We start from the raw sequence: 115343 nt of genomic DNA on the forward strand, positions 1-115343 counted from the left end.
AAACGATCGACCATCCGAATCATCCCTCTTCATTCCTTACGCACGGAATCACCAACCCGGTTCCGTGCAAAGGCCTCCTTGCGGGAGAAGGAAGAAGCGCCACCCTCCGCCTTGCCAAACTCCGCTCCGCTGCTATTCTTGCTGCTAAAATAATTTCACGCACAGGCAAACTTGTTTCTCGAACCGCAAGGCTGAAATGAGCCAGTCGCCCTACCCCGCCGTGACAGCCGGACCGCCCAGGCCAAGCCTCATCCTGAGGCCGGGCCAGATCGCGCTGCCGGCCGGCATGGAGCGCTATACCGTACAGGGCAATGGCGCGGTGCTGATCGAGGTCGAGGCCGGCGATACGATCACGGTACGCAATGTCGAGGGCGGCCAGGCCTGCGAGTTGCTGGCCTGGGACAAGTCGGGCGTCACCGACTCCGGCATTCTCGGTGACAAATCCAATAGTAGTGCCGCCGGCATCAAGGCACTGCTCACCGAAGACGACGACAGTCTTTCGGCTGTGCGCCGCGGCCTCGAACGCCGCCAGGTTCAGCTCGACAAGGCCAAGGCTGTGCGCGTATTTGGCGGCACCACTCCGGCCGGTGCCGAGCAGGCATTCGCGATAGCGCGCGATGGTGCGATGCTGATTGCCGCGCCCGGCGGGCCGATGCTGGTCGACGGCCATGACACGGCGACGCCGCTCAGCGTCATCGTGCGGCGCAACACAATCCGCCTGAAAACAGAATCCCGGCTTGCCGATCCACTGGCCGATCCGGTGCTCGATCTGCGCGTCCATTCGGCGACGGCGGAGTCCTATTTCGTCAAGGCGGGCGACTATCTGCAGATCATCGATGTCGACGGGCGCCAGTGCACCGACTTCCAGTGTTTTTCGGCGCGCAAGCTGGACAAGGGGCTCGACCATCCGCTCGACGTCACGACGACGCGCACGCTGATGGGCGCGAGCTATCCGATGCCCGGCCTGCATTCGAAATACTACGACCAGGACATGGAGCCGCTGGTCGAGGTGGTGCAGGACACGTGCGGCCGGCACGACGCCTTCGCACTCGCCTGTGCGGCGAAGTATTACGACGACATCGGCTATCCCGGCCACACCAACTGCTCGGAGAATTTCAACCGCGCGCTCACCGGCAAGGGCGTCAATCCCCGCGCCGGCTGGATGGCGATCAACTTTTTCTTCAACACGGCGATCGACGCTCATGGCGTCATGGTGTCGGACGAGCCATGGTCGCGAGCCGGCGACTATGTTCTGCTCAGGGCGCTCACCGACATCGTCTGCGTCTCCTCCGCATGTCCTGACGACACGACGCCGGCCAATGGCTGGGACCTGACTGACATCCATGTGCGGACCTATTCCGGCCAGCATAGATTCTCGCGAGCGATCGCCAGACGCATGACGCCCGATTCGGAACCCAAAATGACCCGCGAGACAGCTTTTCATTCGAGCTTTGCCAAACACACGCGCGACTTCGTCGAGTACAGGGGCTATTGGCTGGCCAACTCGTTCGCCAAAGAAGGGCCTATCGCCGAATACTGGGCCTGCCGGCAGGATGCGGTGATCATGGACCTGTCGCCGCTTCGCAAATTCGAGGTCACCGGTCCGGATGCCGAAGCGCTGCTGCAATACACGCTGACGCGTGACGTCAAGAAGCTCGGCGTCGGCCAAGTCGTCTACTCCGCCATGTGCTACGAGCATGGCGGCATGATCGACGACGGCACGCTGCTCAGGCTCGGCAAGGACAATTTCCGCTGGATCGGCGGCGACGATCTCTCCGGCGAATGGCTGCGCGAGACGGCAACAAAGCTCGGCCTCAACGTGTTGGTGCGCTCGTCCACCGACCAGATGCACAACATCGCCGTACAAGGGCCAAAGAGCCGCGACATCCTGAAACAGGTGATCTGGACCTCCCCGCTGCAGCCCTCGATCGAGGAACTCGAATGGTTCCGCTTCGCGGTCGCCAGGATCGGCGGCGGCAATGGCATTCCCATCGTCGTCTCGCGCACCGGCTATACCGGCGAACTCGGGTACGAGATCTGGTGCCATCCGCGCGACGCCGAAAAGGTGTTCGACGCCATCTGGGAAGCCGGCCAGCCGCATGGGCTGAAGCCGATGGGACTACAGGCGCTCGACATGGTGCGCATCGAGGCCGGGCTCATCTTCGCCGGTTACGAGTTTTCCGACCAGACCGATCCGTTCGAGGCGGGCATCGGCTTTACCGTGCCGCTGAAGACCAAGACCGACGATTTCATCGGCCGCGAGGCGCTGATCCGGCGCAAGGACCATCCTCAGACGAAGCTGGTCGGCCTCGACATAGACAGCAATGTCGCCGTCGGCCATGGCGACTGCGTCCATATCGGCCGCGCCCAGATCGGCGTCGTCACGTCGGGCATGCGCTCGCCGGTGCTGAACAAAAACATCGCGCTGGCGCGGCTCGACGTCACCCACGCGGCAATCGGCACGGAGGTCGAGATCGGCAAGCTCGATGGTCATGCCAAGCGGCTGCCGGCCCGGGTCGTCGCCTTTGCCCACTACGATCCGCAAAAGACCAAACCACGTTCCTGACGACTGCCCTTTTTGGGCTCTCAAAGCGCTCGCCGGCCACCCCACCGGACGCTTTTCATCCGCGCGCGCAAGCGTGATGTGCATGGTTTCACAAATCGCTTGACGTGAAAGCGCGCCGGATCAATCTTCACTCTTAAGAAAAAAATACGACTGAGTGGAAACACTGCGGCCGGAACGATCATTTGCCGGGGAGTAAGCTTCGCGTAGCCGAGGCATCGCTGGCGGGGAACATCGAAAAAGGGGAACTCATCGACATGAGCACGATAAGTACGGTCCTGGACCAGCCTGCCGAAAGCAAGCTGCTCAGGCATATCGACTGGCGCGGCGCCTTCTGGGTGGCGAGCGGCGTTCCGGCGCTGGTGCTGTTCTCGATTGGCGGCATTGCCGGCACGACAGGAAAGCTGGCTTTCCTGATCTGGACGGTGTCCATGATCATGGGCTTCCTGCAGTCCTTCACCTATGCCGAGATCGCCGGCCTGTTCCCGAACAAATCCGGCGGCGCCTCGATCTATGGCGCCACCGCCTGGCTGCGCTATTCCAAGTTCATCGCGCCGCTGTCGGTGTGGTGCAACTGGTTCGCCTGGTCGCCGGTGCTGTCGCTCGGCTGCTCGATCGCCGCCGCCTATATCCTCAACGCGCTGGCGCCGGTGCCGCTGTTCACCGAAACTTCGCCCGATGTCGTCGCCTACATCGCCGCGCATACCGGAACGGTTCCCGCCGACGCCATCACCGCGGTGACGGCCGCCGCGACACCAGCGATCCGTAACTGGACGCTGTGGAGCCATACGCTCGGACCGGTCTCGTTCACGCTCAACGCCACCTTCTTCATTGGCGCGGTGCTGATGCTGATCATCTTCTCGATCCAGCATCGCGGCATCCTGGGCACCGCCAGCGTGCAGAAATATATCGGCCTGCTGGTCATCATCCCGATGCTGATCGTCGGCGTGGTGCCGATCTTCACCGGCCAGATCGACTGGTCGAACTTTTCGCCGCTGGTGCCGCTGGCCGCCGCCTACGCACCCGAACCCGGCTCTTGGAACATCGCCGGCTGGACATTGGCGCTCGGCGGCATGTTCATCGCCGCGTGGTCGACCTATGGCTTCGAAACGGCCGTCTGCTACACGTCGGAGTTCAAGAACCCCGGCACTGATACGTTCAAGGCCATCTTCTATTCCGGCCTGCTCTGCATGCTTTTGTTCATCCTGGTGCCCTTCACTTTTCAGGGGGTGCTGGGCCTGAACGGCATGCTGGCAACGCCGATCGTCGACGGCTCCGGCGTGGCGGATGCACTCGCCGGCATGGTCGGCGGCGGCAAGATCATTCACAGCCTTCTGGTGATGCTGATGATCCTGGCGCTGGTGCTGTGCATCATGACGGCGATGGCCGGCTCCTCGCGCACGCTCTACCAAGGCTCGGTCGACGGCTGGCTACCGCGTTATCTCAGCCACGTCAACGAGCACGGTGCGCCGACGCGGGCCATGTGGACCGACCTCTGCTTCAACCTGATCGTGCTGGCTATCGCCTCGGCCGACGCGACGAGCTTCTTCTTCATCCTCGCCGTGTCGAACTGCGGCTACATCATCTTCAACTTCCTCAACCTCAATGCCGGCTGGATCCACCGCATCGACAACGGCCATATCGCACGGCCATGGAAAGCGCCTAGCTGGCTGTTGGGGATTGGGGCGATCTTCGCCTATGTCAACGCCATCTTCATGGGCGCAGGCGCCAAGGTTTGGAACCCGATGGCTCTGTGGGCTGGCTTGATCACCGCCGCGCTGATCATCCCGGTGTTCTGCTTCCGCCACTACATCCAGGACAAGGGCAAATTCCCCGACCACATGCTGGCCGATCTCGGCATGAGCTCGGCCGATCTAAAGGTCAGGAAGGCGGGCATGCTGCCCTATCTGACGCTGGTCGCCGGCGTGGCGGTCATGCTCATCGCCAATTGGGTATTCGTCATCTGATGGTCTGACCGCCAAACGGCCCAAGCCACTGTTGCATTAAGGGAAAACCGGCCAGTCGCAAATCGACCGGCCGGTTTTTCTTATTCGGCCGCCAACGCCAGTTGCGGCCGTTCGACGCCTTCGATCTCTGCTGGCGCCTGCTCGTCGGTCCTGGCTTTCTTGGGCTCCCGTCCAAAGAAGAGCGCATACCCCGCCGGCAGCACCAGGATGGTCAGCACAGTGGCGACGAGAATGCCGCCCATCATGGCGTAGGCGAGCGGGCCCCAGAACACGCCGCGCGAGATCGGAATCAGTGCCAGCACAGCCGTCATCGCCGTCAGCACAATCGGCCTGAAGCGGCGCACCGCCGAGCCGATGATCGCTTCGGAACGGTCCATGCCCCTGGCGATGTCCTGGTCGATCTGGTCGACCAGGATGATCGAGTTGCGCATGATAATCCCGAGCAGCGCGATGACGCCGAGGATGGCGACGAAGCCGAACGGCGCACCGCTGATCAGCAGGGCGGCGGCAGCACCGATGATACCGAGCGGGCCGGTCGCCAGCACCAGCATCGCCTTGCCGAAGTTCTGCAGTTGGATCATCAGGAGCACGACGATGACTGCCAGCATGATCGGCGCCTTGGCGGCGATGGAAGCCTGGCTTTCGGCCGAATCCTCGGCCCCGCCCTGGATCTCGATCTTGTAGCCGGGCGCCAGGCCGTCGCGCAGGCCCTGCATGTCTTTGTACATCTTGGTGACGACGTCGTTGGACTGCACGCCGTCGGGCAGTGTGGCGCGCACGCTGATCGTCGGCAGGCGGTCGCGGCGCCACTCTATGCCTTGCTCCAGCACAGGCACCACCTTGGCGACCTGCGACAGCGGCACGAAGCCGCCGAAATCGGTCGGGATATAGACCGAGTCGACCGAGGACAGCAGGCTGCGGCTTGCATCCGGCTCGCGGGCGACGATGGATACCGTCTCCTCGCCGTCGCGGAAATCGTCGAGCGGCGCGCCGGACATCGCGGCCTGCAGCATTTGGCGGATGCGCTGCGAGGTGACGCCGAGCGCACGGGCGCGATCCTGGTCGATGACCAGTTTCATCGCCGGAACGGGCTCCAGCCAGTCGTCATGGACGGCGCCGAGCAGCGGATCCTGCCGGAACTTCGCCTTCACCTGGTCGGCGATGCGGCGCACCTCCTGGCGGTCCGGACCCATGACACGCATTTGCACCGGCCAGCCGGTTGGCGGTCCGAGGAACAGGCGGTCGACCTTGGCACGAATCGATGGGAAATCCTGCGCCAGAACCGTGCGCAGCTTGACGATCAGCCGCTCGCGCGCCGGCTCGTCATTGGCCATGACAAGCAACTGGGCGAAGTTCGGGTTGCGCAGTTGCTGGTCGAGCGGCAGGAAGAAGCGCGGGGCGCCCTCGCCGATGTAGGTGGCGATGAAACGCTTGTCCTTGTCGTCCATCATCTTGGCTTCCAGGGCCTTGGCCTGCGTCTCGACCTCCTTGATGCTGGTGCCTTCCGGCAGCCAGAGATCGACCAGGATTTCCGGCCGCGACGATTGCGGGAAGAAATTCTGCGGGATGAACTGGAACGCCCAAAGGCTGGTGCCGAAAGTCACCAGCGTCATCACCAGGACGATGATGCGATGGCGCACGGCCCAACCGACCGTGGCACGCAGCCGACGATAGAAGCTCGTGTCGAAGGCGTCGTGATGGCTGCCGGCATGCTTGCGCTGCTTGAGGATCATATAGCCGAGCCACGGCGTGAAATAGACCGCCACGAACCACGACACGATCAGCGCGATGCCGACGACATAGAACAGGGTGCGCACATATTCGCCAGCCGTCGAAGCGGCAAAGCCGACAGGGATGAAGCCGGCGGTGGTGATCAGCGTGCCGGTCAGCATCGGGAAGGCGGTCGAGGAATAGGCGAAGCTCGCCGCCTCGATCTTGACCAGCCCCTCCTCGAGCTTGCGCTCCATCATCTCGACGACGATCATGGCGTCGTCGACGAGCAGGCCGAGCGCGATGATCAGCGCGCCCAGCGAAATGCGCTGGAGGTCGATGCCGATCTCGTACATGATGGCGAAGGTGGCGGCGAGCACCAGCGGTATGGCGATGGCGATCACCAGGCCCGAGCGCCAGCCGATCGACAGGAACGAGACGACGAGCACGATCAGCAGCGCTTCGCCGAGCGCATGCATGAATTCGGCTACCGCGTCCGTGACGACGCCCGGCTGGTCGGAAATCTGGTCGACCGAAACGCCATAGGGCAGCGCTTCCTCGAAGTGCTTGTAGGTCGCCTCGACATCCTTGCCGACGTCGGTGACTTTAAAACCCTTGGCCATGACGACGCCAAGCTGCACGCTGTCGTGACCATTGAAGCGGTATTTGCGCTGGAAGGGGTCTTCCAGCCCCGAAGTGACGGTGGCGATGTCGCCAAGCCGGGTGACCTGGCCGCCGGCACGCAGGCGCAGTTCACGGATGTCGGCGGCCTTGGCGACATCGCCTTCGACCGAAATGCGCACCGAATTGACGCCGGTGTCGACGGAACCAGCAGGGTCGACATTGTTCTGGCCCTTGATCGCGTTCTGCACGTCGGTCAGCGTCAGGCCGCGTTCGGCCAGCGCCTTGGACGAGACATCGATGTAGAGCTTTTCCGGCTGGTCGCCGATGATGACCGCCTTTTCGACGCCAGGCGTCGTCAACAGCATATCACGCGCCTGGATGGCGAACTTCTTCAGCTCGGGATAGGAGAAGCCGTCGCCGCTGATCGAATGCAGCGTGATGAAGGTGTCACCGAATTCGTCGTTGAAATAGGGGCCGAGCAGACCCTGCGGCAGGTCGCCCGATATGTCGCCGACCTTCTTGCGCACCTGATAGAAAGCATCGGTCACTTCGGCGGCGTTGGCGTCACCCTTGATCTGGACGGTGATGATGGCGCTGCCGGCGCGGGTGAAGGAACGCACGAAGTCGAGATGCGGCGTCTCCTGCAGCTTGCGCTCGATCTTGTTGACGACCTGGTCTTCCATCTCCTGGATCGAGGAGCCCGGCCAAATCGCCTGCACGACCATGACGCGGAAGGTGAAGTCGGGATCTTCCTTCTGGCCCATGCGCATCAGGCCGAGCGCGCCGGCGATGATGATCAGCCCGAACAGGAAGCGCGCGATCGAAGGATGGCCGATTGCCCAACGAGAGAGATTGAAGGGCCGCTTTTCTTCAGTGGAGGTCGTCATCGGTGGTGGTCCACTTTGCTTGGTTGCCGGCGCCCTGGTGCTTCGAGGAAGGTGCTACGAAGAAGCGCGGCGCGCGAAACGAAATCATCTGCGTTCGATACTAGTTTCCGGGCGGCGTCGCTCTTCGAGCGGAGAGACACTCATCGCGGTGGGACGCGAGGGTCGATGCGGGGGTACATCGGCCTTGACGTCTCGACCTTTCGGGCACGCCGCCCGGAAACCTGCGGCCGCGGGAACGCGCGGCCGACCTGTCTGTCGTCAGCGCAGCTGGCTGGCGTCCCCGCCCTCGGCCGAGGCGGACTGCTGTGTGATGCCGCCGGCGAGTTTCACCTTCAGGTCCTCGGTCATGAACTGCGTACCGGCGGCGACCACGATATCGCCCGGTTTCAATCCCTCCGCGACACGCACGCCATCGGCGGCGAACTTGGCGACCTTGACCGGACGGGCATGAACCGTGTCGGCGCCACGATCGACCGTCCAGACGATCGATTGGCTGTCTTTCTCGGCGAGCGCGCTCAGCGGGATGGACACGAGCTGCTTTTCATTAGCCGCCGACGCCTCGATATTGGCGGTCATGCCGAGCAGCACGCGCGGGTCGTTGGGCAGGCTGACGCGGACGGCAAAGGTGCGCGACTGCGGATCGGCGCTGCCGGCGACCTCGCGAACCTTGCCGTCAAGCGCCAGAGCGGCATCGGACCAGAAGCCCGCCTTGACGTCCTTGCCCGGCTTGAACTGCGCGATCTCCATTTCCGGAACCGCGATCAGCACTTCCTTTTCGCCATCGACCGCGACGGTGACCACCGGCGTGCCCGACCCGACCACCTGGCCGACATCGGCGTTGACCGCCGTGACGATGCCGTCCCTGTCGGCCTTGAGGTCGGTATAGCCGACCTGGTTCCTGGCCTGGGCAAGCGTCGAACGGGCAGAGTCGCGCGTGGCGACGGCCTGGTCATAGGTCAGCGTTGCCTGTTCGAGCTGCGATTTCGGCGCGAAGTTCTTGGCGAAAAGCCGCTCGGCGCGCTTGCGGGCGAGTTCGACGGTCTCGACCTGCCGTTCGGAGGCATCCAGCGCGGCCTGCGCGCTCTTGACCGACAGGTCATAGTCGGAGGGATCGATGCGGGCCAGCACATCGCCAGGCGCCACGCGCTGGCCGATGTCGACGAGACGCTCGGTGATCTTGCCGTTGACCCGGAAACCCAGTGTGCTCTCGGTGCGGGCCCGCACCGATCCGGAATAGGATAGCGTGCGGGTGTCATGGGCCTGGGCGATCTCGACGACCTTGACCGGGCGAATGATGTCCTTCACCTCGGCTTTTTCCTGCGAGCAGCCGGCGAGCCCAAGCGATGCGACGACGATCAGGCCGGCAGCTGGCAGCTTGCGAAGGATGGAACTGGGCAAAAACATCTTGATACTCCCGACTGGAGACGGACTGTCGACACCGGCACCGGCTGGCGGCGGCTATTTCAAGGCTCTGATTGCGTAATCGATGAGTTCGTCGGGCATCGCCCGATTGGTCTTGGCGAGGCACTGCGCCACCATCTGCGGATGGCACAGGATGACGGTGGCGGCACCGAAACAGCGCGACGCGGTCACCGGGTCCTGTTTCCTGAACTCGCCGGCCTCGATGCCCTCGCGGATCACCTCGGCGAAAAGATCGTGGATGCTGTCGACATGCTTGTCGATGACGCCCCAGTCGCGCTCGAGGGCGACGATGACCATCTCGTGGACCTTCTGGTCGTCGAGCATGACCTCCATCGTCATCTTGTACTGCGCATGCACGTAACGCCGCAGCCGCTCCTCGGCGCTGGCCGGCAGGTGCATGATCTCGTAGGCCATCTTGTAGCTGGCGCCGAGCATCCGGCCACAGACGGCCTGGTGGATTTCGACTTTGGAGGCAAAGAAACGGTAGATGTTGGCTGGCGACATGCCGAGCTCGCGGGCAATGTCGGCGACATTGGTCTTGCCGTAGCCATAGTGGCGGAACAGGCGCTCGGCGCAATCGAGAATGCGCGTCACATTTTCCTGTCGGGCGACGTCGGCGACGATGTTGGCGGCTTCGGACATAGCTCTCTGTCAAATAACGAGTGACGAATTTCGATTTTCATCACTCGTAAATCGAAAAGAGCGCTGTGTCAACGCGGATTCGATGTACGCGTACGATTGGTGACAGATGGTGACATCCCATAGACGTCACAAGGCGCCCTCAGGATGCGGGCCCCTGAAAATAATTCTCTCGAAAGGCCGCCGGAGGGCTTCAGGCGACCTTGGCCATTTCCCGCAGCCGGAATTTCTGGATCTTGCCGGTCGAGGTCTTCGGTATCTCGGCGAAGATCACCGCTTTCGGCACTTTGAAGCGGGCAAGCAGCGTCCGGCAGTGCTCGATGATCTCTGCCTCGCTCGCCACCTTGCCCGGTTTCAGCTCGACATAGGCGACAGGCACCTCGCCCCATTTGTCGTCATGGCGCGCCACGACGCCGCAGGAGGCGACGGCGGGATGCTTGTAGAGCGCGTCCTCGACCTCGATCGAGGAAATGTTCTCGCCACCGGAGATGATGATGTCCTTGGAGCGGTCCTTGAGCTGGATATAGCCGTCGGGGTGCATGACGCCGAGATCACCGGAGTGGAACCAGCCGCCGGCGAAAGCCTCGTCGGTCGCCTTGCGGTTCTTCAGATAGCCCTTCATGACGATGTTGCCCCGGAACATGACCTCGCCGATGGTCTCGCCGTCGGCGGGCGTCTCGGCCATGGTCTCTGGGTCCATCACCGTCAGGCCTTCGAGCGCGGCGTAGCGCACGCCCTGCCGTGCCTTCTTGCCCGCCCTCGCCCCTTTGTCGAGCGCGTCCCAGCCATTATGCCATTCGTTGACGACAGCCGGACCATACGTTTCGGTCAATCCGTAGAGATGGGTGACGGCAAAGCCGGCATCGGCCATCCCCGACAGCACGGCTTCGGGCGGCGGCGCGGCAGCCGTGTTGAAGGTGACGGTCTGCGCAAATGCGCGCTTGTCCTCCTCCCTGGCATTGATCAGCACCGACATGACGACCGGCGCCCCGCACAGATGCGTGACGCCGTGGTCGGCGATGGCGTCATAGATCGGCTTCGGCCGCACCCAGCGCAGGCAGACATGCGTGCCGGCCTGGACCGCGAGCGTCCAGGGAAAACACCAGCCATTGCAATGGAACATCGGCAGCGTCCAGAGATAGACCGCGTGCTTGGCCATGCCGGCATGGATGGTGTTGGTGTAGGCCATCAGCGCGGCACCACGGTGATGGTAGACGACGCCCTTGGGATTGCCTGTCGTGCCCGACGTGTAGTTGAGCGAGATCGCGTCCCATTCGTCGTCCGGCATCGACCAGGCGAACTCCTCGTCGCCATTGGCGACAAAGGCCTCGTAGTCCACCGTGCCGACCCGCTCGCCTTTCGGATAGGGCGCGTCAGCGGCGTAATCGGGATCGTCGTAGTCGATGACCAGCGGCTTGACCTTGGCCAGATCGAGCGCCTCTCGCACGACTCCGGAGAACTCGCGATCGACGATCAGCACCTTGGTCTCGGCATGATCGAGCTGGAAGGCGATGACCGCGGCGTCGAGGCGCGTATTGAGCGAGTGCAGCACCGCTTTGGTCATCGGCACGCCGAAATGCGCCTCCAGCATCGGCGGCGTGTTCGACAGCATGACCGTCACCGTATCGCCCTTGCCGATGCCGTGCTTGTGCAGCGCCGAAGCGAGCTTCAGCGAGCGGCGCCAGAAATCACGATAGCTGATGCGCTGGCCGCCATGGATGATGGCGATGTGGTCGGGATAAGTCTTTGCAGCGCGCTCCAGATAGGTGAGCGGCGTCAGCGGCTGGTGGTTGGCGGCGTTCCTGTCGAGATCCTGTTCGTAGGGACTGGCCATCCCGTTCTCCCCAAAGTCTTTTCGAGCTTTCTAACCTTAGGCTCGTCGTCACGCTATCCCCCAGAAGGGCTGAGAATGCTATACTGCGCCGACTTGCTGGAACGGTGATCTCGATTGCGCCGCGCGGGCAGAAGATCCCTCCCTGGTCATCCAAATTTGACTTTTGTCGAGAGCCGTGACTAATGTCAGGCAAGGAGGCGGCATGGCGATCCGACCGGCAGAACAGCTCATCCACAAGGCGGCCTGGCTTTACTATGCCCATGGGCTTCGCCAAGACGAAGTGGCCAATCAGCTCAACATTTCGCGCGCTTCCGTCGCCATGTATCTGCGCAAGGCGCGCGAGACAGGCATCGTCAACATCTCGACCTCGACGCAGCTCTTCACCGACGACATCATGGCGCGCAGGCTGGAAGATGCCCTGAAGCTCGACGCCGTCTGGATCGCGCCGGAAAACGCCTACCTCGCCGATCCCTCGACCGATATCGCGGTGCTGGCGGCAAGCGTCTTCCTGGAACTCGTCAGGAAGGGCGACCGCATCGGCGTCGCCTGGGGCCGCACCGTCTACACCATCGCCGACATCATGTCCTATGCCGACCTGCAGGACGTCACCGTGGTGCAGCTCTGTGGCAATCTCGGCGCGCCCTATTCCTACCGGCCCGACCAGTGCACCATGGAAATCGCGCGGCGGCTCAATGCCAAGGGCCTCAACTTCTACGCGCCCCTGGTGCTGTCGACCGAGGAACTGGCGCAAGGCCTGCGCGCCGAGCCCGTGATCCGCGACCAGCTCGCCGGGATCAGCGACTGCGATCTTGCGCTCTACTCCATCGGCGCGGTCGATGCCGACAGCCACCTGGTGAAGTGCGGTGCGCTGACGGCAGCCGAGATGGCGGCACTGCGCAAGGAAGGTGCCGCCGGTGTCATTGCCGGGCAGATCATCGATGCCGGTGGCGAGTTGCTCGACTGCAGCTACAACCGGCGGGTCATCTCGGCGGGGCTTGCTTCACTGCGCACCATCGCCAGGCGGCTGATGGTGGTGCAGGAAGACAGCAAGTTCGAACCGCTGCTCGCGGCGATTGCCGGCGGCCTCTGCACGCATCTGGTGGTCGGCGCGCGTATGGCGCAACGGCTGCTCGATCATGCCGGAACGTCAGCAGAAAAGGCATCCTGAAAACCAACCCTTTGCCGACGCATTTGTCATCAAGGCGTCGCGGCATTCCTGTTTCACCATCAAAAACAGCAACTGGACGAAGCGAACATGAAGAACCTGTGGAACGACGACACGGCTGAAAAACTCGTTGCCGACTATGCGAAGAAGGACGTCGGCCACGACCTTGCCTTGCGTGTCTACACGACGCGGCTTCTGGGCGGCGTGCCACAGCTGGTCCTGCATGGCGGCGGCAACACCTCCTGCAAGATCAAGGCGACCGACCTCGTCGGCGACGAGTGGGACGTGCTGTGCGTCAAAGGCAGCGGCTGGGACATGGCCGTCATCGAGCCGCAGGGCCTGCCCGCCGTCAAGATGGGCGCCCTGCTCAAGGCGCGCAAGCTGGACAGGCTTTCCGACGAGGACATGGTCGCCCTGCAGCGGGCAAACCTGATCGACCCCGCCTCGCCCAACCCATCGGTCGAGACCCTGCTGCATGCCTTCCTGCCGCACAAATTCGTCGACCACACCCATTCGACCGCCATCCTGGCTATTGTCGATCAGGAAGACAGCAAACCGCTGGTGGCAAAGGTGTTCGGAGCAAAGATGGGCTACGTGCCCTACATCATGCCAGGCTTCGACCTCGCCAAGGCGGCGGCCGACGTCTTCGACGCCGATCCTACGGTAGAAGGCCTGATCCTCGACAAGCACGGCATCTTCACTTTCGGCGACGACGCCAGGCAGGCCTATGACCGGATGATCCATTATGTGAACGTCGCCGAGGACTATGTGGCCAAGCACGCCAAGCCGCAGCCGGCCAAGTCGGCATTGCCGGCCAGGCTCGCGTCACCGGCAGTGGTCGCGCCCATGCTGCGCGGCGCTGTCGCGGCGCCACGCGGCGAGGGCCGCTTCGACCGCATGATCAGCGATTTCCGTACATCGGACGCGATCGTCGATTTCATCAATTCGGCAGAGATCGCCGACTATGCACAACGTGGCGTGTCGACGCCGGATCTGTCGATCCGCATCAAGACCGGACCGATGGCGGTGCCGGCGCCCGACGCCGACAAGGTCGGTGACTACAAGGCGGTGATCAAGAGCCATGTCGATGCCTTCGCCAAGGATTATCGTGCCTATTTCGAGACCAATGACGCGCTCGACGACGTCAAGCGCACCATGCTCGATCCCATGCCGCGGCTGACGCTGGTGCCGGGGCTCGGCATGTTCGGTCATGGCCGCACATTGAAGGACGCCAGGATCGCATCGGACGTCGGCGAGATGTGGATCGAGGCAGTGCGCGGCGCCGAGGCGGTCGGGCGTTTCCACCCATTGTCCAAGGCCGAGCTGTTCCCGCTCGAATACTGGTCGCTGGAACAGGCCAAGCTTGCCTCCAACAAGCCGAAGCCACTGACCGGACAGGTGGTGCTGATCACCGGTGGCGCCGGTGCGATTGGTGCGGCGACCGCAAAACTTTTCGCCGACAATGGCGCTCATGCCGTCGTCGTCGATCTCGACGCTGAAAAGGCCGCTGATGCCGCCAGGAAAGCCGGCAACAATTCGATCGGCGTTGGCGCCGACATCACCGACCCGGACCAGATGCGCGCCGCATTCGACAAGGCGATCGCCGTGTTCGGCGGCGTCGACATATTGGTATCCAACGCGGGCGCCGCATGGGAGGGCCGCATCGGCGAGCTTGACGATGCGCTGCTGCGCAAGAGCTTCGAGCTCAATTTCTTCGCCCACCAGTCGGCGGCGCAGAACGCCGTGCGCATCATGCTCGAACAGGGCACCGGCGGCGCTCTCTTGTTCAACACCTCCAAGCAGGCGGTCAACCCCGGCCCGAAGTTCGGCGCCTATGGCGTGCCGAAAGCGGCGACGCTGTTCCTGTCCAGGCAATACGCGCTCGACTACGGCGCCCATGGCATCCGTTCGAATGCCGTCAACGCCGACCGCATCCGCTCGGGTCTTTTGACGGACGCGATGATCGCCAGCCGCTCGGGCGCGCGCGGCGTGTCGGAGAAGGACTACATGTCCGGCAATCTGCTCGGCCAGGAAGTGACGGCGCAGGATGTGGCGCAGGCCTTCCTGCATCACGCCCTGGCCGACCGGACGACCGCGGATGTGACGACAGTCGACGGCGGCAACATTGCCGCGGCGCTGCGGTAGGCTTGCTGCTGAACGATCGCAGCAATCAAAGGCAAACGCCTTGCCTCGGCTGATGAGTTGTTCAAGGATTTGGGGATCTAAGCGTGCCAGCCCCCATTCGCTCCGGGCAATTTCGCCGGGATGTGAAGCGTATGGAAAGGCGTGGCAAGGACCTGGGCAAGTTGCGCGGTCTGTTAGGCTCATCGCCGGACAAGAACTGCCGGTGGCGTACAAGGATCATCCCCTGAAAGGGGACTGGAAAGGCTTTCGTGACGCGCATATCGAACCAGACTGGCTCCTGATCTACCGCGTTGTCGGCGACGAATTGCAGCTTGCCCGTACCGGTTCGCATTCCGACCTGTTCAACGAGTGAACGTCATCGAAAAAGCCGCCCGCAGCGATTTGCTGCAGGGCGGCTTTCATTTCGTCTCAACTCGATAATCAGTGAGAATTTGTGCCGAACGCTACTTCGCGTTGGGGTTCGGCATCCAGGCAGGCATGGCGACGTCGGCGTGGGCGAACTGCGGCAGCTTGGCCGACAGGTCTTCCATGTTCTTGATGTCCTTGTCGATCAACTCTTTCTGGGTAATCAGCGTCGGCGGCACGATGACGTTGTGGCCGGGATCTTCGCCGGCGAGCAACTGCGCCAGGGCGCGCACCGAGACCTGGCCGACGACGGCCGGGTTGGTCGCGGCGGTCGCCGCCCAGGCACTATCGGGCTCGCGCATCGCCGCGATGTCGGACGTCGAAATGTCGGCCGAATAGATCTTGATCTTCTTCTTCAGGCTCGCTTCGTCGACGGCGATCTTCACGCCCTTGGCGAATTCGTCATAAGGGGCGAACATCACGTTGATGTCGGGGTGCGCCGACAGCACCGAGCGTGCCTGGTTGGCGACGGAGTTGGCGATCGGATTGTCGAGCGTGCCGAACATGGCGGCTTCCTTGATGCCGGCATATTTCTTCTTCACGTCGACCCAGGTTTCGTTGCGGCGGTCGAGCGGCGCGATGCCGGCGACATAGACATAGCCGGCGTTCCAGCTTTCGCCGTTGTCCTTGACCGCCTGTTCGAGCGCTAGGCGCGCCAAGTCCTTGTCCGACTGTTCGATCTGCGGGATCTTGGGGTTTTCGACATTGACGTCGAAGGCGACCACCTTGATGCCGGCGTCGACGGCACGCTGGGCGGCGTCCTTCATCGATTCCGTCAGGCCGTGCTGGATGATGATGCCCTGCACGCCGAGCGCAATGGCCTGATCGACCATGTCGGCCTGAAGGGCGGCGTCCTGGCGGCTGTCGAGCACACGCAGGTCGATGCCGAGCGCCTTCGACTGCGCCTCGACGCCCGACAGATAGGCCTGAAAGAAGTCGCCGGTCGAGAGATAGCGCACCAGCGCGATCTTGACGCCGGGCTTGTCGAATGGCGCCGGCTTATCGGCGGCCAATGCCGGGACCTGCATCAGCATGGTTGCGCCGGCGAGCCCGAGCGCCACTTTCCCCAGAAGTCTTCTTGTGATGTTCACCTTGTTTTCCTCCACTTTTGTTGAACCCAAAATCCTATCCGGCCGAATGCTAGTTCCTGCCCCTGCCCGAAAGGGCAAAGGTGAAGACAAGGGCGACGACCAGAACCACGCCCTTGACGAAATCCTGCGTGTAGTAGGGCGCGTTCATCATCGTCAGGCCCTGCAGCAAGATGCCGACGAACAGCGCGCCGATGGCGGTGCCGAAGGCGTTCGGCTTCGCGGCGCCAAGCACCGCGTAGCCGATCAGCGCCGCGGCAACCGCATCGAGCAGCAGATTATTACCCGAGGCGATGTCGCCGCGTCCAAGCCGGGCGGCGAGCAAAATGCCGCCGATCGAGGCAAAAACTCCTGAAATAACGTAGGCCCAGATCTTGTATGCCTTGACAGGCGCGCCGGCGAGTTCGGCGGCGCGCTCATTGGAGCCGACGGCGTACATCATGCGGCCGAAGCGGGTGTATTCGAGGAAGAACCAGATCAGCACGGCCAGCACCAGAAGCACGACGACCGACACCGGAATGAGGTTCGGGATGAAGAAATCGAAGCGGTGGCGGCCAAGCGCCAGGAAGGCATCGGAGAACTTGCCGTTGGCGACCGAGCCGTCGGGCATGGTCATGCCGGTGGCGATCGAGCGGCCTTCTGTCGGGATGCGCTGCAGGCCGACCAGCAGGAACATCATGCCGAGCGTCGCCAGCAGGTCCGGCACGCGCATGTAGACGATCAGCCAGCCATTGATCAGGCCGACGATGGCGCCGATCAATAGGCATACGATGACCGCCACGAACGCGTTCTGCTCCAGCACCACCATGACATAGGCCGCCGCCATCATGGCCGAGGTCGCGACCGAACCGATCGACAGGTCGAAGCCGCCGACCACCAGGGTGGCAGTAACACCAAGCGCCAGCACGCCGGTGATGGCGACCGACTGGAAGATGAAGACGGCACTTTGCGGCGAGACGAACCCGTCGGCGGCGATCGCGAAATAGGCGACCAATCCGAACAACAGCACGATGAATCCATAGCGGATGGCGTGGTCGCGCAGCGTCATTCCGCGCACCCCGGCGCCACTGCGGTTTTTACCCAACTCCAATCCATGGTTTCTCCAATCCAATTCCATCGGCCGCCACGCTCAGGCAGCGCTGTGCAGCGGTCCGCCCGCGACCTCGGCCAGCAGGCGATCTAGATCGACGTCGGCGTTGCGGTGTTCGCCGACGATTGTGTGCTCCGACATCACCAGAATGCGGTCGGCAGTCTCCAGCGCTTCGTCGAGTTCGGTGACGAACAAAAGCGTGGCGCGGCCATTGGCGCTTGCCCTCAGCTTGGCCGCGATGTCGCGCCGGGCCGAAATGTCGACGCCCTGGAACGGCTCGTCGAGGATGAACAGTGCGGCATTCTGGGTCATCCAGCGGGCGACCATCACCTTCTGCTGGTTGCCGCCAGACAATGCCGACATCTCATGCTTCTCGGAGCGGCAGACGATGCCGAGCTGCTCGATCTGCCGGCGCGCGGTGGCGCGTTCGAGGCGGCGCTTGAGCACGCTGAAATTCGACATACGCTTCAGGAAAGGCAAGCTGACATTGCGCTCGATGTTGAAGCCGCCGACAATGCCGCTGGTGGCGCGATCCTTGGCGACGAGGAACACGCCGGCCGCGATCGCGTCGCCCGCCGAGCGCGGCGCGTAAGGCTTGCCGTTCATCGTCATGGTGCCGGCGAGTGGTCGGCGCACGCCGAACAGCGTCTCGGCAAGAGCGGTCTTGCCGACGCCGACGAGACCGGTGACGGCGACGACCTCGCCATCGCCAAGCGTCAGCGAGATCGGCCGGGCGCCCTGCGCGATCCGCAGGCCTTCGATCGTCAGGACCGCCCTGGCGGAACTCCTGGCGACGACACGGTCGAGATGGATCTTGCGGCCGAGCATGGCGTTGACCGCGCCCTCATAGTCGAGCGGCTTGGTGTCAAAGGTGCCCGAGACGACACCGTCGCGCATCGAGACGATGCGGTCCGCAAGCTGCCTGATGTCCGACATGCGGTGCGAGATATAGAGGATCGCCACGCCTTGCTCGCGCAGCCGGTCGACCAGCGCGAACAGCCTGTCGGCTTCGGCGCTGGAGAGCGACGAGGTCGGCTCATCGAGGATCAGCACTTTCGGCTGGTGTGCCAGCGCCCGGGCAATCGCCACCATCTGGCGATCGGCGAGCGAAAGGTCACTGACGCGCGCCTTCAAATCGATATCCAGCCCCATGCGGTCGGCGACCGCCTTGGCTTCGCGGCGCACGCGAGCGGGATTGAACAGGGTCGGCGCGCCTTTGCCGCTCAGCCTGTCGAGGGTGAGATTGGTGGCGACGTCGAGATCGGCGACGACACCATCATTGATGTTCTGGTGCACGGTGACGACACCCGCGCGGATCGCTTCCGCCGGCGTGTTCGGCGCAAAATCCTGCCCGGCAAGCGTCATCGTGCCGCCGCCACGCTCGTAGACGCCGCTGACGATCTTGACGAGGGTGGATTTACCGGCGCCGTTGGCGCCCATCAGCACGGTCACTTCACCGGCATGGAGGTCCAGCGCGATGCCGCCAAGCACCTCGTTGCGGCCAAAGGATTTCCTCAGTCCCTCTACGCGGAACACGGCATTGCCGACCATGCGTTCCTCCCTGACCATGACGCTATGGTCAATATCGGCAATTGTCAACACGATTGACAATTGCCAGACGGCTTCCTAGCTTGGCCTCGCCGTCAAGGCTCCCTTATGATGGGAGCACACAGGCGGGAGGGACAAGGATGACTGGGAAATTGCCGTTCGAAGCATTGTCGGTGGAGACGCTCGCAACACGTCTCAGCACGAACGAAGCGCTGTGCGCGAAGATCGGCAAGGATGCGAGCGCCTGGAAGGTCCGCGAGGTCGGGGACGGCAATCTGAACCTGGTGTTCATCGTCGAAGGCGCCAGCGGCGGCGCCATCGTCAAGCAAGCCCTGCCCTATGTCCGGCTCGTCGGCGACAGCTGGCCGCTCCCTTTGAAGCGCTCCTTCTTCGAATACCACGCACTGACCCGGCAGGAGGCGCGCGCGCCGGGCTCGGTGCCGGCGATCTACTACTTCGACGAGGTCCAGGCGTTGATCATCATGGAATATCTGTCGCCGCACATCATCCTGCGGCGGGCGCTGATCGAAGGCCGGCAGTTGCCGAACATTGCCCGGGATATCGGCCTGTTCATGGCCCGCACCCTGTTCCGCGGGTCCGACCTGTCGATGGTGACCAAGGAGCGCAAGGCGGACCTGGCGCTGTTCGCGGACAATGTCGAGCTTTGCGACATCACCGAGAACCTGGTGTTCTCAGACCCGTATTTCGACGCCAAGATGAACCGCCACACCAGTCCGCAGCTCGACGGTCTGGTGGCCGAACTGCGGGCCGATCGCGAGCTCAAGGTGGAGGCGCAGCGGCTGAAGCATCTCTTCACCGCCAATGCCGAGACGCTGCTGCATGGCGACCTGCATTCCGGCTCGATCATGGTCACCGATCAGGAAACGCGGATGATCGATCCGGAATTCGCCTTCTACGGTCCGATGGCGTTCGACGTCGGCATGCTGCTCGCCAATTTCTGGATGTCGTTCTTCTCGCAACGCGGGCATGAGCAGAAGGGCATGCGCGACGCCATGCGTGCCTATCTGCTCGATGTCGTGGTCGAGACATGGGCGGTGTTCCGCACCGAGTTCTCGCACCTGTGGCGCACCGAGCGCACCGGCATGCTCTACCAGAAGAGCCTGTTCGAGGATCAGGGCGACAGGCTGGGCGCCGAGCAGGCGCTCGATCATGTGCTGCACCAGATCTGGACCGATCTGCTCGGCTTTGCCGGCATCGAGGTGCACAGGCGCATCCTCGGCCTCGCCCACAATGCCGACTTCGAGACCATTGCCGATGAAGATCTGCGCGCCAGTTGTGAGGCGAAGGCACTGAAATTCGGCCGCCACATCGCCGTCAACCGGCGCCAGATTCACAGCATCGACGAGGTCAACAATCTGGCCGCGCTGATCGAACAGGAGAACAGCATTTGAACGTCGGCGACCGCCACTATCGGACCATCTGGCTCAGCGACGACGGCCGCTCGGTGGAGATCGTCGACCAGCGCTGGCTGCCGCATGAATTCCGCATCGAGAAGCTTGGCACGGTCGCCGGCATCGCCACCGCGATCCGCGACATGTGGGTACGCGGCGCACCGTTGATCGGGGTCACCGCGGCCTACGGCGTCGCCATGCAAATGGCGCACGATCCGTCCGACGAAGCGCTCGACAGCGTGTGGGAAACACTGCACGAGACACGACCGACGGCGATCAACCTGCGCTGGGCGCTGGACGAGATGCGGCGTTTCCTGCGGCCGTTGCCGGCCGGACAACGCGCCGCTGCCGCCTATCGGCGCGCCAGTGAAATCGCCGACGAGGATGTCGGGCTCAACCGCGCCATCGGCGAGAACGGTCTCGCCATCATCAAGGACATCGCGGCCCGCAAGCAGCCGGGCGAGCCGGTCAATATCCTCACCCACTGCAATGCCGGCTGGCTGGCGACTGTCGACTACGGCACAGCCACCTCACCGATCTATCTCGCTGTGGAAGCGGGCATTCCGGTCCATGTCTATGTGGATGAAACACGCCCGCGCAACCAGGGAGCCCAACTGACCGCCTGGGAAATGGCCGGCCATGGCGTGCCGCACACGCTGATCGTCGACAATGCCGGCGGCCATCTGATGCAGCGCGGCGCGATCGACATGGTCATCGTCGGCACCGACCGCACGACAGCCGACGGCGATGTCTGCAACAAGATCGGCACCTATCTGAAGGCGCTCGCCGCAGCCGACAACGACGTGCCGTTCTACGTCGCGCTGCCCTCTCCCACCATCGACTGGACGGTGGGCGACGGCCTCGCCGAAATCCCGATCGAGGAGCGCTCGGGCGACGAGGTATCGCTGGTCTGGGGCAAGACCGCCACGGGCGAGATCGCCCAGGTGCGTGTCTCGCCCGAAGCGACGCCGGCAAGGAACCCCGCCTTCGACGTGACGCCGGCACGGCTGGTGACCGGACTGATCACCGAGCGCGGCATCGCCAAGGCATCGCGCGAAGGGCTGAAGGCGATGTTCCCCGAGCGGGGATAATCAGAACCGAGCTGCGTCATCCGTTAGAGCGGTCCAGCTGGAATCGCCGGCCGCTCCAACTCTCTGTTTTCACGCAATCCCCAACGGAAACCGCAGCACAGTTTTCCTGGAATTGCTTCAGTAGAGCGGCTTGCCCATGTGCTTCGGCGTCGGCCATTGCGCCGTGATGCCGGGCTGCACCGGCCGTTCGAGGTAGGTCGCCAGAACCACGTAGCTGCGCGTCGAGGTGACGCCGGGTGTCTCGTAGAGACGCAACAGCAGTCCTTCGAGCGCCTTGGTATCCTCGGTACGCACCTTGAGCAGGACACATGTGTCGCCGGCTACGGTGTGGATCTCCTCGACCTCGGGATATTCCGAGATCGCCATCAGTTCCGGGGTCTTGCCCCAGCCGCTGGTGTCGATGTGGACGAAGGTGAGCAGCGGCTTTCTCACCGCGTTGGGATCAATGATGGCGGCCGTGTTGCGGATGGCGCCGCTGCGCCGAAGCCGCTTGACGCGCTCATGCGCTGCCGGCGGCGACAGGCCGACACGTTCGCCGAGCTCGGCGTAACTGACGGTCGCGTCGTCGACCAGAACGCCTAATATCTTTCGGTCGGTCGCGTCGAGATCCCGGGCCGCCGGCCTGTTCCGCTGAATGCCATCTGTTTCTTCATCCATGCCGATATTCCCGATTGTCACGGAATTTAATACGGCCATTATGATGATATGTCGAACAATGATCAAATTGCAACCTTGAACGCGGACACCAGGCCGCCCATTCCGGCCCTTGCCTATCTCCTGACCGGATGCATCGCCGTGATCGGCTCGAATTCGCTGGTGCTGGGCCCGATCGCTCCGGCGGTGGCCGTATCGTTCGCGACCAGCGTTCCCACGGTGATGACGGCGGCGGCCGCCTTCGGCCTCGGCACATCGGCGAGCGCCCTGTTCCTGGCACGCCATATCGACCGGGTCGGCGCGCACCGGATGCTTCAGGCGGCCTTGCTGCTGCTGGCATTGGCCCTGGTCGCCAGCGCCGCCGCGCCCACGGTGGCCGCGCTGGTTGCCGCGCAGCTTGTCGCCGGCATTGCCGCCGGCGTCGCGATGCCGGCAATCTACGCCAGTGCCGCGGCTATCGCTCCGCCCGGCCGCGAAAGCGGCACGATCGGCGTGGTGCTGACCGGATGGACACTCAGCATGGTGGCCGGCGTTTCACTGTCGGCGGTGCTTGCCGATCTCGTGCACTGGCGCGCCGTCTTCGCCGCCGTGGCGCTGCTTGCCACCCTGGCGCTCGGCGGTCTCAGCGCATCGTCGCTCCCGGATGTCAGGAAGACCGGGCCGGCGCCCTCGCCGTTCGAGGCGATCGGCATTCCCGGCATCGTGCCACTGCTGGTCGCCTGCGGCGCCTTCATGACCGCCTTCTACGGTGTTTATGGCTATCTCGGCGATCATCTTCACAGCGGGCTGGGACAGGCGGTCAGCGCCAACGGTCTGGCGGCCCTCGCCTATGGCACGGGGTTCGGCACGGCGGCGCTCTTCGACGGCATCATCGATCGCCTTGGCGCGAGGCGCGTCATGCCTTTCGCCTATCTTCTCGTCGCCATGATCTACGTGGCGATCGCCGCGACCAGCGACAGCTATGGCCTGACGCTCGTCATGATGGCCGCCTGGGGGCTTGCCAATCATTTCGGCCTGAACGTGCTGGTGATGCGCCTGTCGGCGCTCGATCCGTCACGGCGGGGTACGATCATGGGCCTGAACAGCGCGGTAACCTACCTCGCGGTGTTCGTCGGCACCACAGGCTTCGGGCCGCTCTATTCCGGCTTCGGCTTTGCCACATGCGCGATGGTCGCGGCGGTGCTGATGCTGATTGCCGCCTCGGCTGCAGCGTGGCGCACCCGGTAGAGCCATCATCGCATTGCTCCAGCCGACAGAACGTGATTGGCCAGCGGCCTGTCGCGCGGTTGACAGCGGCACCCCTGCTCTTCATACAGAGCGCGTTAATGTTCTCAGGGCGGGGTGAAAGTCCCCACCGGCGGTAACGGCTTCGGCCGAAGCCCGCGAGCGCTTTCCGGCATCGGAAAGGTCAGCAGATCCGGTGTGATTCCGGAGCCGACGGTTAGAGTCCGGATGAAAGAGAACGAAACGGAAAACGGACCGCCTCGGCGGGCCGGATTTCGTATCGTGCGTCCTGATTCTGGTTCGAAACGGAAGGATGGACCCATGAATCAGCATTCCCACAAAGACTATGAAACAACCCGCGTCGCCGTCATCAGGGCGCGCTGGCATGCCGACATCGTCGACCAGTGCGTGCAAGCCTTCGAGGCGGAGCTGGCCGAGATCGGCGGCGGACGCTTTGCCGTCGACGTCTTCGACGTGCCCGGCGCCTACGAGATTCCGCTGCATGCCAAGACGCTTGCCGGGACCGGCCGCTACGCCGCGATCCTCGGCACGGCGTTCGTCGTCAATGGCGGCATCTACCGGCACGACTTCGTCGCCGGTGCAGTCATCGACGGCATGATGAACGTGCAGCTGTCGACCGGCGTGCCGGTCCTGTCGGCGGTGCTCACGCCGCACAATTTTCACGACAGCGCCGAGCATCACCGCTTCTTCTTCGAGCATTTCACGGTCAAGGGCAAAGAGGCGGCCAACGCCTGTGTGCAGATCCTCGCCGCGCGGGAAAAGATCGCGGCCTGAAGCACTGAAGCCGGGTGGAAATCCCGGCAACAGCCGGTAGTATCGGATGCATGTCGCCCAAAAAAACGCGCAGCGGTTTTGGGGTGACAATGTGCATAAACAAGACCAGGAAAATGCCGAGTGGGAGGATGCCGATGCAGACCAAGAAGATCATCAACGACGGCAACCGCGCCGTCGACGAAATGCTCGAAGGGATCCTGGCCGCGCATCCTCGCCATCTCACAAGCGTGGACGGCAGCCCGCGCTCGATCATCGCCCGCGACGGCGCACGGCCCGGCAAGGTCGGGCTGGTGATCGGCGGCGGCTCCGGCCACGAGCCGACCTTTCTCGGCTTTGTCGGCAAGGGGCTGGCGGACGCGGCGGCGATCGGCAACGTCTTTGCCTCGCCACCACCGGATCCGATCCTGGAATGCGCCAAGGCGGTCAGCGGCGGTGCCGGCGTCCTGTTCATGTACGGCAACTATGCCGGCGATGTGATGAATTTCGACATGGCGGCCGAGATGGCCGGCATGGACGACGTCGAGGTGCGAACCGTGCTGACCACCGACGACGTCGCCTCGGCACCGCGCGACCAGCGGCAGAAGCGGCGTGGTGTCGCCGGCAATTTCTTCATATTCAAGGCCGCCGGTGCGGCCTGCGACCTCATGCTCTCGCTCGACGAATGCGAACGCATCGCGCGCAAGGCCAACGACCACACCTTCACCATGGGCGTGGCGCTGTCGCCCTGCTCGCTGCCGCAGACGCGGCGGCCGAATTTCGACATCGGCGCCGACGAGATGGAGATCGGCATGGGCATCCATGGCGAACCCGGCATCGCGCGCGGCAAGCTCGGGACCGCCGATGAGATTGCCGACGAGATGCTCGACAGGATTTTCGCCGAGATGGCGCCGAAGCGGGGCGACAAGGTCGCGGTGCTGGTCAACTCGCTGGGATCGACGCCGCTGATGGAGCTCTACATCATGAACCGTCGGGTCAAGCAGCGGCTCGATGCAATCGGCGTTTCCGTCCACGCGACCTGGGTCGGCAATTATTGCACGTCGCTGGAAATGGCCGGCGCCTCGGTGACGCTTTTCCATCTCGACGAAGAGTTGCAGACGATGCTCGACCATCCCTGCGACTGCGCCATGTTCCGTGCCGGCTGAGGAGCGCTCCATGACCATCGCCGCCTCCGACCTGAAAAGAATGTTAGATGCCATCGCGGTGGCGATCGAAGCCGACAGGGACCGGCTTTGCCAGCTCGACGGCGTCATCGGCGACGCCGACCACGGCATTGCGATGGCGCTCGGGTTCAACGCCGTGCGCGATGCGCTGGCATTGCTCGACCTTGCGGCGACCGAGCCGACCGCGCTCCTCAACACGGCGGCGAAATCGTTCCTCAATGCCGTCGGCGCGTCCTGCGGTCCGCTCTATGCCACCGCCTTCATGCGCACCGCCGCCGCCGTCAAGGGCAAGGCGACGCTCGCGGATGCCGAGTTCGTCGCGCTGCTGCAGGCCATGGCGCAAGGCATCAAGGATCGCGGCAAGGCCGAGATCGGCGAGAAGACAATGGTCGACGCCTGGCAACCGGCAGCGGAAGCGGCCGGCGCCAGCAATGCAGCAGGAAAAGACCTTGCTGAAAGCCTGCAGGCAGCCCTTGCCGCCGCCGAGCGCGGCGCGGAATCGACCAAGGACATGATCGCCGCCAAGGGCCGCTCGTCACGGCTTGGCGAGCGGTCGCTCGGGCATATGGACCCAGGCGCGGCCTCGGCCGTCACCATCATCAGGGCCATGCGCGACAGTCTCTCTTAGCCCTTTGCCGCGTCGAGCCTGTTGATCGCCTGGACGTTGCCGGCCGAGGGACCCTTCTCGTCGAACTCCGAGGCCAGCCACGTGTCGACAATGGCCTTGGCCAGTTCCGGACCGATAACACGGGCGCCCATGGTGATGATCTGGGCGTTGTTGGATTTCGCCGCGCGTTCGGCCGAGTAGGTGTCGTGGGTAAGTGCCGCGCGGATCCCCGGCACCTTGTTGGCCGAGATCGAGACGCCGATGCCGGTGCCGCAGAACAGGATGCCACGGTCGTTTTCGCCGTCGACGATCGTCTGGGCAAGTTTCTGCGACAGGTCGGCATAATAACCGGCCTGGCTGAGATCACTGACGGTGAGGCCGGGCTTGGTTGCCAGATGCGCGGCGATGACGTCGAGCAGCGGCTTGCCGGCGCTATCGGCTCCAATGGCTATTTTCATTTTTGTCCTTTCCAGTTCGATTGATTCAGATCGCGGCTGATGCGCGGCGCAGGATGTCGATGTAGCCTTCGGCCTGCCAGGCGGAGCGGCCGATGAACAGGCCATCGATGTTGGGCCGGTCGATCAGTTCCGCGGCATTGCCAGGGTTGACGCTGCCGCCATAGAGCACCGGCGGCGCGGACGGCAGCAGACCGGCGGCGACCTTCTTGACCAGCGCCTGCTGCTTGTCGGCATAATCGGAACTGGCTGGAATGCCCTTGTCGCCGATCGCCCAGACCGGCTCGTAGGCGAACAGGATTTTTGCCCCCTTCGCCTCGCCTTCGAGGAATTGCAATGCACCCTCGACCTGATTGGTGAGCACCGCATCGGCCTTGCCGCTTTCGCGCTCGGCCAGCGTCTCGCCGACGCAGATCAGCGGTATCAATCCATGCTTGACCGCCGCCGCCGTCTTCAGCCCGACCGTGCGATCGGTCTCGCCGAAATGCTCGCGCCGCTCGCTATGGCCGAGTTCGACCAGGTCGAGGCCGCAATCGTTCAGCATCACCGGCGAGATCTCGCCGGTCCAGGCGCCGGCATCGGCCCAATGCATGTTCTGCGCGCCGACCTTGATGCGCGTCGCCGACAGCGCCTGGCTGACTTCGCGCACCGCCGTGAAAGGCGGAATAACGAAAGGCTGGATGCGATCGTCGAAACCCGGCACGAAGCCGGCCAGCGCCCCGGCAAAATCAAGCGCCTCGGCGAGCGTCTTGTTCATCTTCCAGCTTGTACCGACCCAGTAAACCACGCGTACTCTCCTTGATCCTCAATCCTTGTCGGCGACCACCGTCAGCGAAACCCCGGCCGCATCCAGCGTCGCGCGCATCCCGGGCTCCGGCTCGCGTCCGGTGAAGACGGCCTCGAATGCCTTGAGATCGGTCAGGAAATGCAGCGCGCTACGGCCAAACTTGCCGTGATCGACCAGCAGGTATTTGCGGGTCGCCGCAGCCATCATCAGCCGCTTGGCCTGCACCACTTCCTGGTCCTGATGGAAGGCGGAGGCGCCGTGGATGGCGGATGAGGACAGGAAGGCGACATCGGCGCGCAGCGATCGCAGCGAAGCCTCGGCAAGCAGGCCGAAGAAGCCATGGAATTTCTTCGAGTATTGGCCGCCGAGCGCGATCAGGTTGATGCCTCCGGCACCGGCCAGATCCTGGATGGCGGCGAGATTGTTGGTGATCACCGTCAGCGGCCTGAGTTCCGCGAGATGTCGCGCGATACCGCCCGCCGTCGAGCCGTCGTCGATGATGACCGTCTGGCCGGGTTCGATCATGGCCGCGGCCGCCGCCGCAAGGCGCTGCTTTTCCCCAGTCGCCTGCTTCTGCCGGTAGCGGAAATCGCTTTCGAAGAGGCTGCTCGGCTGTATCGAGGCGCCGCCGCGCACCTTGCGTAGGAAGCCACTCTCCTCGAGCTCGTCCAAGTCGCGGTGCACGGTCATCCTGGAGACGCCAAAACGCGAGGCGAGGTCGTCGACGCTGGCCGCGCCGGCGTCCACCAGGAAGTCCATGATGCCTTGCCGTCTGTTGTCGCTCTTCATTCTCGCCGACCCGCCAACGCAGAAGCCTGGCTCCTTAATCGAACTCAGACATAACAGACATTGCCGCGCATGTACCATAATTTTTGTGATAATGAGATATTTCGCCGGCTTTTATCGCGCCGCTGTAACAAGAATTGCTGCCGGGACGGTCTGTCACGGTTGCGGTTGCGCGGAATTCCGGCCAGAAGCATCGGTGGGCTGAACGATGCGCGGACAGCCCGCAACCACAGGTTTGAAACCAGATACGGGAGACTAATCGTTGGCTCGCATCACACTGAGACAATTGCTCGATCACGCCGCCGAACACGGCTATGGCGTGCCGGCCTTCAACATGAACAACATGGAACAGGGCCTGGCCATCATGGAGGCCGCGGAGGAGACCAAGTCGCCTGTCATCCTGCAGGCGAGCCGCGGTGCGCGCGCCTACGCCAATGACGTGGTGCTGGCCAAGCTGATCGACGCCCTGGTCGAAATCCATCCCGACATCCCGGTCTGCATGCATCTCGACCACGGCAACAACGAAGCCACCTGCGTCACCGCGATCCAGTACGGCTTCACCTCGGTGATGATGGACGGTTCGCTGAAGGAAGACGGCAAGTCGCCGGCCGACTATGCCTATAATTCCGGTATCACACGGCGTGTGGTCGACATGGCGCATTGGGGTGGCGTGTCGGTGGAAGGCGAGATCGGCGTGCTGGGCTCGCTCGAGAGCGGCGGCGGCGAACAGGAAGACGGCCACGGTGTCGAAGGCGCGATCAGCCACGACCAGCTCTTGACCGATCCGGTGCAGGCCGAGCAGTTCGTGCGCGACACTCATGTCGATGCGCTGGCGGTGGCCATGGGCACCAGCCACGGCGCCTATAAATTCTCGCGCAAGCCCGACGGCGCGGTTCTGGCCATGAATGTCATCGAGGAGATCCACCGCCGGCTGCCGAACATGCACCTGGTCATGCACGGCTCATCCTCGGTGCCGGAGGACCTGCAGGAGATCATCAACAAATATGGCGGCCAGATGAAGCCGACCTGGGGCGTCCCGGTGGAAGAGATCCAGCGCGGCATCAAGCATGGCGTGCGCAAGATCAACATCGACACCGACAACCGCATGGCGTTGACCGGCGCGATCCGCAAGGTGCTGACCGAAAACCCAAGCGAGTTCGATCCGCGCAAATACCTGACGCCGGCCATGGCGGCGATGAGAAAGCTCTGCAAGGAGCGCTTCGAGCAATTCGGCACCGCCGGCAATGCGCCGAAGATCAAGCCGATCCCGGTCTCGGAAATGGCCAAGCGCTACAAGTCGGGCAGCCTCGATCCGAAATTCGCCTGAGTTCGATCCGGTTTGCATTTCATGGACAGGAGCCGCATCGGCTCCTGTCCGATTTCTATCCGGCTTTCGGCAGCAGGCCAGGCCTGCCGGTCTCGATGAAGGGCGCCCAATAGTCGACCGACTCGCGGATCATGGCGACCACCTGATGGTCGACCGGCTCGCGCTCGCGGAACGACAGTTCGAGGCAGATCTCGTTGTCGGAGCCGCCGCCGCGGCGCACCGTCTCCAGCAGCTTCTCAGGCGTGATGCGGCCGTCCTTGTTGTGGGCCGCGGTGAACGGCCAGTGGCCGCCCTTGTTCATCGACGACTGCTTGACGTGGATGATCGGTGACTTCAGAGGAAAGGCTTCGGCCCAGGCATAGGGATCGATGTCGGCCGGGTTGGAGGAGGTCACGTCGCCATGGTCGATGTCGACCATCATCTCCAGCGGAATGGCCATGCCGGCGGCATCGATCGCATCCTGCAGCATCCGGCAATTCTCGATCGTGTGGCCGAATTCGCGGCCGACCGACATCGGCTCCCAGAACAGGTAGCTCAGGCCTGCCGCCCGGGCGTGTTCGGCGACCTCGCGCCAGCAGTCCAGCGCGATGTCGAACAGACGCGCGCGGCGGGCGGCGTCGTCGAAGTCGCGATGCGTGAAAATGGCGAACTGCGTGCCCATGCCGCTAGCGCCAAGCTCGGCCGAGATATCGGCAAAGGTCTTGAACCAGTCGACATAGTAGCGGCGCACATCGGCATCGGGATGGCCGAAATGGTTGAGCCGGCCGTAGGGACCAGTCATGCCGGAGGTGACGCGCACGCCGGTGCGGTTCAAGGCGTTGCGGAACAGGCGGACGAATTTGACGATCGTCGCCGCGGGCCAGCCCGGATTGACGAATTCGTGCGTGAGTTGAACGTCCCTGATGCCGATGCCATAGGCGATGGTGTCGATCAGATCGTCGGGCTCCGCGAAGCGGTTGACCAGCGGATTGGTGTTGAGGGAGAGCGTGAAGGCCAAGGTCGCTATCCCTTCAACGCTGTCGCCGAAATAGGGACAGTGAGCGCCATCAGCCTGCCCTCGCCTGCCGGGTCGCGCACCAATGCTCGAAGGCCGACTTCTCCTCGGCGGACAGATGCAGGCCATGCTTGGTGCGCCGTTCGAGAATGTCGGCCGCGTCTTCCGCCCATTCCCGTTCAAAGAGGTAGTTCGCCTCGCGCTCGAAGAAATCCCTGCCGAAGCACCGCCCCAGTGCGGCGAGCGAACGGGCGCCGCCGACCACGGACCGCGTCCTGGTGCCGTAGAGCCGGCCGTAATGCTTGAGCAGCGATGCCGGCATCCATGGATACTCATTCGCGAGGTCGCCGAGGAACTGTTCGAAATCGGCATTGGCGATATCGCCGCCGGGCAAATGCGCCTTTGCGGTCCACGCTTTGCCCATGCGGGGAAAGAATGGCGCGATCCTGTCCAGCGCGTGCTCGGCCAGTTTGCGGAAGGTGGTGATCTTGCCGCCGAAGACGGAGAGCAGCGGCGCCTGCGCGTCCGGCGCGTCGAGTTCGAAAATATAGTCGCGGGTCACCGCGCTCGGATTGTCGGCGTTGTCGTCATAGAGCGGCCTGACGCCGGAGAAGGAATAGACCACATCGTTGCGCGCAAGGCCGCGCTTGAAATAGCGGTTGACCACTTTGATGAGGTAGTCGATCTCGCTCTCATCCGCGGTCACATCCTCCGGCCGGCCTTCGTAGGGAATGTCGGTGGTTCCGATCAGCGCGAGATCGTTCTGGTAGGGATTGATGAAGATGACGCGCTTGTCGCTGTTCTGGACGAGATAGGCTTGCCTTCCCTCCCAGAACTTGGGCACGACGATATGGCTGCCCTTGACGAGGCGGACATTACGCCTGGAATTCTGGCCGGCAACGCGATTGACGATGTCATTCACCCAGGGACCGGCGGCATTGATCAGCGCGCGGGCCCGCACACTGGTCTTGATGCCGGTCCTGACGTCACGCATCTCGACGACCCAGAGGCCGCCCTCGCGGCGGGCGGCGGTGCAGGCAGTGCGGGTGAAGACCTTCGCTCCCCGTTCGGCGGCGTCGAGCGCATTGATGACGACGAGGCGGGCATCGTCGACCCAACAATCGGAATATTCGAAGCCGCGCTTGAAACTGTCCTTGATCGGCGCTCCCTCGGGCGCGGTGCGCAGGTCAAGCGTCCGGGTGGCCGGCAGCCGCTTGCGACCGCCGAGATGGTCGTAGAGGAACAGGCCGAGCCGCACCAGCCATGCCGGCCGGTCATCGGGGCTGTGCGGCAGCACGAAGCGCATCGGCCAGATGATGTGCGGCGCCGATTCCAGCAGCACCTCGCGCTCGATCAGCGCCTCGCGCACCAGGCGGAACTCATAATACTCGAGGTAGCGCAGACCGCCATGGACGAGCTTGCCCGAGCGCGAACTGGTGCCTTCGGCGAGATCGTCCTTTTCGCACAGGATGACGGAAAGCCCGCGGCCGGCGGCGTCGCGCGCGATGCCGGCGCCGTTGACGCCGCCGCCGATGACGAAGAGATCGACGATGTCAGGGCCGACGCTCATCTTGCCGTCGCCCCGCTGCCCGATTTTCGCATCATGGCCATCGCTCTCAGCACGGATTGACCGGAGGCAGGCCGGCCAGGTAACGGCGTAGCTCCTCGGCGGCCTGCTCGGCGGCATAGGTCACGGTGCGCACCGAGGCGCCGGCGATATGCGGCGTCAGCGTCACGTTGGGCAGCTGCAGCAGCGGCCAGTCAGAGGGCACCGGCTCGACCGCGAAGGTCTCCAGCATGGCGCTGGCGATCTGCCCCGAAACCAGCGCCTCGTAAAGCGCGTCATAGTCGACCAATGGGCCACGCGCCGTATTGACGAAGATCACCCCCGGCTTCATCCGCGCGATGGTCTCCTTACCGATCAGGCCGCGTGTTTCCCCGGTCACCCGCGAATGCAGCGTGACCACGTCGGCGCGCGACAGGAGATCGTCGAGCGCAACCAGTTCGACGCCGGCGTTGCGATCCTCGGCGCTCAACTGCACATAGGGATCGCTGACCAGGACATGGCAGCCGAAGGCACGCAGCAGACGCACCACTTTCGTGCCGATATTGCCGTAGCCGACGACGCCCACGGTCATTTCGCCGAGTTCGCGGCCGGTGCGGTCGGCGCGGTAGAGATCGCCGCGCCATTCCCCCTTGCGCAGGGCCTCGTGGCCGACCCGGATCAGGCGCGTCTCGGCAAGGATGGCGCCGATGGTGAACTCGGCCACGGCGGTGGCGTTACGGCCGGGCACATTGACCACGGTGATGCCGTGCGTCTTGGCGGCGGCCATGTCGATGTTGATCGGTCCGCCGCGCGACACCGCGACCAGTTTGAGCGATGGCAGGCGCCCCATCATGCCTTCCGACAGGGGCGCAAGCTGGGTGACGAGGATTTCGGCGTCGCCGATGAAGTCGACGACCTCGTCGGGATGGCCGAAATATTCCTTGACCTTGTCGAGGCCGAGCGCCGGATTGCCGAACTCCATCGGCTCGTCGGGCCAGGCCGTCTGCAAGGTCCTGATGTCGAGGTCACCACTGGCAACCTTCTCGATTTTGGCGCGAAACACCTCCGGCAGCATGAAGTTGTCGCCAATGATCGCTATTTTCCTGGGCATACTCGACTTCTCAATTTTCCTGCGATGTCGCCATGGCACGCCAGACCGGCCGCAAGGCCTGATGCGCCAGCATGTAGGAGGGGGCCATCCTGTCGTAGATCGCGGCGAGGTCCGGGTCGCTCGGTTCGGCCTCGCCGAGCAACGGCGTCACCCATTCGCCGACGCATTCGTCCATGGAGGCGTATTGGCCGACGCAGACCGCGGCGATCATCGCCGCACCGGCGGCGCCGGCCTCCTCGCGCGCGCTTGTGCGCGTGTCGGCGCCGATGGCCGCACCCAGTATCTTGCGCAGCGCCGGGCTTCTGGCGGCGCCGCCGGTCAGGCGGATTTCGCGTGGCAGCGGGCCCATGGCGGCGTAGCAGTCGCGCGCCGCGAAGGCCAAGCCTTCGAAGACGGCGCGCACCAGATCGGCGTAGCCGTGGCGCGACGAAATGCCGACGAAGCCCGCCCTGGCATTGGCATCGACGAACGGTCCGCGCTCACCCGCTTCAGACACGTAGGGCTGATAGAGCAGCGAGGCCGGCTGCGAGGCCGCGATCCAGGCATCGACCAGCGCGATCATCTCGCCATTGCTGCGGGTTATGCCTTGCGAGGCGAGAATGCCCGAGGCAAGGCCAAGCACCCAGTCGATGTTGAGCGTCGCCGCCATATTGGACTGCATCTGCGCGAAGACGCCCGGCGCCGGCATCGCCATCGTATAACCGGTCGCCGCTTCGTTCAGCTGCACATCGCCGGGCGTCTCGGCCAGCCGCATGTGCATGCCGGTGGAGCCGATGATCGAGCAGCCGGGCTTGCGCTCGCGATCGAGGAGGCCGGCGCCGAGCGCGGTGCAGACGACATCGACATAACCGAGCACAACGGGTGTCCCGGCAAGCATGCCGGTGATGGCGGCAGCCGCCGGCGACAGTCCGGTGCTGTGCCTCGTGCCGTCGACAATCGGCGGCAGCAGGTGCCTGAGATCGGCGACGCCGAGGACGTCGAGCACGTCGCCGCTATAGTCGCGGGTGCGGAAGTCGCCGAAAGTGAAGGTCCCTTCGGACGGATCGGTGGCGCGTTCGCCGGTGAGCTTGAAATAGAGCCAGTCCTTGCAGTGGAACGCGGTGGCAGCCTTGCCGAGCATTTCGGGCATGGTGCGCTTCATGAAGACAAACTGCGAGCCCTGCTGGCAGGCGGCAAGCCCGCTGCCGGTCTTTTCGAAGCGCAGCCGGTCGTCGGGCCGCGCGCGGATTTCCTCAACGACGCCGGCGGCGCGCGCGTCGAGCCAAAGCCAGCCCTTGGCCACCGGCTCGCCCTTGCCATCGATCAGCCAGGTGCCGTCGCCCTGCCCGGTCACCGCGATGGCGACGGTCCGGCTGGCGAGATCGGGCACCTTGTCGGCGAGCTGGCGCAGGGTCGTGGCGGCATCGGACCAGGTGCGCGCCAGATCCTGTTCGGCGCCGCCGCCCGGCATCGTCAGATAATGGTTCGGCGTCGCCGCGGCCGCGATCTGGCGGCCTTTCGTGTCGAAGGCGATGGACTTGATGACGGAGGTGCCGGCATCGATGCCGATCAGTATGTCGCGCATCACGCGAGCTCCATGCCGTGCGAGATGGCCATGCCGCTCGCCTGGTCGAAGACGTGCAGGTTTTTCGGATCGATGCTGACGTTGATGGGCGCGCCAAGGTCGAGCCGGGTGCGGTCATGCTCGACCAGTACCAGCGAACCGCCGGCGAAATCGGCGGCGATGTGGGTCTGGTCGCCGAGCCATTGGTTGGCCGAGACCCTGGCCGGAACACCCTCTTTCGAGCGTCGGACCGCGTAAGGCCTGATGCCGATGACGACTCGCTCGCGGCTGAGCAACTGGTCGCGAACCGGAGCGCTGAAGGCGTCCTTGTCATAGTCGAGCGACAGCCCGTCGGGCAGCCGCAGATTGATGCGGCCGCCGACCGTCCCGACAAAGGCCTCGAAGACGTTCATCGGCGGTTCGCCGACGAAGGTTCCGGTGAACAGGTTGGCCGGACGCTCCTTGAGCCGGTCCGGCGTGTCGAACTGCTGCAGCACGCCGCCTTCCATCACCGCGATGCGGTCGGCAAGCGCGTTGGCCTCGGTCTGATCGTGGGTGACCAGGATCGCGGTCAGGCCGCGCTCCTTGATGAAATGCTTGATGCGGCCGCGCAGCACCGCGCGAAGCTGCGGTTCGAGTTGCCCCATCGGCTCGTCGAGCAGATGCAGGTCGGCTTCCCGGATCAACGCCCGGCCAAGACTGGCGCGCTGCTGCTGACCACCCGAAATGGAGCTGGGATAGCGCTCCAATATGTCCTCGATCTCCAGCAGTTTGGCGATGCTGGCGACCTTGGCATCGACCTCGCTCCTGGGCAGCCGGGCGGCCTTGAGGGCAAAGGCCATGTTCTCGCGCACGGTGAGCGGCGGATAGAGCGAGTAGCCCTCGAAGGCCATCGCCACATTGCGCCTGACCGGCGGCAAGGTCTGTACCTTGCGGCCGGCGACCGCGATCGTGCCGCGCGAGACCTCCTCGAAACCGGCGATCATGCGCAGCGTCGAGGTCTTGCCGCAGCCGGACGAACCGAGCAGCGCCACGATCTCGCCCTTGCCGATTTCCATCGTCAGGTGCTTGACGGCGTGAACGCCACGGTCGATCGGGCCATAAAACTTGTCGACGCCGGAAATGGTGAGTGCGCTGGCGCTCATGCCGCTTCTCCGCTGCGCAGATTGACAATGTTCTTCGCGCCTATGCGCTCACCGCTCGCCCTGTCGAACAACAAGGCGCTCTTGCCGTCGACGACGATATGGGCCTTGCCTTCGCTGCGGCCCGGCGTTCCGGCCGGGCGCGAGACCAGGATTTCACGGCCGCGAACGGTGCGCACCAGGGTGACGATCTTTTCGTTGAGCGGCGTCTCGGCCTCGACCGTCACCGGAATGGCGCCGGGCTCGTTTTCGCCAACGAAATGCAGTGCCTCCGGCCTCAGCCCGATGATGCAGTCGCGACCGATGGCGATCTCGGGAACATCGGCGAGATGGACCTGCACATTGGACAGGCCGACATAGCCCCCCCTGCCATCGCGCGCGGGCTTGACGTCGAGCAGATTGATGGTCGGGTCGCCGAACAGCCGCGCGATCTCGATGTTGGCCGGCTCGCGATAGATCTGCTCGGGCGTGCCGAGCTGCCTGATGACGCCTTGCGACATCACAGCGATACGGTCGCCGAGCGCCATTGCTTCCTTGTAATCCTGGGTGACGTAGACGACGGTGGCGCCGCGATCGGCGAGCAGCCTGGGCAGTTCGAGCCGCATCTCGAAGCGCAGCTTGGCGTCGACATTGCGCAAGGGATCGTCGAGCAGCAGCAGCGGCGGTGAACCGACCAAAGCGCGGGCAAGGGCCGTGCGCTGCTTTTGGCCATTGGAGAGAGCGCGTGGTTTGTGGCTCAGCACATGGCCGATCTTCAACAGTTTGGCGACGCTCTCGACGCCGGCCTTGATCGCGCTCTGCGACGAGCGCTTGGCCTCGAGCGGCGTCGCGATGTTGTCGAACGCGCTCATATGCGGAAACAGCGCGAAATTCTGGAACGCCATGCCGACGCCGCGGAATTCCGCGTCGACATCGGTCATGTCCTCGCCGCCGATAAGGATGTTGCCTTCGTCCGGATCGATGACGCCGGCGACCAGGCGCAGCAGCACCGTCTTGCCGGCGCCCGAGGGTCCGAACAGGACCAGCGTTTCGCCATCCGCGACGGTCAGCGACAAATTGTCGAGGACGGTCTGGCTCTTGTAGCGCTTGACGAGATTTCTGAGTTCGAGGCTGGCCATTTCTATCCTTTCACCGCGCCGAGCGACAGGCCTTCGACCAGATAGCGCTGTGCGTAAAGGGCGAGCGCCAGCGTCGGCGTGATCGACAAGACGATGGCCGCCGAAATCTGGCCGTACTGGATGCCGGATGAGGTGATGAAGGCGAGCGCGCCGACCGTCACCGGCTGCTTGTCGGCCGAAGCCAGCACCAGCGCGAAGACGAAATTGTTCCAGGCGAAGATGAAGGCGAGCAGGCCGGCCGCAGCGATGCCAGGGCCGGCGAGCGGCAGCGCGATCTTGCGGAAGGTGGCGAACCAGGAATGGCCGCCAATGCGGTAGGCATATTCGATGTCAGCCGGGATATCCTCGAAATAGCCGCGCACGATCCACAGGATCAGCGGCAGGCAGATCAGCTGGTAGACCCAGATCAGCCCGATATAGGTGTTGGCCAGGCCGAGCTTCTGGAAATAGAGTGTGAGCGGCAACAGCACCAGAAGTGCCGGCGCGAACCTGAACGACAGCAGCGTGAAAGCGATGTCCTCCGAGCCGCGGAATTTGTGGCGAGCGAAGGCGTAGGCGGCCGGCACGCCGAGCAGCAGCGAAACCGCCACCGAGGTCACCGACAGGAACACCGAATTCCAGAGGTTGCGCATGAAGGCGATGTCGAGCGTGCCGGCGGCGGTCATCAGCTTGCCGGTGATCAGCGCGGTGTAATTGGCCAGCGTCGGTTCGAAGATGAGCTGAGGCGGGATGCGCAGGATGGTCTCGTTGGTCTGGAACGACATCATGAAAATCCAGACGATCGGGAACATGAAGAAGATCACCACCAGCGTCAGTGCCACGCCGCGCAGGATGCGTTCGAGAAGCGAGGTATGTTCCATCGCCGCCTCCTATGCCTGGCCGCGGGCGCGTTCGCGCAGCCTGAGCCAGTTCTTGATGAAGATGTTGGAGAGGAAATAGGTGATCGCCCACAGGATGATCATCAGCGCCGCCGAGCGGCCGACATTGGTCGACTGGAAGAAGTTGAGATAGGCCTCGACCTGGAAGACGGTCAGCGTGTCGCCCGGGCCGCCTTGCGTCATCGCGTAGATGATGTCGAACTGCTGGATGGAATCGAGCAGGCGGAACAGCGTCGCCGTCAGGATGTAGGGTGTCAGCATCGGCAGGGTAATGCGGAAGAAGACGAAGCTCCGCGGCACGCCGTCGAGTGCCGCCGCCTCGAAGGGCTGCGTCGGCAGGCTGCGCAGGCCGGCAAGCAGCAGGATCATGATGAAAGGCGTGTAGACCCAGATGTCGACCAGCACGACGGTCAACAGCGCCGTCGACGGCGACGATGCCCAGCGGAAATCCTGCAGCCCGATGAGGCTGGCGAGATAGCTCAGCACGCCGAAGCCGGGATTGGTCATCAGCTTCCACATCAGCGCTGCCAGCGCCGGCGCCGTCATCAGCGGCATCAGGAGCATGATCGAGATGAAGTTGTTCAGCGTCGAGCGCTTCTGCAGCAGCAAGGCGATGGCAAGGCCCAAAAGCAGTTCCAGCACGACGGTGGTGCCGGCATAGAGCAGCGAGACTTTCAGCGTGTTCCAGAATTTCGGATCGGTGAAGAAGGAGATGTAGTTGTCGCCCCAGTTGAACTGCCGCGCCCAGGGCTGGCTCAGCCGGTAGCGCTGGAACGAGTAAACGACCGAGGTCAGGAACGGGATCAGGATGCCGATGCAGACCAGCAGGGCCGGCAGGCTGAGCACATAGGGCAGCACCCGCTTGCTGATCCTGAAGCCGGATGGCTTGAGCCTTTGCGATACCACCGCAGTCATCGAGCTGCTCCGTTGTTGCTGTCGCTTCGCCCCTGCCGGCCGCCCAAGGGAGCAAGGCGGCCGGTCGGGCGAAATAGCGGTCACCTTTCGGCACCGCATCGCAAACATGAAAAGGTATGACGAGGGCCGACCCGCCAAGCAGGCCGGCCCTCGTTGCGACTTAACCGAGACCGGCTTCCTTGAGCTGGCCATTGATGCTCTCGGCCAGCTTATCGAGGCCTTCGTCGACCGGCACTTCCTTGGACACCATCTTCTGCAGCGTCGCCGCCCATTCGGTGGTGAGATCGAAGAAAAGCGGCTGCGCCGTGAACTTGATCGAGGCGCCGGGTGCCGAGGCGTCGAACATCTCGACATAGCCCGGATAGCTCTTGTTCAGCTTCTCGCGGAAAGCTTCATCCTTCCAGACCGACTGCCGGACCGGGTTGACGAAATCCATCTTGGTGGCGCCGAACAGCGCATGCTCGGGTCCGGAGGCCCATTGCATGAAGTACCATGTGGCGTCCTTGTCCTTGGAGAAGTTGGACATCGACAGCGACCAGATCCAGATGTTCGGCGTTGGTGCCTTGGCCTCCGGATTCGCCTTGAAGGCGGCGAAGGCAAGCTTGCCGGCCATCTTGTTGTCGCCGCCATTCATGAAGTAGCCGAGGATATCGGCGTCGAAGATCATCGCCGAGGCGCCGGCGCCCAGATCGGTGCCCACCTGGTACCAGGTGTAGGTCGACCAGTCCTTCGGGCCGCTCTCCTGGATCATCTGCACCCACTGCTTGTGGAAAGCCTTGGACTGGGCGGTGTTCATGGCGGCCGACAATTTGCCGTCGGCCGACACATTCAGATCCTTCTGGTCGAAATTGGCGTAAGCCGACAGGAATCCCGGATGGATGGTCGCCCAGGAGCGCGAGCCGCGCACACCAATGCCGTAGACGCCGCCGCCGACATCCTTGGTGAGCTTGGCGGCAGCGGCCACCATCTCGTCCATATTGCCGGGGACCTTGACGCCCGCCTTATCGAACATCGCCTTGTTGTAGGTGATGTTGTTCTGCTCGAACCCCCACGGAATGCACCATTGCTTGGCATCTTCCGATCCCAGAGCTCCGCCCGGCTTGCCGTTCCAGGCGCAGGAATTCCTGACGCCTGGCAGGAAGTCGTCCCAGGCATAGTTCGGGTTGGTCTTGGCCGGATCCTTGATCCATTCGTTGAGGTCGGTGATCCAGCCGGCTGGGCCATAGGTCCAGGTCATGTACGCGCCGGTCATGAAGGCATCATATTCGGGCGAGCTCGCCGACAATGCGGCCGTCACCTTGTCGAAATAGACGTCTTCAGGGAATACGTCGTAGACGACGTTCATGCCGGTCAGTTTCTTGAAGTTCTCAAGATTGGCGATCATGGCGTCGGCATATGGATGCTTGTTGAGCAAGAGCTTGATGGTCTTGCCCTTATGCGCCTGCCAGTCGAAGTCCGCGGCAAGCGCGCGGGTCTGGCCCAGGTTGAGCAGCGTGCCGGCGGTGCCGGCGGCGAGGCCCATCGCCCCAAGGCCCTTGATCAATCCGCGACGGTCGACTTGTCCGCGCAGGAAGGCGTCTATGAGGTCTTTCTCTTTCTCATGCATTTGGTCTTCTCCTCCACAGGGTAGTTTCAACTGAACCGTTGCCGGCTACCCGACCGGCGTCTCTTCCACGAGCGATCGCGCCGTCCGCTCGTCTGTTATCAGGCCTTTCAAATAGCGCCCCTCCAGCACCGACTTGATGGCGCGAACCTTGATCTTGCCACCGGCGACAGCGACGATCCGGCGGCTGGCGATATCCTCGCGCGCCAGTGCCAGCGCCCGGTTGGAAACGGTGGTCGCGACCGCCTTGCCGGCGTCGTCGAAGAAATGGCCGAGCAATTCGCCGACGCCGCCATTGCGGCGGATCTCCTCCATCTCGCCTTTCTCGATCATGCCGGTGGCAACCAGCGAAGCCTCGCGCTCGGCGGTACCGACGCCGGCCAACAGCAGGTCGGCGGATCTGGCGAGATCGAAGACCTCGCTGATGCCCTTCTGGCCCAGCAGCACGATGCGGTCCTCCGCCGTGTTGGCGAACATCGGCACCGGCATCACATAGGCTTCGGCTCCGGTGCGCTCGGCGAGACGGTGAATGACGTCATGCGGGTTGGCCGAGAACTTCCGTGTCAGGCCGCCGAGCAGCGAGACGAAACGGATCCGGTCGGTGGTGGTGCGCGGCAGGTACTCCACGCAAGCAGCGAGCGTGCGGCCATGGCCGACGCCGATCAGCGCCTGCTCGCCTCGTTCGATCTCGCGCTTGAGGAACTGCGCCCCGGCAATGCCGAGCGCCTTGAGCGGCAGATCCTCGGAATCGAAATCCGGGACCACCTCGCAATAATCGAGGCCGTAGCGGCGGGACAATTCGTCCTCGAGCTCGACGCATTCCGACACTTCGCCGTCGATATAGACCTTCACCAGCCCTTCCTGGTTGGCCTTGGTGATGAGGCGGTGGGCCTTGAGGCTGGTCAGCCCCAGCCGCTTGGCGACCTCGGACTGGGTCAGGCCGCCGGCGTAATGAAGCCACGCGGCGCGCGCCGCCATGCTGGCATCATCGTCCCGCGAAAGGCCGTTTCCAAAACCAACCACGTTTCCGTCCCGGTGATATTTTTATCAGTTGCTGCAAAATTTTTCACATGCCGGAACCGAAGTCAAGCGCCACCTTTCAAATCGCGTGGCGGTTGGCCAGCGGGAACTTCGGCAGGGTGAAGAGGTTCTTACATCGACGGCCCGAAGTCGCGGCGCGCCGGCGAGCCACAAGGAACATCGGCGCCGAGCGGTGCCGAGAACCCCCGGGGAAGCAGGAGAGGCGGAGCGCCGGCGCCGCCTGACAGAACGATGTTCGAGCCGCTTTGCTGCGATATGCCGCTTCATCCGACATGGCCCGATCTTGTCGCACGGCTGCTGCTTGTGGTGCTGGCTGGTTTCCTCATTGGCCTCAACCGGCAAGCGCGCGGCCACACCGCCGGGCTTCGGACGACCATCCTGGTCGGCCTTGCGGCCGCTGTTGCGATGATCCAGGCCAACTTGCTGCTTGATACGACGGGCAAGGGAATGGATTTCTTCGCCCGCATGGACGTGCTGCGTCTGCCGCTCGGCGTGCTGACCGGCGTCGGCTTCATCGGCGGCGGCGCCATCCTGCGGCGCGGCGATCTCGTGACCGGCGTCACCACCGCGGCCACCATGTGGATCATGACGATGATCGGGCTTGCCTTTGGCGGCGGGCAGTTCGGTCTTGCGGCAATTGCAACAGTGCTGACGCTGCTGACGCTTCAGGTGTTGAAATGGGTGGACCTCAAGGTTCCGCGCGACCACCATGCGATCCTGTCGGTTTCCTGGCCAAAAAGTTCACCGCCCGACCTGCAGGAGATGGTGCGGCCGCTCGGCTATGGCGCACGCCTTGCCAAGATGGAGCATGACATCAGCCGCGACCGCTTCGTGTACTCGTTCAATCTCGCATGGAGACAGTCCGATGCGACCGAACCTTCAACGGAAATCCTGACGCTGGTCAGCCGCGAATGCGAGATCGAGCGATTTAATCTAGTCGGCGAAAAGGCGTCCTGAAGAGACGAAGCGTTCCCGCCCCGACATGCTTAGGCACCACCCACTTGCGCATCACGCAAAAACTCGATCACCATCGCCGCCGTCCAGGTGAAACGGCCGCCGCCGAGCGGCTCACCGGTCAGCGGGTCGTAGTATTCGGCAAATCCGCTCTCCCGGATCAAGTCGAGGCTGGATTGCGTGATGCGCTGTGCGACCTGACCGTGGCCGGCGGCGGCAAGGCCGTCGGCGATCATGTAGTTGACCACCAGCCAGACCGGGCCGCGCCAGTAACGCTTGGCGTCGAAGCGCCGATCACCGGGATCATGTGACGGCACGACGTAAAACGCGGTGCCGGCAAGGCGTTCGACGGCCGCGGCGACTGCAGCGGCGCGGTCTTTCGGGATCGCGGCAAAGGCCGGCAGGATGCCACCAACCGAAGCGCTGTCGACCAGCGTGCCGGCGACACGATCGAGACAGAGGTATTGGCCGTGCGCGTCGCTCCACAGCCGCTCCATGGCCGCCAGGCCCTTTTGCGCGCGGGCGCGGTTGGCCTTGGCGATCGCCGTCTCGCCAAGCGCTTCGGCAAGATCGGCAAGGTCGGTGGCGGCGCGGATCAGGATGGCGTTGAAGCCGGGATCGACAATCTGGAAAGGTGAGGCATCGTGCAGTCTCGCGTTGTCCCAACCGAGCCCGCGAAAATGCTGCACCAGCCAGAGATAACGATCGTACTGCGCCTTGGTCGGGCGATGTGCCGGATCGGCATGCAAGGTATCACGACGAGTGTAGGGCTCGACGCCTTCGGTCGGCACGCGCTCGAAGGCATCGTCCCAATCGATGGAATTGTCGCGACCAGATTCCCAGGGGTGGATGATGGCGACCAGCCCCTCACTCTTGGGGTCGCGGTCTTCGTAGAACCAGCGATGCCAGGCATCGATCTTCGGCAGCAGCGCGCGGGCCCGCTCGGCGGCCAATTTTCTGTCCTTGGCGCGGTCGAACAGGCGCCGCACGGCAAAGCCTGCGACGGCTGGCTGGGTAATGCCCGACGTGGCGGTCGGGCGACCGGAATCCGGATTGGGATTCCCTATTTCAGCTGCAGGAGATGACCCTGATTAAAAAATGGACGTGCTCTTAGATTGCCGCGTTCCTGCAAACCGTCAGAACGAAGAATTCGCGGTAGCAGAAATCAGGCTGATCAAGCAGACTCCCTGGATTTGCTGCCAGTTCCTTCCAATAATGCTGATCGCTCTCAGGGAGGCCGTAATCCGGCGCTGCAGTCGTGAAATAGGAGATTAAGTCGCGTACATAATCGCGCGTGTGCTCGCCAGCAGGGGCCCACCGTTCAACGAGCCAGCCTTTGCGCCAGACGATCTCCATCCCTGCATCCCGCAAAAGTCCGGGAAGCGAGGAACCACAATCGGTGCCAAGCACTCCCTTGTCGCGGAACGTCTGCAATCGCGCCGTCATGAAGCGGGTAAATACCCCGTGATCCATAGGCAGCATCTGCAGAAGCGTCGAATCGAAGTCCTTTACGGCGAGGATGCCGCCGGGCTTCAATACGCGTCTTACCTCATCCGTGGCCTGCTGAAATTCCGCCGGCGTGAGATATTGCATAACATTGGCGGACCACACGCAATCGAAGGAAGCATGGTTGAAAGGAAGCGACAGAATGCTGCCGACGCGGGTGCGCACCTTCGGCCGGTCCGGGACATCCTTAGTCAAGTCCTCGGCGCGTTGAATATTCTCAGGCGCAAGATCAAGAGCTGTCACGGACCCGTTGGAGCCAATCAGCTCGCAGATGAGCGGAAGGAAGCTTCCGCCCCCGCATCCCGCATCGAGCACGTCCCAGCCACGTTGCATTCCAACTTGGGTAAGTGCGTCTTCGTATTCCGGCCGTGATGACTCGAAATGAAGATCGAGCCAGCTTGCGTCACTCGCTTCATGGCCGGTCGATGTTGAATTTTTGCCGGTACTGATGTTCCCCTCCGCGAATCGCCGACAATATCGGACTTCGATAGCTGGCTCAGGTAAACAGACGCGAATTCTGATGGCAACCAACCCGTTGTCGTCGCCATGAGAGGCCTGCCAGACGCATAGCGAATGTGATCTTGATTAGACGGACGTGCTCTAGAAACGGATTCGAACGAACCCGCCATCTGTATGGCGCGGCTTCAGCCAAGACACGGTCGAGACGAAGCTACAGGCGGTCGCCATGCGGCAAGCCTGAGAATGGCCGCGCAAAGCAGCCGGACCGACTTAAATTAGTCCCGGGCCCAATCAATCCTGATCAAGCAAGCCCTACTGCAGCGTCCGCTGTGGCGGTTGGCCGGCGTGGTCGCGCGCGATGCCGGGATCGGCATCACCCTCGCCGAGCGAACGATCGAGCCCCGTCGCCACCACCGAGACCCTGAAGCGGCCTTCCATGCTCTTGTCGAAGATGGCGCCGACGATGATGTCGGCATCCTCGTAGACTTCCTCGCGGATGCGCGTGGCCGCCTCGTCGACCTCGAACAGTGTCATGTCCCTGCCGCCCGAGATCGAGACCAGCACGCCCTTGGCACCCTTCATGGACATTTCGTCGAGCAGCGGGTTGGCGATCGCCGCTTCCGCCGCCTTCATCGCCCGGCCGTCGCCGGACGCCTCGCCGGTTCCCATCATGGCGCGGCCCATGCCACGCATCACCGATTTGACGTCGGCGAAGTCAAGATTGATCAGGCCTTCCTTGACGATGAGGTCGGTGATGCAGCTGACGCCGGAATAGAGCACCCGGTCGGCGATGACGAAGGCATCGGCGAAGGTGGTCTTGGCGTCGGCGATGCGGAACAGGTTCTGGTTGGGGATCACGATCACGGTGTCGGCGGCCTCGCGCAGCCGCTCGATGCCCTCTTCGGCCATCTGCATGCGGCGCCGGCCCTCGAAGGTGAACGGTTTGGTGACGACGCCGACCGTCAGGATGCCGGCCTTACGCGCCGCCTGGGCGATGATCGGGGCCGCACCGGTTCCGGTGCCGCCGCCCATGCCGGCAGTGACGAAGCACATGTGGGTGCCGGCCAGATGATCCATGATCTCGTCGAGCGATTCTTCGGCAGCGGCACGGCCGATCTCGGGCAACGAGCCGGCGCCAAGCCCTTCCGTGACGTGCGCGCCAAGCTGGATCAGCCGCGTCGCCTTCGACATGGTCAGCGCCTGGGCATCGGTGTTGGCGGCAATGAACTCGGTTCCCTGAAGCTGTTCGACGATCATGTTGTTGATCGCGTTGCCGCCACCGCCGCCGACGCCGATCACGGTGATCTTGGGTCTCATCTCGGAGATTTCCGGCTTCTTGAACTCGGCCATGCCTGCTTCTCCTTCGCCAACTGCGTGCGCTTCACGGCCCACAAGCAGACTGCCCGTAGACATTGCAATCGAGCGGCATGACGCGAATCAGTCCGTTCGGATGGATACCCCAAAAAGCCAGAGAGCGGCCGGACGTGCAAGTGCGGGAAGGTCAAGATTTGTGATGAAGAGGCCGAACCCCACGCGACCGACTGTCCGGTCCTGGGTGATCGCGATAGTGTCGTCGCAGATCAGACACCACGACAGATGCCTGGAGACGGCTGGGCAGAACCCGCCTTTGCCGATGCTTCGATCGCCAGGGCGAGATCTCTGCGGACTTCGCCACCAATCAAAGCCGATGGTGTATATACCCCCTCCAGAACCAAAAAGGTATGAAAGAATTGTCCAGTTTGCCATCCATGAGATTGCGGCCGCCGGGATCGCGGCACGGACTTTTGCGGCGATGAAACGCCCCGTCGATCACGGCGCCATGGCCGTCTCTGGCTATACCGTTCCCTGGCATACGGCGGCCGGAACATCGGTCGGCCTTCATGTCTCGTCGTCGCGGCAGGTACGCGACATCAGGATCGTGCGGCTCGACACACCCGGGGCCGAGCCGATGAACTGGCGCGTCGAGCCGACAGGAAGTGCCGTATCGCATCGTGACTTCGATCATGGATCCTTCCTCCGGGTTGCGGCGACCGAACTGGCCACCGAGATCGGAGGCGTCGCCTTCGAAGTGTACTTGACCCGCAATGATGGCGCCCGCGTGCTGTTCGAGAGCGGCAACCTGCGCCTCGGCTTGCAGGACGGGCGGCTGACATCTGGCCTCGACGGCAAGTCGCTCGATAGCGGCGTAGCCTTGCCGGCAAACACCTGGCTCAAGGTCGAAATTTCGTCGAACGACGGCGCGACCGTGCTGCGGATCGACTCGGACGATCTCCTGTCGCCGTTTCACCTGGATCACGGATTCGACCTGCCGTGGCGGCCCCTGCCTGGTGACATGGTCTTCGGCACCAGCATGGCAAACGATGTCAGGTCGCTCAACGCGAAGTTCTCTGCGATCTCGCTGCAAACCGCGGCTGGTCGTGTCGCCTGGACGTTTCCGACCCTGCTGCCGAGCGGTCCGCTCGCCTCGACAGGCACCGATCGCGTCCTCTTCCTGGAAACGATCAACCAGCCCGCCTTCTGCATGACCTCGCGGCGCTGGGATGGGTCGAGTTTCGACCCCCGCCTGGTGCCGTCGCATTATGACGCCGTGCATTGCCACGACGACGACATGGGCGCGTTGCAGTGGCCCGCCTCCTGCCAATTGCAGATTCCCGCCGCGGCGCCGCCCGGGGTCTATGCCTTCGAGGTCGGTCACGACCAAGGATCGGAGCGTATCGTCTTCTTCATCACTTCGTCGGCACGCCGCGCGCCACTGGTGTTCCTGGTGCCGACGGCCACCTACCTCGCCTACGCGGATGAATTCCTGCCGGCGCATCTCTACGAATGGAGGTGCGAGGATCGCGGCCACAGCTTCGCGATCGATAATAACCTGAAGTCGCTCTACGACTACCACAACGACCTCAGCGGCGTGTCGATCTGTTCCACCAGGAAGCCGAAGGCGACGCTGCGCGACGACTACAATTATCCGCTGTGCGGCTGTCCGCACAATCTGCCGGTCGACCTGCATTTTCTGCGCTTCTGCCACAGCAATGGCATTGCCTTCGATCTCATCACCGACCGCGACCTGCATGAGCGGGGCCTTGCCGGCCTCAGAGACTACCGGGCGGTCATCACCGGCAGCCATCCCGAATACATGTCGGTCGAGATGGAGCATGCGCTGCGCCAGTTCGCGGCGGCGGGCGGCAGCATCGCCTATTTCGGTGGCAACGGCTTTGCCGGCAAGGTCGCGTTCCACGACGATCTGATGGAACTGCGCCGCTCGCCGCTCGAGGCGGGCCGGACCTGGGACGGCGCCATCGCCGAACAGTCACTGTCGATCACCAACCAGCCGGGCGGCTATCTGCGCGCCAGCGGGCGCGGCGAGTTCTCGCTGACCGGCGTCGCCATCTCGCTGATGGGGTTCGACGGCGCGCGGCCTTTCACGCGCACGCCGGAAAGCCGTCAACCCTCGGCCGCGTGGTTGTTCGACGGCGTCACCAGCGAGACCTTCGGCGACGATGGCATCGTGCTCGGAGGCGCCGCCGGCTACGAGGTCGATGCCACGGATCCGCATCTGGGCACATCCCCCGAGACCATGGTCATTGCGCGCGCGACCGGTTTCCCGGACAGCTTCGTCCATGACGCCACCCGCTGGTATGAAGGAGGTGACAGCGAGCGCGACGGGCGCTGCTGCGCGGAGATGACGCTGCGCCATCTGCCTTCGGGCGGCCTGATCTTCTGCGCGAGTTCCGTCGCCTGGTGCGGCGCCTTGCCGGCGGGCGATGCCATGAACGACGTCGGCCGGATCACCAAGAATTTGCTGGCGCATCTGGCAGCGAAAACGAGCCAGTAGACCCCGGATCGATAGCCCCGGAAAGGCAGGCGCCCGCGGCACCGCGCCGGCTCCAGCAGTTGGCTTGCCGCGCAACGATCGAAGCGTCTATCATGCCTGATCAATCGGCGGCCTGGGTGTTTCCGCCGTGCCTAGCCCAAAGTTTGTCCGCGGCGCGTGTCGTCAGGTCATTTTCAGAACGGATGAAGCAGCGCCCTCGCCAATGGCCGACAGAACACATTTCGGTTTGACCGCCCTCGATACCGTTCCTCTGCATGAGAAGGTCTATCTGGAGCTCGTGCGGGCCTTGATGTCGGGCCAATTCCTGCCCGGCCAGAAGCTGACCTCGCGCAAGCTCGCCAGGGAACTGGGCACCAGCGACATGCCGGTGCGCAGTGCCTTCATGCGGCTGCAGGCATTGCGGGCGCTGAGCCCGATGCCGAACGGCAGCGTCGAGGTGCCGGTGATCTCGGCCGAGCGGTTCTCGCAGTTGACCGCCGTGCGTACGCTCCTCGAAGGCCCGGCGACCGAGCTCGCGACGAAACTCATCAACGGCAACAATCTGCGGGCGATCCGACGCCATTGCACCGAATTGACCCTGGCGGCCCGCAAGGGCGATATCGGCGACTATCTCAGGAAGAACCACGACTTCAAATTCTCGATCTATCGCCATTGCGGCAACGAGCAGATGATCTTCCTGATCGAGACGGTATGGATGCAGGTCGGCCCGTTTCTTAGAAACCTCGCCACGGGGTTCGAGGACGACCTCTCCTCCATTCTGGACATCGACTATCACGAGGAAGCGGTCGCGGCGATCGAGGCACAGGACGGCGCGCGAGCGCGGGCGGCCATCGTTCGCGATATCGACGAGGGCGCCGCGCACATCCTGCGGCAGGGTATGTTCCCCGAAGCGAGGAGCTAGGCGGACGTTCCTGGATCCGTCACCAGATGCCCCTTGGCTTTGCCCAGCCTTGTCGCTATGTTGCGATCGCAAATCGCGCAATTGGTTCCTGAAATGCCTCCCGACATCCCGGCTAATGATTTGAAAAAATGAAGAAAACTCTTCCGACTGATGTCGGAGATGCCTTCATGAACTCATCAGCTGTCTTGTCGTGAAATAGGGTGGCCGCCTCAGGCGCGGCCCCGCAGGGAACCAGAGGTAACGGAAATTGAGCGATGCAATTGCGGACGTTTTGAATTGGCTTGAAAGCCGAAGCGACATCCAGAGCCTGAGGGCCGCGGTGTGCGACCTCAACGGCATCATGCGGGGAAAGCGCATACCGGTCGAGCAGGCCCGCAAGGCGCTGGAAGGCAAGCTGCGCATGCCCTATTCGCTGATCGGGCTCGATGTCTGGGGCGAGGACATCGAAGGCAACAGCCTGGTCTTCTCGACCGGCGATGCCGATGGGCTTTGCCAATGGACGGGACGCGGCATTCTGCCGGTGGAATGGACGGCGCATCCGACGGCGCTCGTCCCGCTCTGGCTCGCCGACGAAAGCGGTTCACCCTATCTCGGCGACCCCCGGCGGGCACTGGCCCGCATCCTCGATCGCTACAAGGCGCTCGGCCTCACTCCGGTCGCGGCGACCGAACTCGAATTCTACCTGGTCGATCCGCAATCGCAGCGGCCTGTCGGACCAGTCTCACCGGTCACCGGGCGGCGTCTCGATTCCGACGCGGCGCTGTCGATCGACGAGATCGACGATTTCGAAGCCTTCATCCATGACATCTACGAAGCCTGCCGCGCACAAGGCATTCCCGTCGACACGGCCATCGCCGAAAACGGCGTCGGCCAGTTCGAGATCAACCTGAACCATGTCGCCGACGCTTTGCGGGCGGCCGACGATGCGGTGTTGTTCAAGCGCACGGTAAAGGGCATTGCCCGCAAGCACGGCTTTGCCGCCTGCTTCATGGCCAAGCCCTATGGCGACCGCGCCGGCAACGGCTTCCATGTCCATTTCAGCCTGGTCGACGGCGAAGGGCGCAACGTGTTCGACGACGGCACCGACCAGGGCTCCGACATCATGCGTCATGCGGTCGGCGGGCTGCTGGCGGCGATGGCCGAAAGCACGCTGGTGTTCGCGCCGCACTTCAATTCCTACCGGAGGCTGCGCCCACGATCCTACGCGCCGACCGCGGTCGCCTGGGGGTACGAGAACCGCATGGTCGCGATCCGCATCCCCGGCGGCCCGACCGGCGCGCGCCGCATCGAACATCGCGTCTCGGGAGCCGACGCCAACCCATACCTGGTGCTTGCCGCCATCCTGGGCGCGGCACTGATCGGCATCGAGAAGCAGATGTCACCGGGCGAGCCGGCGGGGAAGGACGGGCAAGGCGTTGCCCCGGCCAAGCTGCCACCGGACTGGGCGTCGGCGATCGCGACCTTTGAAGGCGGGACGCATGTGGCGGAGATCTTCCCGGCGATCCTGCGCGACTCCTTCATCGCCTGCAAACGCCAGGAATTGAATACGTTTGCCCTGAATGTCAGCGATTTCGAGATCGAGACCTATCTCGAAAGCGTCTGAGGCCCTTTACGTCGACCGCTCAGCCTTCAGTACAGTGACCGCCGCCTCGCTGTTGTGGACATAGTCGTTGGCATCCGGCTGCTTCTGTACCAGCAGGATGAACAAAAGGTCGGTCAGCGTCAGTTGCGCGTCGCGCGCCGTGATGGAGGAGGAGCGCGCGCGCTCCTCGTCGGCGATGGTGTAGAGGCGAATGTCGGCGACCCGGCTCAGCGGATTTTCATGCAGGCCGGTGACGGCGATCACCGTCGTGCCGCGCTTGGCTGCAAGCTCGGCGATGCGCAAGGTTTCGATGCTGGCGCCGGAATAGGAGAGCGCGAACAGCACATCGTCAGGCCCGAGCGTCGAGGCGTTGGCCATCTGGATGTGGCTGTCGCTGTCATGCAGCACATTGCGGCCGAGCTTCATCAGCTTGTAGGAGAAATCGCGCGCCACCAGCGAGGAAGCGCCGACGCCAACCAGATGGATGCGCCGCGCGCCATCCAGCAGTTCCAGCGTCCTGGAGATGATGCGCTCGCTGTTGGCGGCGACGGTCTGCTGCATCGACAGCAGCTTGCTGCCGATCAGCTTCTTCAAGATGACCGGAAAGCCATCGCCGACCTCGATCGAACCGTGGATGACGCCGGCCGGCACCTGCCAATCCTGCGCCTTGGCCTCGCTGACGGCGAGCTTGAGTTCCTGATAACTGGCATAGCCGAGCTTCTGGCTGAACTTGACCACGCTCGACTGGCTGCGGCCGATCTCGGCCGCAAGTGCGGCCGTCGACAGCCGCAGCATCTGGTTGGGGTTGTCGACGATGTAACGGCCGATCTCGCGATCGCCGGGCGCCATGCCGTCGAGCTTGGCATTGATCCTGCTTAAGATAGACACGGAAATCCCCTCGCTCTTGAGACTTGCAAGACGAGGAATAAATTATTCCAATTTTGATTGACAGCCAAGAACGCAGAATTAATTCTCAGCTCGACCCGGGCCACCGCCCGGGATTCCCAGGCAGGTCGCCGGGGTGACCCTCAAGGTTTCAGCCATGGATAGATTGCGGATCGTCGGCGGACAGAGACTGCAAGGCGCGGTCACCATATCAGGCGCCAAGAATGCCGCTTTGCCGCAGATCGCGGCTGCGCTGCTCAGCCCCTACCCACTCGAACTGACCAACCTGCCCGATGTGACCGACGTCCAAAACATGCTCGGCGTGGTGCGGCTTCACGGCGCCGAAATCACCCGGTCCGCCCATGCCGCGATCATTAACCCCAGTGCCGCCGTTTCCAAGGAGACGTCCTACGACACGGTTCGGAAGATGCGGGCGACGGTGCTCGTCCTGGCGCCGTTGCTGGCGCGGTTCGGCCATGCCCGGGTTTCGCTGCCAGGCGGCTGCGCGATCGGCGCGCGGCCGGTCGACATGCATGTCACCGCACTCGCCGCGCTGGGCGCCAGGATCGCCATAGAGAACGGCCTGATCGTCGCCTCGGCGCCGAACGGATTGACCGGCACCCGCATCGTGCTCCCGTCGCCATCGGTCGGGGCGACGGAAACCGCCATGATGGCGGCGACCACGGCCAAGGGCGAAACCGAAATCCTGAACGCGGCGCGCGAACCGGAAGTGGCTGACCTCGCCGCTTGCCTCAGCGCCATGGGCGCGCGCATCGAGGGCGCAGGCACGCACCGCATCCTGATCGCGGGCGACACCAACTGGCGCGCCGCCAGCCACGACATCATCCCGGACCGCATCGAGGCGGGCACCTATGCCATCGCCGCCGCCATCACCAGCGGCCAGCTTGAGCTGACGCATGCCCGGCTCGAACACATGGCCTCGGTGGTGCAATTGCTGGAGGCGACCGGCGTCAGCGTCTGGCCGGGCGACCGGGGACTGATCGTCTCGCGCGACCGGCCGCTCAAGGCAGCCGACCTCACCACGGAACCCTATCCGGGGTTCCCGACCGACCTGCAGGCGCAGTTCATGGCGCTGATGTGCTGCGCGCAGGGCGCCTCGCTGCTGCGCGAAACCATCTTCGAGAACCGCTTCATGCATGTACCCGAACTGATGCGGCTCGGCGCCAACATCAAGCTGCAAGGCACCATGGCGCTGGTGCGCGGCGGCGAGAAACTGCACGGGGCGCAAGTGATGGCCACCGACCTGCGCGCTTCGGTGTCGCTGGTGCTGGCGGCGCTGGTCAGCGAAGGCGAGACCATCATCAACCGGGTCTATCACCTCGACCGCGGCTACGAGCAACTGGACCGCAAGCTGCGCCTGTGCGGCGCCGACATCGAGCGGCTGGGCGCATGAATACCGACACGGATTATTTTCTCGGCGTCGATGGCGGCGGCACCGGTTGCCGCGCCCGTCTCGAGGACGCGCAAGGCATGGTGCTGGGACAAGGCCTGTCCGGCCCGGCGACGACGCGGCTCGGCATCGAGGCAGCATGGGGCTCCATTGCCAAAGCCTACGGCGCGGCGATCGATGAAGCAGGTTTCGCGCCCGCCGAGACCGTCCGCATCCATGCCGGCATCGGCCTTGCCGGCATCGGCCGCAAAGGCGCGCTGGAGGCGCTGCGGGCAATCGCGCATCCCTTTGCCAGCATCGACTTCGTCAGCGACGGTGTCGGCGCCTGCCTTGGCGCGCATTCGGGCCAGGACGGCGCCATCGTCATCGCCGGGACCGGCTCGATCGGCCTTGGCTTTGTCGAGGGCCGCGACCTGCGCGCCGGCGGCTATGGATTTCCGATCTCCGACGAGGGCAGCGGCGCCGACCTCGGACTGAAAGCCGTGCAACTGGCGCTGCGCGCCCATGACGGCCGCCACGAACGGACGGCGCTGCTGGCGGAACTCATGCAGCGCTTCGCCGGCGACCCGATGGAGGCCGTCGCCTGGATGGACCGCGCTAGCGCCACGGACTATGCCGCACTTGCACCCATGGTGATGCGGCATGCCGACCAAGGCGACCCCGCCGGACGCCGCATCGTGCAAAGCGCCGCCGAGCAGATCGACACGCTGGTGCGGGTGCTGTTCGAAAAAGGTGCGCCGCGCGTGACCCTGCTGGGCGGCCTTGCCAGCCCGCTCGAGCCCTGGCTTTCCCCCGACGTCCGGCGCCGCCTGAAACCCGCGGACGGCGACGCCGTGTCCGGAGCGATCATTCTTGCCAAGAAATCGGCATGCAAGGGATAGGTGGCAAGAGTAGGAATAAAATATTCCAAATTTCTATTGACGATGTGAATATCAAATTCTAAAAAGTTAACAGGAGAACCTGCGGTGACGGACCACGGTCTGTTGCACCGCCGGTCGAGCCATGCCGGACCGCGCAGCAGATTTTTTGAAAGCATTGGGATGACCGAGCAACGGTTGATGTCTGAGCTGGACCGGCTGGTTTCCGAAGGCCGGAATCCAGGGACCGTCGACATCGACTTGCTGCCGACCATCGACGTGCTGCGCAGGATCAATGACGAGGACAGGCTTGTCCCGGCGGCCGTCGAAAAGGTGCTGCCGGAAATCGCCACCGCGGTGGATCGGATCGTGCTCGCCTTCCAGAAAGGCGCGCGGCTTGTCTATATCGGCGCCGGCACCAGCGGCAGGCTTGGCGTGCTCGACGCTTCGGAGTGCCCGCCCACATTCGGCGTGCCCGAAGGCATGGTGGTCGGCCTGATCGCCGGTGGGTCCGACGCCCTGGTGCGCTCAACGGAAGGCGCCGAGGATGACCCAAAGATGGGCGCCAAGGCCTTGCAGGACATCACGCTCACACCTGACGACGTGGTGGTCGGCATCGCGGTCAGCGGGCGCACGCCTTATGTGATCGGCGGGCTGACCTATGCCAAGAAGATCGGCGCGACGACCGTCGCGCTGTCCTGCAATCCGGCCTCGGCCATTGCCGGCATCGCCGAGATCGCCATCTCGCCGGTCGTCGGTCCGGAGGTGCTCACCGGCTCGACGCGGCTGAAATCGGGAACAGCACAGAAGCTGGTGCTCAACATGCTGACCACGGCTTCGATGATCCGCATCGGCAAGAGCTACCAGAACCTGATGGTCGACCTGAACCCGTCGAACAGGAAGCTGGTCGTCCGGGCGATCAGGATCGTCATGCAGGCGACCGGCTGCACCGCGCCGCAGGCGCGGCAGGCGCTCGACCGGACCGGCAATGACGTCAAGCTGGCGATCCTGGTCACCATCACCGGCCTCGACGTCGAAGCGGCGCGGGCCGCTTTGGCCAAGGCCGGAGGGTTCCTGCGAAAGGCGATCAGCGACGAAGCGGCCTGAGGCCGCTTTAGACAAGACGGCTAAAGCCGCTTTAGACAAGACGGCGTGAAGCCGCTTTAGACAAGACGGCGTCAAGCCGCATAGACTGGGCCGATACTCCAAAGCATGTGTGCCTTGGAAGCGGCCCGCGGAAACTGCAAGGCATCGAGTTCAATAATGGGAGACGAGAATGGTTCATCTTACAGGAAGGCTGCTTTCGGGCATCACCCTTGCCGCGATGCTCGGCATCGCCACGGTTTCGGCGCAGGCGGCGACATTGCACATGGCCTGGTCGCAGGACGCCACCGGGCTTGACCCGCACAAGCAGACGGCGTTCTCGTCGCTGCGGCTTTTGGAGCTCATCTACGAGCCGCTGGTGCGGCTCGACGCCAGCCTGCAGATCATCCCCGCTATCGCCACCTCCTGGGAATTCTCGAAAGACGGCAAGGAGCTGACCTTCAAGCTCGATCCCAAGGCGAAATTCCAGGACGGCACGGCGGTAACCTCCGCCGACGTCAAGGCGTCGTTCGAGCGCATCCTCGACGAGAAGACGGGTGCCGCCGCCCGCGCCAACTTCCTGTCGATCGCCAGCATTGACACGCCTGATGCGGCGACCGTCGTGTTCCACCTCTCGCAGCCCGACGCGCCAATCCTGACGGCGATGAGCGACGTCAACGCGGCCATCGTTCCGGCGGCTGAAATCAAGGCCGGATCGATCGGCACGAAGACGGTCGGTTCCGGCCCGTTCAAGCTCGACAAATGGGACCCAAACGCCAAGGAAGTCCTGAGCGCCAACAAGGACTGGGCCGGCGGCGCGACCGGCGTCGACGGCATCGAGATCAGCGTGCTGCCCGACGAGGCGGCGATCCTCGCCGCCATGCGCACCAAGCAGATCGATTTCGCCCTGCTCAACGACCCGCTCGTCGCCACGCTGGTGCCGAAAGAAGCCAACCTGCAATTGAACCGTGTACCGGTGCTTGCCTATAACGTGCTGCAGCTCAACCCATCGCGCAAGCCGATGACCGAGCTCAAGGTGCGCCAGGCGATCTCCTGCGCCATCGACCGGCAGGAGGTGCTGGACACCGCCGCGCTGGGCGAAGGCAAGGTCACCGGGCCGCTGACCATCCCGGCGCTGGCGACCGATCCGAGCCAGTTGTTCTGCTACAAGCGCGATGTCGAAAAAGCCAAGAAGTTGATGGCCGAGGCCGGCTTTGCCGACGGCTTTTCGGCGACCGTGATCGGCGCCACCGGCGAGCCGCCGACGGCGGCGGCGGAAGCCCAGGTCATCCAGTCGCAGCTCGCCGAAATCGGCGTCAAGCTCGACATCAAGATGATGGAGCTCAACGTCTATGTCGACGCCTGGCTGAAGGGCGATTTCGACATGGCGATCGCGCTCAATGGCGGCCGGGCCGACCCCTATACGATGTACAACCGCTACTGGACCAAGGCTGGCAATCTGCAGAAGGTGGCGAACTATATCGACGATACACTCGACAGCCTGATGCAGCAGGGCCGCGCCGAGACCGATCCGGCCAAACGCAAGGCGATCTTCGCCGCGTTCGAGAAGCACCTCGCCGAGGTATCGCCGTGGATCTGGCTCTACACCTCCTACAGCTACACGGCCCAGCAGAAAAACATCGCCGGCTTCGTGCCGACGCCGACCGGCACGCTGTTCAGCCTGAGCAAGGTGACCATCCAATAGCGCCGGATTCGGCAACGGGACGAGAGGTCTTCCTGGCGTGAACTATCTCTTGCGACGGCTGGCGACGTTTCCTCTCGTCCTGCTTGGCGTATCCATCCTGGTCTTCGTCGCGATCCGGATGGTGCCTGGCGATTCGATCACGGCGATGCTGGGCACCGAGGCCGGCCTGCTGACGCCGGCACAACGAGATTCGCTCGCCGCCTACTTCGGCATCGACCAACCCTGGTTCGTTCAATACTGGCGCTGGATCGGCGGCATCCTGCACGGCAATTTCGGCATCTCCGTCACCTATGGCAGGCCGGTTCTCGACGTCATCCTCGAGCGTTTTCCGCTGACGCTGGAATTGGCAGTGCTGTCAATGATCATCGCGCTTCTCGTCGGCATGCCGGCCGGCATCTACGCCGCCACGCACAACGAAAAACCGTCCGACCTTGGGGTGCGCATCGTCGCCATGATCGGCCAATCGACGCCGAGTTTCGTGCTTGGCCTCTTGATCATCTACACGCTGTCGGCCGGCTTCGGCGTGCTGCCGGCGATGGGCGAATTCGCGCCGCTCTGGCAGGATCCCTTGCGCAATCTCAGCCAGCTGATCCTGCCCGCCATCACGCTCGGCTTCGCCTTCGCGGCGTCCGTCACCCGCATCGCGCGCTCGGCGATGCTGGACGTGTTGAGCGACGATTATGTCCGCACGGCCCGCAGCAAGGGCGCTTCGGCGCGCAGTGTCATCTGGCGGCACGCTTTGCCCAATGCGCTGATCCCGGTGGTGACGCTGAGCGGCATAGAGTTCGGCTACCTCCTGGGCGGCGCCGTCATCGTCGAGCAAATCTATGCCCTGCCCGGCCTCGGACGCATGGTGCTCGATGCCATCCTGCAGCGCGACTACGCGCTGGTGCAGGGCAGCGTGCTGTTCATCGCCTTCAACTTCATGATCGTCAATCTCCTGGTCGACCTCGCCTATGTCGCGCTCGATCCGCGTATCCGGCTGGGGGAACAGTGATGCGGATCCTGCGTGCCATCTTCGGCCATGGCAGCGGCCGCATCGGCGGCGTCATCGTGTGCGTCTATCTGCTGCTCGCCATCCTTGGCCTGTTGGGGCTGACGCCGCACAATCCGATCACGCAATACCGTATCGACCGGCTGCACGCGCCCGGCGCCGCCTACTGGATGGGCACCGACCTGTTCGGCCGCGACGTCGCCAGCCGCCTGATGGCGGGCATCGGCCAGTCCTTTACGGTCGCCTTCTTCTCGGTGGCCTTCGCGTCCCTTGCCGGAACGGTCCTGGGGCTTGCCGCCGCCTGGCTCGGGCGCCGCTGGGACGGCGTCGTGATGCGGATCACGGACGTGCTGCTGGCCTTCCCGGCGATCCTTCTGGCGCTGCTTATCGTCACCGTCGCCGGACCGGGCACATGGACCAGCGTGGTAGCCATCGGCATCGTCTACACGCCGATTTTCACGCGCGTGGTGCGGGGCCCCGCGCTGTCGCTCAAGACACGCGAATTCGTCGATGCCGCGCGAACCTTCGGCAGCAGTTCGAGCTATATCGTCACGCGCCACCTGCTGCTCAACCTCGTGGCGCCGTTGACTGTGCAGGTGACGCTGGCGCTCGCCTGGGCGCTGCTGACCGAAGCCGGCTTGAGCTTTCTCGGCCTTGGCACGCAGCCGCCCGCCGCGTCGCTCGGCCTGATGCTGAGCGACAGCCGCAATTTGATGGAAACGGCACCCTGGCTGCTGATCTTCCCAGGCCTGGCGATCATGATCAGCATTCTGGGCTTCAACCTTTTGGGCGACGCCTTGCGCGACATCCTCGACCCCAGGATGCGGAGAGTGTTGGCATGACCCCGCTGCTGTCGGTCTCGGACCTGCGCGTCGGCTTCGGCCGCAATCCCAAGGCCAATGAGGTGGTGCGCGGGGTCAGCTTCGATGTCGCCGACGGCGAGACGCTGGCCATTGTCGGCGAAAGCGGCTCGGGCAAATCGGTGACGGCGCTGTCGATCAACCGGCTCGTCGATTTCGGCGGCGGCGGCATTACCGGCGGTTCCATGAAGCTGAAGCGGGTCGATGGGACCGTCTTCGAGTTGGCAGCCGCGACTGAACCGCAACTGACCGGCATTCGCGGCGCCGAGATCGGCATGATCTTTCAGGAACCGATGACCTCGCTCAACCCGGTGCTGACCATCGGCACCCAGATCGAGGAATCGTTCCGCCTGCATCGCGGACTGACGGGCCCGCAAGCCACGGCGGCAGCCAGGGACGCGCTCGACCGCGTGCGCATTCCAGATGCCGCGCGACGGCTGAAATACACGCCCAACCAGTTGTCCGGCGGCATGCTGCAGCGGGTGATGATCGCGATTGCGCTCGCCTGCAATCCGCGCCTGCTGATCGCCGACGAGCCGACGACGGCGCTCGACGTCACCGTGCAGGCACAGATCATGGCGCTGCTTGCCGAGCTGAAGCGCGAAAGCGGCATGTCGATGATCTTCATCACCCACGATATCGGCCTGGTCGCCGGCATCGCCGACAAGGTGATGGTGATGCAAAACGGCCAGGCCGTGGAACAGGGCGAACTGAACCAGATCCTCGACCGCCCGCAGCATTCTTACACGCAGCACCTGCTGCAGGACGTGCCGCATTTCGCCAGTGGCCGGGCGACACGCGTGGACGGACAGCGCGACAAGGCCGTGAACACGCAAACGGCCTTGAGGGTCGATGGGCTCGTGGTTCGGTTTCCGCTCAAGAGCAGCTTCTTCAGTCGCGCGACCGGCGCGGTGCATGCCGTCGACGGGGTCGATTTCGACCTGATGCAAGGCGAGACGCTGGCCATCGTCGGCGAGAGCGGCTCGGGTAAATCCACCACCGCCAAGGCGGTGCTGGGGCTGGTGCGGTCGACACGCGGCAGCTTCTCGGTCGGCACGCGAACGGCCACGTCGGAGCGCGGCGCCAAGCCCGTGCAGATGGTGTTCCAGAACCCCTACGCCTCGCTCAACCCAAGGCTGACCATCGAAAGCATCCTGGCCGAACCGGTGATCGCCACCGGCGGGCGGGCGGATGCCCAAACGCGGGCCAGAATGGCGAGCCTGCTCGAACGCGTCGGCCTGCCCAAGGACAGCCTGGAGCGCTACCCGCATGAATTCTCCGGCGGCCAGCGGCAAAGACTGTGCATTGCCCGCGCGCTGATGCTCAACCCGTCCGTCGTGGTTCTCGACGAAGCGGTGTCGGCGCTCGATGTCTCGGTGCAGGCCAAAGTGCTGGAGCTGCTGCTCGACCTGCAGCGCGAATATGCGCTGGCCTATCTGTTCATCTCGCACGATATGGCCGTGGTCGAGCGGATCGCGCACCGCATCGCGGTCATCTATGCCGGCCAGATCGTCGAGATCGGCGACGCGCGGTCCGTGCTGTCGAAGCCGAGGCATTCCTATACGAAGAAGCTGATCGCCGCCGTTCCGACCATCGACCGGCGGCACGAGCATTTCGAGATCGACACGCGCCAGGTGCCGTCGCTGGTGCGCCCGCAGGGGTTTGAGCCGGCTCCGGCGAAATGGGAGCGGTTTGGAGGGGATCATATGGCGAGGGTGGAGGCGTGATGGCCCAGGGATATGTAAGGTCGGCGGGACAGCGCTACCTCTCCGAAGGAGGCCGGCATTGAGTAGCCTCTCCCAGCTCTTCGACCGCGCATTCGCGCCCTTGGCAACGGCAGTGACCGCCAGACGTATCCCTGGCGGCGTGCTCGGCATTGTCAGCCGCGATGGCGAGCGCATCGTCCGCGCAATCGGCTCGGCGCAGCTCGTGCCGAAGCCGCGGCCGATGCGGGAAAACACCTGGTTCGACCTGGCGTCGCTGACCAAGGTGATCTTCACAACGCCGCGTATCCTGGCGCTGGCGCAGGACGGCATCATCGATCTCGACGCACCGCTGATCTCGGTGCTTCCCGACCTTCGCCAATATGACGCCAACGCCTGGGAGCGGAAGGTGACCTTCCGACAGTGCCTCGGCCACCAGACGCCCTTCCCCGCAGTCGAGCCGATCTACACCTACGGACGCGATCCCGAGCTGCTGCGCGCCTTCATCCTGCAGCGCGAATGGCGGGCGCGCGACCCCGTCTATTCCGACATCAACTTCATCCTGCTCGGCTTTGCGCTGGAGCGGCTTTCGGGCAAGAGCATTCGCGCCATGGAGCCCGGCCCGAGCTTTGCCTGGTCCACGGAACCCGATGCCGCCGCGGCGACCGAGGATTGCACCTGGCGCCACCGCGTGCTGTCCGGCGAGGTCCACGACGACAATTGCTCGGCGTTGCAGGGCGCTGGTCACGCAGGCCTGTTCGGTACGGCCGCTTCGGTGCTCAACTTCGCCCGGGGACTGCTGGACGGAACCGGCGCATCGGAACAATCGGTCGCGCTGATGCGCGCGCCGTTGTCGGCCACCCGAACCCATGGTTGGGAACGACCTTACGAAGGCTGGTCCGGGGGTGCGTTATGCAGTCCGGGAACGATCGGCCATACCGGCTTTACCGGTACGGGACTGTGGATAGACTTCGACAAGAGCAAGGCGTGGACCTTGCTCACCAACCGCATCCATCCGACACGTCATTTCGACAGCGGCATCGTCTCGCTGCGGCAAGCCGTCGGCGATCTCATCAACAGGGGCTAGGGATAGACCATGGAACCAATCTGGGCTGCCGGCCTGATGACCGGCACCGTGCTTGACGGCAACATCGACGTGGCGCTGATCAAGACCGATGGCGAGCGGATCGAGGATTTTGGCACCTACCGGCTGATGCCCTATTCCCCGTCGATCCGCTCCTTGCTGGAGGAGACGCTGACCGCGGCCAGGGCCTGGAATTTTGTCGGGCCGGAACCGGCGATCTTCAGCAAGGCGGAAGAGGCGCTGACGCGTGCGCAGTCGGCGGCGGTGAAGGAACTCGTCGAAGGGTACGGCATGACGATGGCCGATATCGGCGTCGTCGGCTTTCACGGCCAGACCGTGCTGCATCGCGCGCCGCAGGTCGGACGGTTCGGCCAGACCCGCCAGCTTGGCGACGGCGAGTTGATGCATGAGATCCTCGGCACCAAGGTCGCCTATGATTTCCGTTCGGCCGACATGCGCGCCGGCGGGCAAGGCGCGCCACTGGCAGCCGCCTATCACACCGCGCTGATGCGCAGCGCCGGCGCCAGCGGCGAGGTGGCCGTGCTCAATCTCGGCGGCGTCGCCAACATCACCTGGTGGGACGGCGCCGACAATGTCATCGCCTTCGATACCGGCCCCGCCAATGCGCCGCTCAACGATTTCATCAAGTCGAAAGGGCTCGGCGAAATGGACCGTGACGGCGCGCTGGGCCGCGCGGGCAAGGTGGACGAAGCCCGGCTCGCCAAGCTGTTGCAGCATCCCTATCTGACCAAGGCGTATCCGAAATCGCTCGACCGTTTCGACTTCAGCGCGGCCATGGCCGACGGCCTGAACGCCGAGGATGGCGCGGCGCTGCTTACCGCGTTTACTGCCGCCGCAGTCGGCAAGGCGCTCGACCTTCTGCCAAGCCGGCCGAAGAAGCTGGTGGTCAGCGGCGGCGGCCGTCACAACCCGACGATGATGGCCATGCTCGCCAGCCGCGCCGGCGTCGAGGTGGTGCTGGCCGAAAGCCTCGGCTGGAGCGGCGACGCGGTGGAGGCGGAGTGCTTTGCCTTCCTCGCGGTGCGCGTGCTGCGCGGCCTGCCGATCAGTTTCCCGAGCACGACCGGCGCACCGGAACCGATGCGTGGGGGAAAGCTGGCTGACTGATCACGCGGGCGATAGATTCTTCTGCAGGAAAATTCGGCTGCGGCCGACCGGGAAATCGGCCAGCGTCCCAAAAGGTTGATAACCTTGCCGTTGATAGACCTTGGCGGCGTTGGGATTAAAAGTGTCGATCCAGGCATTTTGGCAGCCGCGTGCCACGGCTTCGCGTTCGGCTGCGTCCAGCATCTGGCCTGCCATATGCTGGCCGCGCAGCCTTTCGTCGACCCACAGCCACTGCACGTAGAGCCAGCCCCAGGCGGTGTAGCCCGAGATGCCGGCGACGACAGCGCCGTCCTCGTCGCGCACAAATACGGCCAGTGCCTTCCTTTCGGACGCGCCGACATCGCCGTCGTTGAACGCCGTCAGCCGCTCACTGAGAAAGGCGAGTTCTTCCGGCACGGGATTTGCCGTCGTTTCAAGTGTCGTGTTCATGGCTCTTTCCGGATTGCGCGGTTGGAAGCGTCAAGAGGGCGGAAGTCGGATGCGGCAATGCCGTAGCGCTTGAGCTTGTCGTAGAACGTCTTGCGCGGCACGCCGAGCGCGTCGATGGCGCCGCGCACGTCGCCGCCATGATCGCGCAGCGCGTCGCGGATGAGCTGCGCCTCGTATTGCCCGACCCGCTCGGGCAGTGCGGCGGCCGGCTCCGGCAGCCGCGCGACTGCCCTGGTTTCGTCATCGGGACCAAGTCCGAGCGCGACGCGATCGGCGAAATGCGCGAGCTCGCGCACGTTGCCCGGCCAGTCGTGCGCCTGGAGATGATGGCTCACGGCGGCGTTCACCTTGGCGACAGGGCGGCCAAACCGCTCCGCCGCCTTGCCGAGGAAATGGCCGAACAGCATCGCGATATCGCCGCGCCGCTCGCGCAAGGGCGGAAGGCGCAGCGTCACCACGTTGAGGCGGAAATAGAGGTCCTCGCGGAAATCGCCGCGCTGGTCGGGCCGGCCGAGGTTGACCTTGGTCGCCGCGACGACCCTGAGATCGAGGCGCCGCGTCTCGTTCGAGCCGAGCGGGGTGAGGCTGCGCGTCTCCAGCACCCGCAAGAGCTTGACCTGCAACGCCGGCGGCATGGATTCGATCTCGTCGAGGAACAGCGTACCGCCGCTGGAGTGCTCTATCCGGCCGATCCGCCGCCGCTGCGCGCCGGTGAACGCGCCGGCCTCATGGCCGAACAGCTCGCTTTCGATGACGGTTTCGGGCAGAGCGCCGCAATTCAATGCGACGAAGGGCTTTGCGCGGCGGCGGCCCCACCGGTGCAGGAGGTCGGCCACCACTTCCTTGCCGGTTCCCGTCTCGCCTTCCACCAGCACGTCGACATCCATGTCCGCGATCTGGCGCAAGGTTTCACGCAGTCGGCGGATGGCGGGCGCCTCGCCGATCAACGGCATGCCGTCGGCAGCAAGTGCCGCGGCTTGGCGCAGCCGCCGGTTTTCCATCACCAGCCGCCGCTTCTCCGATGCCCGCTTCAGGGCCTCGACCAGGCGCTCCCCCGCATAGGGTTTCGGAATGAAATCATAGACGCCGTCCTTGAGCGCGGCGACGGCAAGATCGACATCGCCATGCCCGGTGACCAGGATCACCGGCAAGTCGGGGTCAACAGCCTTGACGCGGTCGAAGAGCTGCAGACCGTTCATGCCGGGCATACGGATATCGCTGACGACCACACCATCGAAATCCGTGTCGACGACACCAAGCGCTGCCTCGGCGGCGTCGAGCGCGATCACCGTGAAGCCGGCAAGTTCAAGCAGTTGCGTGGTGGCGTGAAGCAGGTCCGCATCGTCGTCGACGAGCGCCACCAACCCTGATCCCTGCGTCATTCGATCCGCCTCAAGTCGATGGTGAAGGATGCGCCGCTGGCCGTGTCGGGGTCGAGCCGCAGCGTGCCGCCCAATTCCTGGGCGATCTCCTGCGAGATCACCAGGCCGAGGCCAAGCCCCTTTTCCTTGGTGGTCTGGAATGGCATGAACAGATTGCCGGCGGCTTCCGGCCCGAGGCCGGGACCATTGTCGCGCACCGAAATCAGCACCCTGTCGCCACGTTCGGCGAGGTCGATCTCGATACGGGGATCGGGCCGGTCCTTCATGGCGTCCAGCGCATTCTGCAACAGGTTGACGAGAATCTGCTCCAGCCGGATGCGGCTTGCCATCACCAATGGCGATGCGTTACCGCGCGGCTTGACGATGGTGACGCCGGAATCGCGGATGCGGCCGGACAGAAGCGACAACGCGCCCTCGATCGCCTCGCGCACCGGCAACGGCGATGCCGCGACGCCGGGCCGGCGGGCAAAGGTGCGCAGCGTGCCGGTGATGGCGCCGATGCGTTCGGTCATCGACACGATCGAGGTCAGATTGGCGCTCGTCGGTTCGGTCTTGCCGGCCTCGAGAAACCGGCCCGCATTCTCCGCATAGGTGCGGATCGCGGCGACCGGCTGGTTGATCTCATGCGCTACGCCGGCGGCGATCTGGCCGAGGATGGAGAGCCGGTTGGCCTGGGCGAGATCGTCGCGCAGCCGGCGGACCTTGGCCTCGGCGTTTTCGCGCTCGGCAATTTCGCCGGCAAGGGCCGTGTTCGATCGCGTCAATTCGGCGGTCCGGGTGCTGACGCGGCTCTCGAGCTCGGTGTTCATGCGCGCCAGCGCCTCCTGCCGCAGCCGGCGTGTGCGACGCCGCCGGGTGAACACATAGGCAAGCAGCCCCATCAGCAGCAGCCCGAGCAGTGTCGTCAGGCGCGCCGTGTTGGCGGCGGAGGTCATGGCGGCATCGGCGGGTGTCAGCAGCCACAGGCGCCAGCCGGGGACAGCACCGGGCAAGTCCTGCACCACCTCGACAAACCGGCGCAATTTTCCGGCTTCGTCGATTGTCGCCAGACCGTCACCGGCGCCACGCCGTATCGGCAGCGGCTCGAAGGCGGCGTCGATCAGTTGAAGCCGGTCATGCGCCGCGGCGGCGTCCGCGGCGGAGAGCGGCGCCAGCGCATGGAAGCGCCAATCGGGCTGGCTGGTGGCCAGAACGACACCGCGCTCATCGGTGACGAAAACGCGAAAGCCGCTGGCGCGCCAATTGGCTTCGACACCGCCGAGTTCGACCTTCAGAACCGCGACGCCAAGCGGTTTGCCACCATCGTCGACACGGCCGGCGAGGTAGAGACCCGGCTTGCCGCTGATCGTGCCGAGGCCATACTGGCTGGCCGCGCCGTTGGCCATCGCATCGGTGAAATAGTGACGAAAATTATAGTCGATGCCGACAAAGCTGTCCGGCTGGCCGGCATTGCTGGCTGATATCGCCATGCCCGCCGTGTCGATGACATAGATGGCCGAGGCCGATGCATCGCCGGCTATGGCCTTCAGCTTGGCGTCGAGAGCGGTTTCCTCGACTTTCCCGGCGCGGCGCAGCGCGGCGCGCACCGCATCGTCGCGCGCCAGCACCAGCGGCACGAGACGCTGCTTTTCGATTTCGCCGGTCAGGGTTCCGGCCGCCAGCGGCAAGGCGGCAAGTGCCCCGTCGCGCAAGTTGCCGGCGGCCTGATCCTCGGCGATGCGCCCGGCAACGGCGACTGCTCCCACCAGCACCGCGAGCGCGATCGCCGCAAGCAGCCAACGGCCGCCGCGCAGGCGCACTACCGCTTCGCGCAACAGGTCGCGGGCAGCAAACCCTGGGGCTTCGCTATCGATGCGCTGTCGCGGCGTCGGCCCTCTCCCTTCCCTGCACGGCTTTGGCCCCAGTCTAATGCGAAATTCCGCCAGGGCAAACAAGACCTGTGCGGAAATCCGCACAAGTCTCCGTCGACAGCAGGGCAGGAATGGCTGAAACCCAGGGATTTCGGCCTATTCGCCATCTGGCACAGCGCTTGCTAAAGTCCTAGCAGCGGCGGGCAACCGGAGCGCCGCGATGGGAGAAGTCACGCAGGGCGGGTTCCGTCCATCCGGCCAGGGAGAGTTCGATGCATATCGCAGACCAATCCGCCGCGCCCGCCGCGCAGCGCAAGCCCCTCTATGCCCAGCTCTACGTGCAGGTGCTCGTAGCAATCACCGTCGGGATCCTGCTCGGCCATTACTATCCGTCGATCGGCGAGAGCATGAAGCCGCTCGGCGATGCCTTCATCAAGCTGGTCAAGATGATCATCGCCCCGGTCATCTTCCTGACGGTCGCAACCGGCATCGCCGGCATGAGCGACCTGCAGAAGGTCGGCCGTGTCGCCGGCAAGGCGATGCTATACTTCCTCACCTTCTCGACGCTTGCGCTCATCATCGGCCTTGTCGTGGCCAATGTCGTGCAGCCGGGCGCCGGCTTCAACATCGACCCGGCAACGCTCGACGCATCGACTGTGAACACTTACGCCGCCAAGGCGCATGACCAGTCAGTCACCGGCTTCCTGATGAACATCATCCCCGGCACGATCGTCGGCGCCTTCGCCGACGGCGACATCCTGCAGGTGCTGTTCTTCTCGGTGCTGTTCGGCATCGCGCTGGCGCTGGTCGGCGACAAGGGCACGCCGGTGCTCAACTTCCTGCAGGCGCTGATGGCGCCGATGTTCAAGCTGGTCGGCGTGCTGATGAAGGCAGCGCCGATCGGCGCGTTCGGCGCGATGGCCTTCACCATCGGTAAATACGGCATCGGCTCGGTCATCAACCTCGCCATGCTGGTCGGAACCTTCTACGCGACCTCGTTCCTGTTCGTGTTCGTCGTGCTCGGTGCGGTCTGCCGCTACAACGGCTTCTCGATCCTGTCCCTGATCCGCTACATCAAGGAAGAGCTCCTCCTGGTGCTGGGTACATCGTCGTCGGAAGCCGCACTGCCCTCGCTGATGGAGAAGATGGAAAAGGCCGGCGCCAAGCGCTCGGTGGTCGGGCTGGTCATCCCGACCGGCTATTCCTTCAATCTCGACGGCACCAATATCTACATGACGCTGGCGGCGCTGTTCATCGCCCAGGCGACGAACATCCATCTGTCGATATCAGACCAGATCCTGCTGCTGCTGGTCGCCATGCTCTCTTCGAAAGGTGCCGCCGGCATCACCGGGGCCGGCTTCATCACCTTGGCCGCGACGCTTTCGGTGGTTCCCTCGGTGCCGGTAGCTGGCATGGCGCTGATCCTTGGCGTCGACCGCTTCATGTCGGAATGCCGGGCGCTGACCAACTTCGTCGGCAATGCGGTGGCGACGCTGGTCGTGGCGCGCTGGGAGGGCGAGCTCGATGAAGCCAAGCTGGCCAGGGCATTGGCTGGTACGGCCGACGACAGCCTGCCGGCGGACATCGTTCCCGCCGAGTAATCCGCCGTTCCGTGAAATGACGATGGCCGCAGGCACCCAGCTTGCGGCCATCGGCCTATGTCCGTGATGTCAGACGGCTTTGCCCAGCGGCGACTCGCCTATGGCGCCGAAGAAATGGCAGCGCGACGGATCGACCTGCATCGCGATCCGGCGGCGCAGCTTGAGCTCAGCCATTGAAGTCCCTCCTCGTGTCCGGATATGTGCTTGGGCCGACAGGCATGGGAGCCGCCAACGTGCCGAAATCGTCGAACAGGACAAGGCTGGCGGCACCAACCAGCCCGGCGTGGCGGCCGAGCTGGGCCTGGACGACCGGCACGTCGCGATAGGCGAGCATGGCGCGCTGGCGGATGATCGCCCCGATGACGGGCGCCATCAGGTCGAGGCCATTGGCGATGCCGCCGCCGACGACCAGCACGTCGGGCGAATAGAGATGCAAGAGATTGGTGAAGCCGATGCCGAGCCAGCGGGCCTCCTCCTCGAGCAGGGCCACAGCGAGATCATCCTGCAGCCGCGCGGCCTCGACCACGTGGCGTCCCGTCACCTCAGCGTTGGCCGACAGGCGGCGCAGTGTGGAGCCATCGAAGGCTGACGTGGCCGCATTGGCGCGGCGGCCGAGCGCGGTTCCCGAGGCGATGGCCTCGAAGCAGCCGACGACGCCGCAAACGCAGCGCTCGCCCTCGTTGGTGATGGTCATGTGGCCGATCTCGGCGGCAAGGCCGCGGCGGCCATGCAGGATGCGCCCGTCGGCGACGACGCCGCCGCCGATCCCGGTCGAGACGGTGACGAAGACCAGCGAGCGAGCGCCGTGGCCGGCGCCGAAGCGCCATTCGCCAAGTGCGGCCGCATTGGCGTCGTTCTCCAGCCGCACCGGCAGGCCGAGCCGCCGCTCGAGGATGTCGGCCAGCGGCACGTCCTGCCAGCCGGCCAGCGTCGGCGGTCCGACGGCGATGCCGGCCAGCGGATCGAGCGGGCCCGGCGCGCCGACGCCGACGCCGAGGATCGACAGCCCCGGCGCCTCGGCATGGACGGTCGCGGCCAGCGCCTCGATCTGGCCGATCACTGCATCGGGGCCGGCCTGCGCCTGCGTCGGCACCACCGCGAAGGCCAGTATCTTGCCGTCACGGTCAACCAGAGCGGCACGAAGCTCGCTGCCGCCAAGGTCGATCGCAAGAGCGGCTTCAATGCTCATCAGGCCGCGACCTTCAAATCATGCAGCCAGCCGATGCGGCCGGCGAGATCCTTGTCGCCGAAAGCGAGCGAACCGAGCACCACGGTCTCGGCACCTGCCGCGCGAAGCCGCGGCACGGTTTCGTGGCGGATGCCGCCATCGGCGGCGAGCACCACAGCCGCCTCGCGGCCGGCGTTCCGCAGGATAGCGCGGGCCTCGCCCAGCCTGTCGCAGGCTTTCTCCGACAGGCCCTGGCCCTTGACCCCGATCGCGGTGCCGAGAAGCGTGACGAAAGCCACCTCGGAAACGAAAGGCGTCACCGCCTCGACCGGCGTTTCCAGCCTCAACACGACGCCGGCTTCGGCGCCGAGTGCACGCGCCAGCCGCGCCGCGCGCAGACCCGATTCGCCATTCTCGGCATGGACGCTGATCATGTCGGCGCCAGCCTCGATGAACTGGCGGGTCTGTTCTTCGACGATCGCCCCGTCGACCATCAGATGGACGTGGATGGGCTTGGCCGTCAGTTTGGCAATGCGGGCGACGAGATCGGGGAAGAACAGGAAGGACGGCGCGAAATGGCCGTCCGCGACATCGATGTGGTGCAGATCGACATAGGGTTCGATGCGCCTGAGGTCGCTCTCGAAATTGGCGAGATTGGCAGACCACGATGAGAATTCGGCGATCAGACGGTCGCGCGGCAATGCGGCGATGGCGGCCGGACCTGACAGGGCTTTCGAGATCATGATTGTTCCTGGTTGTTGAAATTGCTGTCGAGGAAGCTGCCGATGGCGGCACGGATTTCGGCGAAATGGCTGTTCTTGTCGATAGCCTTCGGCGTCACCTCGGCGAAGACCGCGTTCGGGATCGTTTCCGCCAGTTCGCGGGCGGTCGCCACGGGATGGACGAGATCGATGCCGCTGCCGATGACCAGCGTGGGCCTTTCAAGGCCGGCGGCTTCGGCCCGCGTCACACCAGGCCCATCATTGGCGATCGACTGCATTACCTCGGCGAAGACGGTTGCATTCTCGCGCTCGAAGAAGCCGAGCAACGAAGCGAGATTGTCCGGGGCCTCGCTGCGAAAGCGGGTTGCCGTCGCGGACGACGCGAAGGCATCGCGCGCCTCGTCCAGCGGAAGCCGGTCGATGAGTTCCGCCACTTCGACGTAAGGCTGCATGTTTTGAGGCGCCGCGTCGAAAGCCCAGGCCGGACGCACCAGCAAGAGGCCAGAGACGCGATCCGGGTGATGCAATGCGAGGCGCAGCGCGATCGCCGCGCCCATCGAGATGCCGCCGGCGACAAAGCGCTCCATTCCCGCCGCATCGGCGGCAGCCAGCACATCGTCGGCGAACATCGCAATCGAGAACGGACGCTCGCTGCCGGCACTGGCGCCGCCTTGCGCACGGCATTCGACGGTCAGCCGGCGGCGCGACAGGCCGTCGGGAAAGTTCTGCGCCACCTGGGCGGCATCGCCGCCGAGGCCATGCTGGAAGACGATGGGAAGGCCCTGCCCCATGTCGAAGACACGGAGCGCTGCATCGCCGCGCAGCATGATCGTCGGCGCGACACCCATCAGAGCAGCCTTCGCAGGAAGATTGCGACGCCAGGAGCTTCATCGGCGGGCAAGCCGTGCGTGACGAGCGCGCCATCGAAACCCACGCCCTTCAAGCGCGCGACGAAGTCCGGGAAGTCGACGACGCCCTGGCCTGATGTGGCGAAGCGGCCGTCGGCGAAACGGTCCTTGGCATGCGCCATGGTGATGTGGCCGGCTGCCTCATCGATCGCGGCGGCGACGATGACGTGCGCTTCCTCCGGCGTTGCATGCTCGAACAGGTTGGCGGGATCGAGCACTATCTTGAGATGTTTGGAGCCCATGTCGGCGATCAGGCGCATCGCATCCCCGGCCGAGGTGACGATGTTGGCCTGCTCGGGCTCGATGCCGAGATCGACGCCGGCATTCTCGGCGAGCGCCAGCGCCTTTTCCATCTCGGCGGCCATGTCGGACCAGGCCGCCGGCGTGATGTTGTCGGGATGATATGCCCATTGGTCGGCTGCGTTGCGCGAGCCGGTGCAAAGCGTCACCAGCGGGATGTCGAGGGCTGCCGCCGTTTCGATGACGATAGCGAGGCGGCGAAGTCCGTCGTCGCGCACAGCCTTGTCGGGATGCGCCATGTTGTAGGTGCCCGACAGCGCGGCCAGCAAAACGCCTGACGATCGCGCGGCGGCGCGGATGGCGGCGACGGCATCCGCCGGCACGACGTCCGGCATCGACGGCAGGCCGGCGCAGGCGAGATTGAACTGCGTCGTCTCGTATCCGGCCTGCTTGACCTTGGCCAAGACGGCGGCCGGATCGGTGCCCGGAAAAGTCTTGGCGAAGATGCCGAGGCGCATCAGACGGCACCCGAAACCGAGGCAAGTTCAACCCGTTCGCCAGTCTCGACAGAACGGGCAATCGCCACCATGGCGCGGATCGAGGCGATGCCGTCCTCGACATTGGCGCCGCGCATCGGCGCGCCGTTCAGAACCGTGTCGGCAAGGCCCTCGAGCTGGCGACGGAAGAAATGGCCGTCGGCGCCGAGCGGTTTTCGCGAGGTCGCGTCCTTCTCGTGGAAGATGTCGACCTCGCTGGCGCGGAAATACCAGGGGTTGAACGTCTTGGCGATGACCGAACCATTCTCGCCATAAAGCTGAAACCCTTCGTGCCAGTCCATGCGCACGGCGACGGTCAGGTCGAGATGGCCGAGCGCGCCGCTGGCGAATTCGGTCTCAACAAACCAGCAATGGGCGCCGAAGCGCTCGTTGAGGCGGGCGCGCACGGCGACGATCTCGCCGCAGAGGAAGCGCGCGGTGTCGACGAGGTGCGAGCCGTGCGCCAGCATGAAATACTGCCTGAGATCAGCCTTCGGATTGCCCGCAGGTTTCTTCGCCAGCTTGCTGGTGACGGGCAGCGGCTGCACCGCATCGGTGTTGGTGTAGCGATGGGTGGAATCGCAATACCAGGCCTTCAGCGCCAGCACGTCGCCGATCTCGTCGCGGACGAAGTCGCGGGCGGCCTCCAGCGCCGGGTCGAAACGCTTCATGTGGCCGACCTGCAGCACCTTGCCGGAGTGCTTGACCGCCTCCGCCAGGGCCTCGCCTTCCTCGATCGAAGTGCCGATCGGCTTTTCGCAGAGAACATGCTTGCCGGCATCGAGCGCCTTGATCGACATCGGCACGTGATAGGCATCCGACGTGGCGACGATGACCGCTTCCAGTTCGGGATCGGCGAGCATGGCGTCATAGTCGGCATACATCTTCTGCGGTTCATAGGTGGCACCCATGCGGGCGAGCAGATCGGGTGCCGCATCGCAGATGGCGTGGAGGTCGGCATTGCCGGCCTTGACGCAGGATTCCAGATGCGCGAACTGCGCGATCGGGCCGCAGCCGAGCACACCGACCCTGAGGCGTCTGTCCTGTTTCTTGATCATCGTCTCAGGCCCCGTAGCCGCGCATCGTCTGGCGATTGGCCTTGACCGCACCGGCCGGATCGGCGGCCGCGGTGTCGGATTCTTCTTCCAGCACCAGCCAGCCGTTGAAGTTCGGCGCGGTACCGGCGATCTCGATGACTTGTGGCGTGTCGCAAACACCTTTGCCCAGCATCGCCCACGTGCCCTTGGCGTCGACGTCCTTGAGGTGGATGTAGCGAATGCGGTCGCGGTAGGTGGTGAGCGTATCGGCCATATCCTTGTGGCCGCGCAGGATGTGACCGGTATCCGGCACCCAGCCGACCAGATCGGCGTCGAGCAAGGCAAAGATCGCATCGTAATCGGCGCGGTCGAACAGCAGCGTGTTGTGATGGGAACTCGGATGCACCGCGATCTGGACACCGGCCTTGCGGCCGAGCTCGCCGGCCTTGTTGTACAGCTCGGCCGCGATAGCGAATTTGTCGTCGCGCGGCCCGTTGGAGACGACGGTCGCCGAGCCCATCGACACCAGCGCATCGGGAAAGTCTGCCACGAAATCGATCCAGCGCCTGGCGGTTTCGAGGTCGGCGCCGATCTCATCCTTCAGCGTAAAGCCGCTCTTCGAACCGAAGGCGAAGGAAATGAGCGCCAGGCCAGACGACTTCAGCGCGGCGGCGAACTCGGCTGGCTTGCCGGCGTAGCCGCCGATCATGGTGTCGGTGATCTCGATGCCGGCGTAGCCGCCATCCGCGATCGCCTTCAACAGATCGTCGGGGCCACCGGTGAACCGGTCTCCCAGCATTTCCCAGGTGAAGGTCTGGCAGCCGACTTTGAGGTCTTTCACGTTCATCCTTTCATTCCTTGATTCCGCCTATTCCTTGAGGCGGCCCTGCGTCAGGCTTTCGATGATGTGGCGCTGGAAGAACAGCACGAGCATGATCAGCGGAACGGGACGGCCGAGGCCGCGGCGATATCGCCCGCCAGCAGATAGGGTCCAATGATCTATTGCAATACACGGGGCCTGCTCCGTCAGTTCTCCTTGGATGGACATCCTACTTGACCGAGCCTGCGGTCATGCCGGCGAGGAAGAACCTCTGGGCAACGAGGTAGATGAGCAAGAGCGGTAGCGAGCCGAGCACGCTCATCGCCATCATCTGGTTCCATTCGAAGGCGTGCTGCCCCATCAACAGCTGTATGCCGATCGGGACGGTGCGCATGGACGTTGACTTCGTCAGCGTCAGCGCAAAGAGAAATTCGTTCCAGCATAACAGGAAGGTGTAGACCGACGTCGCCACGATACCAGGCAGAGAAATCGGGACGATCACTCGCCAGAGCGCTGTCCAACTCGTGCCGCCGTCAACGGCGACGGCTTCATCGAGATCGCGTGGCAACGTGTTCAGGTACCCTGTCATCAGCAGGATCGCATAGGGCAACGTAAACACCAGGTAGGTCAGGATCAGCGCCACATAGGTGTCGAAGATGCCGTACGAAACGACAAGCCCGAAGAAGGGGATCAAAAGTGTGATCGGCGGGATCGTCTGCGTGCTGATGATGAGCGTGTTCAGGCTACCCTTGCCGCGGAAGTTGAAGCGGCTGAACCCGTAGGCCGCCAGCAAGGCGATCAGCACTGTCAGCACGGTCACCGCTCCCGCCACGAAGTAGCTGTTGAAGAAGAAGCGCAGCTTTACCGGGTCGCCGAAGATGGCTGCATACGCTTCCAGCGTGAAGGCCTTCGGCAGGATGGTTGGTGGCAGGGCAAAGATTTCGGTATTCGACTTGAACGAGCTGCTGAGCATCCAGTAGATCGGGAAGGCTGCGAAGAACAGCCCTGCCGCAAGAGCAACATGCAGCGCGACGGTGATCAGTTTGTCTTTGCCAGAGTTCCGTTTCCTCATGGCGTCCTACCTGGCCCGTTGATAGCGAATATAGAACAGCGTCAGGCCGAGAGAGATCAGCAGGATTACCACAGCGCTCGCCGACGCCTGGGACAGGTTGTAGCTCGAAAACGCAAGCTTGTAGGTGTAAGTGCTGAGGACCTCGGTCGCGTATATCGGCCCGCCGCCCGTGGTTATCCAGATCAACGGGAAGACCTGCATGGTCCAGATGAAGTCGAGCAGCGAGATGCTGATGATGATCGGCATCAGTTGCGGGATGGTGATGAAGATCAGCTTCTGGTAGGCCTTCGCCCCATCGATATCGGCGGCCTCGTAGAAATCCTTGGGAATGCCTTGCAGACCCGCGAGCAGGCTGACCATGAAAAGCGGGTAGCCCGCCCAGATATTGGCGAAAGTGACGGCGTGCAGCGCGGTCTCGGGCGAGGAAAACCACTCGATCTTGGAACCGATGATGCCCATCTGCATGAGAATGCTGTTCACGACACCGTTCGGCTCAAGCAAGAGACGCCAGATCACGGCTATGATCACCGCGGTGAACAGCCAAGGCAGTATGTAGAGTACGCGCAGCACATTGCGCAGCGTCGGATTGATGCGGTCGCTGTTCAGCATGAGTGCGAAGACCATGCCGATGGTCATATGGAAAACGACACTCATGCATGTGAAATAGAGCGTATGCCACAGCGAAGCCCAGAACACGGGATCGTCAAAGATCGCCTGATAGTGCTTTAGCCCGGCAAAGGATGGATCACGACGCAGCACCGCGCTGTTCTGAAAGGAATAGGCAATCACCGTGACCATCGGCAACAGCATCAGGAGCCCGACTATGAGCAGCGAGGGCGACAGATAGAGATAGGGCGCCATAGCTCGTTTGAGCTTGTGATGGGAGCGCTTCTGCCGGGTCATGGTGGCAACCTCGCGACAAGAGAAAAGAACTTCAAATACCATTCAGGTTCGTCATCTGCCGGTTGGCCCGCCTAATGGCAGGCCAACCGATAAGTGGGCCGCGAGAGCGGAGCACGCCGATCAGAATTTCGCCATCCAGCCCTTTTGCGCGGCAGCGGCTGCCTCTTCCGGCTTTTGCTCACCGGCAAGCATCTTTTGAGCCTGCACGTCGAACTGGGTCATCAGGTCTTCAGCCACCGGCAGGCCCGTGAACTCGTTGGCGAGATAGCCGGTCTTGAAGATCTCGAAAGCCTTGCCGAAAGCCTTGTCAGACGTCACGAAGTCAGGCTTGGCGTTGACGTTACCCGGGAAGGCGTTTGCAAGCGAAACGAGCTTGGCGTTCACCTTTTCGCTCATCAAGTACTGGACGAGTTTCCAGGCCTCCTCCTGATGTTTCGAGGCCGCGGAGATACCGATGCCCCAGGAGGCATAGGGAAGGCCGCGCTTTCCGGTATAGTTTTCCACGACCGGGACCGGGATGAGGTCGAAGTTCAGCTTGGGATTGCGCTTGCGGATAAGGTTCACATGCGCAAGCGAGTCGATCATCATCCCGACGCGGTCGTTGACGAATTCCTCGACCTTTTCCTGCTCGGTCTTGGTGGCGATGCCGGGCGAGATGGTGCCGGCGTCGTTGAGTGATTTGACGAAGGTGAGCATATCCACCACCGGTTTGCCCTCGAGGTCAGGCTTGCCGTTCGCCATCATCGACTGACCCGAAGCCCAGACCCACGACATCATGTCGTTCTGGACACCGGACGGCGTTTGCAGCGACAGCGGCAGCACCCAGCCGTACTGGTTCTTGTCGGCGTGCGTCATCTTCTTGGCGGCTTCGAGAAATTCCGCTCGGGTCGACGGCAGCTTGGTCACGCCTGCCTGGGCGGCAAGGTCCAAATTCACGAAGACCGGATAGACGAACGAAGCGACCGGGAACATCACCGCCTTGCCGTCCACCTTGATGATATCCGCGACCTGGCTCTTGTCGAAGCCGCTTGCGTCCATCATCGGGTTCATGTCGGCCAGCGCGTTCTGCGCGTTCAGATTGTTTACCCAGGCGCCGTCGAGGCCGACGACGTCGCTGAGCGTTCCGGTTGCCGCACCAACCGAGATCTGGTCTCGCGTGGTCGCGTAGGGGCCGCTTACCAGCGTCACCTTGATTCCGGGGTTCGCGGCCTCGAAGTCATCCATGATCGCCCTGAGAGAGCCAGCCGGCAATTCGGGCTCCCACCATTGGGTGAATTCCAGCGTCGTGTCCGCCATGGCGCCGGTTGCGCCAAGCAACCATGCGGCCGCGGCTATTTTCAGCATCGCGGGTTTTATACGGAACGTCATATTCTCCTCCTTCTCTGGGGATCGACCGCACAATGCCGCCGATCGTCTGGTTATTCGGAAGTCTTCTTACGCAGACGCCTCGCCCTCGCCTGCGGGCCTTGCCACGGATCTTCAGATCGCCAGATGCGTCTCGGGATCGAAGAAATGCAGCTTGACGTCATCCAGAGCCAACTGGATTTCCGAGCCGGAGCGGACTGTGCTGACCGGTTCGAATTTCGCCACCGCGTTCGACGCCCGGCCGAAATCCTCCACCGCGTCCGGGTCGCCGGAGTCCACCCGGACCGCATCGATGTTCAGATGGACGATGTGCTCGGACCCGAGTTCTTCGATCGAGGTCACCTTTGCCGGTATCGTCTGGTACTTGCGGCCGGATTCGAGGCTGCTGTCATAGAGATGCTCCGGTCGGATCCCGAACACGACCTTGCGTCCCGCATAGGATCTCAAGGCCGGCCGGCGGATGAAGGCCTCATCCTGCAGCCGGACGGCGAAGCTACCGGAAATCAGGTCGTCGCCCGTCAGGGTCGCCTCGAAAAGGTTCATCGAAGGAGAACCGATGAAGCCGGCAACGAAGGCGTTCACCGGCGATTCATAGAGTCTCTTGGGGGTGTCGACCTGCTGCAGCACGCCGCCTTTCAACACCGCGACCCTGTCCCCCATCGTCATCGCTTCGGTTTGGTCGTGGGTCACATATATGGTCGTGACGCCGAGCTGCTTTTGCAGGCTGGTGATTTCGGCGCGCATCTGAACACGCAGTTTCGCGTCCAGATTGGAAAGGGGTTCGTCCATGAGAAAGGCGGCTGGCTCGCGCACCATGGCGCGACCCATGGCAACCCGTTGACGCTGTCCGCCTGAAAGGTTCGCGGGTTTACTGTCCAGCAGCGATGTCAGTTGAAGGGTTTTGGCGATCTCGTCCACACGCTTCTTGCGCTCGGCCTTCGGCTTGCCTGCCAGCCGCATCGAAAAGCCGATGTTTTCGAACACGGTCATATGCGGGTAGAGTGCGTAGCTCTGGAAGACCATCGCGATGTCGCGGTCCTTGGGCGGCATGTCGACGACGTCGATCCCGCCGATCCGAAGGCTGCCGCTGGTGATGTCCTCCAATCCCGCAATCATCCGCAACGCGGTGGATTTGCCGCAACCGGACGGCCCGACGAGAATCAAAAACTCACCGTCCTCGACCGATAGGTTCAAGTGATCGATCGCGTTGAAATTGTTCCCGTAGGTTTTGCAGATATTCTCAAGAATGACTTCTGCCATCCATCTTCCTCCCTCCACAAGTCTAATTCACCGCTTTTATAATTCTCCTCGGCTTGTGTTCACCTCGAAATACTTTCTGCGATAGCTCAGGTTCCAGTATCGAGCTGCGCATATTTCAGTTCGACTGCCGACGGCGCGTTCACCGATGCCAGGAATTCCATGACCTGATTGCCGGTCGGAAGCGCCTCGCGCCCGCCCCGCCCCGTTATCGAAAGGGCCGCCGCCGCGGCCGCGAATGCGACCCGGCGTGCGGTGTCGGCCCCGCGCTCCAATGCAAGGGCATAGGCGCCATGAAAGCAGTCACCGGCGCCGGTCGAATCGACGACGGTGACCCGATGCGGAGGCAGGTGCCAGAGCCCTGTCTCGTCGCGTCCGCGATAATAGACGCCCCTGCCGCCATCCGTCAGAACCACGGCGGACCGCGACGGCAACCATAAGGCATCGAGAATCTCGGCGGGCGATCGGCACCCCGTGGCAGCCCGCGCAAAGCCGAGGGGAAGAATGAGATGGTCGCACAGCGCGATCAATCTCTCGGTGGCTGGGCCGCTGCTCCATTCGATATCGCCGAGGATCGCAAGGCCGAGATCGCGAGCCCGAACCACGACATCCAGCGTCCGGATCGCGTAACTATCGACGATCAGGACTGTCGCGCGGCTGAGGACCTCGTCCGGAAAGTCCGGCGCGGTGCCCAGCATCGCTTCGTCGTCATACGCGATGAACCGCTCCCCATCCGACCCGACGGTGATCCGCGAGCGCACCGGGCGTGCGTGCGGGTGGCGCGGCGCGAATGCAGTTTCAACGCCGCTCGCAACGAGATCGCACAGCACGGCGTCGTCCGCGGCACTGCCCAGCCATCCGATGAACCCGGCGGTTCCGCCGAGCCGCGCGACGGCGGCAAGGGCCGTGGCGACATTTCCGCCGAAAGCTCGGGCGCTTTGCAGAACCTTCCCCTTGCCCGCCGACAACGGCTGATCGACATAGACGATGTCGTCGATCGCAATAGCTCCGAAGCCGAGGATTGAAGGGACGGTGGGCATCGTTCAGGCACCTGCCTTCGCCAGGGCATCTTGCGCCGAAAGGCCGTCATGGATGACGCCCCGAAAGGCAATCGCTGCCTTCTCCGGATCGCCATGCCCCCAGAGATTGCGGCCCACCACGGCACCGCGCGCGCCGGCACGGATGGCGTCCGCCGTCTGCTGAAGGGCGCCGAGCAGCGTATCGGTCTTCGGGCCACCCGCGATCACAACCGGCACCGGGCAGGTCCGAACGGTCTCTCGGAACGACTCGAAATCGCCCGTGTAACCGATCTTGATCACGTCGACGCCGGATTCGTAGCCGATGCGCGCCGCATAGGCGATCTCGTCGGGGGTGAAGACGATTTTTGCGCCGTCGGTGAAATCGCGAGGGTAGATATGCGCGACTACCGGCATGCCGTAGCGGGCCGCCGCATTCACCGAATCGGTCAGCCAGCGTATGTATTTGCCCTCGGTCGCGCCGCGTACCGGAATGGCCACGGCCAACGCATCGGCGCCAGCGCGCACCGCATCCTCGGGCGTTGCAATCAGTTCACTGATGCGATCGTCCGGGGTGAAGCAGCCGGCCTGGATCACCAGGGAAGCCTTGCCCGCGTATTGCGGCCACAGGTGGCGCGCGGTGCCTGGCTGAATGCTGACGTAGTCGGGTTTGCCCACCATGACGCGAGCGAGCGCGCCCGGCAGATCGGCAAGACCTCCTTTGCGCACGTCGCCATAGCCGACAAAGTGGTCGACCGCGCCGCCAAAAAGGTTTCCCGATGGATGCGAGAAGAGGCGCGCAAGGCGCACTTTGGTTCCTAGGCTCATGAGTGCAAAATGTCCCAATCGTTTGGTTTCAAAATCCTGGAACCAGTGTTTGCGAAAGAAACGATAAATGCAATCTTTCGAAAGCTTTCGAATTTGCGTATTTTTGGTAAGGTGAGCCGAGGCCAGGGCGGTTGCTCGGTGCATGGAGGCGAGGACAGGGCAATGTTGTCAGAGCAGAGACGCCAATCGATCCTGAGTGAGGTGCAACGTAGCGGACAGGTTCGCACGAAGGACTTGTCCGACGATTTTGGCGTGTCGGAAGTCACGGTGCGCTCCGACCTCGAGATACTGGACCGCAAGGGACTACTGACCAAGACCCGTGGAGGGGCGGTGACCCGGACCACGGATTCGACCACGGCCGCGTTCGCCCGGCGGATGCAAACGAACCTCGATGCGAAGAAACGCATCGCCCGGGCAGCGGTAGAGCTGTTCGAGGACAACCAATCGGTCATCTTCGACGGCGGCTCGACATTGATGCAAGTTGCCATGCAGTTACCGCCGCTCAACAACGTCGTGGTCGCGGCCACGGCGATGAATATCGTGCAGCATCTGATGCATCGGCCCGGGCTCGACGTACACATGATCGGTGGCCGGGTCTATCCGGACACGGTGAGTACGCTGATTACCGATGCCGACACGGCTCTCGGCGGCTTGGTGGCGCATCAGGTCTTTGTTGGCGCGCATGCGATCGACTCGTCACTGGATGTGGTCGACGTGAACGAAGACATGGCGCGAACGAAGCGAAACCTGGTGCGTATGGCACGGCGCGTTGTCCTCCTTGCGGATTCGAGCAAATGGGGCGTCAGCGGGACCTCCAAGGCATTTTCGCTGTCGAGCGTCCATGTGGTGATCACCGATGATAGCCTGCCCGGTCCAATACGCAGCCAGCTGGATAAGATTGGGGCCAAGGTGATCTATGCCTGAACCCGTCGCGGTCCCCTGGCCGCAACCGAAAGACCCGATGACCCACGGATTCGCATCGGCCGCCAGCCGTTTTTTCTGTCATTTTCTCCTCCCAAGGCTGGCAGCCTCCCGATGTCGCCAGCCATTTCCGCATGTTCTATAAAAATTTTACGCGCGTCAATATTTAAAATGTTGTATAGCGATTTTGAAAGCGATCCGGCACCATTGCGACGGATCGGGTAGCGGGACCGCATTGGGAGGGTACGACAGAAAATGCAGGCAAAATCACAGGCCAAACTCGGCATCGGCGTCATCGGATGCGGCAACATCTCGATGACTTACCTGCGCAACGCCGCGCTTTTCGGCGGCATCGAATTGCGCGCCTGCGCCGATATTTCGGCCGAGATGGCGGCGTTACGGGCCAAGGAATACGGCATTCGGGCACTCAGCGTCGATGCGCTGCTGGCCGACCCCGAGATCGACCTTGTCCTTAACCTCACCATTCCGGCGGCGCATTTCGACATTTCGTTCTCCGTCCTTTCGGCGGGAAAGCATGTCTTCACCGAAAAGCCGCTGGCAATCTCGGCCAGCGACGGGCGCCGGCTGGTGACCGAGGCGGCCAAGCGTGGCCTGCTGCTCGGCTCGGCTCCCGATACCTTCCTTGGTGCGGCCGGACGCAAAGCGCGCCGCCTGATGGACGAAGGCGCCATCGGGCGCCCGGTCACCGGCACCGCCTTCATGATGGGACGTGGCATGGAACACTGGCATCCCAATCCGCAATTCTACTATCAGCCGGGCGGCGGCCCCGTATTCGACATGGGACCCTACTATCTCACCACGCTGGTCAATCTGCTCGGGCCGGTCGCCCGCGTCATGGCGATGGCGACGAAGGGCCAGGAGGAACGGCTGATATCGGCCGAAGGGCCGTTCAAGAACACCAAATTCAAGGTCGGCACGCCGACCAATGTGCTGTCGCTGCTCGAATTCCGCTCCGGCGCGACCGTCACCTTCGGCGCATCATGGGACGTCTTCAGGCATTCCAACCATCCCATCGAACTGCACGGCACCGAGGGCTCATTGCGCCTGCCCGACCCGGACACGTTCGGCGGCACCGTATCGCTGTCGGAACGCGGCGCCGCCTGGAAGGACTTCGCCAGCGAAGGCGAACTCTACGGTGCCCGCAACTGGCCTTACGCAGCGCCCGACCGCGCCAATTACCGCATGCTCGGCGTCGCCGATCTGGTACGCTCGCTGCAGACCGGTGCGACACCCCGCGCTTCCGGCAATCTGGCCCTGCATGTGCTGGAGATCATGGAAGCGATCCTGCATTCGGGCGAGACGAAAAGCTCGGTTGCGATCACAGGTGACGTCGTCCAGCCGGCCCTGCTTAGCGAAGACGAGGCACGCGGCCTGCTCGCCTGACCTCCAGCGGAGATGACGATGACACTCGATCCGGATGCATTGCGTGCCCTCGAAATCGGTCGTGCCGCCGGCGGCGAACCGTTCGAGAATGGCAGCGTGGCGGCGGCACGGGCCGCCTATATCGCTTCCTTCCCAACTCAGCAGGGCGAGCACGAGCCGGTCGCGGCAACCGGACAGCAGCAGATCGACGGGCCGAACGGCCCGGTCACGATCCGCATCCATCGCGGTATCGGCGCGCCGCGGACCGGGGCGCGCGCCGTGCTTTACCTGCATGGCGGCGGCTGGGTCATCGGCAATCTCGATTCGCACGACGAAATCTGCCGCTGGCTGGCCAATATCGGCAACGCCGTCGTCGTCTGTCCCGATTACCGGCTGGCGCCGGAGCACACGTTTCCCGCCGGGCTGGAGGATTGCGCGGCGGCGCTCCGCTTCATGGCCGGGAACGCTGGCGAACTCGGCATCGACCCGACCCGCATTGCCGTTGCCGGCGATAGCGCCGGCGGCAATCTTGCCGCCGTTCTGGCGTTGCTTGCCCGCGACGGGCTGGCGCCGCCGCTTGCCGCCCAGATTCTGATCTATCCCAACACCGACGCCCGCCAGGCGGCGGACAGCTATCGGCGTTTCGGCGACGGCTTCGGACTCACCGCCGCCGCCATGGCCTGGTTCCGCGACCATTATGTGCGAACGCCGGACGACATCGCGGACTGGCGCGTATCGCCGCTGCTGGCCTCCAGCCTTGCCGGCGCGCCGCCCGCCTTCGTCGTGATCGCCGGCCACGACATCCTTGCCGACGAAGGCACGGCCTTTGCCGAGCGCCTGCGCACCGACGGAGTGCCCCTGGTGCTGCGACACTGGCCGGGTCAGATCCATGGCTTCGTCTCGATGGGTCGGCACATCCTGGCCGCGCGGCAAGCGGTGAGCGAGGCGGCGGCCTGGCTTCAGCGGCAGACGGGTGTTCAGGCCGACTGACGCATCACCAGGGTCGCACCAAGCTTGACGTTGCGCGCCAGATCCTGGCCGGGCGGGTCAGTCTCGTCCAAAAGCGCCAGCAGGATCTCGACGCTGCGACCGGCCATGGCGGCGAAGTCCTGCGCCATCGTGGTCAGCGCGGGACAGGTGTAGCGGCTCAGCGGATGATCGTCATGAGCGGCGACACGGAAATCGCAATCGGCGCGGCGGCCGATCTTCAGCCCGCGCGAAAAGGCAGCCGACATCACGCCGAAGGCGAGACGGTCATTGGCGCAGAGCAGCGTGCGGGCCGGCAGGCCGCCTTTCTCGAGCGTTCTGTCCATCCATTCGTGACCGATGCGCTCGAAATCCCAGCTATAGTCGCCCGCCGCCTTGAGAACGGTGGGCTCCAGGCCGGCGGCGTGCATCGTATCGATATAGCTCTGCAGCCGTTCGCTCGAATTGTGGTTGACGTGCGGGATGTCGACATAGACCGGCGGTTCGCCGGACCGGCAGAGATAATCCACGATCGTCGAGGTGCTCTGGTGGTTGTCATTGCCGACGAACGGCGTGTCGCCTTCGATATAGGTGTCGAAATAGACGATCGGGATGTCCTCGCTCATCCGCTCGAAGACGCCGGGCTCGGAGACCAATCCCAAGGGCGCGACGATGGCGCCGGCGACCTTCAGCGACATCAGCGTCCTGACCGATTCCGCCTCCAGCTTCGGCGAACCGTGCGAGGAGATGACGATCGGCCAAAACCCTTCGTCGCGGCAGCGCAGTTCGATGCGGCTGACCATCTCCGCGTAGAACGGATCTGTGATCGCCGGCACCACGATGCCGACATTGCGGGTGCGCTTGCGATTGAGATTGCGGGCAAAAACATTCGGCTGGTAGTCGGACGAACGAAGCGCCGCCTCGATGCGCGCTCGTGTCGCCGGCTTCACGCTGGCCGGATCGTCAAAGTACTTCGACAGGGTCGGCCGGGACACGCCGGACGCCCTGGCGAAATCATCCATTGTCCGGTGCGTCTTTTCCGCCATCGATATTTCAGGCTCCTTGCCCTCAATGCCAGCCTTCGCGCACCGGCCAGAATCAGTCTTGCGACCATTGCGCTGAGGCAGCATTGCTTGACCGAACTTATTCAGTCAAATTTCCATGTTTCCACTACAACGCAAAAGCATTGCGCACGTCAAATTATTTATTGACGCTTTAAAAATGGCAACTTAGGTTTTGAACCCGCACGGACATGCGGATAGCGCATGGCAATCGGACGCCGTTCGTCCGGCAGATGGTGAGGACATGAAGAAACTGGTTTGCGCCGGCGAGATCCTGGTCGAGATCATGGCCGAGCGGATCGGCCAGAGTTTTCGCGCTGCCGGCCCGCTGGTCGGTCCGTTTCCGTCAGGCGCTCCAGCCATCTTTATCGATCAGGCGGCGCGGCTCGGCCAGCCGGCCGGGCTGATCGCGGCGGTGGGCGACGACGATTTCGGCCATTTGAACATCGAGCGCCTGCGCGCCGACCGTGCCGACATCTCCGCCATCACCGTCCATCAGGGTGCTGCGACCGGAACCGCCTTCGTCACCTATGAGACCGATGGCAGCCGGCACTTCGTCTACAACATCAAGCAGAGCGCCGCCGGGCTGATCGAGATGGGCGCGGAAGCGCGCGCGCTGCTGGCCGGCGCCGACCATTTTCACGTCATGGGCACATCGCTGTTCTCGCCCGAAGTGATCGAGGTTGCCCGCAACGGGATCGAAGCCGTCAAGAGGCGCGGCGGCACGGTCTCCTTCGACCCCAACATCCGCAAGGAGATGCTGGATCTGCCGGGCATGCGCGACGCCTTGCATTTCGTGCTGTCGAAGACCGATGTGTTCCTGCCGAGCGGGCCGGAACTCTTCACCTTCGCCGAGGCAACCGACGAGGAGAGCGCGGCGCGCGAAATGCTGGACCGCGGCATCTCCACCGTGGTCGTCAAGAAGGGCGCGCAGGGCGCCGTTCACTACGACCGGTCAGGGCGCATCGCTTCACCCGGCTTCGTTGTCGACGAAATCGACCCGACCGGCGCCGGAGACTGTTTTGCGGCAGCCTTCGTCTCCTTCTGGCTGCGTGGAGAGGGACCCAAGAGAGCGCTGCGAATAGCCAATGGCTGCGGCGCGCTGGCGGTGACGAGGAAGGGACCGATGGAAGGCATCGCCTCGCTCGCCACCGTCGAGGCGTTCATCGCGACCGCCAGGACCGGAGCACCGGCATGAGCCAGGCGACCGACAGGCTAGCTAGCATCGCCACGCGCCGTGCGGCCGGCGAACGCTGTGGCATCGCCTCGATCTGCTCGGCCCATCCGCTGGTGATCGAAGCGGCGCTGCGCCACGGCAAGGCGCGCAACGCCGATGTGCTGATCGAGGCCACCTGCAACCAGGTCAACCACGAAGGCGGCTATACCGGCATGACACCAGGCGATTTCCGCCGCTTCGTCGAGGCCATCGCCGGCAAGGCCGGCTTTCCCCTGGACAGGCTGGTGCTCGGCGGCGATCATCTCGGCCCCAATCCCTGGAAGCACCTGCCGGCGCCTGAAGCCATGGAGAAGGCATCGCGCATGGTGGATGCCTATGCCGAGGCCGGCTTCACCAAGATCCACCTCGACGCCAGCATGGGCTGCGCCGGCGAAGGCGCGGCACCGCCCGACGCCACGATCGCCGCGCGCGCCGCCCAACTGGCCGAGGTGGCGGAGGCCGCAATTGAACGAACAGGCGGCGCCAGGCCTGTCTATGTCATCGGCACTGAAGTGCCGGTGCCGGGCGGCGCCCTGGAAGCGATGGACCATCTGGCGGTGACGACACCGGAGGCGGCCCGCGAGACGGTGCGCATCCACCGCGATGCCTTCAGCCAGCGCGGCCTCGACCAGGCCTTCTCGCGGGCGATCGGCGTCGTCGTGCAGCCGGGCGCGGAATTCGGCAATGCGGAGGTGGTCGCCTACCGGCCGGAACGCGCCCGGGCGCTCGCCGGCACGCTGCGCGACCTGCCGCAATTCGTCTTCGAGGCCCACTCGACCGACTACCAGCCGGTCGCCGCGCTGAGCGCTTTGGTCGATGACGGTTTTGCCATCCTCAAGGTCGGGCCATGGCTGACCTTCGCGCTGCGCGAAGCGCTCTACGGTTTGAGCCACATCGCTGACATTCTTGCTCCAGACCCGGCTCGGGAAAGCCTGCCGGCGGCGATGGAGCGCGTCATGCTGGCAGCGCCCGACAACTGGAAGAATTACCATCACGGCTCCGAGGCCGAGCAGTGGATCGAGCGACATTTCTCCTACAGCGACCGTATCCGCTACTACTGGCCGGCGCAGGCGGCGCGGCAGGCCGTGAACGCGCTGATGCAGGCGCTGGGCGAGCGCGACATCCCCTCACCCCTGATCAGCCAGTTTCTCGGCCGTCTCGACGGCGCGGTGGCGAGCGGGTCCGTCGCGCCAAAGGCCAGGGAACTCCTCATCGCAGGCGTGACGGATGTTCTCAACATCTATGCCAGAGCAACTGGCTGATCGACCCTGACCACGCCTCGGCGTTGCACCTGGAAAAACCAATGACGTGCGGCGCCAGCTTTTCCGGCGTGTCGGTGTAGTGCCGGACGGCAGTCCACCGGGAAAGCGCCGGCAGCGCCTTCCCGGACGCAAGCTTATTCGCCGCGCATCGTCGCCTGGAAGGTCGGCAGGTGTTTCTTCTGCGCTTCCAGCATGCGTTCGCGGTAGACACCGTAGATGACGTCGGTATCATGCAACGTCACGCCGGCGATCGTCGGCGAGGCGAAGACCGGCAGTTCGATGCCGCGCTTGGCGAGTTGCTCGGCCGTGCGCGCGATCAACTCGTGCGCCAGGATCATGGCGAGCACCGTCGATGAGCCCGACACCGGACGGCTCCAACCTTCGACCGGTACGATGGCGTCCTCGATCGGCGAGCAGGTATCGATGACGAGATCCGCCGCGTCGGCCAGCCGCTTGCCGGAGGAATGCGTCGCCGGCTTGTCGAGATTGTTCTTGCTGGTCACCGCGACGACGAAGATGCCGCGCTTCCTGGCATAGAGAGCGGTGTCGATGCCGGACGAATTGCGGCCGCTGTGGCCGAAGATGATGATCGAATCGCCCTTGTTGAGCGGCTGGTGGTCGAGGAATTTCTCGGCATACTTTTCAGTTCGCTCCAGCCACAGAAGCTCGCGCACCCCGCCGGCGCCGAGCACGTTGTGCCACATAACGCGCGGGTCGGTCAGCGGATTGAAGCCGACATAGCTGCCGTAGCGCGGGAACACTTCCTGCACAGGCAGCACCGAATGGCCCGAACCGTAGAGATGGACCAGCCCGCCGCCTTCCAACGAGTCGGCAAAGCGGCTGGCGGCCTGGCTGAAGGCCTCTTCATTGGTTTTCGCTGCCTTGTCGATGAGAGCGGCGAGACGGTGGATGTAGAGATCGGACACGTGGGTACTCCTGTTTAAAGGTCTGCTCGGGAGGGTGGATCAGCTTCGCGGATTGGACGGGACGCGCCCGGCGCGCAGCGTCGAGCGGATTTCGTAGCGGTCGCCGCGCATGATGGAGACGGTGAATTCGAACGGGCCGCGCTCGTCGGTGGTGATGCGCTCGACGATGAAGGCGGGGCTGCCGGCGGGCAGGTCAAGCAGTTCGGCATCCGCCGCCCCAACCGCGCCGACGCGGTAATTTTCCCGCGCGGCCGCCGGCACAATGCCGTAGTGACGCTCCAGCGCCTCGTAGAGCGAACCCTGCAGCAGGCCGGCGTCGAGGAAGCCCGGCACGCGCGCGGCCGAAAGCTGCGCCGTCTGGATGCCGATCGGCTCGCTGTTGCCCAACCTGAGACGCCGGATGCGCACCACCGGATCGCCCTCCTCGATCTCCAGCGCGCCGGCGGCCGCCGCATTGGCTGATGTCAGACCGCAGTCGAGCAGGCGCGAGCCGGCGACCACACCCATATTCCCCATTTCCTGGGTGAAGCTGGTCAGCTCGCGGGTGCCTGCCACCAGCGTGGTGGAGCGCACGAAGGTGCCGCGGCCATGCTCGCGCCTGAGCAGGCCGCCTTCCTCCAGATTGCGCAGGGCGTGGCGCAAAGTGATGCGGCTGACACCGAACAGGGCACACAGCCGGTCTTCGGCCGGGATCTGGTCGCCGGTCGCCCATTCGCCGCTCTTGACGATGGCGCGGATCGCCTCCTCGACCTGATACCAGAGCGGCTCCGGCCGTCTGCGGTCCGGCTGCTGAAAACTCGCTTGGCTCATCGCACCTGTCTCCACTCTTTCCCCGCGCGACCAGCCAATGCCGCGCCGATAAGGCCGGCGCCCGGGCCGAACCGGCCGGACCGAACCTCGATGCCACGCAGATGCGACGGCAACTGGCGCCGCAGCGCGGCAAGCAGCGGTGGTCGGATCACGTCCAGCGCCTCGGCCAGTCCTCCCGAAATCAGAACCGCCTGCGGATCGAGCAGCGCCACAGCGCCGGCAAGCGCGGTGCCGAGCCGCCGCGCCGGCACTTCCAGCAAGGTCTGCGCGGCGAGTTCCCCGCTTTGGGCGGCGGCGATCAGCTGGCGGCCATCGGCGAGGCCAATCTGGGCGGCAAGCGCATCGAGTGCCCGGCCCGAGGCGACGCGCTCCAGCCAGCCACTGCGCTCCTCGCCATGATCCTTGATGTCGGCGCAGGCCCAGCCGAACGAACAGGCGCCGCCATGCGCGCCGGCAACTATGCGGCCGTTGGCCAGCACCGCCGAGCCGATGCCGGTGCCGATGGCGAGCAGGATCGCATCCGACATGCCCTTGGCCGCGCCCTCGACGACTTCCGCCAACAGCGCGATCTGCGCGTCGTTGCCGAGCGCCACGGGCAGGCCTGGAAACAAGGCCTGGATGTCGACGCCGTCGAGAAACGGCAGGTTCGGGATCCAGCGGCAGACGGCACCTTCGACCAGCCCGGGCACCGCGATGCCGAACGCCTCGATCGCCCCAGCCTCGGCGCGCAGGGCCCGGACGCGGGCGACGAACGCATCAAGACTGGCCGGCGCCGGCTCGCGGCTCGGCATGTCCAGCGCACCGATGTCGCCGGTGAAGACGGCGGCGCGCAGATTGGTGCCGCCGAGATCGATGGCCAGGACCCGCGTCATCGGCCAGGCCCTTTGCCGAACGGCGGCGCGAACAGGCCGCTGCCGGCATTCCACGAATGCGACGCCGCCGCGAAGCCTTGTGCGTAACGCGTACCGCGCAGGCAGCCGCGCAGCCGGTAGAGCGCGCTGTAGTAATCTACATAGGGAAAGCTGCTGAGGCCCCGGGCCAGCTCGTATTCCTCGACCGCCTCGCTCCAGGCCTCGAAGCCATCGCTGACATCGACGAGATGCTCGGGCCGAAAACCGTCATCGTCCTCCCAGTTCTCGCCGAACAGGAGCAGTTGCGGCGTGTGCGCCGCGTGGTCGCTGGCAACGGTCGGCAGGGCGGCGTAGAAGATGCCGGTCTGCGTCAGATGCGCGGCGGCGCGATGGTCCTTGTGCCAGCTGCCGTGCCAATGGGTAATGACGATCTCGGGTTTGAGTTCGCGAATGACGTCGCATACCTCGAGCGCCGTCTCGTCGTCCGACGGCAGGAAGGCGTCGCGCAGGCCGAGGCTGCGCACCTTGACACCAAGCCGCTCAGCCGCCCTGCCCGCTTCCTCTTCTTTCTGCACGCAATAATGTGCGGGGATGAGACAGGGATGCCCCTGCTCGCCCATGGTCAGGTGCAGGAAGGTCACCGTGGCACCGCGCTTGACGGCGGCGGCGGCCAGCGGCCCGGCGATCACCTCGGCATCGAAGGCGTGCGCGCCGACAACGAGGATGGAGCTTGCGGCGTAGATCCTGTCCTCGATCATTTCATGCCTCCCCCGGCGCCGACGCCCTCGCGAATCTGGCGGGCGAGCAGACAATACATGATCAGGATGGGCGCCATGGAGATCGCCAGCGAGGCGAACACCAGGCCCCAGTCGGTGCGGAACTGGCCGACGAAGACGCTGATCGCCAGCGGCACAGTCTTGTAGCGGTCGTCGAAAATGAAGATCAGCGGGAAGAAGAAGTCGTTCCACACAGCGATCGCCGTGAAGATGGCGACGATCGAGACCGCCGGCTTCACCATCGGCAGGATGATCTGGAACAGGATGCGGACCTCGCCGGCGCCGTCCATGCGCGCCGCCTCATCGAGTTCGGAGGGCAGCACGCGCATGAAGTTGGCGAAGATGAAGACGGCGAAGGGAATGCGGATCGCCGAATAGACGAGGATCAGGCCCGTCAGGGAGTCCAACAGGCCGAGGTTGCGCATCAAGGTGAACAACTCGACAGAGGCCAATCTGATCGGCAGCATGATGCCCGACAGGAACAGGCCGAGCATGATGGCGTTCCAGCCGAGCTTGTAGCGGCTGAGCGGATAGGCAGCCATCGCCGAGACGACGATGGTGAGAATGACCGCGCCGGCGGTGACGATCAGGCTGTTGATGAAATTGTGGCCGAGATCGGCGCGCGTCCACGCCCGGACGAAATTGTCGAAAGCCCAACTTTGCGGCAGGCCGAGCCTGTTGTCGTAGATTTCGGCCGTGGTCTTGAAGCAGGAGACGACGAGAATGTAGAGCGGCAGCAGAACCGCCGCTGTCCAAATGGCCAGCACGGTCCAACCCGGCAGCCGCGCCAGTCTTGGCGGAAACGTCCTGTACGGGATCGCCGGCACGCTCATAGCTGCACCGTGCGGCGATCGAAGAAGCGCAGCATCAGCAGCGTGCCGATGCTGAGGATCAGGAACAGCACGGTGCCCAAGGCCAGCGCCAGACCTATATCAGTGATACCGACAGCGCCCTCGGCGCCGAAGGCCAGCCGGTAGAAATAGGTCACCAGCGTGTCGGTCGAATAGCTCGGATTGCCCTGCACGCCTTGCATCACATAGACGATGTCGAACTGGTTGAAGGTGTTGATGAAGGACAGCGTCGTCAGCGTGCCGAGCGCCGGCATCAAAAGCGGCAGCGCGACGGAAAACAGCATGCGCGCATTGCCGGCGCCGTCGAGCTTCGCCGCCTCGAAGATCTGGCCGGCAATCTGCCGCAGGCCCGCCGTGTAGATCAGCACCGGCAGGCCCATCCAGTTCCAGGCGTCGACGGCGATCAGCATTCCAAGCGCGGTGTGGCTGTTGCCGAGCACGGTGAGGCTGCCTTGATGGAGGCCGAGCCCGTTCAGCGCCCATTCGACGACGCCGCCCGGCGCCAGAAGCAGGCGCCACAGCGCCCCGACGATGACGGGGCTCAGAACCGCCGGAAAGAAAAACACCGACTGGAAGAAGGCCGCTCCCCTGTCGCGCAGGAACAGCAGCCAGGCGAACAAAAGGCCGATGCCATTCTGGAAGAGCATGATGCCGAAAAACCAGGCGGTATTGTGCCACAGCGCGCCATAGAGCCGCGCACCGCTGGGAAAGACAAACAGGCGCGAAAAATTCGACAGGCCGGCGAATTCGACCATGCGCATGCCCTTCCAGATGAAGAAGCTGCCCCACAGCGACATCGCCAGCGGATAGAGGACGAAGAGCGTGTAGACGGCCAGCGCCGGCAAGATGAAAAGCACGGCCATGCGCTGCTGCGTGCGTTTCAGGCTGCTTGGGCGGTGAAAATTGGTCATGCGTTGTTCTGTCCGGCGAGAGGCCGGCCGCGATGCGACCGGCCTGGCTCCTCACTGCTTCGGCTTGAACCAGGTGGCGACGGCGGCCTGCATATCGGCGGCCAGCTTCTCCGGCGCGATGTTGCCCTCGACCATGTCGATGATCTCCGACTGCAACACAGAGGACGCCGTCGGCGACTGCCAGCGGAAGCCGACCAGCGTCAGATACGGCGTCGAGTTCTTCGACATTTCCATCATCTGCGCCAGCACCGGATCCTTCACGGTGACGTCGGTGCGGGCCGGCGGCCAACCGAGCTCATCGGCGAACATCTGCGCGAATTCGGCCGAAGCCATGAAGCCCAGCACCTTGGTCGCGGCCTCCTTGTTTTGACTCTCGGAGACGAGACCATAGGAGCCGTCCGAGAAGGCCGACGTGTAGAGCTTTGCCCCGGCATCGTCGGCTGGGAACGGGAAGATCGAGAATTTCAGCTTCGGGTTCTGCGCCTTAAAGCTGCCGTTCTCAAAGGACCCACCGAGGAACATCGCCGCCTTGCCGCCGATGAACTGCTGCGTGGCCGTGGTGTAGTCGATGCCGGCGAAGCCGTCCGAGAAATAGGGCTTCAGCTCGGCGAAGCGCTTCAGCGCCGCGACATAGCGCGGATCGTCGAAGGTCGCCTTGCCGGTCATCATCTCGTCGTAGAAATCAGGGCCGTAGACGGTCGGGCCAATGACGCCGACGCCGATCTCCAGCTCCCAAGCGGAGCCATTGGCGCCGCCGGTTGCGATCGGGGTAATGCCGGCCGCCTTCAGCTTGCCGCAGGCGGCGACGAAATCCTTGTAGGTCTTGGGGATCTCGATGCCTTGCGCGGCAAAGATATCCTGATTGTAGAACACGCCCATCATCGGCACCGAATAAGGCACGCCGTAGAGCTTGCCGTCGGTGCGGCCGCGCGCGCCGCCAAGGGCGGCATCCGGCATGTTCTTCAATTCCGGCACGCTGTCGTCGAGCGCGTCGAGATAGCCGGCATCGACGAAGGGCTGCAACTCGCCATAGGCTTTTAGCTGGGCGATATCGGGCCCGCGACCACCGCGCAGCGCGGTGCTCAGCCGGTTCTGGTAATCGGCGTCCGGCGTGAACTGAATGTCGACCTTGATGCCCGGGTTCTTGGCCTCGAAGGCATCGAAGATGCGACGCATCGCGGCCTCGTCCTCGGTTCGCCAACTCCACAGCGTCACCGTGCTGTCGGCCCACGCCGGCAGGGTGACGAAGGTACCCGCGCAAGCGGCGGCAAGGCCGCCGATCAGCCCAAGCGCGGCGCGCCGATGAATTGAAAGCATGCTCATTGCCAGTTCTCCCGTTTTTCCCTGTCCTTGGCGTCTCGCGGCGCTTCAATGCCGCAGTCATTATAACGACATAGCGTTGTTCGCAAGAGGTGTCATTTTCCCTCAGGGCAGAATCGTCGAGTTCCCGATCCAACAAATCCGCTTAACTTGCTGTTTTCAGCTTGTAAAATTAATGCTCCAGGAGCACAGGAAGATCCGCGTCGATCCTGCAAGCAGCTTTTTCGCAAACAGGGCCTTGCGCCCCTACTTCATGTTGTCATAACGTCATCGTGATCGCGATGCTCAAATGGAGGATGAGGATGTGGTTTGCCTGGACGTCGAAACTGGCACTGGCCGCGGGCCTTGCCATCCTGCCGACCACCGGCTGGGCGCAATCGGTCAACATCTCCTACCTGACGCACTGGTCGCCCGAGACGGTGGCGTTGCTGGAGGCGGCGGCCAAGGGCTATGCCAAGACCAATCCGGATGTCAGCGTCACCGTGCACGCCGTTCCGTTTGGAGATCTCCTGACCACGCTTCGCTCCCAAGGCGGTAGCGCGAACGGCCCGACGATCGGCGGTATCTACGATCTCTGGCTGCCGGAACTCGCCCGCGACAAGCTGGTCGCGCCTGCCCCTGAGGCGGTGGCGAGCGAAGTCAAGGGCGCCTGGCCGGCGGGCGTCGTCAGTGCCGCTTCGGTCGGCGGCAAGCTCTACGGAATTCCCAACGAAATCGACGTCTACGCGCTGAACTACAACAAGGCGCTGTTCAAGCAGGCGGGCATCGCCGCTCCACCAAAGACCTGGGACGAGTTCAAGGATACGGCGAAAAAGCTGACCAACAAGGATGCCGGCCAGCAGGGGTTCGGCATGATCAATTCATGGGCGGCCGGCGTCGTCCATCCCTTCGCCTCGCTGCTGGTTTCCAATGGCGGCGAGCTGGTCAAGGACGGCAAGCCAGTGCTGGACAGCAAGCAGGCCGGCGAGACGTTCCAGCTTTATGAAGACCTCGTCAAGTCCGGCGCCAGCGTGCCGGCGATGGCGACGGCCGACGCCAACACCACCGGGCCATTCCTCGACAATTTCGTCTCCGGCAAGACCGGCATGATCATCATGGCCAACTGGTGGGAGAGCGCGCTGAAGACCGGCATGGGCGACAAGTTCACCGACATCGCCACGGCACCTATCCCGGTCGGCCCGAGCGGCGACAAGCCACATTCGATTTCCTATTCCTGGATGACCGTGGTCAATGCCAATGCGGGCCAGGCCGAGCAGAAGGCGGCATGGGAATTCCTCGCCTGGCTCAACAATCCGAAATCCGGCAAGAGCGGCGCTTCGGCGATGTCCGATATCTTGATGTCGATGGGCATCCTGCCGTCGCGCACCTCCGACATCGAAGCGCACAAGGACAAGCTCGGCTCGGAATTCCTGTCCGGCTATGTCAGCGTGCTCGCCGATGCAAAACCCTTCCCGGTGGTGCCGGGCGGACAGGAATTCTCGGAATCCCTACAGCAGACGATCGAGGCGTTGCAGTATGGCCAGGTCTCGGCCAAGGATGCGCAGGCGACGGCGCAGGCCGACGCCACTTCGATCCTGGAACGCGCCGCCAAGTAGTCATCAGAGCCAAGTAATGATCAGAACGTAATGATCCAGAGGTACCGTGCCTCGGCGGGCATCATGCTTACGCCCGCCGTGACGCTGATCGGCATATTCATCCTGCTGCCGATGCTGCTCACCGTCTGGCTGTCGTTCCAGGACTGGTCGACGCAAACGCCGTTTTCCAGTGCGAGCTTCATCGGCCTCGACAATTTCCGCGAGATCTTTGGGCCGACCTCGGTCGGACGCGACTTCAAGGGCGCGTTGACCAACACCGCTATTTATACCGCACTATCCGTCATCCTGATCCTGCCGCTCTCGGTAGCCTTCGGCCTGATGGTTTACCAGCACGATGTCGCTGGCGGCACGGAGCTGAGGACGGTGCTGTTCTCCACCTATATGGTGCCGATGATCGCGGTGGCGCTGGTCTGGTCGAAGCTCTATTCGCCGAGCGAGGGGCCGCTCAACCAGATGCTTGGCTTGGTCGGCGTCGGACCGCAACCCTTCTTGTCGTCGCCGCGCTCGGCGCTGATCTCGATCGTCTTCCTCAACGTCTGGCAGCAGGTCGGTTATTTCACCGTGCTGGCGATCGCCGGCCTGACGCAGATACCCGGCAGCCTCTACGAGGCGGCGAAGCTCGACGGCGCCAATCGCTTCGAGCAGTTCCGCTTCATCACCTTGCCGTTGATGCGGCGCACGCTTTTGTTCAGCGCCGTCATCGCCATCATCAACGCTGTGCAGGTGTTCGAGCCCGTGGCGCTGATCACACAGGGCGGGCCAGTCGGCTCGACCAATGTCTTGACCTATCACATCCGCCGCGTTGGTATCGAACGCGCGCAGGGCGGGCTGGGTTCAGCCATGGCTGTCATGCTGATGCTGTCGCTGATCGTCGTCGTCTGCGCACTCTTCGCACTCGCCAACCGGAAGGACCAGGAATGAGCGCGGGATCGTCGAGCTGGTTTGCGCGTAGACGCCCCTCCGGCCGCAAGGCGCTGCTGGCCACGCTGATGCTGCTCGTCGCCGTTGCATCCGCCTTCCCGCTGGTGTGGATGGTGCTGTCCAGCCTGAAAACCCCGGCCGAGAGCATGCAGGTGCCGCCGGTCTGGATCCCGCATACGCCGAGCCTCGATGCCTATGAAAAGGTCTCCGGCGTGGTCAATGTCGGCCGCTCCATGTGGAATTCCTTGGTCATCGCATCGATCACCACGGCCGGTATCCTCATCACCTCCATGATGGCCGGTTACGCCTTCGCCAAATACCACTTCCCTGCCCGCTCGCTTTTGTTTTCGGTGCTGATCGCCACAATGTTCCTGCCGCCGATCGTGACGCTGATCCCGCTCTACCGCCTCGTCGGCTCGATCGGCCTCAATGCCAGCCTCGCCGGCATCATCGCGCCCAACCTCGCTAATGCCTTCGGCATCTTCCTGATGCGCCAGTTCATTGCAGGCGTGCCCGACGATCTGATCGACGCCGCGCGCATGGACGGCGCCTCGGAGCTGCTGATCCTCTACAAGATCGTCGCGCCCAGCGTCGCTCCGGCGATCGCCGCACTGGCCCTCTTCGCCTTCGTCTATCACTGGAACAGCTATCTGTGGCCGCTGACCGTGCTGCAGGGCAATGCCGATGTCTATCCGATCGTCATCAGCCTCAGCCGGCTGTTGAGCTACAACCGGGGCGCTGTCAACACCGGGCTGGTGATGGCCGGCGCGACGCTGGCCGTACTGCCGCCGCTCATCCTGTTCGTCTTCCTGCAGCGCTTCTTCGTCGATTCCATCGTCGGCTCGGCCATCAAGGGATAGCTAAAGCATGATCCCAAAAAGTGGATACCGGTTTTAGCACGGCGCACCGCAAGGTCGGCACGACATCTGGCTGCGTTGCCGGGCTTTCATCCATGGGTTTGTGCTCCAGGGGGAAGCGATGCGATGAAATCGCGGATCAGCGCGACCAGCGCTTCAGGTTGTTCGACGCAAGGAATATGTCCGGCGTCGCGGATGATCTCGAAACGCGCGCCGGGGATCAGAGCGGCCAGCGAACGGACGAGATCGGGAGGCGTGGAGCCATCCTGGTCGCCGACGATGCAGAGCGTCGGCACGATGATGCGGCATGCCGCGTCGGTGAAGTCGGCATCGCGGACCGCCATGCAGGTTCCGATATAGCCGGGCAGTGCCTGTCTGATCAGCATGTTGCGGCAGCCGGCAAGATCGGCGGTGCGCGCGGCATGGAAATCCGGCGTGAACCACACTTTCATCACGCCATCGGCGATCGCCTCGATGCCGTCGCGCTCGATGGTCGCAATGCGGCTGTTCCAGCTCTCGGCAGTGCCGATCTTGTGGGCCGTATCGCTGAGGACCAGGGCGTGGACGATCTCGGGCCGGCGGGCGTAGAGGCGTTGCGCGACCATGCCGCCAACCGACAGGCCGACCAGGACAACCCCGTTGAAACCGAAATGGTCGATGAGGGCGCTCAGATCGTCGGAATGGTCGTCAATCGAGCGTACGCCGGTGCCATTGTCGGAAAGCCCGTGACCTCGCTTGTCATAGACGAGCAGAGGCATCTCGCCGGCCAGAAGCGCAACGACCTCGTCCCAGATGCGGAAGTCGGTGCCGAGCGAATTGATGAAGACCAGCGGTGGCGTCCTGCCGTTCGCCTCGACATAGCGGTGATGCAGCGTGACGCCGCCAAGGGTGACGAATGGCACGATTTCGATCCTCCATTTCCACATTGCACAAGGCATTTGGTTCGGCAAAATGATATTTTGCACCAACGGCATGACCGCGCCGGCCACCGAGATCGAGACGGTCTCGGAATCATTCGGCCGCGCCTTCATGCGGCAGAGCCATGCGGTGTGATCATTTCAGCCGGCGAGGTCGCCAACGAGGTCGCGAGCGGCGGTCGGAGATGAAGTACAGATGCCATTTGGCGGCATCAAGGGCTCCGGCGTCGTCTTGCGGCTGACAAGGAAGATCAAACCGCCAATGACGGCGTGAAGCGAACGCTGGCGGATCGCCTTTGGCCGGGCGCCAGCACGATGCAGCCGGTGCTGACATCCTCGTGGTCCATCCGGTTGAAGGCGTCGGTGATGTTGCTGACCGGCTCGGCGCAAAAGAACGGCTCGCCGGGCGGGGTGTAGAGGACGAGGAAATCGAGCGGCGCCTCCGCCTCGATATCCAGCTGCCGTCCACGTTCGGGCCAAGAAATCCGGGCGTGGCGCGCCCACCCGGTGAAGACCGTGTCGAAGTCCACTTCCGATACGTCAAAGCCGATGGATGGATCGGCGCCTGCAGGCGGCGGGACATGCCGGATGGGCAGGACCTCCGTATCGGTTTCCCACATGCCTGATACCCGGGCCTGGACATGCGTCCACGGTGTCGCCGGAAAGCAGGGATGGAGGCCGAAGCCGACCGGCATCGGCGCGTCCGACAGGTTGCGCACCGCAATAGTCATGCAAAGCCTGCCGCCTGCCAGAGAGATCTTCTGCTCGGCTTCATAGCTCCATGGCCAGGAATCGGCGGCGTGGCGATAGCGCAGGACGACCATGCTCGCTTCATGGCTCACGACCGTCCACGGGTGACGCCAGCCATGGCCGTGCTCATGATGTGGATCGTCCGGACCCGTCGGGAGTCGAATGGGGCGCCCCGCGAATTCGAAGCGGCCACCCCTGATCCGATTGGAATAGGGCACAAGCGGAAAGCAAGCCATGGCGCCGGCATCGCGACGGCTGATCGCCGCTGGATCGGCCGGGCGTAGCCAATCCACGGCTGAACCATTTTGCCACCACCGATACGACGCCAGTGCTCCGCCGGCTGCCGGAGCAATTTCGACCGTCGCGATGCCGTCAGTGATCGAGACCAGCTCCGTGCGTTGCGCGGCAACGGCTGCGGATTTCTTTGTCATCGGCACTCCCCAATCCCTTGACTCCAACCGCCATGGCTATAAGACATATCATATGAATAGTATGAAGAATAGAAAATCATTCAGCACTGCGCGCACGTCACGGGTTGCCGTGGCGGTTTCCAGCGGTTCCACCGCGCTGCACGCGACGGTGGTCGAGCAGATCGGCTTGCGCATCGTGCAAGGCGATTTCCTGCCCGGCGAAGCCCTGCCGAATGCCGATGATTCCAGCGAGATGCTGGGGGTCAGCCGCACGGTGCTGCGCGAGGCGATCAAGGTGCTGGCCGGCAAGGGGCTGGTGGAATCGCGGCCGAAGACCGGCACACGGGTGCGTCCGCGCGCGGACTGGAATTTCCTCGATCCCGACGTCCTGTCATGGCGCTATGCTGGCGGTGTCAGCGCCGACGATGTCCGGGCATTGTTCGAATTGCGCCGCGCCATCGAGCCGATGTCGGCGGCCCTTGCCGCCCAGCGCGCCACACCGGTGCAGGTCGCCGAGATCCATGCCGCGCTCACCGAAATGGAAGCAGTCAGCGACGACGGCGACCGCTTCGCCAAGCCTGACCTTCTGTTCCACCAGACCATTCTGCGCATGACCGGCAACGAGCTGATCGGCTCGCTGGCGGCGCTGGTCGAGACCGCATTGGTAATGAGCTTTCGCCTCTCCAACGACAATCCTGAGGGCCAGCGCCACTCCTTGCCGCTGCACCGGGAAGTGGCCGAGAAGATCGCCGCCGGCGACGCCGCGGGCGCGCAAAAGGCGCTGCTGGTGCTCATCGACAATGCCGAGGATGACGTGCGCCGCAGCGTCGAGAACCGCAACAAACGCCGCAACGATCGGGGCCTGCAATCGTGACCGAGACCAAGCGCAAACTGCGGTCCGAAGCCTGGTTCGGCGGGCAAGGCAAGAACGCCTTCATGCATCGCAGCTGGATGAAGAACCAGGGCATCCCGGCAGATGCTTTCGACGGCCGCCCGGTGATCGGCATCTGCAACACCTGGTCGGAACTGACCCCGTGCAATGCCCACCTGCGGGCGCTGGCCGATCACGTCAAGCGTGGTGTCTATGAAGCCGGCGGCCTGCCGCTGGAGTTCCCCGTGATGTCGCTGGGCGAAAGCAACATGCGCCCCACGGCCATGCTGTTCCGCAACCTGGCCAGCATGGATGTCGAGGAATCCATCCGTGGCAATCCGATTGACGGCGTCATCCTGCTGGTCGGCTGCGACAAGACCACGCCGGCGCTGCTGATGGGGGCTGCCTCGTGCAATCTGCCGACCATCGCCGTCTCTGGTGGGCCAATGCTCAACGGCAAGTTCCGCGGACAGGATATCGGCTCGGGGACGCATGTCTGGAAATTCGCCGAGGAGGTCAAGGCCGGCCGCATGCCGATCTCCGACTTCCTCGCGGCCGAGCAGGGCCAGAGCCGGTCGGCGGGCAGTTGCATGACGATGGGCACAGCCTCGACGATGGCCAGCATGGTGGAGGCGCTCGGCATCGGCATGCCGGACAATGCGGCGATCCCGGCGGTTGATTCGCGCCGTGGCGTGCTCGCCCAACTGGCCGGACGGCAGATCGTCGACCTAGTCCACCGGGACGTGACGATTTCGCAGATCTTGACCAGGGAGGCCTTCGAAAACGCCATTCGCGTCAACGGCGCGATCGGCGGCTCGACCAATGCGGTGCTGCATCTGATCGCCATCGCCAACCGGGTCGGTGTCGATCTCGGCCTCGATGACTGGGACCGCCTTGGCCGCGACGTTCCGACCATCGTCGACCTGATGCCGTCGGGCCGGTTCCTGATGGAAGATTTCTACTATGCCGGGGGGCTAGCGGCGGTCATGGCGTCGCTTGATGAAGTGGGGCTTCTTCATCGCGACGCCATGACCGTCAGCGCCAAGACCATCGGTGAACTGATCGATGGCGCGCCAAACTACAACCGTGAAGTCATCCGGCCGCTGAGCGAGCCGCTGACCAAGGAGGGAGGCATCTCGATCCTGCGCGGCAATCTGGCGCCCAATGGGGCGGTCATCAAGCCGTCGGCGGCAACGCCTGAGCTGATGCAGCATCGCGGCAAGGCCGTCGTCTTCGAGAACATCGAGCATTACTACGCCCGCATCGACGATCCGGAGCTGGATATCGATGCGTCTTCGGTGATGGTGCTTAAGAATTGCGGACCGCGCGGTTATCCCGGGATGGCCGAGGTCGGCAACATGCCGCTGCCGGCCAAGCTGCTCAGGGAAGGCGTCTCCGACATGGTGCGCATTTCGGACGCGCGCATGAGCGGCACGGCTTACGGCACGGTGGTGCTGCATGTGGCGCCCGAGGCGGCGGCAGGCGGCACGCTGGCGCTGGTGCGCGACGGCGATCTCATCGAGCTCGATGTTGCCGGCCGCCGGTTGGAGCTGCTGGTCTCGGATGAGGAACTGGCGATCCGCCGCCGCGACTGGAAGCCCCCGGCCCCGCCGCAGGGTGGCTACCAGAGCCTCTATGTCGAGCGCGTGCTGCAGGCCGACAAGGGTTGCGATTTCGACTTTCTCGTCGGTCGGCGCGACGCCGGCATCCCCCGGCATTCCCATTAGAGAGGCGCGTGATGACGGATCAGATCGGCAGCTACGCGACTTACCCCAGCCTCAAGGGCCGCAGCGTGTTCATAACCGGGGGCGGCAGTGGCATCGGCGAGAGCCTGGTGCGCCATTTCTGCGCCCAAGGCAGCCGCGTCGCCTTCGTCGACCTGGCGCAGGAGCCTTCACGACGTCTGGTCGATGCGATCGCAACCGAAGGACATCCCGCCCCACTGTTCATTCCCTGCGACCTGCGCAATGTCGAAGATCTGCAGGCCGCCACCGCGCAGGCGGCGCGGCACAACGGCCCGATCCAGGCGCTGTGCAACAATGCCGGTAATGACGACCGCCATCAGACCAAGGATGTGACTGTGGCATATTGGGATGACCGCATGGCGGTCAATCTGCGCCATCAATTCTTCGCGGCCCAGGCGGTGCGTCCGCAGATGAGCGCGCATGGCGGCGGCTCGATCATCAATTTCGGCTCCATCACCTGGATGGTCGGCGATCCCGATTGTCCGGCCTATGTCACCGCGAAGGCCGCTGTCTATGGTATGACGCGGGCGCTTGCCCGCGAACTCGGCCCCGAGCGCATCCGCGTCAATTGCATGGTGCCTGGCTGGGTCATGACAGAGCGCCAGATGCGGCTGTGGCTGAACCCGGCCGGCGAACGCCAGATCGCGGAGCGGCAGTGCCTGCCCGACCGGCTGCAGCCTTCCGATATCGCGCGCATGGCACTGTTCCTTGCCGCCGACGACAGCCGCATGTGCACGAGCCAGCAGTTCATCGTCGATGCGGGCTGGGTGTGACCGGTACAGTCTCAAGGGAAGAAGGGTATTTCATGCGTCTGGTTCAGTACACAACGATCGATGGCGGCAGGCGGGTCGGCCGCGTCTCCGATGACGGCAATCGCCTGCATCCACTCGACAAGACCAGCACCGTGCTGGAACTCGCCGAAGCGGCGATCGCCGAGGGCGCGTCCATCGCGTCGCTGATCGAGAAGCGGACAGGTGCGGCCACGGTCGACTATGGCGAACTGCTGCGCGAAGGTTGCGTGCTCGCTCCCGTCGACCACCCGGAACCGGCGCGGTTCCTGGTCACCGGCACCGGCCTGACCCACACCGGAAGTGCCGCCGCACGCGACAAGATGCACGTGCTGACCCACGGCGAGGACGCCGAGGAATCGGACTCGCTGAAGATCTTCCGCATGGGCCTGGAGGGCGGCAAGCCCGGTGCCGGCAAGATCGGAATCCAGCCCGAATGGTTCTTCAAGGGTGTCGGCACCTGTGTCGTGCCGCCCGGCGCCGATCTGCCGATGCCCGCATTCGCGAAAGCTGGCGCAGAAGAGGCCGAGATCGTCGGGCTCTACCTCAATGGGCCGGACGGCCGCCCCTACCGCATCGGCTATGCGCTGGGTAATGAATATTCCGACCATGTGACGGAGGCCGAGAACTACCTCTATCTCGCCCACTCAAAACTCCGCTCCTGCTCGATCGGCCCGGAACTTTTGATCGGCGACCTGCCCGAAGAAGTGCGCGGCCATTCCCGCATTCTGCGCGACGGCACTGTTATCTGGGAACAGGAGTTCCTGTCGGGTGAAGCGCACATGTCGCACTCGATCGCCAATCTCGAACATTTCCATTTCCGCTACCCGATGCACCGCAGGGCGGGCGACCTGCACGCCTATTTCTTCGGTGCCGCGGTGATGAGCTACGCCTCCGGCGTCAAGACGGCTTCCGGCGACGAATATGAAATCCAGGCACAGGCATTCGGCAAGCCGCTGCGTAACCGGATGGTGTCGGTGCCGGACGAGGGACTGGTCGCCGTCACCCGGCTGTGACGGCGACAGCCCCGGAAATTACGGTCCACCAGAACGACAATGGGAGATTAAAAATGGGACTGAAGAAAGCGTTTATGAGACTAGCGACCATCGGGCTCGGCATCGGCCTGATGACATCGGCGGCGCTCGCCGCGAACCTGCGCGTGCTGGCCTGGGACGGCTATGCCGACCCGGACTGGGTGAAGGACTTCACCGCCGCCACCGGCATCGGCGTCGATGTCGTCTTCATCGGCAGCGATGACGAGATCTGGGCCAAGATCAAAGGTAGCGAAGGGCAGGACTTCGACGTCTTCGCCGTCAACACCGCCCAGCTGCAGCGCTACATCAAGGCCGATCTGGTATCGCCGATCGACATCACCAAGCTGGCGAACCAGAAGGACGTGCTGCCGCGCTTCCGCGATCTGTCCCAGGTCAGCGGCGACACCAAGGACGGCAAGGTCTACGGCATTCCGTTCTGCTTCGATTCCATCGGGCTGATCTACGACACTGACAAGGTCAAGCCGGCGCCGACCTCGATGTCGGTCCTGTGGGATCCGGCCTACAAGGGCAAGATCCTCGCCTATGACAATGGTGAGCACAATTTCTCGTTCACCGCGCTGACGCTCGGCTACAAGGATCCGTTCAACCTCAATGAGGAGCAGATGGCGGCGGTCAAGGCCAAGCTGGTCGAACTCAAGCGCAATGTGCTGAGCTTCTACACCACCGCCGACGAGGCCCAGCAGATCTACCAGAACAATGACGTTGCGCTGATCTGGGCCAATTACGGCCAGCAGCAGGTCAAGGCGCTGCAGAAGATCGGCGCTCATGTCGCCTACGTCAATCCGAGCGAAGGGGCGCTTGCCTGGCTCGACAATTGGGTGATCTCCAAGGGCGTCCGCGACAATGCGGCGGCCGAGAAGTGGATCGACTTCATGCTGAGCAAGAAGATCGGCGGCGAGCTTTCCGAGCGTACCGGATTCGGCAACACCGTGGTCGAGACGAGCAGCGCCGGCGGCAATGACAAGCTGGTCTGGCTCAACAATGTCGAGGACCCGCTCAAGCGTTCGGACATGTGGAACGAGGTCAAGGCGACGCCCTGATCCCTTCCGCACCTGACCTCGAAGGACCCGGCGGTCCGGACGTTCCGGACCGCCGAAGCGTATGCGAGAATAATCCATGAGCCAGAACACCGACCTCTTGACGCTGCGGTCCGTCTCGAAATCCTACGGCACGGTTCCCGTGCTGCACGACATCGACCTGTCGATCCGGGACGGTGAGTTCCTCACCGTTCTTGGACCGTCAGGCTCGGGCAAGACCACGGTCCTGCGGCTGATCGGCGGGCTGGAGCCATTGAGCTCGGGCGAGATCCAGCTGGACGGCCAGGACATCAGCCGCATGCCGATCAACCGGCGGCCGTTCAACACCGTGTTCCAGGACTATGCGCTGTTCCCGCACATGACGGTTTCCGGCAATGTCGGCTATGGGCTTTCGGTGCGCCATCTCAAGCGCAAGGAGATCGCGCGCCGTGTCGGAGAAGCCCTCGAGCTGGTACAGCTCGGCCGCTTTGCCGAGCGCTTCCCGGCGCAGCTTTCGGGCGGCCAGCGCCAGCGCGTCGCGCTCGCCCGGGCGCTGATCTGCCAGCCGCGCCTGATCCTGCTCGACGAGCCGCTCGCGGCACTCGATCTCGAATTGCGCCGGCAGATGCAGGAATTCCTGAAATCCATCCAGCGCGAGATCAAGACCACCTTCCTGTTCGTCACTCATGACCAGGAGGAAGCGATCGGCATGGCCGATCGGATCTGCGTCATGCAGGCCGGCCATATCCGTCAGCTCGGCACGCCGCACGAGCTCTACTACAAGCCGAATTGCGAGTTCGTGGCGCGCTTCTTTGGTGAGAACAATCTGGTGGCCGGAAGGCTCGGTCCCGTGCAGGGCGGGCAGCGTCCGATCGAGACGGCCCTTGGACGCCTGGTCTGCTCGATCGGCGACCAGCCGCATCTGAAGGCCGCCCCCGACGGCGCCAACGCCTTCGCGGCGTTCCGTCCTGAAGCCTTGCGTCTTGCGGATGCCAATGATGGCGACAACCGCTTTTCCGGCCGCATCGCCGAGCTGGCCTTTGCCGGCTCGTCGACAGTCGCCACGATCATGGCGGGGGCGGACGATGCAGCGCAACGCCTGCGATTGCGCATGCCGAGCCGGATCGACGGCAGCGCGCTCAAGTCAGGCGAGACGGTCTCGCTCTGCTTTGCGCCGCATGAAGGCCATCTGGTGCTGGCATGAGCGGAGCCGGCTCGACACACGCTGCGGAACGGCGATTGTCACAGTTGGTCACAGTGCTGGCCTTCGCGCTGCCGGTGATCTTCGTCCTCCTGCCGCTGGCAATCTTCCTGGTCTACAGTTTCTTCAGCGTCGACCAGGGCACGATCGTCTACGCGCCGACACTCGGCAACTATGTCAGGTTCGTCACCGACCCTATCTTTCTGCCGGTGTTCTGGAACACCATCGTGCTGTGCGTGTCGGTGGCGGTGATCTGCATCCTGCTCGCCTACCCCGCGGCCTATTTCCTGACGACGCTGGAGGGACGGTGGCGCTATGCCTTGCTGATGCTGCTGCTGGTGCCACTGCTGATGAGCTACGTCATCAAGATCTACGCAATCCGCAGCATCCTCGGCCTCAACGGCTTCCTAAACAAGGCGCTGGTGGCGCTCGGCATCCTGGATCAGCCGTCGACGCTTTTCGTCTTCAACATGAACGCCATCCTTTTGACGCTGAGCCTGCTTTTGATCCCGTTCGCCATCCTGCCGATCTTCCTGTCGCTGGAGCGGATCCCGCAGACCTTGCTGCGTGCCTCGGACGACCTTGGCGCGAGTGGCCTGCAGACGTTCCTGCGCATCACCTTGCCGCTCAGCCTGCCCGGCGTCGCCTCGGCGGCGAGCTTCGTCTTCGTGCTGGCGATCGGCGATTTCCTGACGCCACAGATGGTCGGCGGGATCAGCGGCTTCACCTTCGGCCGCATCCTCTACAGCCAGTTCGGCACGGCCTATAACTGGCCGTTCGGCGCGGCGCTGTCGGTGGCGCTTGCGATCGTGGTGATCGCCGCCATTCTCATGGGCGAACGGTTCGGACGCAGCCGGGGAACGTCGGTATGAGCGCGCTACCCCGGCCGTCCACCATCTTCCTGGCCGCGATCACGGCGCTGGTCGCGGTGCTGCTCTACAGCCCGCTCTTCGTGCCGATCGTGTCGTCGTTCTTCACCATTTCACATGGCAATGTCGACTGGTCGTCACCCACCCTTTCGACCTATGTGGCGCTGGCGCGGAACCATGACATCCTGGCCGCCCTGCGCACCACGTTGATCGTCGGCGTCTGTACCGTCGTGCTGTCGGTGGTCAGTGGAACGCTGCTGGCGCTCTACTATCACGGCCGCCGCTCGGGACGTTCGGTTCTGCAGTTCATCGTCTTCCTGCCATTCCTGATGCCACCGATCATCAGCGGCCTGGCGCTGCTGATCTTCTTCCGCGAGATCGGCCTCGAGCGCTCGCTGCTGACCGTCGTCATCGGCCACACCGTCTTCGTGCTGGCGATCGTCTATCGCACCGTGCTGATGCGGCTGCAGTCGATGAGCCGCACGCTCGTCGAAGCATCCTACGATCTCGGCGCCAGCGGCTGGCAGACCTTCTGGCGCATCATCCTGCCGAACCTGTCGAGCGCCATGGTCGGCGGCGCCATCCTGGCCTTCGCGCTGTCGTTCGACGAAACCATGATCACCATCCTGGTCACCGGAACGCAAAGCACGCTGCCGGTCAGGCTGTGGGCGATGATGCGGCTTGGCTTCTCGCCCGACATCAACGCGCTGGTGGCGCTGATCCTGATGTTCACCGTCTTGCTCTGCGTGCTCGCCGCCCGTTTTCTCATTCCCAAGCAGATGGCGACTGAACGGAACTGAGGTTTAAGCCAGGATGATCATCCGGCAGATGCAGCTGGGTTGAGATCGAAGACGCGACCTGGATTGAGAATGTTGTTCGGATCGAGCGCCGCCTTCAGCCGCCGCATCGTGGCGATCTCGGCGTTGCTGCGCACCAGATGCAGCCACTGCTTCTTGTCGAGGCCTATGCCGTGCTCGGCCGACACGCCGCCTCCGGCCGCCGCCACGCCGCGATAGATGATACCGTAGGCCGACGCCGGATCCATCGTCAGGACCTGATAGTGCAGGTTGCCGTCGCCGAGATGGCCGAAGACATAGATGTCGGCGCCGGGATCGACGGCATGGATGGCGGCATCGGCTTCCTGCAGGAAGGTTGCCATGCGCGCCAGCGAGATGCTGATGTCGACGCCGATCAGGCCTTTCATCGAAAACAGGACGCGGTTGGCATCCTCGCGCACATCCCAGAGCGCGCGGAACTCGCGCGGTGACTGCGAGACGACCACATCGTCGACGACGCCGTCCTCGACCGCCTGCATCAGCACCTCGGCGAAGCGCTCGCCGTCGCGTTCGGGCTCGCTGCCCTGGATTTCGGCCAGCACATAGACGGGTGAGCCGGGAGGCAACGGCGCCGGCATGGTCATGCTGGCGACCATGATGTCATAGAGCGGCGCGAAGTTGACCTCATAGGCTGATAACAAGGGGCCGAGCTTTTGCCGGAGCAGCGCAAGCAACGCGATCGCCGCATCGAGCGAAGGCAGCGCGCAGAAGGCGTTCACTTCGGATGCGGGCTTCGGGTGCAGTTTGAGCGCGGCGCGGGTGACGACGCCGAGCGTCCCCTCCGCGCCGATGAAGAGCTGGCCGAGGTCGTAGCCGGAATTGTCCTTGGGCAAGCCTTTGAGCGACGTCAGAACGCTGCCGTCGGCAAGCACGGCCTCCAGTCCCAGCACCTGTGCGCGGTACATGCCGTAGCGCAGCACGCGGATGCCGCCGGCATTGGTGGCGATGTTGCCGCCGACCGAGGCCGAGCCGCGCGCGCCGATATCGACGCCGAACATCAGACCGGCGCCATCGGCAGCCTCCTGCACGGCCTGCAACGTTGCGCCGGCTTCGACAACGATCGTGGCGGCTTGACGATCCGGCGCGGCAAGGCCGATCATGCGCTCCAGCGACAGCACGATCTCGCCCGGTTGAACGCGCGCGCTACCGGCCAGCCCGGTGCGGCCGCCCTGGATGACGACCGGCTGGCGAAGAGCGTTGCACGCGGCGAGTGCTGCCGCGACACCCTCGGTGTCGAGCGGGCGCAGCACGGCTTCGGGAAGCGCGCCGAGCTTGCCGTCGGGATCGTCGCGGTACCGCTGGTCAACGTCGGAGCCGGCGAGCACGCCGCCCGCGCCCAGCCTGTCGCCAAGCGCGGAGAGAAGCTGTTGCGTTTCAGGCGACATCCGGCTCAGGCGCCTGCGCGACAAGGCGCATCGTCAGCATCCAACAACCGGGTGGCCCGATGAATATCCTTATCCAACACGCTCGCCATTCCCAAATTGCAGCCCGCCGATCCTATTCGTGATTGCATGCCGTGCAAGCGATACCGGCATCAATCGCGAGAGCCGAGATTGATGCCGGAAGGACCGCGCGGTTTACTGAAGCTTGGCCTGCAGCGCGTTGACGTCGTCGGTGGTCATTTCGCCGTCGGTGGTCACTTTGCCGTCGGCAATTTTCCACAGCCGGAACGGACCGGTGATGTCGCCAAACTTGTCGAAGGCGACCGGACCGATGACGCCTTCATAGCGGATCGGCTTACCATCCTTGATCAGGCCGAGCGCCTTGGCGAATTCTTCCTTGCCGGCATAGATCGGCGTGCCGGCCGGATCGACCGCCTTGTACATCGCGTCCTTGATCTTGGCCGGGTCCTCGGAGCCAGCAATCGCGATGGCGAGCCCGACAATGGCACCGGCATCATAGGAGCGGTCGGCCGCGGGGTTTGTCGGTTCGATCCCGGAAAACGCCTTGTAGTTCTTGGTGAAATACTCCGTCGAGGCGGTCGGGCTGGTGCCAGAAGACGTGCCATAGGCGTCCTTCAGATAATCGGCGCCAACCGACTCGATGAAATCAGGGCTGTTCATGCCGTCATTGAGCAGGAATTTCTGCACGCCGCCCTGCGAGATCCAGGTGCGGGCAATGGTGGCGCCGTCGACGGGCGTGCTGACCAGGTAAAGCCCATCCGGCTCGCCGGCCATCGCCGCGGTGACTTCCGAGGCATAGCTCGACTGCTTCTCGTTATAGGGCGTGTCGGAGACGATGGTGCCGCCGAGCGCTTTGTAGGCACGCGAGAATTCGGCCACCATGTTGACGCCGAAGTCGTTGTTGACGTGGATGATGGCCAGCTTCTTAAAACCCTTGTCGACGGCGTATTTGGCAGCGGCCACGCCCTGCAGCGCGTCCGAGGTGATGGTGCGGAAGAAGATGCCGTTGGTCTTGCCATCGCGACCGAGTGTCGTCAGCGTCGGCGAGGATGAGGCCGGCGAGACCTGGACGATCTTGGCCGGCGCGGTCACCGAGGTCAGGATCGGGATCGACACCGAAGAGATGATGCCACCGATGATAACAGGCACTTTCTTGACCTGAACCAGCTGGGTGGCGGCGTCGACCGCGATGTTGCCCTGGCTCTGGCTGTCGCGCGTGTCGGTAACGAGATCGCAGCCGCGTACCCCGCCGGCTTCGTTGATGTCGCGGAAGGCCATCTCGACCGACTTGGCGCCGGCCTGGCCGTATTCGCCGGCCGGGCCGGTCAGTTCCATGACGAGGCCGACGGTGATCTTGCAGTCGGCGGCCTGTGCGGCACTGGCAATCGTGACGAGAGCAAGAGCAGTAGTGAGCTGGAGTATCGTCTTTCTCATTGTTGTTCCCCTTGAGTTACACGAACTGATTTCACGCTGGAAAGTCTCAGTGTTCCGGCACCTGCAGCCAGGTTTCATGCAGATGCCGCCATTGGACGCCGTTGGGCGCCGATGAACTGGTGGTGAAGACCGCGCTCGACTGGCGGCGGCTGTGCTTGCCCGCGCGCAGCTGCGCCTCGACATAGAGGACGACGATCGTACCGGCTGCCTGCCAGCCGGGCCGGATGTCCTCGATCGAGATGGCGAAGCCGTTGTCGCAGGTGGCGCGGCTGGAGCGCACATGGTCGATCACGGCATCGCGGTCGAGGATCTGGCCGCCTGGTGCGATCATGGTCAGGCCTTCGCCCATGACGGCTTCGAAGCGGCCGAAATCCACTTGGTCAGCGCGTTCGGCAACGAACCAGTCGACGAAAAAGCGATGCAGGTCGACGACTTCGGTGCTGGCCTGCGAAAACAACTTGTCGTTCGTGGTTTTCATATCCGGCCCGCGTTGAGATTGTAGTGCATGATCGAGCCATGGCGGCCGTGCCGGTCGCGCTCCAGCGTGTAGACGTCTCCCTCAAGACCGTTGCCCCGCGCTATGGCGGCGGCAATCCGCGCACGGTCATCGGCGTCGAGTACGACATCCATGATTCTGGCGTTGGCCAGCGCATGCGCCTGGTTGCGGGCACCGACGATGACCGCCGCCACTTGCGGCTGCTCCAGCACCCAGGCGCTGGCGATCGTGGCGATGTCGACGGCGTGGCGGTCGCCGACCGCCTTCAATGCGCGAAGCAGTTGCTGGAACAGGTCCCAGCCGCCAAAATCATCGATGATCAGCTTGTATTTGACCAGCGAGCGGTTTTCGAGCAGCACGGCGGGTTCGGCGACATCGAGCCATCTGCCGCTGAGGAAGCCGCCGGCCACCGAACCGTAGCAGAGGAAGCTCACGCCGTTTTCCTGTGCAAGTGCGGCGAGGCTGTGCGCCGGGCGCTGATCGAGCACCGAATATTGCAGCTGCTGGCTAACCAGCGGTATGCCGGCTGCCAGGATTTCGGCAAGCCGGGGCGTGTCGAAATTGGTGGTACCGAGATTGCGCAGCTTGCCCTCGAGCCGAAGCTCGTTGAGCCAACCCATCGCCTCGACATAGCGCGGCTGCGCATAATCCCACCAATGGAACTGCACGAGGTCGAGCCGCTCGGTCTTCAGCCTGCGAAGCGACTGGTCGACGATGCCCCTGATGTAGTCGCGGCTGATCGTAGCGAGCCGTTCGAGATCGGGCACCAGTTTGGTGTGCACCTTCATTTTGGCCGCTGCATCGAGGCCGCGCTCATTGGCCAGCCGCAGGCGCGCGGCGCCGATCAGCTCCTCGACGCCGGTGTAGATATCGGCGCAGTCATAGGTCCAGATGCCGGCGTCGAAGGTGGCGATGAGGTCGGTCACGGCTTGGCTACGATCGATGGCGCCATGGCCGCCGGCCAGTTGCCAGCCACCTCGTATGACACGCGAAACGGTATAGCCGGGGCTGAGCTCGAAGGCCTTGGCGGTCATGTCAGGTCATTCTCCTTCGGCAGCGGCACGGCCGTGGTTTCGGCATGGCTGAACCGCCGCTTACCGGTCCTGACGATCCTTAGCCGGCTGGCGCAGTTGGGATCGGGACAGGCGATCTCGGCGTCCGAGGTCATCCAGTCATTCGGGTGGGTCGCGCGCTGCTTCGCCGCCAGCAGCGGCAGCACCGCCGAGATCGAATAGACCGAGAAGCCCTGCCCCGCCGGCATCGACAGCATCTCGCCCTTGAGTTCGAAATAGTCGCCGGCCTTGGCGCCGCAATAGATCGGCTTGCCCTGCGGGATAACCGCCTCGACGCGGAGATCGAAGAGCTCGAAACTGTCGTCAGCCATTTGAGGTCTCCACCAGGCTGAAGGTGATATCGCAGGCGCCGTTGCCCCGGATTATCCCACAGGCGGCGGCGAACTGATCGCGCTCCCCAGAAGATACCTGCGCCACCACGCTTCCGGCCAGCCAGCCGATCGGGAACAGCAGACGCGCGCCCTGCCCGTAGAACAGGCCGATGTCGAAGATGGCATTGGGATTGCCGCCCCACATGCGCGGCGGAACGTAGGACAACACGATGTCGCCCGGCTGCGGCGTCAGCGTCGCGTTCTCGGCCGGCAGCGGTTGGGCATAGGCCCGCCCCTCGAGATCGGCTGATGGAACCGGGCAGGAAATCTCAGGTCCCGTCCACATGGCGTGAATGGCGGGGACGACACGTGGCGTGGCGAGATAGGCCGTGAGAAAGGCAGCGTTTTCCGGCGCCTTCCCCGGCAACAGCAGCGCCGTGATGGAAAGCTTCGAGCGCGGCTCGCTGATCCTGATGGAGGTCATATCTGGCCTTTCGCGGCGGCGGATTGCAGTTTGCTGCGTAGGAAGGTGAAGGGCCGGCTGATGTCGGCGACAAGCGCTTCGCGCGCCGCGCGTGCGTCCTGCGTGGCCAGCGCCTCAACGATGCGGCGGTGATACTGGGCGGTGTCGACCTCGCCGGCTTCCGAGAAGGCGTAGATGGCGACGCGGATGCAAGGACCTGATTGCAGCCACAGGCTCTCGATCATCGGGATCAGCACGGCCGAGCCGCAGGAGCGGTAGATCTCGAAGTGAAAGCTCTGGTTGAGCGTCACTTCGCGGTCGACATCCTTCTTGTGTTTCAGCGCCCGCATCTCGTCCCATTCGCCGAGAATGGTTTCGATGGTGGCGATCTGGCGCGGCCCCATGCGAGTGGCGGCCAGCGCGATCGCCTCGCCCTCGATCAGCATGCGGGCCCGCAAAAGATCGTCGAGACGTTCCAGCGTGATTGGCGGTACCCGCACCGAACGGTTGGGCAGCGCCTCCAGCGCCTTTTCCGTGATCAGCCGACCAAGCGCCTCGCGCACCGGCATGGTCGAGGTGACCAGCGCATCGGCCAGACCGCGGATCGTCAGCACCTGGCTCGGCTCGAACAGACCGCCGATCAAGGCCCGACGCAGCTCGGAATAGACGCGATCCTGCACCGTTTCGCGACCGACCGGCGCGAGTTGGGCCGCAATCGCCTCGTTGTTTTTTTCGATGGCAGCCTTTTGCATGGAATTCCGTTCTCGGCGGGTTTTCGGCTTGCGGATGAAATTAAAGCCGAATAGCGTGATCAAAGCAAGTGTGATCACAAATCATAATCAGGAGACGGCGACGACCGTCTTCGGCCAGAGGGTTTGATGAGCGAGGCAGCGGAAAGGCAGGGGAAGGAGACCCGTCCGCCGGTTCTGACGGCAAGCCACGTCGTCAGGCGGTTCGGCGGCCTTGTCGCCGTCAATGATGTCTCATTCGATGTCAAAGCGGGCGAAATCCTTGGCCTGATCGGACCCAACGGCGCCGGCAAGACGACGATGTTCGATCTGCTGGCCGGCAGCATCCTGCCCACCAGCGGCGATATCCTTCTCGACGGCACGCGCATCTCGGGCGAAGCCGCTCACCTGCGCATCGGCCGTGGCCTTGGCCGCACCTTCCAGATCCCCCGCCCGCTGCCCAATCTGACGCTGATCGAAAACATCATGCTGGCGGCACAGGGCCAGGCCGGCGAAAGGCTGCTCGCCAACTTCATTACGCCGTGGCGGGTGGCGGCGCAAGAAAGAGCTGCCCGGACAAAGGCGCTCGAACTGCTGGAACTCGTCACCCTCAGCCATCTCGCGCATGTGCCGGCGCGCGTGCTTTCCGGTGGCCAGCGCAAGCTGCTCGAACTCGCCCGGGTGATGATGGCCGATCCGGCGATCATCCTGCTCGACGAACCCGCGGCCGGCGTCAACGCGACGCTGCTCGAAGTCATCATCGACCGTATCCGCGACATCAACGCGCGCGGCATCACCTTCCTGCTGATCGAGCACAATATCGACATGGTGACGCGGCTCTGCCATCGCGTCCTGGTCATGGCGAGCGGCCAGTTGCTGAGCGAAGGCACCGCGGAAGAAGTCGCCCGAGACCCGCGCGTCATCGAGGCCTATCTCGGAGGTATCGCATGAGCGAGACCGTCCTCGATGTCCGCGATCTCGAAGCCGGTTATGAACCCGGCGTACCGATCGTGCGCGGCGCCTCCATCACCGTCGGCAGAGGCGAGATCGTCGTCGTGCTCGGCCCCAATGGCGCCGGCAAGTCGAGCTTCATCAAGGCAATCGCCGGCCTTGTCCCGATCACCGGCGGCACGGTGCTGCTGGACGGCAGGGACATCACCGCCGCGCCCGCCCACACCATGGTGCGGCTAGGCCTTGCCTTCGTGCCGCAGACCGAGAACATCTTTCCGCTGATGTCGGTGGAGGACAATCTCAGGGTTGCCTGCGGCATTCTCGAGCGGCGCGAAGTCCCTGTCCGCATCGAGGAAATGTACGCCGCCTTCCCCGACCTCGTCCGCCAGCGGCGCACCGCCGCCGGCAATCTGTCTGGGGGACAGCGGCAGATGCTTGCCGTGGCGCGGGCGCTGATCATCCATCCCAAGGTGCTGGTGCTGGACGAGCCGTCGGCTGGCCTGTCGCCGAAATTCGTCGCGATGGTATTCGAGATGCTGGCCGGCATCCGCAAATCCGGCGTTACTATTCTTTTGGTCGAGCAAAACGCCAAGGCAGCGCTTGCCATTGGCGACCGCGCCTATGTGCTGGTCGAGGGCAAGGACCGGCACGAGGGCATCGCCTCCGAATTGTGGAATGATCCTGTCGTGGCCGAGCTCTATCTTGGCCAGCGCCCCCAGCATCAGCAGGGAGGCGCGGCATGAGCCTGCAATTCATCGTCGACGGACTGCTGACCGGCTCGATGATCGGCCTCGGCGCCATCGGCGTCACGCTCACCTATTCGATCCTGCGCTTCTCGAACTTCGCGCATGGCGACTTCATGGCCTGGGGCAGCTATGCGACGCTGGCCATGGTCAGTGCCATCGGTGCGATATTCGGCAAGGTAGCGCCGATCGGGCCGCTGTCCTTCGGCTGGCCGCTCCTTGTTGCATTGGTCGTCGGCATGGCCTTCACCGCCTTGCTGGCGCTGCTGCTCGACAAGATCCTGTTTTCGCGGCTGCGCTCGCAAGGCCAGGCGATCATCGTTGTGATGGCGAGTTTCGGCGCCTCGATGGCGCTGCGCAGCCTGCTCGAATTCACCTTCACCTCACGGCCGACCTATTTCAGCCGGGCGATCCAGATCGCCATGCCGGTCGGCTTCGGCATCCGCATCACGCCCGACCAGATCGCCCTGTTGCTGCTGACCGCCGTGCTCGTGCTCGGCGTGCATCTGTTGATAACGCGTACGCAGACCGGCCGCTCGATGCAGGCCTTGAGCCAGAACGCGGCACTGGCCCGCATCGTCGGCATCGACGTCGCCAAGGTGGTGCGCGTCACCTGGATCATCGGCGGCGCGCTCGCCTGCGTGGCTGGCGTGATGATCGGCATTCTGGTGCAGATCCGCCCGTTCATGGGCTTCGACATGCTGCTGCCCATGTTCGCCGCCGCTATCCTCGGCGGCATCGGCAGCATCCCGGGCGCGGTGCTCGGCGGCCTGATCATCGGGCTCGCCGAAGCCGGCGCGGTGCAACTGATCGGCGCCGAATGGCGCGCCGCCGTCTCCTTCATCATCCTGATGGCGGTGCTGTTCGTGCGGCCGATCGGCCTTTTCGGAGTTCGGGAAAGATGATCGATCTCATCGGCTACGGCGCGTTCTTCCTGACCACGGCGCTGATCTTCTCGCTGGTCACGCTGGGGCTCAACCTGCAATGGGGCCTGACCGGCCTGTTCAACGTCGGCCTCGCCGGGTTTGTCGCCATCGGCGCCTACACCTCGACACTGCTGACGACACCGGACGATCCCGCGCGCCTCGGCGGCTTCGGCCTGCCCATCCTCGCCGGCTGGGCGGGCGCCATGACCGTCGGCGGCATTGCCGCCGCGCTTACCGGCATGGCGACGCTGCGTCTTAGATCCGACTATCTGGCGATCACCACCTTCGGCGTGGCCGTCGTCGTACAGCTGGTCGCGCTCAACGCGCAGAAGCTGACCGGCGGACCGTTCGGCATTGGCTTCATCCCGCGTCCCTT

General features: G+C 64.0%; 104 protein-coding genes, 1 pseudogene and 1 riboswitch (1 of these 106 running past the window's edge). Of the genes and pseudogenes, 48 read left to right on the forward strand and 57 right to left on the reverse strand.

The window, feature by feature from the left end:
• The 3 genes from FJ941_RS29200 to FJ941_RS11405 all read left to right on the forward strand — a co-directional run.
• Positions 1 to 200 (forward strand): hypothetical protein (locus FJ941_RS29200; protein WP_210242218.1); only part of this gene is annotated, 200 nt, incomplete at its 5' end.
• The gene (locus FJ941_RS11400) at positions 197 to 2566 is read left to right on the forward strand and encodes an aminomethyltransferase family protein (protein WP_140505540.1); all 2370 of its coding nucleotides are present in this window, start codon (positions 197 to 199) and stop codon (positions 2564 to 2566) included. The genes FJ941_RS29200 and FJ941_RS11400, both read left to right, overlap by 4 nt.
• A 254-nt stretch (positions 2567 to 2820) precedes the next feature.
• Complete coding sequence (locus FJ941_RS11405; protein ID WP_140505542.1) at positions 2821 to 4530, forward strand: APC family permease; 1710 nt, start codon at positions 2821 to 2823, stop codon at positions 4528 to 4530.
• Between the two features lie 80 nt (positions 4531 to 4610).
• Here FJ941_RS11405 and FJ941_RS11410 read toward each other — a convergent pair whose 3' ends face one another.
• From FJ941_RS11410 to FJ941_RS11425, 4 genes are all read right to left on the reverse strand, one after another.
• On the reverse strand, positions 4611 to 7751 hold the full coding sequence (locus tag FJ941_RS11410; protein ID WP_140505544.1) for an efflux RND transporter permease subunit: 3141 nt from the start codon (positions 7749 to 7751) through the stop codon (positions 4611 to 4613).
• A 258-nt stretch (positions 7752 to 8009) separates the two neighbouring features.
• Complete coding sequence (locus FJ941_RS11415) at positions 8010 to 9155, reverse strand: efflux RND transporter periplasmic adaptor subunit (RefSeq protein ID WP_140505546.1); 1146 nt, start codon at positions 9153 to 9155, stop codon at positions 8010 to 8012.
• A gap of 54 nt (positions 9156 to 9209) precedes the next feature.
• Complete coding sequence (locus FJ941_RS11420) at positions 9210 to 9815, reverse strand: TetR family transcriptional regulator (protein ID WP_140505548.1); 606 nt, start codon at positions 9813 to 9815, stop codon at positions 9210 to 9212.
• 190 nt (positions 9816 to 10005) lie between these two features.
• Entirely contained in the window at positions 10006 to 11646 is a 1641-nt protein-coding gene (locus FJ941_RS11425) for an acyl-CoA synthetase (RefSeq protein ID WP_140505550.1), read from the reverse strand.
• Positions 11647 to 11848: 202 nt separating this feature from the next.
• Here FJ941_RS11425 and FJ941_RS11430 point away from each other — a divergent pair, with 202 nt between their 5' ends.
• From FJ941_RS11430 to FJ941_RS11440, 3 genes are all read left to right on the forward strand, one after another.
• Complete coding sequence (locus FJ941_RS11430) at positions 11849 to 12814, forward strand: sugar-binding transcriptional regulator (RefSeq protein WP_140505552.1); 966 nt, start codon at positions 11849 to 11851, stop codon at positions 12812 to 12814.
• 87 nt (positions 12815 to 12901) lie between these two features.
• Positions 12902 to 14956 (forward strand): bifunctional aldolase/short-chain dehydrogenase, encoded by a 2055-nt coding sequence (locus FJ941_RS11435; protein ID WP_140505553.1) that lies wholly within the window; start codon positions 12902 to 12904, stop codon positions 14954 to 14956.
• Between the two features lie 202 nt (positions 14957 to 15158).
• Complete coding sequence (locus tag FJ941_RS11440) at positions 15159 to 15308, forward strand: type II toxin-antitoxin system YafQ family toxin (protein ID WP_348640742.1); 150 nt, start codon at positions 15159 to 15161, stop codon at positions 15306 to 15308.
• A 91-nt stretch (positions 15309 to 15399) separates the two neighbouring features.
• Here the strand turns inward: FJ941_RS11440 and FJ941_RS11445 are convergent, their stop codons facing one another.
• The 3 genes from FJ941_RS11445 to FJ941_RS11455 all read right to left on the reverse strand — a co-directional run bounded on the left by FJ941_RS11445 (position 15400) and on the right by FJ941_RS11455 (position 19090).
• Complete coding sequence (locus tag FJ941_RS11445; protein ID WP_140505555.1) at positions 15400 to 16452, reverse strand: substrate-binding domain-containing protein; 1053 nt, start codon at positions 16450 to 16452, stop codon at positions 15400 to 15402.
• 49 nt (positions 16453 to 16501) lie between these two features.
• Positions 16502 to 17497, reverse strand: a complete 996-nt coding sequence (locus FJ941_RS11450; RefSeq protein WP_140505557.1) for an ABC transporter permease — start codon at positions 17495 to 17497, stop codon at positions 16502 to 16504.
• 81 nt (positions 17498 to 17578) lie between these two features.
• The gene (locus tag FJ941_RS11455; protein ID WP_140505896.1) at positions 17579 to 19090 is read right to left on the reverse strand and encodes a sugar ABC transporter ATP-binding protein; all 1512 of its coding nucleotides are present in this window, start codon (positions 19088 to 19090) and stop codon (positions 17579 to 17581) included.
• A 137-nt stretch (positions 19091 to 19227) separates the two neighbouring features.
• Between FJ941_RS11455 and mtnK the strand changes: the two genes are divergently transcribed.
• Complete coding sequence (mtnK, locus tag FJ941_RS11460) at positions 19228 to 20499, forward strand: S-methyl-5-thioribose kinase (protein WP_140505558.1); 1272 nt, start codon at positions 19228 to 19230, stop codon at positions 20497 to 20499.
• The gene (mtnA, locus tag FJ941_RS11465) at positions 20496 to 21590 is read left to right on the forward strand and encodes an S-methyl-5-thioribose-1-phosphate isomerase (protein ID WP_140505560.1); all 1095 of its coding nucleotides are present in this window, start codon (positions 20496 to 20498) and stop codon (positions 21588 to 21590) included. The genes mtnK and mtnA overlap by 4 nt, the downstream gene beginning before the upstream one ends.
• 117 nt (positions 21591 to 21707) lie before the next feature.
• Here mtnA and FJ941_RS11470 read toward each other — a convergent pair whose 3' ends face one another.
• On the reverse strand, positions 21708 to 22247 hold the full coding sequence (locus tag FJ941_RS11470) for an Lrp/AsnC family transcriptional regulator (protein ID WP_140505562.1): 540 nt from the start codon (positions 22245 to 22247) through the stop codon (positions 21708 to 21710).
• 48 nt (positions 22248 to 22295) lie between these two features.
• Between FJ941_RS11470 and FJ941_RS11475 the strand changes: the two genes are divergently transcribed.
• The 4 genes from FJ941_RS11475 (at position 22296) to dhaL (ending at position 26051) form a co-directional block, all read left to right on the forward strand.
• Positions 22296 to 23471, forward strand: a complete 1176-nt coding sequence (locus tag FJ941_RS11475) for an MFS transporter (protein WP_140505563.1) — start codon at positions 22296 to 22298, stop codon at positions 23469 to 23471.
• Positions 23472 to 23567: 96 nt separating this feature from the next.
• Positions 23568 to 23712: riboswitch (FMN riboswitch) on the forward strand.
• Positions 23713 to 23789: 77 nt separating this feature from the next.
• Positions 23790 to 24263 (forward strand): 6,7-dimethyl-8-ribityllumazine synthase, encoded by a 474-nt coding sequence (locus tag FJ941_RS11480; RefSeq protein ID WP_027142233.1) that lies wholly within the window; start codon positions 23790 to 23792, stop codon positions 24261 to 24263.
• Between the two features lie 134 nt (positions 24264 to 24397).
• Entirely contained in the window at positions 24398 to 25405 is a 1008-nt protein-coding gene (locus tag FJ941_RS11485; protein WP_140505565.1) for a dihydroxyacetone kinase subunit DhaK, read from the forward strand.
• A 10-nt stretch (positions 25406 to 25415) separates the two neighbouring features.
• Positions 25416 to 26051 (forward strand): dihydroxyacetone kinase subunit DhaL, encoded by a 636-nt coding sequence (dhaL, locus tag FJ941_RS11490; RefSeq protein WP_140505567.1) that lies wholly within the window; start codon positions 25416 to 25418, stop codon positions 26049 to 26051.
• Here dhaL and FJ941_RS11495 read toward each other — a convergent pair.
• The 3 genes from FJ941_RS11495 to FJ941_RS11505 are packed head-to-tail and all read right to left on the reverse strand — an operon-like array spanning position 26048 to position 28061.
• The gene (locus tag FJ941_RS11495; protein ID WP_140505568.1) at positions 26048 to 26488 is read right to left on the reverse strand and encodes an RpiB/LacA/LacB family sugar-phosphate isomerase; all 441 of its coding nucleotides are present in this window, start codon (positions 26486 to 26488) and stop codon (positions 26048 to 26050) included. The two genes, dhaL and FJ941_RS11495, sit on opposite strands and share 4 nt — an antisense overlap.
• A gap of 25 nt (positions 26489 to 26513) precedes the next feature.
• On the reverse strand, positions 26514 to 27272 hold the full coding sequence (locus FJ941_RS11500; RefSeq protein ID WP_140505570.1) for a triose-phosphate isomerase: 759 nt from the start codon (positions 27270 to 27272) through the stop codon (positions 26514 to 26516).
• A gap of 18 nt (positions 27273 to 27290) precedes the next feature.
• Positions 27291 to 28061, reverse strand: a complete 771-nt coding sequence (locus FJ941_RS11505) for a DeoR/GlpR family DNA-binding transcription regulator (RefSeq protein ID WP_140505572.1) — start codon at positions 28059 to 28061, stop codon at positions 27291 to 27293.
• A gap of 259 nt (positions 28062 to 28320) precedes the next feature.
• Here FJ941_RS11505 and fba point away from each other — a divergent pair, with 259 nt between their 5' ends.
• A complete protein-coding gene (fba, locus tag FJ941_RS11510; protein WP_140505573.1) occupies positions 28321 to 29385 on the forward strand; it encodes a class II fructose-bisphosphate aldolase in 1065 nt (354 codons plus the stop codon).
• Positions 29386 to 29440: 55 nt separating this feature from the next.
• On the opposite strand, the gene FJ941_RS11515 is transcribed toward fba, so the two are convergent.
• From FJ941_RS11515 to FJ941_RS11560, 10 genes are all read right to left on the reverse strand, one after another.
• The gene (locus FJ941_RS11515; protein WP_140505575.1) at positions 29441 to 30382 is read right to left on the reverse strand and encodes a TIM barrel protein; all 942 of its coding nucleotides are present in this window, start codon (positions 30380 to 30382) and stop codon (positions 29441 to 29443) included.
• Between the two features lie 49 nt (positions 30383 to 30431).
• Entirely contained in the window at positions 30432 to 31949 is a 1518-nt protein-coding gene (locus FJ941_RS11520; RefSeq protein WP_140505577.1) for a glycerol-3-phosphate dehydrogenase, read from the reverse strand.
• A gap of 46 nt (positions 31950 to 31995) precedes the next feature.
• Positions 31996 to 33036, reverse strand: coding sequence for a 2-hydroxyacid dehydrogenase (locus FJ941_RS11525; RefSeq protein WP_140505578.1), 1041 nt, complete (start codon positions 33034 to 33036; stop codon positions 31996 to 31998).
• Positions 33037 to 33046: 10 nt separating this feature from the next.
• Entirely contained in the window at positions 33047 to 34600 is a 1554-nt protein-coding gene (locus FJ941_RS11530; protein WP_140505580.1) for an FGGY-family carbohydrate kinase, read from the reverse strand.
• Positions 34600 to 35724 carry an ABC transporter ATP-binding protein gene (locus FJ941_RS11535; protein WP_140505582.1) on the reverse strand — a complete coding sequence of 375 codons (1125 nt, stop codon included), beginning with the start codon at positions 35722 to 35724 and terminating at the stop codon, positions 34600 to 34602. The genes FJ941_RS11530 and FJ941_RS11535 overlap by 1 nt, the downstream gene beginning before the upstream one ends.
• A complete protein-coding gene (locus FJ941_RS11540; protein ID WP_140505584.1) occupies positions 35721 to 36839 on the reverse strand; it encodes an ABC transporter ATP-binding protein in 1119 nt (372 codons plus the stop codon). The genes FJ941_RS11535 and FJ941_RS11540 overlap by 4 nt, the downstream gene beginning before the upstream one ends.
• A gap of 2 nt (positions 36840 to 36841) precedes the next feature.
• Positions 36842 to 37699, reverse strand: a complete 858-nt coding sequence (locus FJ941_RS11545) for a carbohydrate ABC transporter permease (RefSeq protein ID WP_027142220.1) — start codon at positions 37697 to 37699, stop codon at positions 36842 to 36844.
• Positions 37700 to 37708: 9 nt separating this feature from the next.
• On the reverse strand, positions 37709 to 38632 hold the full coding sequence (locus tag FJ941_RS11550; protein ID WP_140505586.1) for a sugar ABC transporter permease: 924 nt from the start codon (positions 38630 to 38632) through the stop codon (positions 37709 to 37711).
• A 160-nt stretch (positions 38633 to 38792) separates the two neighbouring features.
• Complete coding sequence (locus FJ941_RS11555; RefSeq protein WP_027142218.1) at positions 38793 to 40238, reverse strand: extracellular solute-binding protein; 1446 nt, start codon at positions 40236 to 40238, stop codon at positions 38793 to 38795.
• Between the two features lie 45 nt (positions 40239 to 40283).
• Positions 40284 to 41258 carry a sugar-binding transcriptional regulator gene (locus tag FJ941_RS11560; RefSeq protein ID WP_027142217.1) on the reverse strand — a complete coding sequence of 325 codons (975 nt, stop codon included), beginning with the start codon at positions 41256 to 41258 and terminating at the stop codon, positions 40284 to 40286.
• Between the two features lie 249 nt (positions 41259 to 41507).
• Between FJ941_RS11560 and FJ941_RS11565 the strand changes: the two genes are divergently transcribed.
• Positions 41508 to 42233: an MgtC/SapB family protein gene (locus FJ941_RS11565; RefSeq protein WP_140505590.1), complete on the forward strand. Its 726-nt coding sequence runs from the start codon at positions 41508 to 41510 to the stop codon at positions 42231 to 42233.
• 29 nt (positions 42234 to 42262) lie between these two features.
• Here the strand turns inward: FJ941_RS11565 and FJ941_RS11570 are convergent, their stop codons facing one another.
• From FJ941_RS11570 to ftsZ, 3 genes are all read right to left on the reverse strand, one after another.
• Positions 42263 to 43219 carry an alpha,alpha-trehalase gene (locus FJ941_RS11570; protein ID WP_246673774.1) on the reverse strand — a complete coding sequence of 319 codons (957 nt, stop codon included), beginning with the start codon at positions 43217 to 43219 and terminating at the stop codon, positions 42263 to 42265.
• 121 nt (positions 43220 to 43340) lie between these two features.
• A complete protein-coding gene (locus tag FJ941_RS11575; protein WP_246672810.1) occupies positions 43341 to 44267 on the reverse strand; it encodes a class I SAM-dependent methyltransferase in 927 nt (308 codons plus the stop codon).
• 240 nt (positions 44268 to 44507) lie between these two features.
• Positions 44508 to 45545 carry a cell division protein FtsZ gene (ftsZ, locus tag FJ941_RS11580; RefSeq protein ID WP_027142209.1) on the reverse strand — a complete coding sequence of 346 codons (1038 nt, stop codon included), beginning with the start codon at positions 45543 to 45545 and terminating at the stop codon, positions 44508 to 44510.
• Positions 45546 to 45987: 442 nt separating this feature from the next.
• Here ftsZ and FJ941_RS11585 point away from each other — a divergent pair, with 442 nt between their 5' ends.
• The 3 genes from FJ941_RS11585 (at position 45988) to FJ941_RS11595 (ending at position 50531) form a co-directional block, all read left to right on the forward strand.
• A complete protein-coding gene (locus FJ941_RS11585) occupies positions 45988 to 48027 on the forward strand; it encodes a N,N-dimethylformamidase beta subunit family domain-containing protein (protein WP_140505592.1) in 2040 nt (679 codons plus the stop codon).
• Between the two features lie 202 nt (positions 48028 to 48229).
• Complete coding sequence (locus FJ941_RS11590) at positions 48230 to 48928, forward strand: GntR family transcriptional regulator (protein ID WP_140505594.1); 699 nt, start codon at positions 48230 to 48232, stop codon at positions 48926 to 48928.
• A gap of 247 nt (positions 48929 to 49175) precedes the next feature.
• The gene (locus FJ941_RS11595) at positions 49176 to 50531 is read left to right on the forward strand and encodes a glutamine synthetase family protein (protein WP_140505596.1); all 1356 of its coding nucleotides are present in this window, start codon (positions 49176 to 49178) and stop codon (positions 50529 to 50531) included.
• A gap of 6 nt (positions 50532 to 50537) precedes the next feature.
• On the opposite strand, the gene FJ941_RS11600 is transcribed toward FJ941_RS11595, so the two are convergent.
• Positions 50538 to 51398 (reverse strand): MurR/RpiR family transcriptional regulator, encoded by an 861-nt coding sequence (locus tag FJ941_RS11600; RefSeq protein WP_140505598.1) that lies wholly within the window; start codon positions 51396 to 51398, stop codon positions 50538 to 50540.
• 154 nt (positions 51399 to 51552) lie between these two features.
• Between FJ941_RS11600 and murA the strand changes: the two genes are divergently transcribed.
• From murA to FJ941_RS11645, 9 genes are all read left to right on the forward strand, one after another.
• Positions 51553 to 52809: a UDP-N-acetylglucosamine 1-carboxyvinyltransferase gene (murA, locus tag FJ941_RS11605; protein ID WP_140505600.1), complete on the forward strand. Its 1257-nt coding sequence runs from the start codon at positions 51553 to 51555 to the stop codon at positions 52807 to 52809.
• Positions 52806 to 53687, forward strand: a complete 882-nt coding sequence (locus tag FJ941_RS11610) for an N-acetylglucosamine kinase (RefSeq protein ID WP_140505602.1) — start codon at positions 52806 to 52808, stop codon at positions 53685 to 53687. Before murA ends, FJ941_RS11610 begins: the two co-directional genes overlap by 4 nt.
• A gap of 159 nt (positions 53688 to 53846) precedes the next feature.
• Entirely contained in the window at positions 53847 to 54770 is a 924-nt protein-coding gene (gene murQ / locus FJ941_RS11615; protein ID WP_140505604.1) for an N-acetylmuramic acid 6-phosphate etherase, read from the forward strand.
• A 169-nt stretch (positions 54771 to 54939) separates the two neighbouring features.
• Positions 54940 to 56451, forward strand: coding sequence for an ABC transporter substrate-binding protein (locus FJ941_RS11620; protein ID WP_140505607.1), 1512 nt, complete (start codon positions 54940 to 54942; stop codon positions 56449 to 56451).
• Positions 56452 to 56488: 37 nt separating this feature from the next.
• Complete coding sequence (locus tag FJ941_RS11625; RefSeq protein ID WP_140505609.1) at positions 56489 to 57448, forward strand: ABC transporter permease; 960 nt, start codon at positions 56489 to 56491, stop codon at positions 57446 to 57448.
• Positions 57448 to 58287: an ABC transporter permease gene (locus FJ941_RS11630; RefSeq protein WP_140505611.1), complete on the forward strand. Its 840-nt coding sequence runs from the start codon at positions 57448 to 57450 to the stop codon at positions 58285 to 58287. The genes FJ941_RS11625 and FJ941_RS11630 overlap by 1 nt, the downstream gene beginning before the upstream one ends.
• Positions 58284 to 60032, forward strand: coding sequence for an ABC transporter ATP-binding protein (locus tag FJ941_RS11635; protein ID WP_140505613.1), 1749 nt, complete (start codon positions 58284 to 58286; stop codon positions 60030 to 60032). Before FJ941_RS11630 ends, FJ941_RS11635 begins: the two co-directional genes overlap by 4 nt.
• Positions 60033 to 60090: 58 nt before the next feature.
• Positions 60091 to 61095: a serine hydrolase domain-containing protein gene (locus tag FJ941_RS11640; protein WP_140505615.1), complete on the forward strand. Its 1005-nt coding sequence runs from the start codon at positions 60091 to 60093 to the stop codon at positions 61093 to 61095.
• Between the two features lie 9 nt (positions 61096 to 61104).
• On the forward strand, positions 61105 to 62220 hold the full coding sequence (locus FJ941_RS11645; RefSeq protein WP_140505617.1) for an anhydro-N-acetylmuramic acid kinase: 1116 nt from the start codon (positions 61105 to 61107) through the stop codon (positions 62218 to 62220).
• Here FJ941_RS11645 and FJ941_RS11650 read toward each other — a convergent pair whose 3' ends face one another.
• From FJ941_RS11650 to FJ941_RS11660, 3 genes are read right to left on the reverse strand one after another with little or no spacing between them, the layout of a single operon-like run.
• Positions 62221 to 62649 carry a GNAT family N-acetyltransferase gene (locus FJ941_RS11650; protein ID WP_140505619.1) on the reverse strand — a complete coding sequence of 143 codons (429 nt, stop codon included), beginning with the start codon at positions 62647 to 62649 and terminating at the stop codon, positions 62221 to 62223.
• Positions 62646 to 64031, reverse strand: a complete 1386-nt coding sequence (locus tag FJ941_RS11655) for a sigma-54 dependent transcriptional regulator (protein WP_140505621.1) — start codon at positions 64029 to 64031, stop codon at positions 62646 to 62648. The genes FJ941_RS11650 and FJ941_RS11655 overlap by 4 nt, the downstream gene beginning before the upstream one ends.
• Positions 64028 to 65848: a sensor histidine kinase gene (locus FJ941_RS11660; RefSeq protein ID WP_246673789.1), complete on the reverse strand. Its 1821-nt coding sequence runs from the start codon at positions 65846 to 65848 to the stop codon at positions 64028 to 64030. Before FJ941_RS11660 ends, FJ941_RS11655 begins: the two co-directional genes overlap by 4 nt.
• Before the next feature lie 305 nt (positions 65849 to 66153).
• Between FJ941_RS11660 and FJ941_RS11665 the strand changes: the two genes are divergently transcribed.
• Positions 66154 to 67482, forward strand: a complete 1329-nt coding sequence (locus tag FJ941_RS11665; protein ID WP_140505625.1) for a dicarboxylate/amino acid:cation symporter — start codon at positions 66154 to 66156, stop codon at positions 67480 to 67482.
• Positions 67483 to 67648: 166 nt separating this feature from the next.
• Here FJ941_RS11665 and FJ941_RS11670 read toward each other — a convergent pair whose 3' ends face one another.
• The 12 genes from FJ941_RS11670 to FJ941_RS11730 form a co-directional block, all read right to left on the reverse strand.
• Positions 67649 to 68671, reverse strand: a complete 1023-nt coding sequence (locus tag FJ941_RS11670) for an ROK family protein (protein ID WP_140505627.1) — start codon at positions 68669 to 68671, stop codon at positions 67649 to 67651.
• The gene (locus FJ941_RS11675) at positions 68671 to 69393 is read right to left on the reverse strand and encodes a D-allulose-6-phosphate 3-epimerase (protein WP_140505629.1); all 723 of its coding nucleotides are present in this window, start codon (positions 69391 to 69393) and stop codon (positions 68671 to 68673) included. Before FJ941_RS11675 ends, FJ941_RS11670 begins: the two co-directional genes overlap by 1 nt.
• Positions 69390 to 70220 carry an alpha/beta hydrolase gene (locus tag FJ941_RS11680; protein ID WP_140505631.1) on the reverse strand — a complete coding sequence of 277 codons (831 nt, stop codon included), beginning with the start codon at positions 70218 to 70220 and terminating at the stop codon, positions 69390 to 69392. The genes FJ941_RS11675 and FJ941_RS11680 overlap by 4 nt, the downstream gene beginning before the upstream one ends.
• Complete coding sequence (locus FJ941_RS11685) at positions 70220 to 71038, reverse strand: sugar phosphate isomerase/epimerase (RefSeq protein WP_140505633.1); 819 nt, start codon at positions 71036 to 71038, stop codon at positions 70220 to 70222. The genes FJ941_RS11680 and FJ941_RS11685 overlap by 1 nt, the downstream gene beginning before the upstream one ends.
• Entirely contained in the window at positions 71038 to 72114 is a 1077-nt protein-coding gene (locus FJ941_RS11690; protein ID WP_140505635.1) for a Gfo/Idh/MocA family oxidoreductase, read from the reverse strand. The genes FJ941_RS11685 and FJ941_RS11690 overlap by 1 nt, the downstream gene beginning before the upstream one ends.
• A 4-nt stretch (positions 72115 to 72118) precedes the next feature.
• The gene (locus FJ941_RS11695; protein ID WP_140505637.1) at positions 72119 to 72940 is read right to left on the reverse strand and encodes a sugar phosphate isomerase/epimerase; all 822 of its coding nucleotides are present in this window, start codon (positions 72938 to 72940) and stop codon (positions 72119 to 72121) included.
• A gap of 202 nt (positions 72941 to 73142) precedes the next feature.
• Complete coding sequence (locus FJ941_RS11705) at positions 73143 to 73985, reverse strand: carbohydrate ABC transporter permease (protein WP_140505639.1); 843 nt, start codon at positions 73983 to 73985, stop codon at positions 73143 to 73145.
• Between the two features lie 6 nt (positions 73986 to 73991).
• Positions 73992 to 74888 (reverse strand): sugar ABC transporter permease, encoded by an 897-nt coding sequence (locus FJ941_RS11710; protein WP_140505642.1) that lies wholly within the window; start codon positions 74886 to 74888, stop codon positions 73992 to 73994.
• Between the two features lie 120 nt (positions 74889 to 75008).
• Complete coding sequence (locus FJ941_RS11715; RefSeq protein ID WP_140505644.1) at positions 75009 to 76256, reverse strand: sugar ABC transporter substrate-binding protein; 1248 nt, start codon at positions 76254 to 76256, stop codon at positions 75009 to 75011.
• 111 nt (positions 76257 to 76367) lie between these two features.
• On the reverse strand, positions 76368 to 77513 hold the full coding sequence (locus FJ941_RS11720; protein WP_140505646.1) for an ABC transporter ATP-binding protein: 1146 nt from the start codon (positions 77511 to 77513) through the stop codon (positions 76368 to 76370).
• A gap of 86 nt (positions 77514 to 77599) precedes the next feature.
• Entirely contained in the window at positions 77600 to 78550 is a 951-nt protein-coding gene (locus FJ941_RS11725) for a PfkB family carbohydrate kinase (protein WP_140505648.1), read from the reverse strand.
• Between the two features lie 3 nt (positions 78551 to 78553).
• Positions 78554 to 79354: a class I fructose-bisphosphate aldolase gene (locus FJ941_RS11730; RefSeq protein WP_023756676.1), complete on the reverse strand. Its 801-nt coding sequence runs from the start codon at positions 79352 to 79354 to the stop codon at positions 78554 to 78556.
• 162 nt (positions 79355 to 79516) lie between these two features.
• Between FJ941_RS11730 and FJ941_RS11735 the strand changes: the two genes are divergently transcribed.
• The 3 genes from FJ941_RS11735 to FJ941_RS11745 all read left to right on the forward strand — a co-directional run bounded on the left by FJ941_RS11735 (position 79517) and on the right by FJ941_RS11745 (position 82648).
• Positions 79517 to 80278 carry a DeoR/GlpR family DNA-binding transcription regulator gene (locus FJ941_RS11735; protein ID WP_140505650.1) on the forward strand — a complete coding sequence of 254 codons (762 nt, stop codon included), beginning with the start codon at positions 79517 to 79519 and terminating at the stop codon, positions 80276 to 80278.
• A gap of 252 nt (positions 80279 to 80530) precedes the next feature.
• Positions 80531 to 81679, forward strand: a complete 1149-nt coding sequence (locus FJ941_RS11740; RefSeq protein ID WP_140505652.1) for a Gfo/Idh/MocA family oxidoreductase — start codon at positions 80531 to 80533, stop codon at positions 81677 to 81679.
• A gap of 18 nt (positions 81680 to 81697) precedes the next feature.
• Positions 81698 to 82648 carry an alpha/beta hydrolase gene (locus FJ941_RS11745; protein WP_140505655.1) on the forward strand — a complete coding sequence of 317 codons (951 nt, stop codon included), beginning with the start codon at positions 81698 to 81700 and terminating at the stop codon, positions 82646 to 82648.
• Here FJ941_RS11745 and FJ941_RS11750 read toward each other — a convergent pair.
• Positions 82636 to 83670, reverse strand: coding sequence for a LacI family DNA-binding transcriptional regulator (locus tag FJ941_RS11750; RefSeq protein WP_140505657.1), 1035 nt, complete (start codon positions 83668 to 83670; stop codon positions 82636 to 82638). The genes FJ941_RS11745 and FJ941_RS11750 overlap by 13 nt on opposite strands.
• Positions 83671 to 83929: 259 nt before the next feature.
• Here FJ941_RS11750 and FJ941_RS11755 point away from each other — a divergent pair, with 259 nt between their 5' ends.
• A complete protein-coding gene (locus FJ941_RS11755) occupies positions 83930 to 84883 on the forward strand; it encodes a sugar kinase (RefSeq protein ID WP_140505659.1) in 954 nt (317 codons plus the stop codon).
• Positions 84880 to 86163: a D-tagatose-bisphosphate aldolase, class II, non-catalytic subunit gene (locus FJ941_RS11760; RefSeq protein WP_140505661.1), complete on the forward strand. Its 1284-nt coding sequence runs from the start codon at positions 84880 to 84882 to the stop codon at positions 86161 to 86163. The genes FJ941_RS11755 and FJ941_RS11760 overlap by 4 nt, the downstream gene beginning before the upstream one ends.
• A 134-nt stretch (positions 86164 to 86297) precedes the next feature.
• Here the strand turns inward: FJ941_RS11760 and FJ941_RS11765 are convergent, their stop codons facing one another.
• From FJ941_RS11765 to FJ941_RS11795, 7 genes are read right to left on the reverse strand one after another with little or no spacing between them, the layout of a single operon-like run.
• Complete coding sequence (locus FJ941_RS11765) at positions 86298 to 87089, reverse strand: SIS domain-containing protein (RefSeq protein WP_140505663.1); 792 nt, start codon at positions 87087 to 87089, stop codon at positions 86298 to 86300.
• 39 nt (positions 87090 to 87128) lie between these two features.
• Positions 87129 to 87899 (reverse strand): GntR family transcriptional regulator, encoded by a 771-nt coding sequence (locus FJ941_RS11770; RefSeq protein WP_140505665.1) that lies wholly within the window; start codon positions 87897 to 87899, stop codon positions 87129 to 87131.
• The gene (locus FJ941_RS11775; protein ID WP_140505667.1) at positions 87896 to 88771 is read right to left on the reverse strand and encodes an ROK family protein; all 876 of its coding nucleotides are present in this window, start codon (positions 88769 to 88771) and stop codon (positions 87896 to 87898) included. The genes FJ941_RS11770 and FJ941_RS11775 overlap by 4 nt, the downstream gene beginning before the upstream one ends.
• Positions 88768 to 89508, reverse strand: a complete 741-nt coding sequence (locus FJ941_RS11780; protein ID WP_140505669.1) for a PIG-L family deacetylase — start codon at positions 89506 to 89508, stop codon at positions 88768 to 88770. The genes FJ941_RS11775 and FJ941_RS11780 overlap by 4 nt, the downstream gene beginning before the upstream one ends.
• A complete protein-coding gene (locus FJ941_RS11785; RefSeq protein ID WP_140505671.1) occupies positions 89505 to 90359 on the reverse strand; it encodes a carbohydrate ABC transporter permease in 855 nt (284 codons plus the stop codon). The genes FJ941_RS11780 and FJ941_RS11785 overlap by 4 nt, the downstream gene beginning before the upstream one ends.
• On the reverse strand, positions 90356 to 91288 hold the full coding sequence (locus FJ941_RS11790) for a sugar ABC transporter permease (RefSeq protein WP_140505673.1): 933 nt from the start codon (positions 91286 to 91288) through the stop codon (positions 90356 to 90358). Before FJ941_RS11790 ends, FJ941_RS11785 begins: the two co-directional genes overlap by 4 nt.
• 51 nt (positions 91289 to 91339) lie before the next feature.
• The gene (locus FJ941_RS11795; protein WP_140505675.1) at positions 91340 to 92611 is read right to left on the reverse strand and encodes an extracellular solute-binding protein; all 1272 of its coding nucleotides are present in this window, start codon (positions 92609 to 92611) and stop codon (positions 91340 to 91342) included.
• A 299-nt stretch (positions 92612 to 92910) separates the two neighbouring features.
• On the opposite strand from FJ941_RS11795, the gene FJ941_RS11800 reads away from it, so the two are divergent.
• Genes FJ941_RS11800 through FJ941_RS11810 form a run of 3 tightly spaced genes read left to right on the forward strand, consistent with a single transcriptional unit; the run spans position 92911 to position 95984 of the window.
• Positions 92911 to 94203, forward strand: coding sequence for a sugar ABC transporter substrate-binding protein (locus FJ941_RS11800; protein ID WP_140505677.1), 1293 nt, complete (start codon positions 92911 to 92913; stop codon positions 94201 to 94203).
• Positions 94204 to 94233: 30 nt separating this feature from the next.
• Complete coding sequence (locus FJ941_RS11805) at positions 94234 to 95124, forward strand: sugar ABC transporter permease (protein ID WP_140505679.1); 891 nt, start codon at positions 94234 to 94236, stop codon at positions 95122 to 95124.
• Positions 95121 to 95984, forward strand: coding sequence for a carbohydrate ABC transporter permease (locus FJ941_RS11810; RefSeq protein ID WP_140505681.1), 864 nt, complete (start codon positions 95121 to 95123; stop codon positions 95982 to 95984). The genes FJ941_RS11805 and FJ941_RS11810 overlap by 4 nt, the downstream gene beginning before the upstream one ends.
• A gap of 86 nt (positions 95985 to 96070) precedes the next feature.
• On the opposite strand, the gene pcaD is transcribed toward FJ941_RS11810, so the two are convergent.
• Entirely contained in the window at positions 96071 to 96883 is an 813-nt protein-coding gene (gene pcaD, locus FJ941_RS11815; RefSeq protein ID WP_140505683.1) for a 3-oxoadipate enol-lactonase, read from the reverse strand.
• A gap of 52 nt (positions 96884 to 96935) precedes the next feature.
• Between pcaD and FJ941_RS11820 the strand changes: the two are divergent.
• Positions 96936 to 97075: pseudogene (locus tag FJ941_RS11820) on the forward strand (LysR family transcriptional regulator); the annotation flags it as partial.
• Positions 97076 to 97149: 74 nt separating this feature from the next.
• Here the strand turns inward: FJ941_RS11820 and FJ941_RS11825 are convergent.
• Positions 97150 to 98079, reverse strand: a complete 930-nt coding sequence (locus tag FJ941_RS11825; RefSeq protein ID WP_140505685.1) for an aldose 1-epimerase — start codon at positions 98077 to 98079, stop codon at positions 97150 to 97152.
• Positions 98080 to 98131: 52 nt separating this feature from the next.
• Here FJ941_RS11825 and FJ941_RS11830 point away from each other — a divergent pair, with 52 nt between their 5' ends.
• The 8 genes from FJ941_RS11830 to FJ941_RS11865 all read left to right on the forward strand — a co-directional run bounded on the left by FJ941_RS11830 (position 98132) and on the right by FJ941_RS11865 (position 106403).
• Positions 98132 to 98932 carry a FadR/GntR family transcriptional regulator gene (locus FJ941_RS11830; protein WP_245262246.1) on the forward strand — a complete coding sequence of 267 codons (801 nt, stop codon included), beginning with the start codon at positions 98132 to 98134 and terminating at the stop codon, positions 98930 to 98932.
• Entirely contained in the window at positions 98929 to 100656 is a 1728-nt protein-coding gene (locus tag FJ941_RS11835) for an IlvD/Edd family dehydratase (protein ID WP_140505687.1), read from the forward strand. Before FJ941_RS11830 ends, FJ941_RS11835 begins: the two co-directional genes overlap by 4 nt.
• 11 nt (positions 100657 to 100667) lie before the next feature.
• Positions 100668 to 101447, forward strand: a complete 780-nt coding sequence (locus FJ941_RS11840) for an SDR family oxidoreductase (RefSeq protein WP_140505689.1) — start codon at positions 100668 to 100670, stop codon at positions 101445 to 101447.
• Between the two features lie 32 nt (positions 101448 to 101479).
• A complete protein-coding gene (gene araD1, locus FJ941_RS11845) occupies positions 101480 to 102478 on the forward strand; it encodes an AraD1 family protein (RefSeq protein ID WP_140505691.1) in 999 nt (332 codons plus the stop codon).
• Between the two features lie 74 nt (positions 102479 to 102552).
• Positions 102553 to 103557 carry an ABC transporter substrate-binding protein gene (locus FJ941_RS11850; RefSeq protein ID WP_246673775.1) on the forward strand — a complete coding sequence of 335 codons (1005 nt, stop codon included), beginning with the start codon at positions 102553 to 102555 and terminating at the stop codon, positions 103555 to 103557.
• A gap of 76 nt (positions 103558 to 103633) precedes the next feature.
• Positions 103634 to 104737, forward strand: coding sequence for an ABC transporter ATP-binding protein (locus FJ941_RS11855; protein WP_140505695.1), 1104 nt, complete (start codon positions 103634 to 103636; stop codon positions 104735 to 104737).
• A gap of 35 nt (positions 104738 to 104772) precedes the next feature.
• Positions 104773 to 105606 (forward strand): ABC transporter permease, encoded by an 834-nt coding sequence (locus FJ941_RS11860; protein ID WP_246673776.1) that lies wholly within the window; start codon positions 104773 to 104775, stop codon positions 105604 to 105606.
• On the forward strand, positions 105603 to 106403 hold the full coding sequence (locus tag FJ941_RS11865) for an ABC transporter permease (protein ID WP_140505699.1): 801 nt from the start codon (positions 105603 to 105605) through the stop codon (positions 106401 to 106403). Before FJ941_RS11860 ends, FJ941_RS11865 begins: the two co-directional genes overlap by 4 nt.
• A gap of 17 nt (positions 106404 to 106420) precedes the next feature.
• Here the strand turns inward: FJ941_RS11865 and FJ941_RS11870 are convergent, their stop codons facing one another.
• From FJ941_RS11870 to FJ941_RS11900, 7 genes are all read right to left on the reverse strand, one after another.
• The gene (locus FJ941_RS11870; RefSeq protein ID WP_140505701.1) at positions 106421 to 107824 is read right to left on the reverse strand and encodes an FAD-binding oxidoreductase; all 1404 of its coding nucleotides are present in this window, start codon (positions 107822 to 107824) and stop codon (positions 106421 to 106423) included.
• 192 nt (positions 107825 to 108016) lie between these two features.
• Complete coding sequence (locus FJ941_RS11875) at positions 108017 to 109276, reverse strand: ABC transporter substrate-binding protein (protein ID WP_027145087.1); 1260 nt, start codon at positions 109274 to 109276, stop codon at positions 108017 to 108019.
• Between the two features lie 46 nt (positions 109277 to 109322).
• The gene (locus FJ941_RS11880; RefSeq protein WP_140505703.1) at positions 109323 to 109754 is read right to left on the reverse strand and encodes a hypothetical protein; all 432 of its coding nucleotides are present in this window, start codon (positions 109752 to 109754) and stop codon (positions 109323 to 109325) included.
• On the reverse strand, positions 109751 to 110806 hold the full coding sequence (locus tag FJ941_RS11885; RefSeq protein WP_140505705.1) for an aldo/keto reductase: 1056 nt from the start codon (positions 110804 to 110806) through the stop codon (positions 109751 to 109753). Before FJ941_RS11885 ends, FJ941_RS11880 begins: the two co-directional genes overlap by 4 nt.
• Complete coding sequence (locus FJ941_RS11890; protein ID WP_140505707.1) at positions 110803 to 111156, reverse strand: TIGR04076 family protein; 354 nt, start codon at positions 111154 to 111156, stop codon at positions 110803 to 110805. Before FJ941_RS11890 ends, FJ941_RS11885 begins: the two co-directional genes overlap by 4 nt.
• Positions 111149 to 111640: a DUF3830 family protein gene (locus FJ941_RS11895; RefSeq protein WP_140505709.1), complete on the reverse strand. Its 492-nt coding sequence runs from the start codon at positions 111638 to 111640 to the stop codon at positions 111149 to 111151. The genes FJ941_RS11890 and FJ941_RS11895 overlap by 8 nt, the downstream gene beginning before the upstream one ends.
• Positions 111637 to 112371: a GntR family transcriptional regulator gene (locus FJ941_RS11900; RefSeq protein ID WP_140505711.1), complete on the reverse strand. Its 735-nt coding sequence runs from the start codon at positions 112369 to 112371 to the stop codon at positions 111637 to 111639. The genes FJ941_RS11895 and FJ941_RS11900 overlap by 4 nt, the downstream gene beginning before the upstream one ends.
• A gap of 126 nt (positions 112372 to 112497) precedes the next feature.
• On the opposite strand from FJ941_RS11900, the gene FJ941_RS11905 reads away from it, so the two are divergent.
• The 4 genes in view from FJ941_RS11905 to FJ941_RS11920 are tightly spaced (each overlapping or abutting the next) and all read left to right on the forward strand, a layout consistent with a single transcriptional unit that may run on beyond the window.
• A complete protein-coding gene (locus FJ941_RS11905) occupies positions 112498 to 113298 on the forward strand; it encodes an ABC transporter ATP-binding protein (RefSeq protein ID WP_140505713.1) in 801 nt (266 codons plus the stop codon).
• The gene (locus FJ941_RS11910) at positions 113295 to 114041 is read left to right on the forward strand and encodes an ABC transporter ATP-binding protein (RefSeq protein WP_140505715.1); all 747 of its coding nucleotides are present in this window, start codon (positions 113295 to 113297) and stop codon (positions 114039 to 114041) included. Before FJ941_RS11905 ends, FJ941_RS11910 begins: the two co-directional genes overlap by 4 nt.
• Entirely contained in the window at positions 114038 to 114946 is a 909-nt protein-coding gene (locus FJ941_RS11915) for a branched-chain amino acid ABC transporter permease (protein ID WP_140505717.1), read from the forward strand. The genes FJ941_RS11910 and FJ941_RS11915 overlap by 4 nt, the downstream gene beginning before the upstream one ends.
• Positions 114943 to 115343 carry the 5' end (the start) of a branched-chain amino acid ABC transporter permease gene (locus FJ941_RS11920; protein ID WP_181165846.1) on the forward strand. Its footprint extends 583 nt past the window's final position, so only the first 401 of its 984 coding nucleotides appear in the window; its start codon is at positions 114943 to 114945; its stop codon lies off the right edge, out of view. The genes FJ941_RS11915 and FJ941_RS11920 overlap by 4 nt, the downstream gene beginning before the upstream one ends.

Origin of the sequence: Mesorhizobium sp. B2-3-13 (assembly GCF_006442195.1) — a bacterium.
Lineage (GTDB): Bacteria > Pseudomonadota > Alphaproteobacteria > Rhizobiales > Rhizobiaceae > Mesorhizobium > Mesorhizobium salmacidum.

Coding starts and splice junctions, on each gene's coding strand:
- FJ941_RS11895 (WP_140505709.1), bottom strand. CDS start 111,640: ATGACCTCCATCAGGATCAGCGAGCCGCGCTCGAAGCTTTCCATCACG.
- FJ941_RS11850 (WP_246673775.1), top strand. CDS start 102,553: ATGAGACTAGCGACCATCGGGCTCGGCATCGGCCTGATGACATCGGCG.
- FJ941_RS11525 (WP_140505578.1), bottom strand. CDS start 33,036: ATGCCCAGGAAAATAGCGATCATTGGCGACAACTTCATGCTGCCGGAG.
- FJ941_RS11675 (WP_140505629.1), bottom strand. CDS start 69,393: ATGATCTCGAAAGCCCTGTCAGGTCCGGCCGCCATCGCCGCATTGCCG.
- FJ941_RS11885 (WP_140505705.1), bottom strand. CDS start 110,806: ATGACCGCCAAGGCCTTCGAGCTCAGCCCCGGCTATACCGTTTCGCGT.
- FJ941_RS11800 (WP_140505677.1), top strand. CDS start 92,911: ATGTGGTTTGCCTGGACGTCGAAACTGGCACTGGCCGCGGGCCTTGCC.
- FJ941_RS11745 (WP_140505655.1), top strand. CDS start 81,698: ATGACACTCGATCCGGATGCATTGCGTGCCCTCGAAATCGGTCGTGCC.
- FJ941_RS11865 (WP_140505699.1), top strand. CDS start 105,603: ATGAGCGCGCTACCCCGGCCGTCCACCATCTTCCTGGCCGCGATCACG.
- FJ941_RS11425 (WP_140505550.1), bottom strand. CDS start 11,646: ATGGCCAGTCCCTACGAACAGGATCTCGACAGGAACGCCGCCAACCAC.
- FJ941_RS11890 (WP_140505707.1), bottom strand. CDS start 111,156: ATGGCTGACGACAGTTTCGAGCTCTTCGATCTCCGCGTCGAGGCGGTT.
- dhaL (WP_140505567.1), top strand. CDS start 25,416: ATGACCATCGCCGCCTCCGACCTGAAAAGAATGTTAGATGCCATCGCG.
- FJ941_RS11670 (WP_140505627.1), bottom strand. CDS start 68,671: ATGAGCATTGAAGCCGCTCTTGCGATCGACCTTGGCGGCAGCGAGCTT.
- FJ941_RS11810 (WP_140505681.1), top strand. CDS start 95,121: ATGAGCGCGGGATCGTCGAGCTGGTTTGCGCGTAGACGCCCCTCCGGC.
- FJ941_RS11825 (WP_140505685.1), bottom strand. CDS start 98,079: ATGACAAAGAAATCCGCAGCCGTTGCCGCGCAACGCACGGAGCTGGTC.
- FJ941_RS11695 (WP_140505637.1), bottom strand. CDS start 72,940: ATGAACGTGAAAGACCTCAAAGTCGGCTGCCAGACCTTCACCTGGGAA.
- FJ941_RS11715 (WP_140505644.1), bottom strand. CDS start 76,256: ATGACGTTCCGTATAAAACCCGCGATGCTGAAAATAGCCGCGGCCGCA.
- FJ941_RS11470 (WP_140505562.1), bottom strand. CDS start 22,247: ATGGATGAAGAAACAGATGGCATTCAGCGGAACAGGCCGGCGGCCCGG.
- FJ941_RS11610 (WP_140505602.1), top strand. CDS start 52,806: ATGAATACCGACACGGATTATTTTCTCGGCGTCGATGGCGGCGGCACC.
- FJ941_RS11485 (WP_140505565.1), top strand. CDS start 24,398: ATGCAGACCAAGAAGATCATCAACGACGGCAACCGCGCCGTCGACGAA.
- FJ941_RS11780 (WP_140505669.1), bottom strand. CDS start 89,508: ATGATCGAGGACAGGATCTACGCCGCAAGCTCCATCCTCGTTGTCGGC.
- murA (WP_140505600.1), top strand. CDS start 51,553: ATGGATAGATTGCGGATCGTCGGCGGACAGAGACTGCAAGGCGCGGTC.
- FJ941_RS11585 (WP_140505592.1), top strand. CDS start 45,988: ATGAAACGCCCCGTCGATCACGGCGCCATGGCCGTCTCTGGCTATACC.
- FJ941_RS11870 (WP_140505701.1), bottom strand. CDS start 107,824: ATGTCGCCTGAAACGCAACAGCTTCTCTCCGCGCTTGGCGACAGGCTG.
- FJ941_RS11415 (WP_140505546.1), bottom strand. CDS start 9,155: ATGTTTTTGCCCAGTTCCATCCTTCGCAAGCTGCCAGCTGCCGGCCTG.
- FJ941_RS11455 (WP_140505896.1), bottom strand. CDS start 19,090: ATGGTCGGCAATGCCGTGTTCCGCGTAGAGGGACTGAGGAAATCCTTT.
- FJ941_RS11620 (WP_140505607.1), top strand. CDS start 54,940: ATGGTTCATCTTACAGGAAGGCTGCTTTCGGGCATCACCCTTGCCGCG.
- FJ941_RS11875 (WP_027145087.1), bottom strand. CDS start 109,276: ATGAGAAAGACGATACTCCAGCTCACTACTGCTCTTGCTCTCGTCACG.
- FJ941_RS11405 (WP_140505542.1), top strand. CDS start 2,821: ATGAGCACGATAAGTACGGTCCTGGACCAGCCTGCCGAAAGCAAGCTG.
- FJ941_RS11730 (WP_023756676.1), bottom strand. CDS start 79,354: ATGAGCCTAGGAACCAAAGTGCGCCTTGCGCGCCTCTTCTCGCATCCA.
- FJ941_RS11840 (WP_140505689.1), top strand. CDS start 100,668: ATGACGGATCAGATCGGCAGCTACGCGACTTACCCCAGCCTCAAGGGC.
- FJ941_RS11720 (WP_140505646.1), bottom strand. CDS start 77,513: ATGGCAGAAGTCATTCTTGAGAATATCTGCAAAACCTACGGGAACAAT.
- FJ941_RS11495 (WP_140505568.1), bottom strand. CDS start 26,488: ATGAAAATAGCCATTGGAGCCGATAGCGCCGGCAAGCCGCTGCTCGAC.
- FJ941_RS11910 (WP_140505715.1), top strand. CDS start 113,295: ATGAGCGAGACCGTCCTCGATGTCCGCGATCTCGAAGCCGGTTATGAA.
- FJ941_RS11410 (WP_140505544.1), bottom strand. CDS start 7,751: ATGACGACCTCCACTGAAGAAAAGCGGCCCTTCAATCTCTCTCGTTGG.
- FJ941_RS11725 (WP_140505648.1), bottom strand. CDS start 78,550: ATGCCCACCGTCCCTTCAATCCTCGGCTTCGGAGCTATTGCGATCGAC.
- FJ941_RS11435 (WP_140505553.1), top strand. CDS start 12,902: ATGAAGAACCTGTGGAACGACGACACGGCTGAAAAACTCGTTGCCGAC.
- FJ941_RS11710 (WP_140505642.1), bottom strand. CDS start 74,888: ATGACCCGGCAGAAGCGCTCCCATCACAAGCTCAAACGAGCTATGGCG.
- FJ941_RS11450 (WP_140505557.1), bottom strand. CDS start 17,497: ATGACGCTGCGCGACCACGCCATCCGCTATGGATTCATCGTGCTGTTG.
- FJ941_RS11685 (WP_140505633.1), bottom strand. CDS start 71,038: ATGCGCCTCGGCATCTTCGCCAAGACTTTTCCGGGCACCGATCCGGCC.
- FJ941_RS11565 (WP_140505590.1), top strand. CDS start 41,508: ATGTTCGAGCCGCTTTGCTGCGATATGCCGCTTCATCCGACATGGCCC.
- FJ941_RS11905 (WP_140505713.1), top strand. CDS start 112,498: ATGAGCGAGGCAGCGGAAAGGCAGGGGAAGGAGACCCGTCCGCCGGTT.
- FJ941_RS11750 (WP_140505657.1), bottom strand. CDS start 83,670: ATGGCGGAAAAGACGCACCGGACAATGGATGATTTCGCCAGGGCGTCC.
- FJ941_RS11680 (WP_140505631.1), bottom strand. CDS start 70,220: ATGGGTGTCGCGCCGACGATCATGCTGCGCGGCGATGCAGCGCTCCGT.
- FJ941_RS11830 (WP_245262246.1), top strand. CDS start 98,132: ATGAATAGTATGAAGAATAGAAAATCATTCAGCACTGCGCGCACGTCA.
- murQ (WP_140505604.1), top strand. CDS start 53,847: ATGACCGAGCAACGGTTGATGTCTGAGCTGGACCGGCTGGTTTCCGAA.
- FJ941_RS11475 (WP_140505563.1), top strand. CDS start 22,296: ATGTCGAACAATGATCAAATTGCAACCTTGAACGCGGACACCAGGCCG.
- FJ941_RS11760 (WP_140505661.1), top strand. CDS start 84,880: ATGAGCCAGGCGACCGACAGGCTAGCTAGCATCGCCACGCGCCGTGCG.
- FJ941_RS11550 (WP_140505586.1), bottom strand. CDS start 38,632: ATGACTGCGGTGGTATCGCAAAGGCTCAAGCCATCCGGCTTCAGGATC.
- FJ941_RS11795 (WP_140505675.1), bottom strand. CDS start 92,611: ATGAGCATGCTTTCAATTCATCGGCGCGCCGCGCTTGGGCTGATCGGC.
- FJ941_RS11880 (WP_140505703.1), bottom strand. CDS start 109,754: ATGAAAACCACGAACGACAAGTTGTTTTCGCAGGCCAGCACCGAAGTC.
- FJ941_RS11655 (WP_140505621.1), bottom strand. CDS start 64,031: ATGACGCAGGGATCAGGGTTGGTGGCGCTCGTCGACGACGATGCGGAC.
- FJ941_RS11535 (WP_140505582.1), bottom strand. CDS start 35,724: ATGAGCGCCAGCGCACTCACCATTTCCGGCGTCGACAAGTTTTATGGC.
- FJ941_RS11505 (WP_140505572.1), bottom strand. CDS start 28,061: ATGAAGAGCGACAACAGACGGCAAGGCATCATGGACTTCCTGGTGGAC.
- FJ941_RS11805 (WP_140505679.1), top strand. CDS start 94,234: ATGATCCAGAGGTACCGTGCCTCGGCGGGCATCATGCTTACGCCCGCC.
- FJ941_RS11665 (WP_140505625.1), top strand. CDS start 66,154: ATGCATATCGCAGACCAATCCGCCGCGCCCGCCGCGCAGCGCAAGCCC.
- FJ941_RS11775 (WP_140505667.1), bottom strand. CDS start 88,771: ATGACGCGGGTCCTGGCCATCGATCTCGGCGGCACCAATCTGCGCGCC.
- ftsZ (WP_027142209.1), bottom strand. CDS start 45,545: ATGGCCGAGTTCAAGAAGCCGGAAATCTCCGAGATGAGACCCAAGATC.
- FJ941_RS11735 (WP_140505650.1), top strand. CDS start 79,517: ATGTTGTCAGAGCAGAGACGCCAATCGATCCTGAGTGAGGTGCAACGT.
- FJ941_RS11630 (WP_140505611.1), top strand. CDS start 57,448: ATGCGGATCCTGCGTGCCATCTTCGGCCATGGCAGCGGCCGCATCGGC.
- araD1 (WP_140505691.1), top strand. CDS start 101,480: ATGCGTCTGGTTCAGTACACAACGATCGATGGCGGCAGGCGGGTCGGC.
- FJ941_RS11545 (WP_027142220.1), bottom strand. CDS start 37,699: ATGGAACATACCTCGCTTCTCGAACGCATCCTGCGCGGCGTGGCACTG.
- FJ941_RS11530 (WP_140505580.1), bottom strand. CDS start 34,600: ATGCGCGACATACTGATCGGCATCGATGCCGGCACCTCCGTCATCAAG.
- FJ941_RS11785 (WP_140505671.1), bottom strand. CDS start 90,359: ATGAGCGTGCCGGCGATCCCGTACAGGACGTTTCCGCCAAGACTGGCG.
- FJ941_RS11645 (WP_140505617.1), top strand. CDS start 61,105: ATGGAACCAATCTGGGCTGCCGGCCTGATGACCGGCACCGTGCTTGAC.
- FJ941_RS11790 (WP_140505673.1), bottom strand. CDS start 91,288: ATGACCAATTTTCACCGCCCAAGCAGCCTGAAACGCACGCAGCAGCGC.
- FJ941_RS11520 (WP_140505577.1), bottom strand. CDS start 31,949: ATGAGCGTCGGCCCTGACATCGTCGATCTCTTCGTCATCGGCGGCGGC.
- FJ941_RS11690 (WP_140505635.1), bottom strand. CDS start 72,114: ATGATCAAGAAACAGGACAGACGCCTCAGGGTCGGTGTGCTCGGCTGC.
- FJ941_RS11900 (WP_140505711.1), bottom strand. CDS start 112,371: ATGCAAAAGGCTGCCATCGAAAAAAACAACGAGGCGATTGCGGCCCAA.
- FJ941_RS11770 (WP_140505665.1), bottom strand. CDS start 87,899: ATGAGCCAAGCGAGTTTTCAGCAGCCGGACCGCAGACGGCCGGAGCCG.
- FJ941_RS11480 (WP_027142233.1), top strand. CDS start 23,790: ATGAATCAGCATTCCCACAAAGACTATGAAACAACCCGCGTCGCCGTC.
- FJ941_RS11650 (WP_140505619.1), bottom strand. CDS start 62,649: ATGAACACGACACTTGAAACGACGGCAAATCCCGTGCCGGAAGAACTC.
- FJ941_RS11755 (WP_140505659.1), top strand. CDS start 83,930: ATGAAGAAACTGGTTTGCGCCGGCGAGATCCTGGTCGAGATCATGGCC.
- FJ941_RS11400 (WP_140505540.1), top strand. CDS start 197: ATGAGCCAGTCGCCCTACCCCGCCGTGACAGCCGGACCGCCCAGGCCA.
- FJ941_RS11740 (WP_140505652.1), top strand. CDS start 80,531: ATGCAGGCAAAATCACAGGCCAAACTCGGCATCGGCGTCATCGGATGC.
- FJ941_RS11855 (WP_140505695.1), top strand. CDS start 103,634: ATGAGCCAGAACACCGACCTCTTGACGCTGCGGTCCGTCTCGAAATCC.
- FJ941_RS11540 (WP_140505584.1), bottom strand. CDS start 36,839: ATGGCCAGCCTCGAACTCAGAAATCTCGTCAAGCGCTACAAGAGCCAG.
- FJ941_RS11635 (WP_140505613.1), top strand. CDS start 58,284: ATGACCCCGCTGCTGTCGGTCTCGGACCTGCGCGTCGGCTTCGGCCGC.
- mtnK (WP_140505558.1), top strand. CDS start 19,228: ATGACTGGGAAATTGCCGTTCGAAGCATTGTCGGTGGAGACGCTCGCA.
- FJ941_RS11705 (WP_140505639.1), bottom strand. CDS start 73,985: ATGAGGAAACGGAACTCTGGCAAAGACAAACTGATCACCGTCGCGCTG.
- FJ941_RS11430 (WP_140505552.1), top strand. CDS start 11,849: ATGGCGATCCGACCGGCAGAACAGCTCATCCACAAGGCGGCCTGGCTT.
- FJ941_RS11915 (WP_140505717.1), top strand. CDS start 114,038: ATGAGCCTGCAATTCATCGTCGACGGACTGCTGACCGGCTCGATGATC.
- FJ941_RS11555 (WP_027142218.1), bottom strand. CDS start 40,238: ATGCATGAGAAAGAGAAAGACCTCATAGACGCCTTCCTGCGCGGACAA.
- FJ941_RS11420 (WP_140505548.1), bottom strand. CDS start 9,815: ATGTCCGAAGCCGCCAACATCGTCGCCGACGTCGCCCGACAGGAAAAT.
- FJ941_RS11590 (WP_140505594.1), top strand. CDS start 48,230: ATGGCCGACAGAACACATTTCGGTTTGACCGCCCTCGATACCGTTCCT.